87 protein-coding genes (1 of these 87 running past the window's edge) are annotated in these 115,343 nt (G+C 36.7%); 39 read left to right on the top strand and 48 right to left on the bottom strand.

Annotated elements, in window-relative coordinates:
• The 4 genes from HND50_15735 to HND50_15720 form a co-directional block, all read right to left on the bottom strand.
• A protein-coding gene (locus HND50_15735) for a Ni/Fe hydrogenase subunit alpha (protein ID NOG46693.1) crosses the window boundary here: on the bottom strand, window positions 1–72 show its start. 1,233 nt of this gene lie to the left of the window's left edge; only the first 72 of its 1,305 coding nucleotides appear in the window; it begins with the start codon at window positions 70–72; its stop codon lies off the left edge, out of view.
• 97 nt (window positions 73–169) lie between these two features.
• Window positions 170–907, bottom strand: coding sequence for an NADH:ubiquinone oxidoreductase (locus tag HND50_15730; GenBank protein ID NOG46692.1), 738 nt, complete (start codon window positions 905–907; stop codon window positions 170–172).
• Complete coding sequence (locus tag HND50_15725; GenBank protein NOG46691.1) at window positions 904–1,746, bottom strand: FAD/NAD(P)-binding protein; 843 nt, start codon at window positions 1,744–1,746, stop codon at window positions 904–906. The genes HND50_15730 and HND50_15725 overlap by 4 nt, the downstream gene beginning before the upstream one ends.
• Window positions 1,747–1,764: 18 nt before the next feature.
• On the bottom strand, window positions 1,765–2,832 hold the full coding sequence (locus HND50_15720) for a 4Fe-4S dicluster domain-containing protein (protein ID NOG46690.1): 1,068 nt from the start codon (window positions 2,830–2,832) through the stop codon (window positions 1,765–1,767).
• Between the two features lie 290 nt (window positions 2,833–3,122).
• Here HND50_15720 and HND50_15715 point away from each other — a divergent pair, with 290 nt between their 5' ends.
• Window positions 3,123–4,004, top strand: a complete 882-nt coding sequence (locus HND50_15715) for a cation transporter (protein ID NOG46689.1) — start codon at window positions 3,123–3,125, stop codon at window positions 4,002–4,004.
• A gap of 16 nt (window positions 4,005–4,020) precedes the next feature.
• Here the strand turns inward: HND50_15715 and HND50_15710 are convergent, their stop codons facing one another.
• Window positions 4,021–4,386, bottom strand: a complete 366-nt coding sequence (locus HND50_15710; protein NOG46688.1) for a carboxypeptidase regulatory-like domain-containing protein — start codon at window positions 4,384–4,386, stop codon at window positions 4,021–4,023.
• 97 nt (window positions 4,387–4,483) lie between these two features.
• On the opposite strand from HND50_15710, the gene HND50_15705 reads away from it, so the two are divergent.
• Both HND50_15705 and HND50_15700 read left to right on the top strand, forming a co-directional pair.
• A complete protein-coding gene (locus HND50_15705; protein ID NOG46687.1) occupies window positions 4,484–4,942 on the top strand; it encodes a DUF3052 domain-containing protein in 459 nt (152 codons plus the stop codon).
• On the top strand, window positions 4,935–5,366 hold the full coding sequence (locus HND50_15700) for a DUF393 domain-containing protein (GenBank protein NOG46686.1): 432 nt from the start codon (window positions 4,935–4,937) through the stop codon (window positions 5,364–5,366). Before HND50_15705 ends, HND50_15700 begins: the two co-directional genes overlap by 8 nt.
• Before the next feature lie 45 nt (window positions 5,367–5,411).
• On the opposite strand, the gene HND50_15695 is transcribed toward HND50_15700, so the two are convergent.
• The 8 genes from HND50_15695 to mvaD all read right to left on the bottom strand — a co-directional run bounded on the left by HND50_15695 (window position 5,412) and on the right by mvaD (window position 12,463).
• Window positions 5,412–6,254: an arsenic efflux protein gene (locus HND50_15695; protein ID NOG46685.1), complete on the bottom strand. Its 843-nt coding sequence runs from the start codon at window positions 6,252–6,254 to the stop codon at window positions 5,412–5,414.
• A gap of 22 nt (window positions 6,255–6,276) precedes the next feature.
• Complete coding sequence (locus HND50_15690) at window positions 6,277–6,474, bottom strand: DUF1858 domain-containing protein (GenBank protein NOG46684.1); 198 nt, start codon at window positions 6,472–6,474, stop codon at window positions 6,277–6,279.
• Window positions 6,475–6,543: 69 nt separating this feature from the next.
• On the bottom strand, window positions 6,544–6,993 hold the full coding sequence (locus HND50_15685; GenBank protein ID NOG46683.1) for a hypothetical protein: 450 nt from the start codon (window positions 6,991–6,993) through the stop codon (window positions 6,544–6,546).
• 51 nt (window positions 6,994–7,044) lie between these two features.
• Window positions 7,045–7,608 carry an isopentenyl-diphosphate Delta-isomerase gene (gene idi / locus HND50_15680; protein NOG46682.1) on the bottom strand — a complete coding sequence of 188 codons (564 nt, stop codon included), beginning with the start codon at window positions 7,606–7,608 and terminating at the stop codon, window positions 7,045–7,047.
• A 33-nt stretch (window positions 7,609–7,641) separates the two neighbouring features.
• Window positions 7,642–8,043, bottom strand: a complete 402-nt coding sequence (locus HND50_15675; GenBank protein NOG46681.1) for a hypothetical protein — start codon at window positions 8,041–8,043, stop codon at window positions 7,642–7,644.
• Between the two features lie 28 nt (window positions 8,044–8,071).
• Window positions 8,072–10,324 carry a hydroxymethylglutaryl-CoA reductase, degradative gene (locus tag HND50_15670; protein ID NOG46680.1) on the bottom strand — a complete coding sequence of 751 codons (2,253 nt, stop codon included), beginning with the start codon at window positions 10,322–10,324 and terminating at the stop codon, window positions 8,072–8,074.
• A 92-nt stretch (window positions 10,325–10,416) separates the two neighbouring features.
• Window positions 10,417–11,478 carry a hypothetical protein gene (locus HND50_15665; protein NOG46679.1) on the bottom strand — a complete coding sequence of 354 codons (1,062 nt, stop codon included), beginning with the start codon at window positions 11,476–11,478 and terminating at the stop codon, window positions 10,417–10,419.
• Complete coding sequence (mvaD, locus tag HND50_15660) at window positions 11,468–12,463, bottom strand: diphosphomevalonate decarboxylase (GenBank protein ID NOG46678.1); 996 nt, start codon at window positions 12,461–12,463, stop codon at window positions 11,468–11,470. The genes HND50_15665 and mvaD overlap by 11 nt, the downstream gene beginning before the upstream one ends.
• Before the next feature lie 92 nt (window positions 12,464–12,555).
• On the opposite strand from mvaD, the gene lysF reads away from it, so the two are divergent.
• Together lysF and HND50_15650 are read left to right on the top strand one after the other, a co-directional pair.
• Window positions 12,556–14,484: a homoaconitase gene (gene lysF, locus HND50_15655; protein NOG46677.1), complete on the top strand. Its 1,929-nt coding sequence runs from the start codon at window positions 12,556–12,558 to the stop codon at window positions 14,482–14,484.
• A gap of 87 nt (window positions 14,485–14,571) precedes the next feature.
• The gene (locus HND50_15650) at window positions 14,572–14,946 is read left to right on the top strand and encodes a hypothetical protein (GenBank protein ID NOG46676.1); all 375 of its coding nucleotides are present in this window, start codon (window positions 14,572–14,574) and stop codon (window positions 14,944–14,946) included.
• Between the two features lie 64 nt (window positions 14,947–15,010).
• Here HND50_15650 and HND50_15645 read toward each other — a convergent pair whose 3' ends face one another.
• The 3 genes from HND50_15645 to HND50_15635 form a co-directional block, all read right to left on the bottom strand.
• The gene (locus tag HND50_15645; GenBank protein NOG46675.1) at window positions 15,011–18,181 is read right to left on the bottom strand and encodes an efflux RND transporter permease subunit; all 3,171 of its coding nucleotides are present in this window, start codon (window positions 18,179–18,181) and stop codon (window positions 15,011–15,013) included.
• A 58-nt stretch (window positions 18,182–18,239) separates the two neighbouring features.
• The gene (locus HND50_15640) at window positions 18,240–22,133 is read right to left on the bottom strand and encodes an efflux RND transporter permease subunit (GenBank protein ID NOG46674.1); all 3,894 of its coding nucleotides are present in this window, start codon (window positions 22,131–22,133) and stop codon (window positions 18,240–18,242) included.
• A 135-nt stretch (window positions 22,134–22,268) separates the two neighbouring features.
• Window positions 22,269–23,420, bottom strand: coding sequence for an efflux RND transporter periplasmic adaptor subunit (locus tag HND50_15635; protein NOG46673.1), 1,152 nt, complete (start codon window positions 23,418–23,420; stop codon window positions 22,269–22,271).
• Window positions 23,421–23,709: 289 nt separating this feature from the next.
• Here HND50_15635 and HND50_15630 point away from each other — a divergent pair, with 289 nt between their 5' ends.
• Together HND50_15630 and HND50_15625 are read left to right on the top strand one after the other, a co-directional pair.
• Complete coding sequence (locus HND50_15630) at window positions 23,710–25,329, top strand: site-specific DNA-methyltransferase (protein ID NOG46672.1); 1,620 nt, start codon at window positions 23,710–23,712, stop codon at window positions 25,327–25,329.
• 428 nt (window positions 25,330–25,757) lie between these two features.
• A complete protein-coding gene (locus tag HND50_15625) occupies window positions 25,758–26,042 on the top strand; it encodes a GIY-YIG nuclease family protein (protein NOG46671.1) in 285 nt (94 codons plus the stop codon).
• Window positions 26,043–26,476: 434 nt separating this feature from the next.
• Here the strand turns inward: HND50_15625 and HND50_15620 are convergent, their stop codons facing one another.
• The 6 genes from HND50_15620 to HND50_15595 form a co-directional block, all read right to left on the bottom strand.
• Window positions 26,477–27,694, bottom strand: coding sequence for an NADH:ubiquinone reductase (Na(+)-transporting) subunit F (locus HND50_15620; GenBank protein NOG46670.1), 1,218 nt, complete (start codon window positions 27,692–27,694; stop codon window positions 26,477–26,479).
• A 135-nt stretch (window positions 27,695–27,829) separates the two neighbouring features.
• Window positions 27,830–28,438, bottom strand: a complete 609-nt coding sequence (nqrE, locus tag HND50_15615; GenBank protein NOG46669.1) for an NADH:ubiquinone reductase (Na(+)-transporting) subunit E — start codon at window positions 28,436–28,438, stop codon at window positions 27,830–27,832.
• Between the two features lie 12 nt (window positions 28,439–28,450).
• Entirely contained in the window at window positions 28,451–29,113 is a 663-nt protein-coding gene (locus HND50_15610; protein NOG46668.1) for an NADH:ubiquinone reductase (Na(+)-transporting) subunit D, read from the bottom strand.
• A complete protein-coding gene (nqrC, locus tag HND50_15605; GenBank protein ID NOG46667.1) occupies window positions 29,106–29,837 on the bottom strand; it encodes an NADH:ubiquinone reductase (Na(+)-transporting) subunit C in 732 nt (243 codons plus the stop codon). Before nqrC ends, HND50_15610 begins: the two co-directional genes overlap by 8 nt.
• A complete protein-coding gene (locus HND50_15600; protein ID NOG46666.1) occupies window positions 29,830–31,014 on the bottom strand; it encodes an NADH:ubiquinone reductase (Na(+)-transporting) subunit B in 1,185 nt (394 codons plus the stop codon). Before HND50_15600 ends, nqrC begins: the two co-directional genes overlap by 8 nt.
• A 65-nt stretch (window positions 31,015–31,079) precedes the next feature.
• On the bottom strand, window positions 31,080–32,426 hold the full coding sequence (locus HND50_15595; GenBank protein NOG46665.1) for a Na(+)-translocating NADH-quinone reductase subunit A: 1,347 nt from the start codon (window positions 32,424–32,426) through the stop codon (window positions 31,080–31,082).
• 363 nt (window positions 32,427–32,789) lie between these two features.
• On the opposite strand from HND50_15595, the gene pgsA reads away from it, so the two are divergent.
• The 6 genes from pgsA (at window position 32,790) to HND50_15565 (ending at window position 37,528) form a co-directional block, all read left to right on the top strand.
• Window positions 32,790–33,395, top strand: coding sequence for a CDP-diacylglycerol--glycerol-3-phosphate 3-phosphatidyltransferase (pgsA, locus tag HND50_15590; GenBank protein NOG46664.1), 606 nt, complete (start codon window positions 32,790–32,792; stop codon window positions 33,393–33,395).
• A complete protein-coding gene (locus HND50_15585; protein ID NOG46663.1) occupies window positions 33,383–33,865 on the top strand; it encodes a phosphatidylglycerophosphatase A in 483 nt (160 codons plus the stop codon). The genes pgsA and HND50_15585 overlap by 13 nt, the downstream gene beginning before the upstream one ends.
• Window positions 33,862–35,106, top strand: a complete 1,245-nt coding sequence (locus HND50_15580) for a competence/damage-inducible protein A (GenBank protein NOG46662.1) — start codon at window positions 33,862–33,864, stop codon at window positions 35,104–35,106. The genes HND50_15585 and HND50_15580 overlap by 4 nt, the downstream gene beginning before the upstream one ends.
• Before the next feature lie 45 nt (window positions 35,107–35,151).
• Window positions 35,152–35,709: an RNA 2',3'-cyclic phosphodiesterase gene (gene thpR / locus HND50_15575; GenBank protein ID NOG46661.1), complete on the top strand. Its 558-nt coding sequence runs from the start codon at window positions 35,152–35,154 to the stop codon at window positions 35,707–35,709.
• Window positions 35,710–35,809: 100 nt separating this feature from the next.
• Window positions 35,810–36,844 (top strand): recombinase RecA, encoded by a 1,035-nt coding sequence (recA, locus tag HND50_15570; GenBank protein ID NOG46660.1) that lies wholly within the window; start codon window positions 35,810–35,812, stop codon window positions 36,842–36,844.
• Window positions 36,845–36,886: 42 nt separating this feature from the next.
• Entirely contained in the window at window positions 36,887–37,528 is a 642-nt protein-coding gene (locus tag HND50_15565) for a hypothetical protein (protein NOG46659.1), read from the top strand.
• Between the two features lie 32 nt (window positions 37,529–37,560).
• Here HND50_15565 and HND50_15560 read toward each other — a convergent pair whose 3' ends face one another.
• Window positions 37,561–41,820 (bottom strand): PAS domain S-box protein, encoded by a 4,260-nt coding sequence (locus HND50_15560; protein ID NOG46658.1) that lies wholly within the window; start codon window positions 41,818–41,820, stop codon window positions 37,561–37,563.
• Between the two features lie 43 nt (window positions 41,821–41,863).
• Window positions 41,864–45,340 (bottom strand): PAS domain S-box protein, encoded by a 3,477-nt coding sequence (locus HND50_15555; protein NOG46657.1) that lies wholly within the window; start codon window positions 45,338–45,340, stop codon window positions 41,864–41,866.
• 362 nt (window positions 45,341–45,702) lie between these two features.
• Between HND50_15555 and HND50_15550 the strand changes: the two genes are divergently transcribed.
• From HND50_15550 to HND50_15530, 5 genes are all read left to right on the top strand, one after another.
• Window positions 45,703–48,534, top strand: a complete 2,832-nt coding sequence (locus HND50_15550; GenBank protein NOG46656.1) for a PAS domain S-box protein — start codon at window positions 45,703–45,705, stop codon at window positions 48,532–48,534.
• A gap of 141 nt (window positions 48,535–48,675) precedes the next feature.
• Window positions 48,676–49,548, top strand: coding sequence for a diguanylate cyclase (locus HND50_15545; protein ID NOG46655.1), 873 nt, complete (start codon window positions 48,676–48,678; stop codon window positions 49,546–49,548).
• Complete coding sequence (locus HND50_15540) at window positions 49,523–50,674, top strand: response regulator (GenBank protein NOG46654.1); 1,152 nt, start codon at window positions 49,523–49,525, stop codon at window positions 50,672–50,674. The genes HND50_15545 and HND50_15540 overlap by 26 nt, the downstream gene beginning before the upstream one ends.
• 13 nt (window positions 50,675–50,687) lie before the next feature.
• On the top strand, window positions 50,688–51,899 hold the full coding sequence (locus tag HND50_15535) for an HDOD domain-containing protein (GenBank protein NOG46653.1): 1,212 nt from the start codon (window positions 50,688–50,690) through the stop codon (window positions 51,897–51,899).
• Window positions 51,892–53,031, top strand: a complete 1,140-nt coding sequence (locus HND50_15530; protein ID NOG46652.1) for a response regulator — start codon at window positions 51,892–51,894, stop codon at window positions 53,029–53,031. Before HND50_15535 ends, HND50_15530 begins: the two co-directional genes overlap by 8 nt.
• Before the next feature lie 11 nt (window positions 53,032–53,042).
• On the opposite strand, the gene HND50_15525 is transcribed toward HND50_15530, so the two are convergent.
• Window positions 53,043–53,417: a response regulator gene (locus HND50_15525; protein ID NOG46651.1), complete on the bottom strand. Its 375-nt coding sequence runs from the start codon at window positions 53,415–53,417 to the stop codon at window positions 53,043–53,045.
• A gap of 167 nt (window positions 53,418–53,584) precedes the next feature.
• Here HND50_15525 and alaS point away from each other — a divergent pair, with 167 nt between their 5' ends.
• The 3 genes from alaS (at window position 53,585) to HND50_15510 (ending at window position 58,352) form a co-directional block, all read left to right on the top strand.
• Window positions 53,585–56,191 (top strand): alanine--tRNA ligase, encoded by a 2,607-nt coding sequence (alaS, locus tag HND50_15520; GenBank protein NOG46650.1) that lies wholly within the window; start codon window positions 53,585–53,587, stop codon window positions 56,189–56,191.
• Between the two features lie 48 nt (window positions 56,192–56,239).
• Window positions 56,240–57,346, top strand: a complete 1,107-nt coding sequence (locus HND50_15515; GenBank protein NOG46649.1) for a DNA alkylation repair protein — start codon at window positions 56,240–56,242, stop codon at window positions 57,344–57,346.
• A gap of 310 nt (window positions 57,347–57,656) precedes the next feature.
• Window positions 57,657–58,352, top strand: a complete 696-nt coding sequence (locus HND50_15510) for a hypothetical protein (GenBank protein ID NOG46648.1) — start codon at window positions 57,657–57,659, stop codon at window positions 58,350–58,352.
• Between the two features lie 24 nt (window positions 58,353–58,376).
• Here HND50_15510 and HND50_15505 read toward each other — a convergent pair whose 3' ends face one another.
• The 8 genes from HND50_15505 to HND50_15470 all read right to left on the bottom strand — a co-directional run bounded on the left by HND50_15505 (window position 58,377) and on the right by HND50_15470 (window position 71,339).
• Entirely contained in the window at window positions 58,377–60,053 is a 1,677-nt protein-coding gene (locus HND50_15505) for a GMC family oxidoreductase (GenBank protein NOG46647.1), read from the bottom strand.
• Window positions 60,054–60,189: 136 nt separating this feature from the next.
• On the bottom strand, window positions 60,190–60,816 hold the full coding sequence (locus HND50_15500) for a gluconate 2-dehydrogenase subunit 3 family protein (protein NOG46646.1): 627 nt from the start codon (window positions 60,814–60,816) through the stop codon (window positions 60,190–60,192).
• A 194-nt stretch (window positions 60,817–61,010) separates the two neighbouring features.
• A complete protein-coding gene (locus HND50_15495) occupies window positions 61,011–62,216 on the bottom strand; it encodes a PAS domain S-box protein (protein NOG46645.1) in 1,206 nt (401 codons plus the stop codon).
• Window positions 62,217–62,402: 186 nt separating this feature from the next.
• A complete protein-coding gene (locus HND50_15490; protein ID NOG46644.1) occupies window positions 62,403–64,694 on the bottom strand; it encodes a T9SS type A sorting domain-containing protein in 2,292 nt (763 codons plus the stop codon).
• 115 nt (window positions 64,695–64,809) lie between these two features.
• On the bottom strand, window positions 64,810–65,574 hold the full coding sequence (locus HND50_15485) for a response regulator transcription factor (GenBank protein ID NOG46643.1): 765 nt from the start codon (window positions 65,572–65,574) through the stop codon (window positions 64,810–64,812).
• Window positions 65,567–66,664 (bottom strand): histidine kinase, encoded by a 1,098-nt coding sequence (locus HND50_15480; protein ID NOG46642.1) that lies wholly within the window; start codon window positions 66,662–66,664, stop codon window positions 65,567–65,569. Before HND50_15480 ends, HND50_15485 begins: the two co-directional genes overlap by 8 nt.
• A 25-nt stretch (window positions 66,665–66,689) precedes the next feature.
• Window positions 66,690–70,232 (bottom strand): protein kinase, encoded by a 3,543-nt coding sequence (locus HND50_15475; protein NOG46641.1) that lies wholly within the window; start codon window positions 70,230–70,232, stop codon window positions 66,690–66,692.
• Window positions 70,233–70,382: 150 nt separating this feature from the next.
• Window positions 70,383–71,339, bottom strand: coding sequence for a malate dehydrogenase (locus HND50_15470; protein ID NOG46640.1), 957 nt, complete (start codon window positions 71,337–71,339; stop codon window positions 70,383–70,385).
• Between the two features lie 254 nt (window positions 71,340–71,593).
• On the opposite strand from HND50_15470, the gene HND50_15465 reads away from it, so the two are divergent.
• Complete coding sequence (locus HND50_15465) at window positions 71,594–73,936, top strand: TonB-dependent receptor (GenBank protein ID NOG46639.1); 2,343 nt, start codon at window positions 71,594–71,596, stop codon at window positions 73,934–73,936.
• A gap of 87 nt (window positions 73,937–74,023) precedes the next feature.
• Entirely contained in the window at window positions 74,024–74,671 is a 648-nt protein-coding gene (trmH, locus tag HND50_15460; protein NOG46638.1) for a tRNA (guanosine(18)-2'-O)-methyltransferase TrmH, read from the top strand.
• Between the two features lie 15 nt (window positions 74,672–74,686).
• Here the strand turns inward: trmH and HND50_15455 are convergent, their stop codons facing one another.
• Both HND50_15455 and HND50_15450 read right to left on the bottom strand, forming a co-directional pair.
• A complete protein-coding gene (locus HND50_15455) occupies window positions 74,687–76,012 on the bottom strand; it encodes a lysine 2,3-aminomutase (protein NOG46637.1) in 1,326 nt (441 codons plus the stop codon).
• A 228-nt stretch (window positions 76,013–76,240) separates the two neighbouring features.
• Entirely contained in the window at window positions 76,241–79,012 is a 2,772-nt protein-coding gene (locus HND50_15450) for a TonB-dependent receptor (GenBank protein ID NOG46636.1), read from the bottom strand.
• 382 nt (window positions 79,013–79,394) lie between these two features.
• Between HND50_15450 and HND50_15445 the strand changes: the two genes are divergently transcribed.
• The 11 genes from HND50_15445 to HND50_15395 all read left to right on the top strand — a co-directional run bounded on the left by HND50_15445 (window position 79,395) and on the right by HND50_15395 (window position 94,126).
• Window positions 79,395–80,012, top strand: coding sequence for a TetR/AcrR family transcriptional regulator (locus HND50_15445; GenBank protein NOG46635.1), 618 nt, complete (start codon window positions 79,395–79,397; stop codon window positions 80,010–80,012).
• A 26-nt stretch (window positions 80,013–80,038) separates the two neighbouring features.
• On the top strand, window positions 80,039–80,794 hold the full coding sequence (locus tag HND50_15440; protein NOG46634.1) for an outer membrane lipoprotein-sorting protein: 756 nt from the start codon (window positions 80,039–80,041) through the stop codon (window positions 80,792–80,794).
• A gap of 49 nt (window positions 80,795–80,843) precedes the next feature.
• Window positions 80,844–82,058, top strand: a complete 1,215-nt coding sequence (locus HND50_15435) for an ABC transporter permease (GenBank protein ID NOG46633.1) — start codon at window positions 80,844–80,846, stop codon at window positions 82,056–82,058.
• A gap of 17 nt (window positions 82,059–82,075) precedes the next feature.
• On the top strand, window positions 82,076–83,290 hold the full coding sequence (locus HND50_15430; GenBank protein ID NOG46632.1) for an ABC transporter permease: 1,215 nt from the start codon (window positions 82,076–82,078) through the stop codon (window positions 83,288–83,290).
• A 20-nt stretch (window positions 83,291–83,310) separates the two neighbouring features.
• Entirely contained in the window at window positions 83,311–84,525 is a 1,215-nt protein-coding gene (locus tag HND50_15425) for an ABC transporter permease (protein NOG46631.1), read from the top strand.
• A 41-nt stretch (window positions 84,526–84,566) separates the two neighbouring features.
• Window positions 84,567–85,241, top strand: coding sequence for an ABC transporter ATP-binding protein (locus HND50_15420; protein ID NOG46630.1), 675 nt, complete (start codon window positions 84,567–84,569; stop codon window positions 85,239–85,241).
• 24 nt (window positions 85,242–85,265) lie between these two features.
• On the top strand, window positions 85,266–86,453 hold the full coding sequence (locus HND50_15415) for a hypothetical protein (protein ID NOG46629.1): 1,188 nt from the start codon (window positions 85,266–85,268) through the stop codon (window positions 86,451–86,453).
• 418 nt (window positions 86,454–86,871) lie between these two features.
• Window positions 86,872–88,869: a T9SS type A sorting domain-containing protein gene (locus HND50_15410; protein NOG46628.1), complete on the top strand. Its 1,998-nt coding sequence runs from the start codon at window positions 86,872–86,874 to the stop codon at window positions 88,867–88,869.
• Between the two features lie 12 nt (window positions 88,870–88,881).
• Window positions 88,882–91,164 carry a T9SS type A sorting domain-containing protein gene (locus HND50_15405; GenBank protein NOG46627.1) on the top strand — a complete coding sequence of 761 codons (2,283 nt, stop codon included), beginning with the start codon at window positions 88,882–88,884 and terminating at the stop codon, window positions 91,162–91,164.
• A gap of 160 nt (window positions 91,165–91,324) precedes the next feature.
• Window positions 91,325–92,407, top strand: a complete 1,083-nt coding sequence (locus tag HND50_15400) for a lactonase family protein (GenBank protein NOG46626.1) — start codon at window positions 91,325–91,327, stop codon at window positions 92,405–92,407.
• A 225-nt stretch (window positions 92,408–92,632) separates the two neighbouring features.
• Complete coding sequence (locus HND50_15395; GenBank protein NOG46625.1) at window positions 92,633–94,126, top strand: cyclic nucleotide-binding domain-containing protein; 1,494 nt, start codon at window positions 92,633–92,635, stop codon at window positions 94,124–94,126.
• Window positions 94,127–94,145: 19 nt separating this feature from the next.
• Here HND50_15395 and HND50_15390 read toward each other — a convergent pair whose 3' ends face one another.
• Window positions 94,146–94,721: an N-acetyltransferase gene (locus HND50_15390; protein ID NOG46624.1), complete on the bottom strand. Its 576-nt coding sequence runs from the start codon at window positions 94,719–94,721 to the stop codon at window positions 94,146–94,148.
• 305 nt (window positions 94,722–95,026) lie between these two features.
• Between HND50_15390 and HND50_15385 the strand changes: the two genes are divergently transcribed.
• Window positions 95,027–96,397: a tryptophanase gene (locus tag HND50_15385; protein NOG46623.1), complete on the top strand. Its 1,371-nt coding sequence runs from the start codon at window positions 95,027–95,029 to the stop codon at window positions 96,395–96,397.
• Between the two features lie 88 nt (window positions 96,398–96,485).
• Here the strand turns inward: HND50_15385 and HND50_15380 are convergent, their stop codons facing one another.
• The 3 genes from HND50_15380 to HND50_15370 all read right to left on the bottom strand — a co-directional run bounded on the left by HND50_15380 (window position 96,486) and on the right by HND50_15370 (window position 99,630).
• Window positions 96,486–97,967: a HAMP domain-containing protein gene (locus tag HND50_15380; protein NOG46622.1), complete on the bottom strand. Its 1,482-nt coding sequence runs from the start codon at window positions 97,965–97,967 to the stop codon at window positions 96,486–96,488.
• A gap of 44 nt (window positions 97,968–98,011) precedes the next feature.
• Window positions 98,012–98,728, bottom strand: a complete 717-nt coding sequence (locus HND50_15375; GenBank protein ID NOG46621.1) for a response regulator transcription factor — start codon at window positions 98,726–98,728, stop codon at window positions 98,012–98,014.
• 152 nt (window positions 98,729–98,880) lie between these two features.
• On the bottom strand, window positions 98,881–99,630 hold the full coding sequence (locus HND50_15370) for a hypothetical protein (GenBank protein NOG46620.1): 750 nt from the start codon (window positions 99,628–99,630) through the stop codon (window positions 98,881–98,883).
• Window positions 99,631–99,964: 334 nt separating this feature from the next.
• Here HND50_15370 and HND50_15365 point away from each other — a divergent pair, with 334 nt between their 5' ends.
• Together HND50_15365 and amrB are read left to right on the top strand one after the other, a co-directional pair.
• Window positions 99,965–100,324, top strand: a complete 360-nt coding sequence (locus HND50_15365) for a DoxX family protein (protein ID NOG46619.1) — start codon at window positions 99,965–99,967, stop codon at window positions 100,322–100,324.
• A gap of 113 nt (window positions 100,325–100,437) precedes the next feature.
• Entirely contained in the window at window positions 100,438–101,268 is an 831-nt protein-coding gene (gene amrB, locus HND50_15360; protein NOG46618.1) for an AmmeMemoRadiSam system protein B, read from the top strand.
• A gap of 56 nt (window positions 101,269–101,324) precedes the next feature.
• Here the strand turns inward: amrB and HND50_15355 are convergent, their stop codons facing one another.
• The 7 genes from HND50_15355 to HND50_15325 all read right to left on the bottom strand — a co-directional run bounded on the left by HND50_15355 (window position 101,325) and on the right by HND50_15325 (window position 111,063).
• Window positions 101,325–104,876: a T9SS type A sorting domain-containing protein gene (locus HND50_15355; GenBank protein NOG46617.1), complete on the bottom strand. Its 3,552-nt coding sequence runs from the start codon at window positions 104,874–104,876 to the stop codon at window positions 101,325–101,327.
• A gap of 34 nt (window positions 104,877–104,910) precedes the next feature.
• A complete protein-coding gene (locus tag HND50_15350) occupies window positions 104,911–105,300 on the bottom strand; it encodes a hypothetical protein (GenBank protein NOG46616.1) in 390 nt (129 codons plus the stop codon).
• A 61-nt stretch (window positions 105,301–105,361) separates the two neighbouring features.
• Complete coding sequence (gene dprA, locus HND50_15345; protein ID NOG46615.1) at window positions 105,362–106,387, bottom strand: DNA-protecting protein DprA; 1,026 nt, start codon at window positions 106,385–106,387, stop codon at window positions 105,362–105,364.
• Between the two features lie 197 nt (window positions 106,388–106,584).
• Window positions 106,585–107,577: a GTPase ObgE gene (gene obgE, locus HND50_15340; GenBank protein ID NOG46614.1), complete on the bottom strand. Its 993-nt coding sequence runs from the start codon at window positions 107,575–107,577 to the stop codon at window positions 106,585–106,587.
• 121 nt (window positions 107,578–107,698) lie between these two features.
• On the bottom strand, window positions 107,699–108,643 hold the full coding sequence (gene porQ / locus HND50_15335; protein ID NOG46613.1) for a type IX secretion system protein PorQ: 945 nt from the start codon (window positions 108,641–108,643) through the stop codon (window positions 107,699–107,701).
• 33 nt (window positions 108,644–108,676) lie between these two features.
• The gene (locus tag HND50_15330) at window positions 108,677–109,531 is read right to left on the bottom strand and encodes a glutamate racemase (GenBank protein NOG46612.1); all 855 of its coding nucleotides are present in this window, start codon (window positions 109,529–109,531) and stop codon (window positions 108,677–108,679) included.
• Window positions 109,531–111,063: an N-acetylmuramoyl-L-alanine amidase gene (locus HND50_15325; protein NOG46611.1), complete on the bottom strand. Its 1,533-nt coding sequence runs from the start codon at window positions 111,061–111,063 to the stop codon at window positions 109,531–109,533. The genes HND50_15330 and HND50_15325 overlap by 1 nt, the downstream gene beginning before the upstream one ends.
• A gap of 185 nt (window positions 111,064–111,248) precedes the next feature.
• On the opposite strand from HND50_15325, the gene HND50_15320 reads away from it, so the two are divergent.
• Together HND50_15320 and HND50_15315 are read left to right on the top strand one after the other, a co-directional pair.
• A complete protein-coding gene (locus tag HND50_15320) occupies window positions 111,249–112,154 on the top strand; it encodes an ATP-binding cassette domain-containing protein (GenBank protein NOG46610.1) in 906 nt (301 codons plus the stop codon).
• On the top strand, window positions 112,147–113,403 hold the full coding sequence (locus HND50_15315; protein ID NOG46609.1) for an ABC transporter permease: 1,257 nt from the start codon (window positions 112,147–112,149) through the stop codon (window positions 113,401–113,403). The genes HND50_15320 and HND50_15315 overlap by 8 nt, the downstream gene beginning before the upstream one ends.
• Before the next feature lie 98 nt (window positions 113,404–113,501).
• Here HND50_15315 and HND50_15310 read toward each other — a convergent pair whose 3' ends face one another.
• Together HND50_15310 and HND50_15305 are read right to left on the bottom strand one after the other, a co-directional pair.
• Window positions 113,502–115,127: a T9SS type A sorting domain-containing protein gene (locus tag HND50_15310; GenBank protein NOG46608.1), complete on the bottom strand. Its 1,626-nt coding sequence runs from the start codon at window positions 115,125–115,127 to the stop codon at window positions 113,502–113,504.
• Between the two features lie 40 nt (window positions 115,128–115,167).
• The coding region (locus HND50_15305; protein NOG46607.1) for a hypothetical protein at window positions 115,168–115,343 on the bottom strand (176 nt) is incomplete at its 5' end.

The following is a 115,343-nucleotide window of genomic DNA, read 5'->3' as shown; positions in this document are numbered from 1 at the left end:
ATCAACAACAATATTACCATGGCCTTCTACCCTGGTTAGGTGTTTAACCTTTATATTTAAATCTTTTTTCATAATATCACCGTTTTATTTTGGATTCGTAATAAGCAAATTCGGTCATTGAATAATTTGCATTTCGACCTTGAGATTGCTTTAACTAAAGCTTTCATTTTTAATTATCAATTTCGATGGCATTAAACATCTGTATTCTTTTTATCGCTTCTTTTGCAGAAAATCCATGCCGTTTCAACATTTCTACGGCACCACTTTCATTTACATTAGAAACGACTCCCCTGCAACCTGTACAATATTGACCAAAAGTTGGGCAAATCGCATCACAACCAGAACGGGTTACTGGTCCCAGGCAAAACATGCCCTTATCCAAAACACATTCATTTTCTTTCAGTTTACATTCTACACAAACAGCCTGGTCAAAAGCTTCAGGTTTTCTACCAAGAACCAATGATTTCAACACATGCAAAAATTCCGGTGTACTCATTGGGCAACCACGAATTTCGTAATCTACTTTAACTACCGCACTTACAGGTTGAACAGGCATTGATGGAAATAAATATTTGTCATCGCCATAAACTTCTTCTTTTACCCACTCAGCCGGGTGTAGGTTTTTCATGGCATTAACACCACCCTGAACGGCACATGCACCTAGTGCAACAAGAACTTTTGCTTTACGCCGAATTGTATGTATTCTTTCAATGCATGATGGTGTGCTAATACTACCTTCTATAAAAGCAATGTCATAATAATCAGCTTTGTCATCCATGGCTTCCCGAAACTCAACAATATCTACAAGTTCTAATAAAGCTAAAAGATCGTTTTCGAGGTTTAGCTTATTTAACTGGCAGCCTTCACAACTTGTAAAATCAAAAAATGCAACTTTTGGCTTGCTCATACTGCTTCCTCCAATTTTTTAGCATGTGGATAATGAAAGACGGGACCGTCCTGGCAAACATAGGTATTGTTAATTTGGCAATGTCCGCATTTTCCTACACCACATTTCATTCTGCGCTCTAAAGATAAATAAATATTTTCATCCGGGATTCGTTTCCCTTTTAAAGACATTAATACAAACTTATACATTATTGGCGGGCCAACAACCGTAGCAATCGTATTTTCCACATCAAGCTCTACAGGAGGAATTAGTGTTGTGATAACACCTACATTTCCTTTCCAGTTGGCATCTGCCTGGTCAACACTCATTGCAAATTCCACATCTTTGTTTTCCTTCCAGGCTTGAATTTCTTCAGGAAATAAAATTTCGGAAGGAGATTTTGTACCATATAAAATTATTATGCGGCCAAAATCATTTTTGCGGGCAACAGTATAATCAATAAGAGATTTTAACGGAGCAAGGCCAATCCCGCCACAAACAAAAAGCATGTCTTTTCCGTGAAATTTTGATACATCAAAACCATTACCGAATGGGCCACGGATTCCAAGCTGACTTCCTGCTTCTAACTGGTGCATTTTATTTGTTAACCTGCCGCCGGTATTACGAACAGTTAAATCAAAAATAGGCTCTTTTGTTGGCGAAGAACTAATTGAGATTGGAGCCTCACCAAAACCAAAGATTGAAACCTCCACAAACTGGCCTGGTTTATGATTTAGTATTTTTTTATCTGGCAATTCAATTTCAAACCGCTTCTCAGTTGAAGTTAAATCTTCAACCTTTGCGATAGTTGCAATTAGCGGATTATATAAGTCTTGTTTTTCAAAAGCTAAATTTTCCATAAGGGTCCTCATCTAAAACTAAATAGCTTGTTTTTTTTGTTGATCTGAATAATCATCAATTAAGTTATTTACAATATCCACCAAACTAATATCAGCCGGGCAATAACTGGAGCAACGCCCACAACCGACACAATGCAACACGCCCGATTGCTCTGTAATGTACTTAAACTTCCTAAACAATCTGTGTCTGGTTCGCTCACCAAGGCTGTTCCGGAAATTCTCTCCACCCGAAACTTCCGCAAAACCACGAAGCATGCAGCTGTCCCATGAACGACTGCGTTGACCATTTTCGGCATCAAGTTCTATTTCATCCTGCACATCAAAACAATAACATGTAGGGCATAAAAGATTGCATGTACCACACCCCAAACATTTTTGGGCAACATCTTCCCAAACCTTTGAATCATATACATGCTTAAAAATTTCGGGAAGTCTGTTATAATGATATTTTATTTTTGTTTTGAACTCTTTTTCTTCAACTTCCAGGTCCTGGTCGTTAACCAAAGTCCCAAGCCCAAAATCGCGAATTAGTTTTCCACCTTCCTGGGTTATTTCAAATACAAGGTATCCTGGTCCTAGTGGATAAAAATAAATAGCAAAGCCATCTGTTTCTTCAATATCAATACCAACCGCACTGGAAAAATGCCATTTATCCGGTTCAAAGGCCACTCCGATAAACATTGAATTTTCCCTGCGGGTAAGATAATTTGATTCTGGATGACCTTTTGTAAAACTAAAATCCAATCGCTTAATTGATTGCATTTCATAAGAATGAACACCGAAAAAAATACGTTTGTCAGGTTTTAAATCCGGTTGCTTATACTTGTTGCTTTTAAGATTAAAGTTTATAAGAACCTCTTTGGGAGGCATAAACATTTTTTTTAAGGGCTGAATCGTTCTTGGATATTCTAAAACCACATCTTCTGCATTTTTAACTTCCTCAAAAGAAAATGAAACATCCCCTTTACTATGTGGAGCAATAACAGTTGCCTGGTCTCTTAAAAAGTTTATAAACTGGGTCGTTGTATCTTTATCAAAATAATAACGATTCAACCCCTCCAGTTTGGACTTTATTTTGTTACCCATATTCTACCTCATGATTTATTAAGCGGTAAATTCTTGTGATAAAACGTTTAAAAAAACTATTTTGTGAATTTTTTCTCTTTCATAATATACGACATCAAAACTGTAACCTCAAACAATTTTTATCATCTTTTTAATAATTGTTCATAATAATTTTGATTCCTTCTTTCATCTACATTACTATTCTTTTTTTACCAGATATTTTCCAGGTATTCTCTAAATAAATCATATTAATTTTGCTGCAGAAAATAAGTTTTGTAAAATGTTTGTATTAAAAATATATGAAGAAGGATATGAGTCACAATCATCATCATCATCATGAAACTGAAAATATTCGCACCGCCTTTTTCCTAAACTTGTTTTTCACACTAATTGAAATTATTGGTGGGATTTTTACCAATAGTGTTGCCATTCTATCGGATGCCTTGCATGATTTAGGAGACAGCATAAGTCTGGGACTCTCCTGGTATTTCCAAAAGCTATCTCAAAAAAAAAGAGATCAACAATTTACTTTTGGCTATAGACGCTTTTCAATATTTGGCGCTATCATTAACTCCATCATTTTAGTAATTGGATCAATCATAATAATTTGGGAGTCCTTTCCGCGTTTATTTAATCCTCAACAACCAAATGCAGAAGGGATGATACTATTATCAATATTTGGAATTATTGTAAATGGTGCTGCGGTCTTAAAATTGAAAAAAGGAAGCTCATTAAATGAAAAAGTTGTTTCACTTCATTTGATGGAAGATGTTTTGGGTTGGGTTGCTGTACTAATTGCAAGTATCGTAATGACCTTTTACAGTATTCCTATTCTGGATCCAATGCTCTCATTATTAATCGCCGCTTATATTCTGTTTAATGTTTATAAAAACTTAAAGAATGCATTAAAAATAATTCTTCAGGCCAGCCCTTCGGATATTGATGTCGCTTCAATCGAAAAAAAGATTTCCGGATTTAAAGAAATTGACAATGTTCATGACATTCATTTATGGACAATGGATGGCGAATACAATGTTTTAACAATTCATGTCGCGCTACATGAAAACAAAGATTTGGACCAAATGGCTGAATTGAAAACTAAAATTCGTGATGAGCTAAATGATAAACATATTCAACACATTACAATTGAGTTTGAATCCAAAGATGAACATTGTGTTCATCTTGATTGTTAGGAGTGATTTATCTGATCTACGGTGCTTCAGTTGTATCGACAAAAGTACTATCCACCCTTAATGCAATGTCTGCAATGGTTTTATCATCGGCAATAACAGAAATATCAACCCCTGCACTATCATAACCAGATTTCTGGGCACGGACGTGATAAATACCCGGTTCCACATGAAGAATTTTGAATTCTCCAGTTAAAGTATCGCTTGTAACCGAACTGCTTGGGGGTTGAGTTACAATATTTGCATTTCCAATTGTGGTTCCCGAAGAATAATCATAAACCACTCCATTAATGGTTCCTGTTGTTACTTTTACGGGGTCTTCCCCACATGCAAAAATTATTATAATTACTGATAGAAGAGCAATTATACTTTTTGTATATTTCATTATTTTTACCTTAAACTTTTTGTGTAATCCTATACTCGGTTTCAAAAATATGGAAATTAGTTAGCATCTTTACACGTTAAGATTTTGACAACATGATATGGTTATAGTTTACTTTTTTAATAAGAAGGAAGTCATGGCAGGATACTCTAAAACACCCCTTGTAAAAAAGCTGGGGATAAAAGACGACTTTTTAATAAAACTTTATAACCAGCCCGATTATTATTTTGAAATACAGGAAGGATTACCAGAAAGCACATCAGTTTTAAAACAAAGTGATGCAACGGCTGTAGATTTTATACACTACTTTATTTTAGATTTGGAAAACTATTTTAAGGATTTACCTGGCCTGCAAACCCAAATTAAACAAAACGGTATGATTTGGATTTCCTGGGATAAAACCAAATCCAAAAAAGAGGGTTTTGCAAACGAAAACCTGGTTCGTCAAAGGGCTTTAAGCTTAGATTTGGTTGACTTAAAGGTTTGCGCAGTGGATGAAATTTGGAGCGGCTTGAAACTAGTTATCCGCAAAGAACGGCGAAAAAAAGAAAATGAGTGAAAGCAAAAAAGAGAATCAAATTAAAAATGCATCCAAACAAAGTATAATTTTTTTTGATGGCTTCTGTATTTTATGCAATGGTTTTGTTGACTTTCTAATCCGAAAAGATAAAAAGAAAAAATTAAAATTTGCCTCTCTTCAAGGAGAAACAGCGAAGGTAACTTTACCTGAAACTATAATCAGAAATATTGATAGTGTTGTTTTTTTAACAAAAGATGAAATCTATACAAAATCAAAAGCTGTTATCCATATTTTAAAAGAATTGCCAGGTGTTTGGAATCTTTCGGTAATATTATTTGTCATCCCTAATATTATTAGAGATTTTATTTATGATTTTATTGCTGGTAGCAGATATAACTGGTTTGAAAAAAACCATACTTGCAGGCTTCCTAATGAAGATGAAAAAGAAAGAATACTTCCATAACTTTCATTCAATTTATTTAAAACAATCTTTGATAGTGAATTTTTTTTAAAACCCAAAATAAAAAGTAGTCCAACCAATAACCAATGCTACGCCTACATTGTATGTTTTAATAATAATTGAATCACGCAAACTGTATGAAAGCATTGGCAACATTCCATGCCCATCCTGCGATATAGAGCTTGCCAAAAGAGCTGAAAATGGAATTACTCCACTTGCAAAAAGTGATATAAAAACCAGGTGTGGACCTGATTCAGGAATTATTCCAATTAAAGCGGCAATTAAAATAACCCAACCTATATTATTATTAACCAGCTCATTAATCGAAAAATAATTAATTCCAATATTGACAAACAGAAGGCTAAAAAATGTCCAAATAATAATCCGGATTATGTGTTTTTTAAAAATGTGTTGCCAGATATGAACTGTAAAATAATGTTTGTAATTTCTTTCATTGTCTTGTGAATGATGTTCATGCATTTCGCATGCTTCACAAGATTTGATTTTCAATTTCTTTAAAATTATATCCAGTAAACTTCCCATTGGTATGGCCAGTATAAATAAAATAGCAAATAATAGAAGAGCTTTTTCCGGGAAACGGACCAGCATAACAAACGCTTCATCGCCAGATGTTGCAATCATACCCGCAGCTATAGCTCCCATGCCCATAAAACCATGCATGTACATAGAAACATTTATGTAAGAGCCAATGCAACCTGGAGTTGCCCCAAGAAACGAGGCCGTCAAATATTCACTCCACTTGGATTTGTGAACTAAGGATTTGATTTTCCCCCGTGTACGGACATCAAAAAAATCCACCAAAACCATCATAAAAAAAACAACCCCTGAAACTTCAAGGGTTGTAATTAAAACTTCTAATATTTCAATCATAATTATTTTATTAAAGTGCCTATTATTTTAATTTGTTTAGCTCATTTACAAAAACATCAATCTGCTCATCTGAGTAGTTTTTTTCTTTTGCGGCTTCTTCTAATGTTCCCCAGATTGGTTCACCACAGCGAATACAGCGTATTTTTTTGTCCATTAAATAGCTGATTGAACCAGGCACCTGTTCGATTAAATCTTCAATTAAAGTATTTTTATTAATCATTAGTTTCTCCCTACCAATTATTCGATGATTAATAAAAATTGTCGTTACAGAATATTATTCAACCCATTTTTAAGGAGTTTTCGTTTCTTCAAAAAGTTGCTGAACGCCTACACCTTTTTCATAAACAAGTATGCCGCCCAAATGCCCTGCCTGGTAAATTTTAAAAACACCCATCAGCATTACTATGCTAATCAATATTTTAATATACAATTGCTCTTTTTTTAAATAGAGAAGAACCGCCTTAAGAATCAACGCCAAACCAAACAACTTTAAAACTGCTTCACCCGCAGACTCATGTTGATCTAATAAATATTTAATTGGTTTTATATTGTTTAAATTTTCCATTGCAGTATCACCACTTTGTACTGCAAAAAAAGCTGTTAATACACCTACTAAAAGTAAAGTCAGTGCCATTTTATTAAAAAACTCTTTTTGCCAAAAGTAGCTTATTAAATCAGCAATAACAGCAACTGTAAGAAGCGCAATTGGAAAATGCACTATTTGGGGATGAGAAATCATTTATTAAAACCACAAGATTAAATTGTACAGGGAATTATTACCAATTAAAAACTACAACGCCTCAACACGATCCCAGAAATTATCTTGAATTTCTTTCCATTCCATTTTAAACCAAGGCGAATATAATTCAGGATTGTTATCAAGTTCTGCGTTTAACTCTTCCCTGCTAAAAAATTTCCATTCATCAATTTCAGTTTCATTTACTTGTGGTAAATCGTCTGATTTTCCAATATAAACAGAACACAATTCAGATTCCGAACCTTCATCTTTCCATTTTGCATGATATCTAAATTTATATAAATAATCTAATTCCGTTTGAAGACCAAGTTCTTCCTTTAAACGGCGTTCTGTTGCATATTCATAACTTTCGCCTTCTCTTGGGTGGCTGCAACAACTGTTTGACCAAATCAACGGCCAAAGACGTTTTTCTTTCGCCCTTTTTTGCATGATTACCTGGCCTTGGCTGTTAAATATAAAAATTGAAAAAGCACGGTGCAGGATTCCTTCACCATTATGGCATTCTGCTTTTGATTTGAATCCCAGGACATTATCATCGTCATCAACCAGGATTAAACGTTCGCTTTCAAAAGAAACTATTTTGTCATTCTTTGTCATTAATTACCTTTTTTAATAATTATCAATACAAATCTACTCTTCTTCTGCTTCTTCGCCCATATGTGTTAACATATCCAAAACCATTTGCAGATAACGGGCATAACTTTCTTTAATTACAGGATATATTTTTTCTATATTTTTACCTTTCTGGACCAAATCATAATCAGCTAACATTTTTTTCATTGAATCAATCATTGATTGGTTAAAAAGTTTGTGTTCAAGCGAAAGCTGCAATAAATGATCATTGGATTCTGCTTTTTGCTTGTACTCAGTTTCAATAAAGAAATCCAAACATTCCATAGCCTGGCTAAAACAAATCTGAAATTGTTCAACTCCATCTGCAATGGCTTGCTCGGTTTGTTCCTCAGTAAGTAAGAAGTGAAGCCTGAAAAGCTTAACTTTTAATTCGTCTAACTTTTTATAATAACTAGTCATTTTTTTAAAAACCTGTATTTATTATTTATCACTTTATATCTGCAACCATGGCCTGGTAGCCGGCAGCACGAATCGCCTTTGCAACTATTTCCCAATTGTCAGGACAGAGTGCAATAATTGCACCTCCTCCTCCGCCGCCTGTTAATTTGGCACCTAATGCCCCATTACTACGCGCAATGTCAATAATCTCTTCTATCTCCCTGCCGGAAACCTGTAATGCATTCAAATAGCCCTGATTAATATTCATCAGTTCACCCAATTGCTCCAAATTACCTGTTTTGATTGCTTCACCTGCTTCCAGAACCAACTCATCAATTTGCAGAAAAATATGGTTATAAAGTTTCTTGTTTCCTTCCCAGGCTTTGGCTACACGTGTTACCATTTTTGCTGTTAAACTCTCAACCCAGGTTAAACCAATCACCACACGGATGGGTTCTTTAACTTCAATATTTTGCATGATTGGCGGTGTACCTTTTTTAAACTGAATAAAGCGCCCATAAGTTGCCAAAGTATTATCTATTCCTGATGCTGTACCATGCACGATGTTTTCAGATTTATAGCTTAAATCAGCAATGCGTTTATCAGCAAGATTTAGTTTATAATGCTCCGATAATGCCCTGATGATTGCCACAGCAAGAGCCGCTGAGCCGCCAAGCCCCATCGCTCGCGGAACATGTGGAAAAACCTCTATTTGCATATTACGGTCATGCAAATCCAGTTCATCCAAAATAAGATCGAGAGATTGAAATATTGAATATTTATGTTCTACGCCGCGATAAAGGCGCTCTTCAACACCCCAACGCGGGATTAGCAGATGAATACCTTCTTTATTGCTATCGTTTACTTTGGCCTGCATTGCAAGCGGAACCGGTGCAGCAATAGCATGGCTACCATATACAACTGCATGTTCGCCTAACAGAATAATTTTTCCAAACCCGGTTGGCATTGTACTTTCGGTTGGCGAAAGAATCGTTTCAACCTGACTTTTTGTTTCTTTAGTCTTAATATTTTCAATTATCTCTTTAGCTTTCCAAACTTTTATATCACCACTATCGATCAGTTCTTCAACGACAGTTTCAAATTCATCCGGTGTAGCGCCGGCTGTCATCGCTACACTCCGGGCATGCAAGCTCATATGTCCACTTTGAATCCCTTCTGTAGCTAAAGCACGAATAGCACCAAGGTTTTGTGCAAGACCAACGGCGCCAATCAACTCAGCTAATTCACGTGCTGAATTTATTCCCAAAAGGCGATAAGCAACGCCAACCATAGGATTACTTTCCAAAGAACCACCTACAATTCCAACTCGTACCGGAAGTTCTAAAATTCCTACAAGATCGCCATTTTCATTCTGAAACCATTTTGTTAAGGAAGTATATTGCCCGCTTCTTGCTGCATAGGCGTGAGCACCTGCTTCAATAGCCCGCCAGTCATTTCCGGTTGCAATAATTAGCGGATCAATTCCGTTCATTATGCCTTTGTTGTGGGTTGCCGCGCGGTATGGATCTGCTTCTGCAAAATCATTTGCCAGTATTATTCCATCACGGACTTCATCACCTGAATACTTTTTTCCATCAAGTAGTTTAGTTGGGATTGTACAGGTGGTTTTCACCATTGAACGGTCAGTGAGGTTCGAAAGAATTCTAAGAAAAACTCTGCCGCCTGTAATTTTTTCGATAAGAGATGCAACACCTTCGCACATGCTGTTTACAAGATTAGCTCCCATTGCATCCTGTACATCAACCAGAAGATGCACAATCAGCATTTCTTTTTTGCCTTCGCCTGCTTTTAAAATACGTACTTCAACATCCCGTACGCCGCCACCTCGTGCCACCATATTTGGATGCATACTATTGGCAAGGTTAATAATTTCTTCTTTATTTGTCAGGACTGCATTTTTTGCGGCAGAAAGATTTTTTATATCTACAACCTGGATCTGACCAATCAGTATCGGTTCACTGCTTTCACTTATAAAACCACCGGCCTGGCGGATAATTTTTGCCATAGAACTAACAGCTGCTACAATTGATGGTTCTTCAACAACCATTGGTACGGCGTAATCTTTTCCATTGACCAAAAAATTAAGGCCCATGCCCATGGGAAGCCCAAAAACAGAAATAACATTTTCAATCATCTTATCCGATTCTTCGGTCTGCAAAAATCCCTTGCCATTTTTGAGCAAGGTATAATCATCCTTATTCAAGAGATCATTTTTTTGCAGGATACGCAATCGTTCCTGAATGGATTTTTTATAAAAACCGGATATCTTTGAATTTGCCATAAAGTATTATCTTTTTAGAATCTTGAAGTAAGCTGAAAGTATTCTCTCAGTCATCTTGGGTAATTTAATATATTCTTAAGTTTCTTATCAAATTAGTGTTCTGAAGCAATTTTCACATCAAGCCAGGTAAAACCAGATTTTTCAATTGCTTTCTTAACAACAATAATTTGTTCTGCGTTTTCAGCAAAAGCAATCCCAATATCACCGCTACCGGCCCCACTTGGCTTGTAAACCCCACCGCTTTGGACAACAACCTCAGAAATTTTTTGATGAACAGGTGAAATTATCGGCATTCCACTTTTTTCACCCAATGAAGACATTAGATCATTATAATTTTTTATCTCTTTAAAAAACAGAGATATATCATTTTTTTTGTAAGCTTTGCAACCATTTACTGATGAAGTTTCCAAATCGGACATGAGTTGTTTGTAAATCTCGGGCTTTTCTTTTTTAAGCTGGCCAACACCGGCAACCATTTTTCGTGTCGATTCAGAACTGCCCGTAAAAACAACCAGCATTTTTAATTTTTCCCAAACCTTTACTTTTTCAGGCAAAAGCTGTTCAGCACGGTTATTAATCCCAACGCGGTATTCCAAAACTCCGCCCATTGAACTGGCCGCTATATCAATCCCGCTTCCTAAACCACCTTGAGCTTTTTTATGTGCCGCCAAAGATAATCTAAAAATTTTGTTCAGTTCTTCTAAATCATCAGGCGATTTGCCAGACAATTTAAATAGAGCCTTTACAAGAGCGACGGTTAAAGCTGCGCTGGAGCCAAAACCCAGTTTTGTGTTTAACTCAGCAGAATAAAAGGCATCCGTGTCGATTACAATTTTAAAAGGATTAAATGTAATTCGGCACGATTTACAATACTGCCATGCATATTCAAATGTGGTTTTAAAAAAAGACAGCTTTTTACGCGTGAGCATATCCACGGAATTTTCAAATAAAATCAACCCGTTTGAGGTTATTGAAAATGGTACATTCTCTATATCGATGGATGGCGCACTTACCAGGTAATATTCTGTTTCACTTTCAGAAATTTTCACTTTTGCATATCGATCAACCGCACACACAAGGGATGGAGCACCTTCCAGCACAACATACTCGCCGATCAAAATCAGTTTACCTGGAGCCTGGGTTTCAACTAACAACCTTTTCCTCCAGGATTATTGCATCTCCGCCAAGACCAGTTTTTATAACGCGGATAACATCCGGTAGCTGCTCTAATTTCTGTTTCACTTGTCCTGCATATTTTGTTGGACAGATTGCTTTTACCTGAGGCCCCGCATCGATGGTAAAGAAAACCGGAATACCCGACTCCCGCATTTCACGGACATAGTGCATTGCATCTACTGTTGCGCCATTCCAGTAAATCAATCCCGGATTTGTAGCCAAAGCTAAAGCATGCATTTTTAGGCAACTGAACTCAGAAACTTCAGCCACTTTTTCAAAATCTTTTTGTGTGATTGCATCACGCATTTCGTTCATATCTTTTGTAGATGAATCGATCCAGGGTTGATAAAATGGTGATGTTAACCGGGATGCTTCCATGCCTTCTGTTGACCCGGTTTTTTTCTTTTTTTCCGATGTGATTGCAATGAGAACGCTCAAATCCCAATGTTCTTTAGGAAAAATCTGATGTGCTATTGAGTCGCTTCCATCTTCTTTTTTTCCAAGATCCATTTCAACAAATCCACCAAAAATAGAACGTGCAGCAGAACCCGAACCCAAGCGGGCAAATTCCGACAGTCTGCTCTTTGAAATATCCAAATTAGCTGCGTTTGCCGCAGCCATCGTTAAACAGGCAAATGAGGAAGCCGATGAAGCAAGACCGGCGGATGTTGGAAAATTATTTTCACTTTCCACATAGGCATAATTTTTTTCATTGGATTCTGACCGAATCAAATCCAAAAACTTTGACATGCGTTTTGTGTCTTTTTCAGATGCCAGGGTTTTGTTTAATACAAGCGTATCTTTTTCTAATTCCGGATCAAACATAAGCAGGGTTTCAGTAAACAAAGTATCCAACGTTATTGAAATTGAAGCCACTGCAGGAAGATTTAACGGAATATTTCTCTTTCCCCAGTATTTTACCAATGCGATATTAGAATGTGCTTTTGCTTTAACTTTTTTCATCAATTTTCCTTGCTTAAAAGTGGGAATTTAAGTCGCAATAGATTAAATTACAAAACCCAAAAATTTCGGAATCATCAAAACAGGAAATTAAAATGGCACAAAATTTAATCGAAAAAATTACCCAAAAATATTGCCTAAATTTATCCGCCGGGCAAAAAGTTAAATCCGGTGAGTTTGTTACCATCCAACCGGCACATGTAATGACCCACGATAATAGTGCGGCTGTAATTCCAAAGTTTAAAAATATCGGTGCAAAAAAAGTCGCTAATCCCCGACAGATAGTTTTTACCCTCGACCACAATGTGCAGGACACCAGCGAAAAAAATCTAACTAAATATAAAAATATTGAACGTTTTGCTGATGATATGAATATTGACTTTTATCCTGCGGGGCGCGGCATCGGGCACCAGGTTATGTGCGAGGAAGGTTATGCCTGGCCAGGATCATTTGTGGTGGCCTCGGACAGCCATTCCAACATGTATGGCGGCTTGGGTTGCCTGGGAACGCCAATTGTCCGTAGCGATGCAGCAGCTGTTTGGGCAACAGGAAAAACCTGGTGGCAAATTCCCAAAGTGGCAAAAGTTACTTTAACCGGCCATTTGCAAAAAGGGGTAACCGGGAAAGATGTTATTATTACTTTAGCCGGATTTTTTAACAATGATGAAGTTTTAAACCATGCTCTGGAGTTTAGCGGAGAAGGGGTTAAAGACTTATCTGTGGATCAACGTTTGACTATTGCCAACATGAGTACTGAGTGGGGTGCATTGGCTGCCGTTTTCCCAATTGATGAAGTAACTATTAAATGGCTTCAAAACAGGAATAATCTTTTAAACAAAGATAAAAGCCATCTCCGGATTAATGATGAATCAATAAAGAAATTACAGGAATCCGCACCTGTTGCTGATGAGGATGCATTTTATCAAAGTGAAATCACACTTGATTTGGCAACCGTTGTTCCGCATGTGTCCGGTCCAAATTCAGTTAAAAAAATGGTGTCCGTTTCAGATATTGCCAAAGAAGAAATAGGAATCCAAAAAGCATATCTCGTATCATGCGTAAACAGCCGTGTTGAAGATTTAGCACAGGCAGCTGAGATTGTAAAAGGTAAAAAAGTAGCCGATGGCGTTGAGTTTTATATTGCTGCGGCATCCAATGAAGTTCAAGCATTTAGCGAACAGCGTAATGATTGGCAAACTTTACTCGATTGTGGCGCCATTCCTTTGCCTCCGGGTTGTGGCCCTTGTATTGGTTTGGGAAAAGGACTTTTAGAAGAAGGAGAAGTTGGCATTTCAGCCACTAACCGAAATTTTAAAGGACGAATGGGACATCCAACTGCTCAGGCCTATTTAGCTTCTCCGGCTGTGGTAGCTGCTTCTGCAATTGCAGGAACCATTAGCGAGCCCAATTCTTTTGTTGATATAAAAATTGATGCTGCAATCAGTGAAAACGATAAAACATCGGATAAAGCTGCTGTACAAATTCTTGATGGCTTCCCTGAATTATTTATGGGACGCGCCCTGTTCTGCCCAAGCGATAATATTAATACCGATGGAATTTATCCAGGCAAATATACCTATCGCGAAGATTTAACTCCTGAGATGATGGCTGAAGTTGCCATGGAAAATTATGATCCTGATTTTCAGAAGATTGCAAAAAAAGGAGACCTAATTCTCTCCGGTTTTAATTTTGGTACCGGAAGCTCACGTGAACAGGCTGCAACAGCATTAAAACATTTTGGGATTCAAATGGTTATCGCCGGCTCTTTTAGCGAAACATATAAACGAAATGCCATAAATAATGGTTTTATTTTGGTAGAATGCCCCGAGCTTATAAAAGACCTTTATTCAAAATATGGGAATTCTTTTTTAACTAAGGCGCTGGAGAATGAAATATCTGTTTCCATGAAACAAAGTGAAATCGCTTATGCCGGTAAACAATATTCCTTTAACGCATTAGGTCCTATCGCACAGGAATTGATTTTAGAAGATGGGCTTGAGAATTGGGTTAAAAAATCACTATAGTGACCAGTTTTCTTCAAATTAATTGTGTTTGATTAAATGAAATTTACATGTCCCGATGTTAATATTAATTACTATCTGTGGATTTAAATGACTACACTAACATTAGATAAGATTGAAACACAAACGACCAGTTCTAATCTCGAAAGAGGAAAAATATATTTTCGTGCAGGTCATGTTAATGATTTTAAAATAACGAACAATAGATTTGTTGAAGCAATTGTTACAGGTAATAAAAGCTACAAGGTTTTTTTGGAGATTAAAGATAACGAATATGAGGCTTTTTGCAGTTGCCCTTATAAATCTAAGGGATATTGTAAACACCAGGTTGCAGTTAAACTGGCCCTAATGAAAGTTCCGGAACAAGCAGCTCAACTTACAATTCCGGATAAACAAATAAAGATGTTTAAACTTAAAAACCAAGCTTTATATCTTTTTTCCCAGGTGAAAAACAAGTTTTTTTAGTATTACTTTTCGCTTATTAAATCAGGTTCCTTACAAGAACCTGATTTTTTTTTGATATTTTCTTTTATACAGTTGGCACAGTTTCTTCATCAACTTGTTTATTTTTGCGAATTAAAATCCCGCCAACCATACGTTTAAAATAATTGCGCATATCATCAAATAACATATAAGCCCAAGGAACGGCAATCAGCGAAACCAATGTTGAGAACATCATTCCACCAACAATAGTCAGCCCTAAAGGTTTATAAGAAATCCCAATCATTTTGGCATTACCCAAAGCCATAGGAATCAATCCACCTATTGTTGTAAATGCTGTCATCAAAATCGGGCGGAATCGTTTTCTTCCCGCTTCTACTAAAGCATCTCTTCGAGAATATCCTTCCAGCCGTAATCTGTTAACAAGATCAATTAATACAATAGCATTATTAACAACTACTCCAATCAAAATAATCAGACCTATCCCACTCATAGTATCAAATGGCGTTCCGGTTATTAACAACATCCAATAAGCCCCAACAAATGAAAATGGGATTGCCATTAATACTGAAAGCGGTAGAACAAAGGATTCAAATAGAATGCCCATTAAAAGAAAAACAAAAGTAATTGATAAAATTATACCAAACATCTGGCTGTCATTACGTTCATTTATGCGATTAAACCTTTGCCCTTTTGACCAAGAGTAGCCATATGGCATTGAGAATCCAACCATTGCTTTATCAATTTTCCCATGGATCATTCCAATATTTTCTGCCGTGGAGTTAGCTTTGATAGCAAGAAAAGTTTTACCATTTTCTCGTTGAATTTCACCAAAACCTTTTTTCACTTTAATAGATGCAACTGCTTCCAATGGTATCTCCCGGCCATTGGTTGAGAAGAAAGTTATATTTCTTAATTGTTCCAGGTTTTGCCTGTCTTCTTCCTGCAACTGGATCAGCATATCAATTTCGCGGTCATCCGTCTGGAACTTAGGCAATTGAATCCCACGCAAAGTATACATAACCGTACCAGAAATTGTACGTGGACTTACACCATATTTCTGAGCCTGTTCCCTCTTTATAACCAATTGTATTTCATCTTCGCCTTGTTCCCTATCTGTCTCAATACTTATTATTTCCGGAATTGACTTTAAACGGCGTTCAACCTCCTCAGATAAAGAAGCAAGCCTTTTAGTATCATCACCAAAAAGATTCAGTGTAATGGATGCTTCATCGTTTCCACCGCTTCTACGCCAAGATGTGCGTACTTTTACTCCAGGTAATTCCGGAATTCTTTTTTTAACATCCTCTACAACTTCTGTACGAGACATAATGGTTGTATCCGCCATACCAAATAATTCTTCAGCGGAATTATAGATTACATCATACCAGCTCAAAGATGGTTCCGGCATTAAAAACACGTTTAGTCTTCCCCTGTTATGTCGGAAACGCGAATCAATTGTTCTGATATTATAGCGATCTGATTTTGCGCGGATTGTATCTTCAACCATGGTCACTACTCTTTTGGCATCATCAAGGCTATAGTTGTCCGGTAAATCTAAAAAGAGGCGAAAATCATTTATGTTGCCATCCATATCATCTGTTTGAGCAACATTGTTCATGGCGTAGCTCAAAGAAAAAATGAAAAGCATCAATACAATAAATGTTTCCAGACGATGGGCAATACTCCAGCTAAGGGTTTTGTTGTAATAGGCATTTATTTTTGTGATAACGGGCGGCTCTTTTACTTCTCTTTTCGAAACGACTCGAGTTGCTGCCAAAGGGATAAAAATCATGGCAACAATTAAAGATGCCACCAACGAAATCATTACAGGAACGCCGATACGCAGCATATAAAATTTAAAACCTGCATCACCACTCATTAAAATCATAGGAAGAAACACAACAATTGTTGTAAATGTTGCCATTGTAACGGCCAGGGAAACTTCGCTTGTGCCTTCTGCTGCAGCTTTTAATGTGCTTTTTCCCTCACTGCGTTTACGGTAAATATTTTCCAGAACAACAATTGAGTTATCCACCACCATTCCAACAGATATCATTAAGCCCATCATGGTTATCAGGTTTAAAGTCCAGCCCATAAAATATAGAACAGTAAGACTAAAAAGCAGGGAAAGCGGAATTGCCAGATTCAGAATCAAAGTCATTCTAAAGCGACGTAAAAAGAAGTAAAGTACGAGGAAAGCAAACATACCGCCCCAAATACCGGCATTTTTTAAATTGTCAATCGATTCAAGAATAAACTGGCCCTGGTTAAACAAAATTTCTGTTTTAAACCCTGCTAATCTTGGATCTTTTTTAAACTCTTTATGAAACATATCTTCAACGGCAGTACACAAATCTACAGTATTGGCCATTGATTCTTTAAATACTCCAATCTGAATTGCAGACTTGCCATCAATTTGCTGTACCCAGCTTTTTTCAGGAACATCATAAACAACATCCGCTATGTCTTTAAGGTGAACATTTGCTCCTTTAATGGGGATATTTTTTATCTCTTCCAGGCTGCGAAATTTCCCAACAGAACGGACAAAAATCTTGTGCCCGCCATCGCGCACATCTCCCGAAGAAATAGCAAAATTATCGCTGCGAAGTGTGTTTATAACTTCATATAGGTTTATCTTAAAACTTTTTACAGCATCTTGTTTTATATAAATCTGGATTGATTTTTCATCGGCACCCCATATTTCCACATTAGCAACACCATCAACCCGCTCTAAAGGTTTTTTGATAAGCATTTCTGTAAAATAATAAGGATCTTCAATGGGTTCATCCGGAATAAGAGCAATCCACATAATAGGGTCATCATCGTTATTCCATTTGCGAATATATAGCCGTTCGATATCATCCGGAAGGTCGGGCCTTACACGATCCACCCGATCTCTTAGCTGACTATAAGCAAGATCCATATCTGCGCTTTGGTTGAATCGCAAGAAAGTCCAACAACCATTTGAATGACTATATGTATTTACAGTTTTAACACCTTTTATTGTACGAACCACCTCTTCTAAAGGACGGGCAATTAACTGCTCAACTTCTTCAGGATTGGCATTTGGGTAAGGTGTCCAGACTCCGAGGAAAGGAGGTGTAAAACCGGTTGGCATCAAGGCAACGGAAATGGAACTATAAGCAATATAGCCAACAACCATTAGCGCTGTTAAGGACATTAAAACTGTAATTGGCCTTGTTAAAGATAGCTTTGGTAAAAGACTTACTTTACCTTCTAATTTTTTTCGTACCATGTTTAATTCCTTGTTTCAGAATACTTGATGTTTGACACGTTTTTTACTTACTACATTTTTACGCTTGAACCTTTTCCCGAGCTACAATACTATAAACAGTTGGGATTACAACCAGTGTCAGCAAAGTGGATGTCAACAATCCTACGATTACAGTTATAGCCATTGGCGTTCTTATTTCTGCCCCATCACCTAATCCAAGTGCCATTGGTAAAAGGCCCAAAACTGTGGTGGATGTTGTCATTAAAATTGGTCTAAGTCTTGCTTTGCCGGCTTCAACAATTGCTTCGACTTTTTTCATGCCTTCTTCACGCAATTGATTAATATAATCTACCAGAACAATGGCATTATTTACAACGATCCCAGCAAGCATTATTAATCCCAAAAAGACCACTATACTGAGCGGGATATTCAGTAAATAAAGAAATATGATAACACCAATCAGTGCTAAAGGAATTGTAAAAATAATTACAAACGGATGAACCAGTGATTCAAACTGAGAGGCCATTACGATGTAAACAAGAAAAATTGCCAGAGCCAATGCCATCAACAAACTATTTAGAGAAGTCTCCATTTCTTTGTTTTGACCGGCCAGCTCGAAAGTAAAATCATTCGGCAAATTTAAACCGATAAGTTCATTAAAAATAAGATCATTTATATTTTTTAAATCAAAGCCTGGTAATATATTTGCAGAAATAACAGCTGTTCGCTGTTGACCAACACGCCGTATTTCCGAAGGTCCTTCATTAATACGAATATCAGCCACTGCATAAAGCGGAACAGGTTTATCTAAACCTGGATTTATGTTTAACCTGCGCAGGTTATCAATGCTTTCTTTATCCTTTTCACGCAAACGGACAAGGATATCAATTTTACGGTCTTCCTCTTTAAATTCGGTTGCAATATCGCCGCGCACCTTATTTCGCACAATTGATGCGACCTGTAAAACGTTCAATCCCTGGTGGGCAATTTTTTCGCGATTATAATAAATTTGCACCTCAGGATTACCACGCTGAATATTTGCTTTAGCATCAACAATACCGTTTATATTTGATATTTTTGTCTCGAGGTCAGAACTGTATTTTTGCAATTTTGTTAAATTGAAACCCTTTACATGGACCTCGATCGGTGTTTTAAAACTAAACAAAGTAGGACGGGCAATATTTGCAATCACTCCCGAATAATTTGAAATAACACGACGAATTCCGCTAATTACTTCTTCCTCTGTTTCTTCAAGATTGGATCCCGGCGTAACCGTTACTGTCAGTTTTGCCGTGTGTTCCCCTTCTTCGCTATCAGAGGCAGCGCTCTTATCTGTACCGGCAACAGAAGCAACTTTTAAAACGCCTTCAATTTTTTCAATATCACTTTGAATTACGGCAACACGCTCATCCGTTTTTTCAACCGGTGTGCCAATTGGCAAGGTCATTTCTACATAAAATTCACCCTGGTGTACTTCCGGGATTAGCTCACTGCCAAGTTGTGGTGCAATTAAGTAAACCGTTACAAAAAACAATACAGCAACAGCGCCAACAATCGTATAACTATTTGCAAGTGATTTCTCCAACAAAACAGGATAAACTTTTTCTACTCTATCATAGATAAAATTAAAAATATTTACCAACAGCTTTGTGAGTGGCGTAAATAGCAATCTAAAAATCATATAAATAAAAGTTGCAAACAGGCTAATGAGCATAAAAAAGGCATGAATCAGTCTGAACACAACCTCAAACAAAACTGTAAGCACATATTTAATAATTAGAAAAAACAGAGTTAGTGGCGAAAACAAAACAGAAATTATATTTCTAAAAATTGACCTTTGTTTAAATTTCTTACCAAAACGGGTTAAATCACCAACAACAGTTTCTGCCGATTTCACAACAGCGTAATTTTCCCAAATATCATTGCTTAATTTTAAAATTTTCCAATTATTGGTTTTAGCAAACGAAACTACTTTTGCAGTATATCGATAGTCTTTTCTGATATAGCGCCCGAAAAAGCCAATTGGAGTAAACACCATCCTAGCAAAGACAACCACCATTTTAATTAATGCAATTATCAGAGCCAGGACCATTTTAAGTGATTTAACTATCCAGGTAAAAATGGCGAAGCCGATTTGGTATAGCCAAACGTTTGCTTTAGAAAAGAACGTTTCATTATTATCTTCAGAAAAAAGCTTATTTACCTCATCTCGTGATTTTATATCAAGAATATAATTTTTTGGAATTCGCTCTGTTTCGGCGTCGCGTACAAATGTCGATGTTTGTCGTGAACTGAGCATTGGGATAAGAAAAAGCGCAACAGCTAAAGATGCCAGCAACGAGAAGACAACCGTCAAGGCCATATCCCCAAAAACCTGCCCAGCTACACCTTCTACAAAAACAATTGGAAAAAATACAGCAATTGTTGTAAGTGTTGAAGCAATCACAGCACCGCCAACTTCTTTTACGCCATTTAGAGTGCCGCTTATTAAATCATCGCCTTCTTCGCGCCGACGGGCAATTGCTTCAAGTACCACAATCGAGTTATCCACCAGCATACCAATCCCAAGGGCCAAACCACCAAGGGACATAATATTAAGCGTAACATCAAATATTTTCATTGGTGCAAAAGTGGCCACGATCGAGATGGGAATTGCGATAGCAATAATAACTGTTGGGGCAAGGCGTCTTAGAAAAATAAATAGAACAACTATTGCAAGTAGGCCGCCCATTACAGCAGTATTTTGAACTTCATCTACTGAGTTTTCAATAAAAACGGATTGATCGGACAGAGTCTCGATGTAAATTCCTTCAGGTAGTGTGTAAGACAAAAAGTTCGTCATTTGGGCTTTCATAAAAGCATTGCCACGATTGCCGCCTTGTCTTCCTCGCTTCTCTTTTTTCTTTTCAGCCGATTTTTTGTCTTCTTCTTTTCCTTCTTTTTTCTCAGCTTCCTGTTTTTCTTTTTGTTCCTTTTCTCTCTTTTCCCTGGCTTTCATTTCAGCAACAAAAGCTTCTTGCTCAAAAGTACCATACAAACGGTCTTTCACCCTGTTGGCCACGTTTACGATATTGGCATCTGCTTCTTTATAAATTTCAATCTCAACGCTTTCCGTACCTTTAATTCGCGTAATAATTTCACGTTCTTTGCTTGTACGATAAACATTTCCAACATCTTTTATTTTAATATTTACGCCATTAAAGTGGCCAACAACAAGGTCCTCTATTTCTTTGATTGTACGAAACTCATTCAGGGTTCGGACTAAATATTCGGTCTGGCCTTCTTTTAAATTTCCACCGGCAAGGTTTACATTTTCCTGTGATAATCGATCACGAACCGACTGGATATCCATTCCGATTTGAGTAAGTTTGATCTCATCAAGCTCCACGCGGATTTCTTCTTCAAGCCCGCCTTTAACTTTAACAGCGGCAACACCATCTACAGATTCCAGGGCACGTTTTAACTCTTCCTCGGCAATATAGCGCAAATAAGTCAGGCTTGCGTCACCATACAGGCCAACCCGGATAATGGGATCGAGAGATGGATCAAACCTCAAAATTAACGGTCGTTTGGAGTCTTCCGGCAGGAAAACCTGGTCCAGTTTTTCACGGAGATCAGCTGTTGCCTTGTCCATATCCGTATCCCATGTAAAATCAAGGATCACATCGGATTGCTCTGCTTTGGATATTGAACTGATCGAAACAAGGTTATCCACAACACCCAGCGCCTGCTCTATTGGACGGGAAATACTTGTTTCAATTTCCTCAGGAGCAGTACCGGGATATTCTGTACGCACCGATAAACTGGGGTAAGTCATTTCCGGCATTAAGTTTAAAGGTAGCTGCTGGTAAGAGATGATACCAAAAACCGCTATGCCTATTACAACCATTAATATGGCAACAGGACGTGTTGTTGTAAAACTGTAAAATGAACTTCTTATTTTTTCAATATTTTCTTTTGTGGTATTCACCATTACTTTCTCCAGACAGAAGGCAGATTAATTCGGGTTAGTGTCATTCCCGTCCCGCCAGGGCGGGATTATCGGGAATCTATGTCATACGGTTTCAGAATCCTGCTAAAGACTTGCAGGACTGACACACTTTGATCTTTATTTCTCTTCGGACTTTGCTATAATTTTATTTTCACGTTCGGCAACAATGCGTACTTTTGTTTTATCTTTCATCCCTGCCTGCCCAACAACAATAACTTTGTCATTTGGAAGTAGTGAGTCATTTAGTGATTCAATTTTTTCACTGTCCTGAAAACCGGGTTCGAGACGGATTTTATTTGCAACGCTATCACGGACAACAAATACATTCATATATTCATTTTCATATACGACCGCCGTTTTAGGAATAAGCAGCGCATTTTCATGCGTATCTATAATTAAGTGCACATTAACAAACATCCCAGGTTTTAATATTTGACCCTTATTTTTCACACCAACGGTTACTTTAAAGGTCCCACTCGATGGATCAACTACAGGGCTGATTCGTTTTATGCGTGCCTCAAAATTTTCACCTTGTAAGTTTTCTGAGGTAATTATCGCCGGCTGATTCATTTTAAGTTCATTAATATTCTTTTCAGGTACATATACAACAGCAATAACTTGTGTTTTATTTACAACCGAAAAAAGTTTATCAGATGGTTGAACCCTCGCACCAATTTTAGTCAATCGTTCACCAACCCAGCCACTAATGGGTGATGTAATGCTCATATAATCTAAACGTAATTGTGCATCTTCAAGAGTATACTTTGCACTTTCCATAGTATATTTTACCTGATCAAACTCTTCCTGGCTCAACAATTTTTCATTAAACATAACTTGCTGACGATTATAAATACTAAGCTGTTTTTCATATTCCACACGCGCTTTGTTAACAGCAATTTCGTATTCACGTGCTTCAAGTTTTAACATCACTTCGTCTTTAGCAATATAACGGCCTTCTTCTGTAAGTATTTTTTCTACTACGCCCTGGGCCCTGGGATAAACATCTGCCTGAATCTCTGTTTCCAAATTTGAACTTAGCAAAATGAAATTTGAAATATCGCCCATTCCAATGGATGTAACCTCAACCGGAATAAGGTCGCTCTCTTTTTCTTTTTTTTCATCTTCTGCTTTTTTTGTAGAATCAACTGAAGATGAATCATTTTTAACATCTCCGGATTGGTTTTTTGCTTCTCCCTCACCACTACAGGATGCAATAAAAAATAAAGCTAAAAAGAATAAACTGATTGTAGAAATAAAACGTAGTTTCATCGAATTCTCCAGACCTATTTTATGATTAAAACAATTTTGATAGACGCCATATATTTATTCTTGTTTCAAAAAAAAAAAGGGTTTTTTTAAGAGAGAATAAACTAAAAGGCTTATTTGTTTGGGCTTTTAAAATAGCAAAATGTAAAGTGTGATGCTATTTATAATTAAAGGGTTTCATTGACATTTCAATATATTTTTATATCGATAAATTTATTTTTATTATGGTAATAATTTTTATATTGTTTGCAGTCTATTTTTAACTGTTATGTAAAACTATTCCCCAAATGCTATGAACAAACTTTATTATGGTGATAACCTGCATATTTTGCAGGAGCATATTGCCGATGAAAGTGTCGATTTAATTTATCTCGATCCACCCTTTAACAGCAACCGCAGTTATAATGTGCTGTTTAAAGACGAAACAGGTAATGATGCTGAAGCACAGATAACAGCTTTTGAAGATACCTGGCATTGGAACCAACACACCGAAGAAACTTATGAACAGCTTGTAACAGGCGGTACATCTGTGGCAGGAATGCTAAGCGCCCTGCGTTTTGCCGTGGGCACAAACCAGATGATGGCCTACCTGGTGATGATGGCTGCACGGCTGGTGGAGCTGCACCGCGTGTTAAAACCAACCGGCAGTTTATACCTGCACTGCGATCCCACAGCCAGCCATTATTTAAAAATAATTATGGATACGATTTTTGGAGTAAAGAATTTTAGAAATGAAATAATTTGGAAACGGACAAGCGCAAAAGGTCTCGCATTCACAAGATTTGCAAATAATCATGATATCATTTTTTATTATTCAAAAAATGATGAGTTTATATGGAATCAACAACACAAACCACACGACGAAAACTATATCAAAAAATTTTATCGATATATTGATAGCGAGTCAGGAAGAAGATATCGATTAGACAATTTAGCTAATCCTAACAAAAACCGACCAAACTTAACATATGAGTTCCTTGGTGTTACAAGAGTTTGGCGGTGGACAAAAAAAAGAATGCAAAAAGCTTATGATGATGGATTGGTAATCCAAACAAAACCTGGCTCCGTCCCTGCATTTAAAAGGTATCTTGATGAACAAGAAGGAACTCCAGTCGATGATACATGGATTGATATTCTCCCAGTTCAATCTCAGTCTGGTGAATTATTGGGTTACCCAACCCAAAAACCCCTTTCCCTTTTAGAGCGCATTTTAAAAGCCAGCAGCAACGAAGGCGATGTGGTTCTCGATCCCTTTTGTGGTTGCGGCACAACAATAGCGGCGGCTCAAAAACTAAACCGTAAATGGCTTGGTATCGATATCACCCATCTTTCCATCGCCCTGCAAAAGTATCGCCTAAAAGACATGTTTGGTCTTAAAGCCGCAAAAGACTATCAGGTGTTGGGAGAGCCACAAGTCGTTTCGGCGGCCAGGCAACTTGCTAAAGACGACCGTTACCAGTTTCAGTGGTGGGCCTTGTCGCTTGTAAAAGCACGGCCTGTTGGTGGCAGCGGCAAAACCGGCAAAAAAGGTGCCGATAAGGGAATTGACGGTATTATCTATTTTATCGATGAAAAAGGCGGAAAGGCCAAACCGGTTTTAATTCAGGTAAAAAGCGGCAAAGTGGGTTCGGCTTTAATCAGGGATTTAAGAGGGGCTATGGAAAGAGAAAATGCCGCGATTGCTGTTTTTATTAGTTTGGAAAATCCAACCAAAGATATGCAGACCGAGGCAGTTACTGCAGGTTTTTATCATTCCCCCGGTTGGGATAAAAAATATCCCAAACTACAAATTTTAACTATTGAACAATTATTAGGCGGTGCAGAAATCCAAATGCCCCCCGCTTCAATAACTTTTAAACAAGCAGAAAAATCCTCATCGTCCAATTCTGGGGATCAAAAAGAATTGTTTTAAATACTTGTCACTCTGGGTTTCACTTGTCATTCTGAACGTAGTGAAGAATCCAATGATTACAAAACTTTGTCATTCTGAACGCAGTGAAGAATCTATCCCGAGGAATGAGATCCTTCGTTTTACTCAGGATGACAATCATTTGTCATTCTGAACAAAGTGGAGAATCCATGATAACAAAAACCTTGTCATTCTGAACGTAGTGAAGAATCTGGAATGAGATCCTTCGTTTTACTCAGGATGACAATCATCTGTCATTCTGAACACAGGTGAAGAATCCCATGATAACAAAAACTTTGTCATTCTGAACGCAGTGAAGAATCTATCCCGAGGAATGAGATCCTTCGTTTTACTCAGGATGACAATCATTTGTCATTCTGAACGTAGTGAAGAATCCCACAGTAAACAATAGAAACCAACATCTCAATCATATGAACCATAATTATTACGTGTATATTTTAACAAACAAAACTAACAACGTTTTATACACAGGTGTCACAAATGACTTGGTTAAACGAGTTTTTGAGCACAAGAATAAGATTATAAAAGGGTTCACTTCAAAGTACAACGTGAGTAAACTTATTTATTTTGAGCATTTTACAAGCATAGAATACGCAATCAGAAGAGAGAAACAGATTAAAGGATGGAAGAGATTTAAGAAAATAGATTTGATTGAATCAGTTAACACTGATTGGAAAGAAATCGATCCAAAATAAAAAAAAATAGATCCTTCGTTTCACTCAGGATGACAACCATCTGTCATTCTGAACAAAGTGAAGAATCCCATGATGACAAAAACCATCTGTCATTCTGAACAAAGTGAAGAATCCCATGATGGCAAAAACCTTGTCATTCTGAACGTAGTGAAGAATCTACGGCTAAACACTGAGATCCTTCGTTTTACTCAGGATAACAATCATTTGTCATTCTGAACAAAGTGAAGAATCCCATGATGACAAAAACTTTGTAATTCTGAACGCAGTGAAGAATCTAAGCCCATGGAGTGAGATCCTTCGTTTTACTCAGGATGACAATCATTTGTCATTCTGAACGAAGTGAAGAATCCAGGATGATAAACGTGCGCACTTCTCAAAAAAAAAGCGGGTTAAAAACCCGCTTTTTTTTCTACATAAAAATATGAACTAATTCTTTAGAACTCATCAAATGCAATCATTTCTTTTTCAACACCCAAGTTGTAGAGCATATTCTCAACAGCGCTGATCATCATGGGTGGGCCACACATATAGTATTCCAAATCCTCGGGTGCCTCATGCTTACTTAGATACGACTCATAAGCAGCCTGATGTATAAAGCCCGTTAACCCGGTCCAGTTATCTTCCGGCATAGGATCGGAAAGAGCCACATTATAATTGAAATTTGGAAATTTCTCGGCAATTGCCAAAAACTGATCATGGTAAAACATTTCACGTAATGAACGGGCACCATAAAAGAATGATACTTTTCGGCCAGTTTTTAATGTATGAAACAAGTGGAACAAATGGCTGCGCATTGGTGCCATACCTGCACCACCGCCGATATAAACCATTTCGCGTTCTGTTTCTTTTATAAAGAATTCTCCATAAGGCCCACTTACGGTCACCTTATCACCCGGTTTTAAATTAAAAATATAAGACGAGGAAATTCCCGGAGGAAAATCAGTTCCCGGAGGAGCTGTTGCAATACGTACATTAAGCATTACAATATTTCCTTCTGCAGGATGGTTGGCCATGGAATATGCGCGGAAGATTTCTTCATCGTTGCTTCCTTTTGTTGGCCATAAATCAAATTTATCCCAATCGGGTTTATATTCATCCTGAATATCAAAATCTTTGAAAGTAAGATTATAAGGTGGTATGTAAATCTGAATATATCCACCAGCCTCAAAATCCAAATTCTGTCCTGAAGGAAGTTCCAGAACCAGCTCTTTAATAAAAGTAGCCACATTATCATTTGAACGCACTGTACATTCAAATTTTTGGATATTGAATATTTCTTCATCAATGTGAAGTTTCAAATCATTTTTTACTTTAACCTGACAAGCCAGACGAACATGATTTTTAATATCACCGCGGCTCAGCTGAGATTCTTCAGTTGGCAGAACATCGCCACCACCTTCTAAAATCTGACAGGTACACATTGCACATGTTCCCTGTCCACCACATGCAGATGGAAGGAAAATGCCATTATTGGAGAGTGTAGAGAGAAGATTTGTTCCTGCTTGAACGGTTGGGCTTTTCTCTTCATCGCCATTTATTAATAATTTTACATCACCTTTTTGAACAAGCTTGGATTCGGCAAAGGTGAGAATGCCCACAAGGATTATAATTACCCCTGTAAATACAACCGCGCTTATTCCTAAAACTTCCATACCCGGCATTTTAATTACTCCACTTTATTTTAATTTTAACTTGCGCCACAAGTGTCATTCTGAGCGTTGCGTAGCCATAGAGAAGAATCCAATAATCGAAGGGGATGCTTCGTGCCTCAGCATGACAACCTGTTATTATAGTTGAATTCCGGCAAAAATCATAAATGCCATTGACATTAAACCTGTAATTAACATTGTAATTCCAAGACCTTTTAAACCAGCAGGTACATTGGAATAACGCATTTTTGTACGAATTGCAGACATTGCCACAATCGCTAAAAAGAAACCAACCCCGGAACCAAAACCAAATACGGTTGACTCACCCAGAGTATAATCACGTTCTACTAAAAACAAAGAAGAACCTAAGATTGCGCAGTTTACAGCAATTAATGGTAAAAATATCCCAAGGGCCGCATATAGTTTTGGTGAAAACTTATCTAAAACCATTTCAACAAGTTGCACCATTGCAGCAATCACAGCAATAAAAGTAATAAAAACAAGAAAGCTTAAATCCACACCGGGAAATCCTGCCCAGGCAAGAGCGCCATCTTTTAACAGATAAGTGTTGATAAACCAGTTTGTCGGTGTTGTTATTGTCAAAACGAAAATGACCGCAGCCCCTAATCCTAATGATGTTTCAACCTTCTTAGAAACTGCTAAAAAGGAACACATCCCAAGAAAGAAAGCAAGAAGGATATTTTCTACAAATACGGCTTTTACAAATAAACTTAAATAATGCTCCATATCAAACCTCTATTATTCATGAACAGTTTTGGTGATTGTTCTTTGGACCCAGACAAGCAAACCGAGCAAAATAAATGCTCCCGGTGCCAGAACCATCAAGCCCATATCTTCATAACCCGCAGCATAAAACGCTTCCGGAATTATTTTAAAACCCATAAAACTGCCACTACCAAGTACTTCCCTGCCAACAGCAATCGTCATTAATATCCAGCCATAACCAAGGGCATTTCCTAAACCATCTAAAAATGAAGGCCAGGGTTTATTTTGCAGAGCAAACGCTTCGGCGCGCCCCATAATTATACAATTTGTAATAATAAGCCCAACAAATACGCTTAGCTGTTTACTTATATCATACAAATATGCTTTTAAGATTTGATCCACCAAAATTACAAGTGTTGCAATTACTGCAAGCTCTACAATTATCCTGATTTTTGATGGGATAAATTTACGCAACATTGAAAGACTTACGTTTGAGAAAGCCAAAACAAACATTACAGCAAGAGACATTACAAGCGCTGTTCGCATTTGTACTGTAACAGCAAGTGCTGAACAAATCCCTAATACCTGAAATGTAATAGGATTGTTTGAACTTAACGGTTCGCGCAATGCTTTAAGGTTTTTCTTTGAAAACATGCCCTCTTTAGGCTGTTTTACTTCAACTGCTTGATCAGCCATTATCTACCTCCTTCTGCGCTTCCCTTACAATTTTAAAATATGATTCATATGCTTCTAAGTCTTCTTTAAGAAAATCGTTAACTCCACGGGTTGTTAGCGTGGCACCGCTAATTCCATCTACATTATGATAGAATTCACTCTCAGGCACTTTATCTTTAATTTTTCCGCGAACAGAGGTTACTGAAACCAACTCACCCTGCGGGTTAATTATTCTTTTGCCGATATAGCTGTCAGTAAACCAACTTTTTTCAATTTCTCCACCTAAACCGGGTGTTTCTCCATGCTGATAAAATGTAATACCTTTAACAGTTGCTCCATCAGGTTCAATCGCCAGATAACCATAAATGGTGGACCATAAACCTTTTCCTGAAATAGGAATTATATAAGCTTTAACGGCTTCGCCATCTTTCCATTGGTAAAGAGCCATCAATCCTTCATTTGCTTTAGGATTAATATCGGAAGGGCTTTTTCCTTCTACACTGGCACCTTGGTCATTAATAACACTTTCAGCAATGTTTTTTTCATAAAGGGATTGAATATCTTCACGGCTCAGTTCAGTGTTTGGATCTGTTATCCCGGCACTTTTTAAAATATTCTTTTTAATATCGAGTTTAACATTTTCTACTTGTCTTGGTTTTAAAAACGTTGCCGCAGTTGCCAATAGCAAACTACAAACAAGCGTAATTATAATCGCAAAACGAAATGTTTGAAAATCACTATGCACGACTTAACCTCCTTTTAATATTTGCCTGCACCACAAAATAATCAATTAGAGGAGCAAAGACGTTCATGAATAAAATTGCAAGCATCATACCTTCAGGATACGCAGGATTAACAGCGCGAATTAAAACAGCAAGCAAGCCAATTAAAAATCCGTAAATCCATTTACCAGTGGAAGTCTGTGCTGCAGATACAGGATCTGTTGCCATAAAAACAGTACCTAATGCAAAACCACCCATTAACAAATGCATATATGCCGGTAAAGATAGAATCGGAGAAGAACCTTCTCCTGCCAGCATGTTCATTAAAGTTCCCATGGCCATACCACCAAGAACAACGGATAACATAATTCGCCAACTTCCAACACCTGTAACTATTAATATAGCTGCTCCGATTAAAGCTGCAAGAACTGAAGTTTCTCCCCAACTTCCCGGCACAAAACCATAAAACATATCCATTACTGAAAATCCGGCCTCGCTAACAGCAGTAGCAGCAGACTGGTTTCCTTCTGCACTTGTAGCGGCTAACAAAGGTGTGGCTCCTGAAAAACCATCAATTACTTTGTCCTTTGCAGAATCAATTGCGATCCACACTTTATCACCGGAAATTTTCCCCGGATACGCAAAGAATAAAAAGGCACGCCCCGTTAAAGCCGGATTGAGAATATTCATACCGGTTCCGCCAAATACTTCTTTGCCAATTACAACACCAAATGAAATACCGATTGCTGCTTGCCATAACGGCATTGTTGCAGGCAAGATTAATGGAAATAATAATCCTGTTACAAGAAAACCTTCATTCACTTCGTGTTTGCGAATAATGGCAAAAAGGACTTCCCAAAAACCACCAACTGCATAAGAAACAATTATCAGCGGTAAAACTTGCCAGAACCCAAACATAAAGGCATCCATAAAAGAAGCCACTTCTCCAACTGCTTGAAAATGTTGAAGCCCGGTATTGTACATTCCAAACAAGGTCATTGGTAGTAAGGCAACAACAACCATCATCATATACCGTTTTGTATCTAAACCGCCCCTAATATGTGGCCCCGACTTTGTCCGGGCATTTGTCCAGAACAAAATTGTCTCCGTCATCTCAAAGATTGGAAAGTATTTTTCCAGCTTTCCACCTTTGTCAAAGAGAGGCTTTTGTTTTTCTATAAGATCATGTAAAAATTTCAATTTTCTAATCCTATGTTATATAATTTTTATTGATTAATATTTTATTGCTCAGACCTGGAGTCAGTCTATCCTTCTTTTTCAATTAAGTCCAAGCCCTGACGCACAATTTTGCCAAAATCATTTTTTGATGGACAGATATAACTACATAAGGCAAGATCCTCTTCGTCCACTTCAAGAATTCCAAGACCTTCCATTTCTTCTATATCTTCGGCCATAATACTTTTTGCAAGGTATACAGGATAGACATCCATCGGCAGCACATTTTCGTAATCACCGCTCATAACAAATGTTCTGTCTCCACCATTTAAAAGCGTATCAACCTCATTTTCATCACGGTTAACCCATGTAGATAAAAATGATTTTGAATGACTCCGCAAATTAAAACCTGGACGATACCAACCGATAAGGCGTCGTTCCTTTGGTCCCTCTGGTATTACAGAAATAAGATTGTCATAATATCCGACATACCCTTTGTGCAGAACTTTACGACCTGTTAAAACGTTACCGGATATTAAACGGCAATCCGGATGGGCCAGGTTTGCCTCAGTTATTAGAGAAGCAACCGGTACACCTAAAATTGTTTTAAAATATTGCTTTTTCTTTAATGCATGTCCTGCAATGGCAACAATTCTTTCTGATGCGTATTCACCTGTACGGAAAAACTGACCAATCATAGCAACTGCATAAGGCTGGACATACCAAACAATGTCTCTTTTTACCGGTTTAATATGGTGAATTTGAACACCCACATTACCTGCCGGATGTGGTCCGGAAAAAGTATTTTTTTCTACATTAATTACATTCTGAAATGCAGGTATACCTTCCGCACCGCTTTCTGTACTTAAATAGATTTTACCTTCAGTTAATTTTGAAATAATATTTACACCAAGCTGAAAATCTTTTTCAAGACCCTGCATAATAAATTTCATATCAGCAGCAAGCGGAGCAGTATCCATTCCTGAAATAAAAATATCACGAGGTGTATCTGCCGGATTTGCAATTTTGCTAAACGGGCGTTGACGAACCAAAGGCCACATACCACCTTTTGACATGGTATCAATTATTTGCTCTTTTGTTGTTGAATCAGAAAAAGTATCAAATTTAAGCGCCTCATCTTTAGAGTCGTTTTCTACAACCACTTCTACAATAGCACGCCTCTCACCACGGTTTATTTCTACAACTTTTCCACTTACAGGAGAAACAAACTTAATCGCTTCATTACTTTTTAAATGGAAAAGAGGTGAACCTTTTTTCACCTGGGAACCAACCTCAACTTCAAGCTTTGGTTTGTATCCACGAAAATCAGTCGGCTGCAATGCAACTTTTTTAGGAGCACCTAAATCGGTAAGCTCCAAATCGGCTTTACCCGCAACCTTAATATCAAAACCTTTTTTTAATTTAAACTCTGCCATACAACGTCCTACTTTTGAGTTATATTTATGATATAGTTTCTATAGTAATTCAATTTGAAAGAGATATTTTTTTTAACCTTTCTAAAGAAATAAGATTAGTAAAAATAATTATTTCACATAATCTGATAATTTAAGACATTGAAATATCATTCACAAAAATTATTTCATCAGAGTTATTCATTCTTTTATACATAATTCACAAGATTTATGCATCTCATCATATAAAATACTATTAACCACAATTCTACTACTGTCGGCATGATATTTAATATTTTTATATATAGGGCTAAATTTGTAATTTTGTTCTTTAGCTTATTTTAATTTTAAAACATTCAGCTTACAGTAAAAAATTTCTGTATTAATATGATCCAAAAAATTCCTACGCTTTTAACTTTACTTAGAATTGTATTAACACCTTTCTTTATATACTATTTTCTACAGGAAACACAAAACGCGCGGATCTTAGCTACAATAATTTATTTTTTTGCCTCATTTACAGATTGGCTCGATGGTTATATAGCCCGAAAAATAAATCATACAACACGGCTTGGACAATTTCTTGATCCTATTGCAGATAAGATTCTTGTGTCAAGCGCTTTGTTTATTTTTGCCTATAAAGATTATTTATATTTGTGGATGGTCATTATTATCGTTGTTCGTGATATTTTAATCACTGCCTTAAGAATGTATGCTCTGCATAGAGGAAAAGTCATTATCACGAGTTCATTTGCTAAAACAAAAACTTTTATTCAAATGGGATTTGTTTTGTTAATGATTTTTTATCTAACCTTTCCTATGCTCCCCGATATTACCCTTTCTTATTCCTGGACTGACTGGATTATGTGGCCAACTATTATTGGTGCTATTGTTACAGTATTAACTGCAGCAAGCGGAATACATTATATTATGTATAATCGCTCTCATATAAATGAGATTTTTAAACGATTGACTAAAAAATGGCACACTTAGAAAAGGACAAAAAAGAAAAGAATCTTTTTGCCTTTGCGATTGGCTCAGTCGGCGGGATAGGCTATTTCCCAAAAGCCCCCGGTACTTTTGCCAGCGCAATTGCCGCCCTGCTCTATTTCTTGATAAATCCTGAGGTTTATGCATTAACAATCGGAATAATTGCGGCTTTTATTTTAGGCATTGTTTTTAGCGACCAAGTAGAAAAACATTCTGGTAAAGATCCCGGTTTTGTGGTTATCGATGAATTTGCAGGCCAATGGATTACCTTTCTTCTTCTTCCAGAAAGTACCGTCATAATAATTATTTCCGGATTTATCCTGTTTCGCTTTTTTGATATCCTCAAACCTTTGGGCATAAATAGATTGCAAGAATTCAAATCTGGTTGGGGCATAATGCTGGATGATGTTTTGGCAGGGATTTATGCAAATATAATTTTGCAGGTCCTAATATATTATGGAGTTTTTAGATGAGTGAAATTAGTGCAGAATTAATTTCAATTGGGAATGAATTGTTGGCCGGATATACTGTAAATACAAACGTAACCTTCATTTCACAGCAATTAAAGGATATCGGGATTTCGGTAAAGTGGATTACAACAATCGCTGATGAGCCGGATGAAATATTCGATGCACTTCAAAAAGCAAATCAGCGCGCTAATATTGTGATGACAACAGGCGGCCTTGGCCAAACACCGGATGATATTACAAAAGCAACAATCTGTACCTATTTTGATACCAAACTTCACCAAAGCCATTCGGTTTTAAAAGACCTTAAAAAATTTATACATGATCGTAACCGAAGCGAAAAGTTTTTGGAAATTAACCGGGGCCAGGCTTTGGTACCAGTGGATGCACAGATAATCTCAAATCCAATTGGTACGGCGCCGGGGCTAATTCTGAAAAGGGATGGAAGCTGGTTTTCATTTATGCCGGGTGTCCCTCGCGAAATGAAAGCAATGGTCACAAATCATTTTATCCCGTTTTTAAAAACAAAGTTTGATCTTCCCAAAATTAAAACAGAAATCATGCGCACAACCGGCGTCCCCGAATCAAAGTTATATGATATTTTGAAAGCTGAAATTGAAGCATATCCACAATTCCCAGTTGCATTTCTGCCAAAACAAATTGGGGTTGATATGCGGTTCCGGCTTATGGTGACTGATTCGGGAATTGAAAAAAACTGGCATGGATTTATAGAGAGAATCCGAATTAAAGCTCAGAAATATATCTTTACAAATGATGAACGCAACATAGAACAAGTTATGGTCGAAATGCTTTCCAGCAAAAAACTGACCCTGGCAATTGTAGAAAGTTTTACCGGCGGTTTAATCCAGGATTGGATAACAGATGTTCCGGGAAGCTCGGCAATTTATAATGGTGGAATTGTTACATATAGCAATGAGTCCAAAGTAGAATTTACCGAAGTGAGCCAGGAAACTCTGCAAAAGTTTGGTGCTGTTAGTGAACAAACTGCCCTGGAAATGGTACGCGGTATTCAAAAAAGATTTAACAGTGATTGCGCCATTTCTACAACAGGAATTGCCGGCCCGGATGGTGGAAGTAAAGAGAAACCTGTGGGTCTTTGTTTTGTTGCTGCCCGCTATAAAGAAAAAGAATTTGTACGCCAGTTTAATTTTGGTACAGAGCGTCGTATTAATAAAATGCGCGGTGCCATGACGGGTATGGAAATGTTACGACGGTTGCTCGTTTAAATTAAGCATTTATTAATCAACTGAGAAAATTTAATTATAATAATTATGCGGTTATTTTTAGCGATTGATTTTCCTGATGCAATAAAGCAATCTTTAAATGATAACATTTTGCAATTAAGTGAAATCTATCCTGATTTAAAATGGATAAAAAAACCGGCATTGCACATAACTTTAAAATTTTTTGGTGAAACTGAAGCAACTCTACAACGAAAAATCGAATCTGCATTAAATACTGCTTTTTTAACAATAGATAGCTTTGACATAAAAACTTCGATAACAGGATTTTTTCCAAACCCCAGCAAAGCACGTGTTTATTATTTAGGATTGAACTTTTCCTCACCTTTAGTAAAATGCTTTGACATTACTGAAAACAATCTTTCTCGAGTTGGCATAGAAAAAGAGAAACGGAAATTTAGTCCGCATATTACCCTTGCTCGAATAAAAAAAACAGCCCTTCATTTAGATGAACAACAATTTTTATTAGATCATACTTTTTCTAATATTTCAATTCCGGTACAGGAAATAACACTTATGAGCAGCCAATTATCTTCCAGCGGAGCAAGGTATACGCCCGTACAAAGATTTTCATTGCGCTGTAAATAATTTTGTATTACATTTTCCGTCATCCAACAAACTTGCAGATAAAGTATTAACCGTCATACCGTAACATTTTAAGATGACAAATTAAAATTTTGGAGAAAAGATGAGTACCAATCTTGATAAAGAAAAAGCTGTAGATGTAGCAGTTACCCAAATTGAGCGCCAGTTTGGAAAAGGTTCAATAATGAAACTGGGCGATCAGGCGAAAGTGAAAGTTGATGTTATCTCAACAGGTTCTATTTCCCTGGATGCGGCACTTGGAGTTGGCGGTGTTCCCGTTGGACGAATTACCGAAATTTATGGCCCTGAATCTAGTGGTAAAACGACTTTGGCTTTACATTGTGTTGCTGAAGCTCAAAAAAATGGTGGCCTGGCGGCCTTTGTAGATGCTGAACATGCCCTTGATCCGATCTATGCAAAAAAGCTGGGAGTTGATACAACTAATTTGCTGGTCAGCCAGCCGGATAATGGAGAACAGGCTTTGGAAATTGTTGAAACACTTGTGCGAAGCGGTGCTTTAAATATAATTGTAATTGACTCTGTTGCAGCACTTGTCCCAAAAGCAGAAATTGAAGGCGATATGGGAGACTCGCACATGGGTTTACAGGCAAGATTAATGTCACAGGCTTTAAGAAAACTAACAGGCACTGTAAGCAAATCTGATACTGCTGTTATTTTTATAAATCAAATCCGCGAAAAAATTGGAGTTATGTTTGGAAACCCTGAAACCACTACCGGTGGTCGCGCTTTAAAATTTTACACTTCTATTCGCATGGATATCCGCCGAATCGCAACTATAAAAGAAGCCAACGAGGCCATGGGGAATCGTACTAAAGTTAAAGTTGTAAAAAATAAGCTAGCGCCGCCCTTTCGTGAAGCAGAATTTGATATTATGTATTCTTTGGGTATTTCACGTGAAGGTGATATTTTAGATAAAGCTGTTGATAACAGGATTGTCGATAAATCCGGAACCTGGTTTTCCTACAAAGAAACACGTCTTGGCCAAGGCCGTGAAAATGTAAAACGTTTCTTTAAAGAAAATCCGGATATTATGGAAAATATTCTACTTGAGCTAAAACCGAAACTGGGTCTTGGACCAGAAGTGGTTGAAGAAAAAACAGAAGAAAAGAAAATATAATTCGCATCAACCGATTCCATCGCTCAAAGTGATGGAATCGTTATGTATTTATTTATGCATGATACTATAACCATCTCCCGCATTGAGTTTGAAAACCCACGAAAAAAAACATATTCGCTTTATCAGGATGACACTTTCTTAATTGAAATATCCGAAGATACACTTGTTCATTTTTCAATTGTTAAAGGTGCGGTTTATTCTAAAAATGAATTTCAAAAAATCATATTTTTTAACCAGGTAAATCAGTGTTTGCATCAAGCTTATTCCTACCTTCAACGCCGGCAACATTTAAAAAAAGAATTGTTCCGCAAGCTTTATACTAAACAGTTTGCTGTTGATATCATCAATCAGGCCATGGATCATTTACAGCAAAAAAACTATATAAATGATTTTGAATTTATCAGGCTTTATATAAATGATTCAATCCGGCAACGAAAAAGCGGCCCCATGTTAATTAAAAAAAAGCTGGCTGAGAAAGGAGCGTTTACGCCAGATATTGAATTGGCTTTACAGGAATTGTTTCCGGAAGGACTTCAAATTGAAATATCTGTGGAAATTATAACCAAAAAAAACCAAAAACTGAAAGAAAGCAATCCGCAAAAAAGAAAGCAAAAACTGATTCAATTTGGGATTGGCCGTGGATTTAGCTGGTCAATTTTAGAATCTGCCGTTAATAATTTATAGTATTATAAAAGCGGGAATATTAACAGGCACTTTTATGCCAATACTTCTTTTATTTTTATGGCAATATCAGATCTTGAAAATGGCTTACTTATAAAATTAACACCTTCATCCAAAACTCCGCGATTTGTAATAATCTCTGAAGTATACCCAGACATAAAAAGAACTTTCAAAGCTGATTGATGTTTTGTCAATTCAGACGCTAATTCTTTTCCATTCATTTTAGGCATCACAACATCAGTTAGAAGCAAATCAATTTTAATATCATATTTTATAACTAATTCTAACACTTCTTCGGGAGAGTTCACTGCCACTACAGTATAATTTAGATTTTCCAGCATTGACTCCGTCATTTTTAGAATAGTTTGCTCATCTTCAACGAGGATAATTACTTCTTTGTTACCTTTTGGAATTTCTTTCCCTTCATCTTCTTCAATGCCTACATCCCCACCTTTATACTTCGGGAAATACAAGTTAAAATTTGTACCCTGGCCAGGTTCAGAATAAACATTTATTAATCCTTCATTTTGCTTTACAACACCGTAAACTGTTGCCAAGCCCAAACCTGTTCCCTTTCCAACCCCTTTTGTTGTAAAAAACGGCTCAAATATCTTTGCACTGGTTTCTTTATCCATCCCACACCCATTATCATAAACCGATATTGAAATATAGTCACCCGCCTCAGCAAAACTGTGAAGGATACTATACTCCTTATCAAAAGTAACATTTTTTGTTTTTATTGTAATTCTACCCACACCAGAAATCGCATCTCTTGCATTAATGCATAAATTGGCAAGAACCTGGTCGACCTGGCTTGGGTCCATTTTCACAGGCCAAATATCTTTTCCGGGTTCCCAAGAGAGTTCTATATCTTCACCAATTAGTCGTCCCAACATTTTAAGCATTCCTGTAACACAATCATTTAAATTTAAAAGTTTTGGAGCGATTGTCTGCTTGCGTGAAAAGGCAAGAAGTTGTGTTGTTAAATCTGCTGAGCGCTGACCGGCACTATTAATTTGTTTTATATCATTATATAATTTGTTACCTGGTTCCAATTCGGAAAGGGCCATCTCAGAATAGCCCAAAATAACCGCAAGCATATTGTTGAAATCATGTGCTACACCACCGGCTAATCTTGCCACAGATTCCATTTTTTGAGCTTGTTGAAATTGTTCCTGTAATATGATCCGTTCGGTAATATCTTCTTTCATGGAAACAAAATGGGTTATATTACCTTCTTTATTCAAAATCGGCCCAATTGTGGCATCTTCCCAAAATAACTCACCATTCTTTTTTCTATTTTGAAACTGACCACTCCAGATATTGCCCGAATTTATTGTATTCCATAATTCCGAATAAAACGCTTGTGTATGTTTTCCTGATTTTAATATTGAAGGCATTTTACCAATCGCCTCCTCGGAAGTATAACCCGTTAATTCGCAATACTTAGGGTTAACATATTCCGTAGTCCCGTCACTGCTTGTAATTACAATTGATACAGGGCTTTGCTCCAGCGCAGCCGTTAATTTTTTTATTTCTAATTCCCCTTGTTTCCTAACTGTAATATCATGGATTACACCTTCTAAAAGGATTGTACCATCGTCAAATTTACCACTCCTTATACCTTTCTCCCAAACCCATTTTTCCTTTCCATCAGCAGAAGTAATGCGGTATTCCAGTTCAAAATGCTTACCTATCCTTAAAGAATCATCAATAGAATTACGTACTTTTATTCTATCATCCGGATGAATTAGATCATTATAAGAGATTTCTGAATTATTGATTAGCTGAACAGGCTTATAACCAGTGAGTTGTACACTCGCGTCATTTACAAATAACATTGTCCAATCCTGGTCATATTTACATGTATAGGCCATCCCTGGCAAATTACTCATTAAATTTGAAAGTCTGGTCTCACTTTGCGTTATTTTTTGTTCTGCTTTTTTGCGTTCGGTAATGTCCTGGTGTGTGCCGACTATTCTGATTGCCTTTTCACCATCAAATACAGCTTCTGCACGGGACAGAATATCAACCCAATGACCTTTTTTGTGCATCATCTTAAACTCCATCTCAAACCGCCCCAGCTTTTTATTGATCAGGTCTTGTTGCATTTTCCATGCTCTTTCAACATCTTCAGGACGGGTTAGCTTCTCCCAAACACTAAAGTCATTAGGCAACTCATTATCTTCATAACCAAGTATACTTTTCCATCCCGGCGAATAATAAATCTCATTAGATATCAAATCCCAATCATAAAGCCCATCACGAGATGCATTCATAGCGATCGTAAACCGTTCCTCACTCTCTTTCAACACATCCTGGGTCTGTTTAAGATCGGTGATATCCGTTGAGAACAGGGCAATTCCAATAACATTTTCATCATCATTTTTTACAGGAACCTTATTGGTAAGCAACCACTTGATTGACCCGTCTGCTGCCGGTAATTTCTCGATTATACCAAGCTTAGGTTCACCGCTTTTCATTATTTTTTTATCATCTGCGTAATACTTATCTGCCATTGCCGGATAAATTTCTGCAGATGGTTTGCCTTCTATTTTTTCCTTAGGCAAATTGCTCATTTTTGCTGCGGTATCGTTTATCTTTATAATATTATTTTTTGTGTCTTTGTAAATAATAAAAGAAGGATCATTCTTGAGAAGTATTTCATGGTCATGTAGAACCTGTGCCAGCTTTATTTCAGCTTTTTTGCGCTCTGTAATGTCTTGTACTATTCCAACAATTGCGATTACTTTTTTTAATTCGTCTAATTGAGGTTCCCCTATCGCACGAATCCACTTTACCCTGCCTTCTTTAAATTGTAAGCGGCTTTCTACGTCCCAAAATTCACCATATTCAATCGCTTTATAAATATATTCAAGGCTTTCTTCTCTATCTTCCGGATGAAATTTTTTCGCAAATGAGTCCAGAGTCAAATTTCCTGGTTCCATCTCAAAAATCTTAAATAACTCTTCAGATCCGGTTATTTCGTTTGTTTCAGGAAATAACTTCCAATTGCCCAGTTGTGCTATCTGTTGTCCAAGTTTGAGATTTTTCTCATTTTCCTCCGCACGCTCTTTTGCTATGGTCAATTCAATCTCATGAAGCTTACGCTCATTTATATCCGTGAACAAAACACCAAACTGGCGGGGCCTCGTTTGAAAAGCATTTACATGGTAATAGATATTAAGGGGCCCAAACATTGCTTCAAAAGTGATTGGTTCTCCGGTAATGCCAACTTTTCCATAGCGCTCAATCCAATATTTTTCTGATGTCGGGAATAATTCCAAGAGTGTGTGGCCTAAAGTTTCAGAATTTTTTAAACCGGTTTGCCGCTCAAAGGCTGGGTTTGCTTCCACAAAACGTAAGTCAACCGGATTGCCCTCATCATCACAAATAACATCCTGAATTGAAAACCCTTCACTCATGCTTTCAAAAATATTCTGCAATCTTTTTTCATTTTCGAACAGCTTTTCTTCCGCTTGTTTGCTGGCAGTTATATCATTTATCATCACCATTAATGCAGATTTGCCATAATAGTTTATCTCAATGGCTGAAGCCTCTGCGACAATGATCTTTCCATCTGCTTTAATAAGGCGCCCTTCAATAAATGGTTCACTATCACCTTTTCCTGATAATCCACTTTTAATTGCAGATGCAACCACTGCTTTATAATCAGGATGTACAAATTCCAATATATTCTTTCCGATAAAACTGTTTTCTGAATTATGGCCCAGAAGATTTATGAGACTGTTATTAACAAATACAATCTTGTTATCAACATGGATGGCAACACCAACTAATAAACCCGCAACAATGTTAGAATATCGTTCTTCACTTTCACGCAAGGATTTTGTTCGTTCTTCAACCAATTTTTCTAAGCGTTCCTGATATTTTTTGTTTTCTTTCTCCAGCCGTCGTCGTTCGTCATCTACTGCTTTTACTTTTGCAGCATTATTTACAGCTTTAATTATCATATCTTTGGTAATCGGCTTTACAAGATAATCGAACGCACCTTCGCGAACAGCTTCAATGGATGTTTGCACTTCTGGCTCACCTGTCATAAGAATAACCTGCACAAATGGTGAGTCTTTATGGATTGACTTCAGGAGGTTCAAACCATCAATCCGTGGAAGAATTATATCCGTAACAATTACATCAAAATTATTTATTTTTAACAAATCCGATGCTACATCTGCATCCTCTGCGACCTTAACCTGGTGCCCATCTTTGATCAAAAAACTGCTTAACGTATCACGTATGCTTTTTTCATCATCAACTATTAAAATATTAGCCATATTATAACCCTTTGGATTTGATACCCGTAGATCCTTTAAAAAATTAAATGGTCCATCCATTATCTATTGGCAAATCGAGATAAAAGCGTGTAAACTCGCCCACCTCGGTTTCAAAATGCAGTTTTCCATTATGGTCTTTAACTAAACCGTAACTAATTGACAATCCTAGTCCTGTTCCAATTGCCCTGTCTTTGGAGGTGAAGAAGGGATCAAATATTTTCCCCTGAATATCTTCATTTATACCAACACCCTTATCTTCTACCATTACACGGAACCATCTGCGATTCTCATCAGCAAATTGAGAGACTGATATATTTATTACCTTATTCTCATCATATCCAGAATATTTTTGATTGAGAGAATCTCGTGCATTGGTCATTAAGTTCATTATTACCTGTCTTATTTGCTGGCTTCTGCATTTAATTGAAGGAAGGTTTTGTGGGATATCGATATTAAGCGTAATCTGATCTTTTTTGAAAACTATATTTACTAGCGATACGGTACTTTCTATAATGTCATCTATCCTGGCGGGACTGTGCGATTCCTTATCATCTCTTGAAAACGTTAAAAGGTTACGCACAATGTCAGAAATTCTTTCCGATTCACGGATAATTTCGCTTGAGTATTTTTTTAATGTATTTCCCTCTCCCAGCTCATCATCAATAAGTTGAGCGTAGTTCATGATTCCATTTAACGGATTGTTTATTTCATGCGCTACACCACCTGCAAGTGTCCCAACAGATTCCAGCTTTTGTTGGTGGCGCACTTGGGCTTCTACCGTAATTTTTTCTTTTTCGGCTTGCTTACGATCGGTAATATCAATAGACGTTGTGGGGTAAATTTCCTTTCCATGCACATCATATGCTATTCTTGCATACATTAGAACATCAAATGTACTACCATCCTTTCTTTTGGCTAAGAACTCGATTTCACACCTTCCAGATTCTTTTAAAGTCCGAATAACTTTTTCTGGTATTTTTGGATCAAGACAATGATTAACGGGCGATGTTCCAATTATTTCATCTGCATTATCATATCCCCACATTTTTACATAGGCTTTATTAACATAAGTAAACACACCGTCAACGTTTACAATATCAAACCCATTTAGAGAGTTCTCAAGTGCTTCATTTATTACTTCAAGTTTTTTCCTGTCCTTTTCACGAGTAGTCATATCAACTATCTGAACAAGATATCCCGTAATCTCTTTCTTCTGACGTAATGGGATAACGTACATATCCAGGTATTTTATCCCATTGTGATTTGTTGGATATAAATTGAGTTTTCTAATTGTGTCAAAATCAAGAGTAGTAGAAATGAAAACGGGTTGCAAATTCCTCAAAGCATCAGCTTTATCAGATGAGAGATTGGGGTCATCCCAAAATTCATATCCTAAAATATGTTTTTTATCATTTACCCCAAACAATTCCATAGTTTGCTTATTTACATCTATCAATTTTCCTTCTTTGTCATAGATTTGAATCGCAAGTGGGGATTGTTCAAAAATCCCCCTGAACTCTAATTCACTTTTTTTAAGGCTGTCTTCTGCTTGTTTGCGTTCGGTTATATCTTGACCGAGCCCGATAATCCCATATACTTCATTATCATCATTTAAAAGAGCAGTATCCCGCCAGCTTAACCATCTCCAACCATCTTTGGTTTTTGCCCTTTGTTCAATATAACAAGTGTAGGGCGGTCTAAATAGATCTTGCATTGCTAGTTCTGTTTTATCCTGATCTTCTTTATGGACTAATGGTAGAAATTTCTTATGTAATAGCTGGTCTTCGGTTTTTCCAAATAATCTACAATAAGATGGGCTTACATATAAAAAGTGCCCTTCTAAATCTACTTTTACAATTAAATCTGATTGGTTCTCTACAAGGAGCTTATATCTATTTTCACTCTCAATCAAAGTCTTTTCTGATTGCTTGCGCTCGGTAATATCCTTGGTTATTCCTACAAGTTCTTCAATCCTTCCATTTTTATCCTTAATCGTTGTAAGAGATAAAAGTATTTCAACATCTTCTTTTTGCTTATTAATACAGGTTACCTCAACACTGGGAATTTCTTTACCATCCAATAAATCAGTTATCAGATTTGTTAATACGGGCAAATCTTCATCTTTATAAATTAGACCAATCGGTTTTCCTATAACCTCGGAAGATTGAAAGCCATAAATTCTTTCAGCTCCTTTATTCCAAAATGTAATTATTCCTTCGATATTTGTTGAAATTACTGCATCACTAGTCGAATCTATAATAATTGAGCTTTTTCTAAGGGCTTTCTCTGTATCTTTCTGTGAAGTAATATCGACAACAACACCACCAATAAATCGTGGATTTCCATCTGCCACTGTTAGTGGGAAGTATGAAACTAAATAATGTGTTTCTCTACCTGGAGTTGAGGGAACCTCACCACTCAATTCTAAATTGTATACTGGTTTCCCGGTTTTTATAATATTTTTAAACAACGGTGCCATTAAATGGGCAGCTTTAGGCAAAACCTGATGAATCGTTTTCCCAATGTGTTCCTCTTTGGATGGTCCGTTTATTTTTTGAAGTATTTCATTAATATATACATACCTAAACTCTATATCCCAAATTGCCATTCCAACTGGTGAATTATCAAAAAAGGTATTTAAATGTTCTTCCCGTTCTTTCAACTTTTCTTCGGCAATCTTGCGATCAGTTATATCAGTATGCGTTCCCACAAAGCGAAGTGGCTGGTCTTCATCATCTCGTTCAACGATAATACCCTTTCCTGTTATCCATAGCCAATTGCCCTCTTTTTTCTTAAAACGAAATTCCACTTCAAAACGCTCTTTTTTACCTTCTAAGTGTTTTTGGGTTGCATCCATAACCATTTGTATATCATCTGGATGGACACGGTTTTTAAATTCATCTAACTTGTGTGGGAATTCATCCTTTTTATATCCCGCCATTTCATAATAACGCGGATCAAAGTAAACCTCATCGGTTTGCAAATTCCAATCCCACATTCCATCATTGGCAGCAAGCCTTATTTTTGAAAGGCGGTCTTCGCTCTCTTTTAATGCTATTTCCACATTTTTTTGTTTGGTAATATCTCGAGATACGGCAACCAATCCGTTATATATATTTTCAGAAAATAGTGGGGAAAGCTTGATGGAATACCAGCGCAACCCATCTGGCATTTTCAAACTATATTCATACCCAATGGAATTTCCTTTTTTAACATCAGGGATGGCTTTTGCAAACATTTTGTCAACATGAGCGGGCATTATTTGAGAATGTGTTTTGCCAATAAACTGTTCCGGCGATATAAAAAGCTTTCCTCGTGGAGAGTAAGTGGAAATAAATCGATTATCCTTGTCAAGTACAAAAACCATATCATCCATGACATTTAAAATATCTCTAAGGTTCTCGCCCGAATCTATGTTTTTTACTTGAGTTTCCCTATCATCACTGATTATGCCTGCTTTCTTACGTAAAGATTTGAGCTCTTCAATCAATTGAGCTTTTGTTTTCTTTTCATCCTTCATAAAAGGATCCTTTAGAATAGATTAAATATCAAGAATGGGTGATCAGAAAATAGTTCCTTCTGGTATGAGCATTTATATTTATTGCAAAGCCATTTCTCTGCAAAATGCCCATGCGAAAATTCCGCTCCCTCAAAAAATATGGTAATATTCTTTGGCCAACTTAGAAAATATAATTAAGACTTTGAATATATTTATTCCTCGGTTATCTCCATGCATAGATTAGCTAATTTCAATTATTTCAACTGGTTTAAATAACGATGTCCAGGATTTAAAAACAACCAATAAACTCCACAAATCCCGAATTATTTATTTCTCCAAAAAATATTCCGAAACTAAAAATATTCAACAAATTGGACTTATAAATGCGTAAACCTATTAATGTTCTCCACCTGGAGGATGAAAACAATGTGGTTGAGTTGGTTCACCAACTTCTTGTACACAATGATTTTCAACCAGTAATTACTCATGTGCAAAATCAGAGTGAATTTATATCTGAAATTGAAAATCAATCATATGATTTAGTTATTGCTGATTTTTCACTACCGAATTTTGACGGCTTGACAGCTTTAAATTTGTATAGAGCTGCAAATCAGAAAACCCCGTTTATTATTTTTTCGGGGTCAATTGGTGAAGAGAAAGCAATTGAAATCCTTAGGAATGGGGCAACAGATTATGTTCTCAAAGAAAATGTAAATGCCCTGATACCAGCGATAAAAAGAGCCTTAAAAGAAGCAAGTTACGAACAAAAAGAAATAGATTCGCAAAAAGAGTTAATTCGAAGTAAGGATCTCTATTATTCAACAATTCAAAATTTGCCCATTGGACTTTTAGTACTTAATCCTAAAGGGCAGATAATTATGGTTAATAATGCATTTTCAGATATCATCAATATCCATACCAAAGATGTTTTAAATAAAACTAAAATTGATGAGCTTAGCCCATTTGACAATCCTCAGATTAAGGCCCATTTCAGTAATTTATACCTTAAAAACAAGAATTTCGACTTTGAATCTCCTTTATTAACAACCGTTAATGGGAAAAAAATTCATTTACGGTGCCAGGGGATTGTAAATAAAGACACAAAAGGAACCGTTGTTACATTGCTTATTCTTTTGGGAGATGTAACAAAACGTAAAAAGTCAGAAGATGACGTTAAACATTTTAACAAATTATTTAAAGAATCTCTAAACGAGATTTATATCTTTGATGCAGAAACATACTACTTTATTCAGGTTAACCAGGCAGCACAAAATAACTTAGGCTTCACAATGGATGAGCTTATTAATTTAACTTTATTTGAAATTAATTCTGAATATGATAAAGATACGTTTGCAAAACGGGTGAAGCCCTTATTAAAAAATAAGACAGAAAAATTCGTATTTAAAACAAAACATAAGCGAAAAGATGGCTCTGAATATGATGCTGAAGTACACCTCCAGCTTTCTGACTTTAAAAACAAACAAACTTTCACTGCAATAGTTTTAGATATTACAGAACGCCGTCATGCTGAGTTGGCCCAACATGTAATTTATCGCATTACTTCAGCTGGGTTAAAAGCATCAAATTTATCTAATATTTATGCAATTACACAGTTTGAGTTAGGCCAGTTGATGGATACTAATAATTTTTTTATTGGGATTTACAATCAGGACGAAGATACAATTTCATTTCCGTACATGGAGGATGAGAAGGATCAATTTAAAGTTGTTCCCGCAAGTAATAATATTAGCTCTTTTGTGGTTAAAAACAACCAATCTTTATTGCTGTGTGGCGATGATGTTGAAAAGTTTATTATAGATAACAATATTAAAAGGATTGGCTCGCCTGCAAAAAGCTGGCTAGGGGTACCGCTTGTTGTTTTAGATGAAATAATTGGCCTAATTGTGGTACAAAGCTATAATGACAGTTACGCATATACTCAAAAACATCTTGAACTTATCGAGTTTATTGCAGATCAAATTGCTTCTATTATTATGAAGGAACGAATAGAAATACAACTTAAAGATGCAAATAAAGAAAATGAACAGTTGCTTGCCTCATTACCTTCAATTTTAATTGTAATGGATGAAAATGAGCGCGTAGTGCGATGGAATAAAGCGGCCGAAAACAGTTTTGGTATAAAGTTTATAAACGTGGTTAATAAAAAATTATTAGAATCTGGGATTTTGTGGGATTGGCCATCAATTATCTCTGGTATCGGTGAATGCCGAACCCAAAATACAACCTTAACCTTGCATGATATAGAATACACCACAATAGAAGAAAAAAATGGCTTTTTAAATGTGACAATTAGCCCATTTGTAGAAGAGAAGAAAACTTATCCCGGTTTTCTAATTATTTGCCAGGACATTACTGATCAGAAAATAATGGAAAGCCAACTATCTCAGGCCCAAAAACTGGAGTCGATTGGACAATTAGCTGCAGGGATTGCGCATGAAATAAACACACCAACCCAATTTGTTGGTGATAACACAAATTTCTTAAAAGATGCCTTTACGGATTTTAATGATTTAATCAATCAGTTTGAAACACTAAAAGAAAATGTAAAAAGCCAAAAAGAGATGGAGCCTATAGTTTCTGAAATAGACCAGACTATTGAAGAAATTGATTTAAGTTATTTATTGGAAGAGGTTCCCCTGGCAATAGACCAATCATTAGAAGGGGTTTCTCGTGTTTCAAAAATAGTCCGCGCAATGAAAGAATTTTCACATCCAGGAGCCAAAGAAAAAACATCAATTGATATAAATAAATCAATTCAAAATACAATTACTGTTTGCCGGAATGAATGGAAATATGTTTCTGAGATAATCACTGAGTTTGATGAAAACTTACCACCCATACCGTGTATCCCAGATGCATTTAATCAGGTAATTCTAAACTTGATTATTAATGCCGCACATGCAATTTCAGATGCCCTAAAAAAAACCGGCGAGACGAAGGGGATAATTAATATTTCCACACATCTACTTGAAAAAGAAGTAGAAATTAGAATAAAAGACAGTGGCACCGGAATACCAGAAAAAGCCCAACCAAATATTTTTGATCCTTTTTATACAACAAAAGAAGTGGGCAAAGGTACTGGACAGGGTCTCGCAATTTCACATGATGTCATTACAAAAAAACATAATGGATCCATTAAGTTTGAAACTGAGAAAGATAAAGGAACTACATTTATTATAAAACTTCCTGTTTAAATTAAACAATAAAAATTGCTTAGTAAAAAACAGGCATTGCTATTTCAAAGATGAAATAACTAAAAACTCAATTGAAAATTTGAGTTTAAAATTGAGAAGAATAAGGAAAACTACTTTTTCAAGACGAAACACAATGAGACTATGAATCCTGTTATTCTATTTATTGATGACGATGAGTTTTTTTTAGATAGTATAAAAAGAACACTTCATTTTTATGAACAAAAATGGAGTATGCTTTTTGCATCCAACACAGATGATGCTTTCAAATTGCTTTCAGATAATACTGCAACTGTAATTGTTTCAGATATTATGATGCCAGGAATGAACGGAGTAGAATTTTTCGAAATTATTCAAAAAACACACCCACTTGTTTCTCGACTGGTATTATCCGGAAATCCGAAACTTGAGACTGTTGTAAATGCACTTAACAAAGGACAAATATTTAAATACCTTATGAAGCCCTGTAATTCTGATGATTTAATTCAGGCAATTGCTGAAGGTATTCAAAAATATAATGAATTAAACAACCTTTTAAATAAAGCAAACTTGGACGGATTGACCGGCCTTTTTAATAAAAGTTTCATTGAAGATAAATTATCTGAAGAAATAAATCGTGTAAAAAGATATAAGCAGGATCTATCAATTTTGCTTCTTGATATCGACCACTTTAAAAATGTGAACGATACATTTGGCCATTTGGAAGGTGACAATGTATTAGCCACCGTTGCTGATAGTTTGCAAATGTCGATACGGGCAACCGATTTTTTGGGTCGGTACGGCGGTGAAGAGTTCCTGGTTATATTTACCGAAACCTCATTAGAAACAGCTTATAAAGCTGCTGAACGGTTTAGGCAAAGAATTAAGTCACTGGAATTTAAAAATGAGTTAATCAAAGTGACAATTAGTGGCGGGCTAAAACAATATTCCGGTGAAACGGCTAAACAGTTTTTAAACAAAACAGATAAACTTTTATACGAGTCGAAAAAAAATGGACGAAATAGAATTACAAAATAAAAAAATAAACATTCTTTTTGTGGACGATGAGCAGAATATTTTAGATGGCATTAAAAGATTGCTCAGAGATAAAAAAGATAAATGGAATCTTGAATTTTTTACAGATGCCGAGCTTGCAAAAGAAAAAATATTCGAATCAAATTATGATATTGTTGTTTCTGATGTAAAAATGCCTGGGATAAATGGTCTGCAATTACTTGAGAAAGTAAAATTACACTTAAATGAAAAAAGCCCAGAATTTATTATGATAACAGGTGTAAATGATAAGGAATTAAAACATTGTGCGTTAAACCTTGATGCAACGGACCTTTTAAACAAGCCAATACAAAGAGAGGACTTGCTAGCCAGATTAAATAATGCAATTCGTTTAAAATCTTTTAAAGATGAGATATGTACCCAAAATATAATGTTAGAACAGCAGCTAATTCAGTCTCAAAAAATGGAAGTTATTGGACTGATGACATCCGGTGTTGCTCATGATTTTAACAATATTTTAACTGTGATTTCGAACTACAACCAACTCCTGGAAATGTTGGGCCAGGATAACCCTGCCATAAAAGCACGGACTGAAAAGATCCAAACTGCCTCGGGCCACGGGCAGAAAATAATTCAACAAATTTTAAATTTTGTGAAGAAAAAAGATACAACTTTTGAAAAGGTTTCCCTCAACGGACTAATTGCCGAGTCGGTTGATTTATTAAAAATAACACTTTCTAAAAAGATTGATATAAATTATTCACTACCTGAAGACAGCTTGTTTATTATGGCAGATTATACTCAAGTTTTTCAAATAATTATGAATCTTTGCTTAAACGCAGCAAAAGCTATGAATAATGATGGCCGAATAAACATCTCATTATTAAATAACCAAATCGAGCCCGATCTAAGTACCGCAAAGAGCTGGACACTTTTGGAAGTTTCAGACAATGGGCCCGGGATGGATGAGGAATTTATGAAAAGAATTATTAATAATATGTCTTCAATTAAAAGGAGTCAGGAAGGTACCGGCCTTGGGTTGTCTATAGTACAAAAAATTATAAAAAACCATTCTGGAAGTTTAATTATTTCAAGTAACCCAGGAAATGGCACAACATTCAAAATATTTTTCCCTTTGCATCAAAATTAAATTTAGAGGTAAAATGAAACAAATACTATTTGTAGATGATGAACCGCATATCCTTCAGGGATTAAAACGAATGCTCCGATCTTTTAGAAGAGAATGGCAAATGCACTTTGCTAACAGTGGTTATGAAGCATTGGAATTATTATCAAACCATGAAATTGATGTAATTGTTTCTGATATGCGTATGCCTGGTATGGATGGTGCTGAACTTTTAGAAAACGTAAAAAACTCGCATCCAAATGTGGTACGTATCATTTTATCCGGGCAATCAGATAAAGAAATGATCCTTAAGTCGGTTAAACCGGCTCATCAATTTTTATCAAAGCCGTGTAATCCAAATGAACTTAAACATACAATTCAGAAAGCATTGGATTTACGTGATCTTCTAAAAAATGAGAACGTTACTGATTTAATATCCCAAATCGAAACCCTCCCTAGTTTACCGACATTATATATCGAAATAATTGACAAATTGAACGAACAAGATTCTTCATTAACGGATGTCGCGCAAATCATTAAAAAAGATGTTTCGATGACGGCCGAAATATTAAAACTTATAAATTCATCTTTTTTTGGTTTCAGTAATAAAATTTCAAATATTGAACAATCTGTATCTCTCTTAGGAATGAATATGATCCGGACCCTTGTTCTTTCCGTTAAAGTATTTTCACAATTCCCAAGCCAAGACCAGATTTCAATTTCTCTGGATGAGTTATGGCAACATAGTTTTCTGGTCGGGCTGTTTACCGGAGAGATAGTTTATGATTTCACAAAAGACAAAGAACTGCAAGAATCAGCTTTCACGATTGGATTACTGCATGACATTGGAATGATCATACTCGCCAGCCAGGTTCCACAAAAATACAAAAAAGCCTACGACCATTCTTTCATAAACCAGCTATCAATATCCGAAGGAGAATATCATTTTTTGGGTTCATCGCATGCGGAGGTAGGAGCATATCTTGTTGGGTTATGGGGATTCTCCGACCAGGTAACTGAAGCTGTAGCCTACCATCATTTGCAAAATACTCATGATGATGAAATAAATATTTTAACTTTAGCCACCCATGTTGCCGATGTTTATGCGCAAAAGCTCCATAATAAAAATCAAGGTTTACCGCTAGAGGAAATAAATAAGAGTGTTCTTTTGGATAAAAGATACAAGGATAATCATGAACAATGGCTATCCCTCTGTACAACAATTTACAATAGAGGAAATGATGAATAAAAAAATCTTATTTGTAGATGATGAAGAAAATGTATTGTCTTCATTTAAACGAAATTTGAGACGGGAATTCTCTATTACCACTGCCCCAGGAGGACATGAAGGTTTAGAAATAATAAAAAACCAAGGCCCTTTTGCAGTAGTCGTAAGCGATATGCAAATGCCAAAAATGAAAGGTAGTGAATTTTTAGCCGAAGTTAAGAAAATTTCCCCGGATAGCTCTCGAATTCTATTAACCGGCTATGCAAATATTGAAAACGCCATTGATGCTGTAAACCATGGGAGCATATTTAGGTTCCTAACTAAACCTTGCTCCAATGAAGCACTTATAAGTGCTCTCCATGAGGCTATCCGCCAAAACCAACTTCTTACAGGCGAAAAGGAATTGCTAGAAAAAACATTGAAAAATTCGATAAATGTTTTGACAGAGATTTTAGGGATGGTAAATCCTGCTGCTTTCGGTCGTGCTAACCGGGTAAAAAGATATGTAAACCAAATCGCCAGATTGTTGAAACTGAATAATATTTGGAAACTGGACATGGCAGCTATGTTATCACAAATTGGTTTTGTAACACTGCCCAACCATATTCTGGAAAAAGTATATCATCAGGAAGAGTTATCAGCAAAAGAGCGAAATATGCTTGCAGAACACCCGGAAATCGGTGCGCAATTAATAAAACAAATACCAAGACTAGAGGATGTATCACAAATCATTCGAAATCAAAATACGGACTTCAGCGAACATCAAAAAATTAGCACGCCACTTGCTCCAGTTCAAAAATTTATAGTTTTATCATCCCAAATTTTGAAAGTTGTTTTGGGTTTTGATGAAATGATTTTCCGGGGTATTTCGAAACCTTCAGCCATGTCCATACTTAAAAGAGATAAAAGTAAATATAACCCCAAGGTTGTGGATTTATTGGAGCATGTTCAAATTAGTGAAAAAGAAAGGATGCAAAAAACACTTGCACTGGCACAATTAAAATCAAATATGTTAACAAATCAAAATATTATTAGTTTACAAGGAAAAATGCTTGTAGCAAAAGATACAGAGCTTACAGATCCTCTAATCCAACGTTTGAAATCATATGATGTGTCAGTTGGAGTGCAACAGCCCATTAAGATATTTGTATAAGCAAAGACAGGCTATTTTTTAGAATTAAAAACTTCTTTAATTTTATCAATAAATGTTGGAAAGAAAATAGGTTTTTCAAAGAAAATATCGCGGTGTTCAGTTAATACTTCACTAAAGCCCATTGCATGTGCAGAAACTATTAAAACAGGCATATTATTGTATTTCGATGTCATCATCCATTTATAAAATTCAACGCCATTTTCACCGGGAAGTCCAATATCCGTTATTACCATATCAATTTTTTTCTCAGACAAAACCTTGCGTGCTTCAATTGTATTTAAAACAATTTCCACAAGAAAACCCGCTTTCTCCAGAAAAACTTTACACAATAAACCGGCCTGATAATCATCATCTATGTACAGAATCGTTTTTTTTTCGTCACCCATGTTTATGTCGCCATTAAAACGTGTTGTAGTAAAATTATAGTTTTGTTATTTTCAGCTTTTTTAAAATTGTCTTAGAGTTCTTTCTAAAATGATCGAAAATATACAGTCCTTATTATCGTAACTAAAGAAAATTAATAAAGAATTATCTAAAATAAAATGGGGAATCCATGACTTCAAATGAAATACGCAAACAATTTATAGATTTTTTTAAGGATAAACAACATACGTTTGTTCAAAGCGCTTCTGTTGTTCCTTTAGACGATCCTACCCTGTTATTTACCAACGCCGGTATGAATCAGTTTAAGGATGTTTTCCTTGCAAAAGGTGAGCGGGATTTTAAACGAGCTGCAAACTCCCAAAAATGTATTCGCGTAAGCGGAAAACATAATGACCTTGAAGAAGTGGGACACGATACATACCATCATACTTTTTTTGAAATGCTAGGTAACTGGTCTTTTGGTGATTATTACAAAAAAGAAGCAATTGCCTGGGCCTGGGAATTGTTGACTGAAGTTTGGAAACTTCCGAAAGAAAGATTGTATGCAACCGTTTTTGGTGGTGACAAAGGCGATGGACTTGAAGCAGATTATGAAGCTGAAAACTTGTGGAAAGAAATGACAGATATTGATCCATCACATATTTTGCAATGTAGCAAAGAAGATAATTTTTGGGAAATGGGTGCAACAGGACCATGCGGACCATGCTCTGAAATCCATATTGATTTAACACCGGATTTGTCAGGCGGTAAACTGGTTAATGCCGGGGTTCCGGAGGTAATTGAAATCTGGAACCTTGTATTTATTCAGTATAATCGTGATGAAAGTGGGACACTTACTTCCTTGCCAGCCAAGCATGTTGATACCGGCGCCGGCTTTGAACGTATTGTTGCAGTAATGCAAAACAAAAACTCCAATTACGACACAGATGTGTTTATGCCCATTTTAAATGAAATAGGCAAGCTTGTCGGGGAAAGTTATATCACATCTAAAGAGCAGATTGCTTTCCGGGTAATCGCCGATCATATCAGAATGCTTACCTTTTCAATTGCTGATGGCGGCCTGCCTTCTAATGAGGGACGTGGATATGTTATGCGCCGGATCCTACGCAGAGCAGCGAGATATGGTCGTAATTTAAATTTGCATGAGCCCTTTCTATATAAACTTGTACCTGGATTGGTAAAACACATGGGTGATGCATATCCTGAATTAAAAGAACGCAAGGATCATGTTATAAAAGTTATCCGGGCCGAAGAAGAACATTTTAATCGCACTCTGGATCGAGGTTTGGAAATCTTTGCTAAAATAGTTAAACAGCTATCTCAAAATAATGAAAACATAATTCCCGGTACGGAGGTGTTTAAATTGTACGATACTTTCGGCTTTCCAGTTGATCTGACTCGTCTTATGGCCGATGAAAACAATCTTGCTATTGATATGGCTGGTTTTGAAAAAGAAATGAACAACCAGCGGAAACGTGCCCGTGCTGCTGCAAAATTCACATCGCAAACTGTTAGCACCGATGAATGGGTTGTTATGAATGATGGCGATGATTCTGAATTTGTGGGGTATGAAGAAACAACTATTAATTCACACATCAGCCGTTACCATAAAGATGGAAAAACTATAAATTTACGACTATTAAAAACCCCATTTTACGCTGAATCCGGTGGGCAAGTTGGGGATAAGGGAACACTTGAAGGCGATGGGTTTACTTTGGATATTTTAGATACTCAAAAAGAAGGCAACGCTATAATCCACATTTGTGAAAGTAAAGGAGAATTTAATCCGACCTCTGATAAAGTTTATGCACAAATAAATGATTCTGAAAGAAGAAGAACAATTAAAAACCATACAGCGACCCATTTATTACAAGCTGCTTTGCAACAGGTTTTGGGTGATCATGTACACCAGTCCGGTTCCTTGGTCGAACCCGATCGTTTGCGATTTGATTTTACACACTTTGAAAAAGTAACCCCGCAGGAAATAGGCAAAATTGAGCAAATTGTTAATGAACAAATCCAAAAAGACACACACCTGGAAATTGCCTGGAAAAATATTGAAGAAGCTAAAGCCGAAGGCGCTATGGCTCTGTTTGGAGAAAAATATGGTGATATCGTTCGGACAGTAAAAGTAGGCGATTACAGTCTTGAATTGTGTGGTGGTACACATGTAAATGGTACCGGCGAAATAGGACCTTTTATAATTACTACAGAGGAAGGAATAGCAGCCGGTGTACGCCGGATTGAAGCCATCACCGGGCCAAAGGCAGTACAATATTTCCAAAGTACCCGCAGCCGTGTGAGTGAAATTGGGCAATTGCTTAATAGCCCTGAAAGCGAAATTAATGTAAAGGTGCAATCTTTGTTGGATGATAAGAAAAATCTGGAGAAAGAGCTTGCCCAAACAAAGTCTGATCAGCTCAGTGGCGATCTTAATGGAATAATAAATTCAGCAAAAGAAATAAACTCAGTAAAAGTGCTTATCCACAAAGTTGACAATGTTGATATGAAATCTCTGAAAGACTTAGGTGACAAATTGCGTGAAAAAGTTAAAAACACAATCGGGCTAATTGCCAGTGTAAATGGTGACAAGCTTGCTTTTGTTGCTCTTGTGAGTGATGATCTTCTAAAAAAATATAAAGCTGGTGATCTTGTTCGTGAAGTTGCCATAACTGCCGGTGGTGGTGGTGGCGGAAAACCGCATATGGCTTCTGCAGGCGGTAAAGATGTTAGCAAACTGGATGAAGCTTTGAAGAGGTTCGAAGAATTAGCATAACAAAATATAATCTTGAATTTTTTAAGTTCTGGAGTAACCTCTAAATAAATGGCTGAGTTATTAAAAAATATTTACAATCAGAAATTCTTTGAAAACTTTACAAATGCATTTTCAGAGGTTGTTCCTGGTTTTACCAAAGAAGTTTTTTTAGATCAAATTTATGATAAAGATTGGGGTGATAAAGAATTAAAACAAAGGATGCGCCATATTGCAACCGCTTTAAAAACCCATCTTAAAGGCGACTATGCAGAAAAAATCAATTCAATAATCGGTGGCATAGAAATGCTGCAAAAATATGGGGCCCCAAAAGACAGCTTTGAATACATGTTATTCCCTGATTTTATTGAACAGTACGGTCTTGACAATTATGATACTTCAATTAATGCATTTGAAGTGATTACTCAGTTCACAAGTTGTGAGTTTGCTGTTCGTCCGTTTATAATTATGTATCCCCAAAAAATGATTGATCAAATGTTAAAATGGTCAAAACATAAACACCCATCTGTCAGGCGCCTCGCCTCAGAAGGCTGCAGGCCAAGATTGCCATGGGCCATCGCAATTCCTGCGTTTAAGGAGAATCCGTCACCAATCCTGCCTATTCTTGAAAACTTAAGAAATGATAACTCAGAATCTGTAAGACGGAGTGTAGCCAATAATTTAAACGATATTTCAAAAGACAATGCAGATATTGTGATTAACCTCGTTAAAAAATGGCAGGGTGAATCAAAAGAAACCGATTGGCTTATAAAGCATGCTTGCCGAACATTGTTAAAACAGGGGAATCAACAGGTTCTGGAATTATTTGGTTTTGGATCCATAGAAGAAATTAAAATCAAAGATCTGAAGATTTTAACTCCAGTAGTTAAGGTAGGCGGCTCGCTGGATTTTGAATTCCAACTTGTTAATGCAAGTAAATCGATTTCCAAAATTAGGCTGGAATACGCTATTTATTACCAAAAGTCGAATGGAAGCCTCTCAAAAAAAGTATTTTCAATAAGCGAAAAAAATTATCCCAATAACTCATCCTCAACCATAAAAAGAAAACAGCATTTTAAGGTTATTACAACCCGGAAGCTTTATCCGGGTTTACACCAACTTGCCCTTATTGTCAACGGGTATGAATTAGAAAAAAATGATTTTGAATTAGTTGAATAAGTTCTTCAGCCAAGTTTTCTTGAGAAAAACCACCCGCAATAAAAGGTACAACAAAACATCTGATATGAATCTTCTCCCCCAAAAAGCCTTACAATATTTAATATTTTGGATAATTCCACTTGGTGTTAACGGCCAGCAGGTTACAATTTTAAATGAAGATTTTAATAGTGATGAAATAGTTGACACTTTACTGTTTTGATCTGAAAGCGGAAGTGGTTTTGGTGGGAAATATTGTATTATTACAAATGGTTTTACAAATGAGAAATTTGAAATAAACACTTCTGGCTGCTTCTGCAACATAAAAAATATAGTGGCAATTCCACCTGCCTTATTAGAAAACAAAAATAAATCTTTTTTAGAAACTTTTAAAAAGCATCTTTTACCGGCAAAAAGAGATTCTGCTGATCCATCTTTAAAATGGATTCTAAAAGCCAACCAATTCAGCCGTTCACCCAAAACTAATAAATATATTGATCTGGTTATTTTCCCTAAAATAAAATGGCTGGAAGGCTCCGTAAAACTACCCAATATTTATTACACAGAAATGGAAAATTCCGGAAGAGATTCCTGGTTGATTTATTACGCACACAATCATTATAGAAATTCCACAGGTGATAGTTTGGTTTTTGCTGATAGCAATCAAACTTACAAAGTATTTAAAACCTCACACTCTGTCATTATTAAAAAGAAAGAATTGTATGGCTGGTTATTTGTAAACGATTATGATCTGTTAGGTGGGCCGGCAAAACTAAGATGGGAGTCGGTAAATAAATTGCAACTATATGGTAATTTTTTGTTTTTACAGCAAAATCTAACTCCTGATACAGCCACAAGGATATTTATAATAGATATCGAAACCGGAGTTTGTGCCAGAATTAAAACTATCGCAGATATGGATGATTTTATTATCGAAAAAGATAAGCTAAAAATTCAAAATGAAACAGGGACTTACTCCTTAATAATCACCGAATTAATTAAAGAATTAAAACTGAAGGATTCTAATTAAACCCGCCACAACGACTTACAGTTTTTAAATTTCATTTTTAATTATTTCTGCTACACGAAATGAATTGGCATAGATTGTCCAGGTGTATGGTACGCTCCCGCCGGTTGGCATAAAACTACCATCCGTTACAAAAAGGTTTTCCACATCATGGGCACGGCATTCAGCATTCAAAACAGATGTTGACGGATCATCTCCAAAACGGCATCCACCAGCCTGCAAATTTGGTGGCGGAGATCCACTAATACCGGATCTTATATTTCTTGCTCCCATCTGCTTAAGAACTTTTTCTGCTTTATCAGCCAAAAAACGCCCCACTTTTGCATCCTGCTGGTGATATCCAATTCGAAATTTGGCAACCGGATTGCCCCACTTGTCTTTCACATCCTGGTCTAAAGAAACAAAACAATTATCTGTAGGAAGCCAATCATTAAAAACTTCAAAACGTAAATATTGACCATTTTTAAAATAGTTTTCCAGTTTCCTCTTTAACGGTTTTCCCCAGACGAGATAGCCATCTCCATCTCTTTTTAAACCATTTGCTCGGGCAATCCCGTTGGCATGTTTCCACAAAAAATCAATCGTTCCGCCTTTTGTGTGTCCGCCAAACTCTTTGTCATCAAAATAATACCAATCCTGTAAAGCACGGTTTACAAAAAGCCCCGGTGTCTTTAGAGAACGGATTTGATCTTCCGTAAAATCACCTAAAATAAAATCACCTTGTCCTGAACCTCCTCCGGAAAATATTAAATTTTTGCCAAGTTGGCCGGAACTGTTTGCAAGGCCATTTGTAAACTTCGATCCGGTTGAAGCCATCATCAGTCTTGAAGATTCAATGGCCTGGCAGGCAACTACATATTTCTTGGCATCAACGATTTGTTTTTTGCCATTTTTATCATAATAAAAGGCACCGTTGATTTTCCCTTTTGCATCTGTAGATATTTTATAAACTTTGGAAAATGGACGTATTTCGCAGTTACCGCTGGCAATTGCCTTATTTAACAAAGCCTCTCTTGCGCTTCCTTTCGCCCCGCTGGAACAACCGTAAGACCCACAATAATTTGAGTAATAACAGGAATTACGCCCTTCAACGGGTTGCGATAAAATTGCACGGGCTGTTGGGATTACATTGTATCCCAATTCGGAACCGGCCTTATCAATCCAGGAAGAAACTTCATTTACAGCCAAAGGAGGGTAAGGAAAATCATTTGTTGATCTTGGTTCCAGATGCGGATGTTGGATAACTTTCCCGGAAACCCCGACTATCCTTTCAACCATTTCAAAATACGGCTCCATATCGCTGTAAGAGATCGGCCAGTCAACTATATTTGCTCCATCGATTGGACCAAATTCTGAAAGCAAACGAAAATCCTTTGGCTTCATACGATGAAAATAACCGCTCATCAGGTTTGATGAACCACCGACCATATTGCCATTCCAGAAATCCCAACCGGAATCGAATGTAGGTTCACCACGCCAACTGCCATCATCATATTCTTCTTCGATAACATGTTGTTCATCGCTTAGGTTTGGAGTAAAAACACTTCTGCGACAGCATCCCAGTTCATCTTTGAAGAAATCTTCTTTTTTGAACCAGGGCCCTTTTTCCAGCACAACTACTTTTTTTCCGGCCAAGGCCAAAGTATATGCAACAGGTGCTGCGCCTGCTCCGCTTCCAATAATGCAAACATCAAAATCAGTCATTTTTCTCGATTCTCGATTTCTTGTTTCAGGATACTTGATCCTTGATTAAATTCCGTTTTTTGATTTCTTGAAATATTAGTTTACCGAAAATTCGACTAATGCGCCCCTTTTCAACAATCTCTTTCCAATTTATACTTTACAGGAAATTTCCATACATTTTACCTTCAACAGGCCTTGGTTGCCCAGGGTTATGGTCCAGCCATTTCCAGCCATTTTCGCTTTTGTTTCCACCATAAACAGGATCAGATAAAAGGGCTTCAAAAATATGTAACAGCATAACTGCTATCCATGATTCTCCCCAGTCGTGGGTCTCAACATGTCTTAATAATTTGTCCTGATTCTCAGGTTTCATATCCACAAAATTGTTCTCCCAACGCTCTACGGCTTCTTCATTTAGCCACTTAAAACCATCTTTTAAAAACTTCCTTTCAGCAGGATCAAGTTCACTATCTGAAATAATCCACTGCACAAATGAAGCAGCGTTAATTTCCCTGGCACCAGGCGAATTTTCTTCTGTTGGAAAAAGCACATCCTGAACTGCCAGCAAAACATTCCACTCATCTTTGCTGAGAATAGAAGGATTATGTCCGGAAGCAATTGTGCGTTTTACTTCAGATGAACAGCCGGGTAAAGTTAATGCAGATCCGGCAGATAGAATAGCCATACGCATTAAAAAAGACCGTCGATCCATTTTTGATTCTTTCATTTTTTTAATAATATCAGGGATTTTGAATTCCCTGATGGCCTTATCACTTTTTGACATAACACGCCTCTTGGCTTTTGTACGGAATTTAAATTGGATATTTCTAATTTTCTTTTTCAGGAACGAAATTTAAAAACAATATATGCACAAATTATATAATATTTTTATAACAAAAATAAAAAATGAAATGAAAAAAAATAATGGTCGGTAAAATGAAGCTGTGTTTTGTGCGGTATTAAATATGGAATTAAAATTTAATTGATATTACCCAAGGTAAATTTAAAATGAGTTCCTTCACCAGGATTTGATTCTACCCAGATATGTCCCTTATGTCGTTCGATGATTTTTTTACAAATTGCCAAACCAAGACCGGAACCTTCATATTTGATATCTGAATCTGCTTTTTTAAAGGGCTCAAAAATACTGTTTTTAAATTCCTGGCTTATTCCAATTCCATTATCTAGCACACCAAAAACAGCAGTCGATCCTTCATAATCTACAGTTAAATTTATTTGAGGCTCTTTGTGGTCAACAAATTTTAAAGCATTCCCAATCAGGTTTTGATACAGCTGAGTTATCAAAATTTTATCACCTTTAATCTTTAGTAAATTTTGTCGATCAATCTTTGCCTTAGTCTCATCTATGTTGCTTTGCAACGATTGCAGCGCATCATCAACACAATTATCCACAGCAAATTCAGATGTATTCAAAGTTGTACGCGTAGACTTTGAAAGGCTTAATAAATTTTCAATCAGCAAATGCATTCTTTTTGATGCACTAATAATAAAGCCTAAGTATTTTAAGGATTTTTTTGAAAGTATATTTCCTGAGTTCTTCTGTAAAAATTTACTAAATGATGATATTGTTCTTAATGGCGCCTGTAAATCATGGCTTACAATATAGTTAAACTGATCAAGCTCAATATTCTTTTCTATAAGTTTTTGGTTCGTCTGTTCAAGCTCAATCATCGATTTATGTAATTTTGCTTCAGCCTTCTTACGCTGCTTGTTTTCACACAGTGCTAAATCGCGGATGCGTTTATACTCTTTTATTCGATGCGTCATTTCGGTAACATCTTCAATAGCAAACAGAGCATAATAATGGCCTGCGTTTTCCGCCGGAATAGCAGTTACTGTGGTGTGCTGTACTCGCGGTTTTCCATTTGGTGATTTTTCCTTAAAAATATATCCATGAAGTTGAATTGGAAAATTAGTAGGCTTACCAACACCAAAAATTTTATTGAAAGAATTTTTGTATTTAGATTGTTTAAAATGAGGATAAATCGTTTGTATTTTTTTTCCTAAAATGTTTTCTTTCTGGATGTTTGTCCAATCTGATATGCACCGGTTCCAAAAAACCACATTATATGCATCATCAATTACGCACATTCCAATTGGCGAATGGTTCAAAATATCAAATCTGTCCGTCCTGTTTTCCAAAGTTTTCCTGCCCCGATTCATTAGTTCCAATAACCAGCTATCATCAATCGCCAAAATATTATCAACAAATTAACGTCCGGCATCAAAGAGAATATTTGTGTTTTGTATCACTTTCTATTCGGGATAAAACAGCTAAAAATGAGTCTGACAAAGGATTTGATCACATTTTAGATTATTGAATGCATCCTGGAAGCATAAATTATAAACTCATTTTATATAAACCATTTTCATGGTTTTATGGAATCTTGGTGTTTTTAGGCTATAGTAGAATAATCCACTCGATAATTTCTCTGGGTTAAAGTGAATTTGATGCTGGCCTGCAGTTTGATCCCTTTTTCTTACTTGGGTAACGAGCTGCCCTGTGACAGTAAAAATCGAAAGAGTCACATCGCTCATTTCTGCCAGACTATATTTTATTATTGTCGATGGATTAAAAGGATTGGGATAGTTTTGAAACAGCTCAAACTTATTCGGATTTATTTCACCCGAATTTATCGAAGTCACCTCGTTGTGTATTTCCACCGACCATAAAAACTCGATTTCTTTAAATCCATTTGAAAGTTTAACCATTACAGTATCAAACTTCGGCAAACCAAATGCAGATGCCCTGTAATTATAAAAGTAGTCTTGCGTTCTTTTAGAACCATTTAAATACCACTGATATGAAATTGGATAGCCTGATGAATCAACTGCCAGAACTTCAAAAGTGATAGTTTTTCGTTTTTCGACTAAAGTGTCACGGTTAGCCGGAAAAACTTTTTCAACAACAATACCGGGCCTATTCTGTACGGAAATATAGTTTTCAAATATTTTAGATTTTGTCTCAATGCCATTTGAGGCAGATAGTTTTACGCTATAGGTGCCAAGAGAATCATATTGCCATTCAGGGTTTTGGGTTATGGCATCAATAATACCATCATTTTGGAAATCCCATTTCCAGCTTTGAATAGGATTGTTGATATCGACCACGGACAGATCCAAAAAGCTTACTTTATCCTTCCCGAAAGTACGGCTGCTTTTTGCTTTAAAGTTTAATCTGAGAAAATTATCAGGAATAATTTCTTTAAAGGATTTAAACTGATTTGCCGGAATATTTTCGTACACCTCCACCTGCCCGGAAGGCCAAAGAATTTCCAGAGAATCAATCTGCGTAGCCTTTGCTAATCCAAAATGAATTTCCAGATTTTGACTGCAATAACCACTTTGCCCTGAAACGGTTCGCATCTGCCAAACATTTTCGCCATCAATTTGGGCCTTTACTTTTACAATTGCCCCAATTGCTGATGCATTGCTTACAGTTCCTTTTAGTATTAATGAAATCCAATTATTATCCCCGCCATTGTTTTGAAATATTGCATTATTCTCATTGGCATTTAGCCATTTAGCCACAGCCAAATCGAGATACCCATCACGGTTATAATCTCCAAAACTGGCTCCATAAGACCAACCGCCATCTTCAGAAACAGCACTACTATCTTTGCTAAAAGTGCCGTCTCCATTGTTAAAATAAAGAAAATTGTTTGTCCCGGAACCAACAAATCCATTACTCACAAACAGGTCAAGGTCGCCATCGTTGTCAATATCTGCCCAGGCAGAGCCAAAAGAAGTCCCATGATCATTTACAATAATCCCATCCAAAACACGCTCAAAATTACCACTGCCAATATTCTTATAAAGAAAATTGTTTTGATTGTTGCCATTTGCCACAAATAAATCCAGATCGCCATCATTGTCGTAATCTGCCCAGCTGCTGCTATAGGATGTCCCATTATTATTTACAATGTCGCCTTCCGTGATTTGGGTAAATGTACCATCACCATTACCGTGAAATAATTGATTATTTTCATTCTCTTCATTTGCTACAAAAAGATCGATGTTTCCATCACCATCATAGTCCGCCCAATCAAAGTGTCTAGAATGGCCCGCATTATCTGCAATGGGATTTCCTGATACTTTTAAAAATGTTTCGTCGCTTATATTTTGATAAAAAAAGTTTTTCAAATCACCACCGCTGTTTGCAACAAATAAATCAAGGTATCCATCGGTATTGTAATCAGCCCAGGCTCCTGCCTCGGAAAATCCTCCATCTCCAGAAACTGTATCAGCCACCTGGCGAAAAGTTTTGTCTCCATTATTTAAGTACAACAAATTGTTTTCGCCATACCAGTTTGCCACAAACAAATCGGCAAAACCATCATTATTAAAATCACCCCAGCTACTTCCATCCGAAGGAGCCTTGTCTTTGGTAATGGCAATCGTATCAATTTTAGTAAAGCTGTTATCGCCATTGTTTTCATAAAAAAAATTGTTTTGTCCGGCTTTAGGCCCATTTGTAATAAAAAGATCCAAATCACCGTCATTATCATAATCAATCCAATTTACACTTCGCGAATCACCACCATCAGTAACAGGTTCTATTGATTCAATTTTGGTAAACTGCTGTGAAAAGGAAAAAGAGAAAAATAAAAACATCGTAAAGATCAAGCTTAATTGAAACATAGTACTTCCTCTCATTTAATAATATTTAAGCGAAAGGTATAAAAAATATTTTTAAATATATGCTTTATGCGATAAAGTGGGTTCTTATTGCGGTAGACTGGAAGATTTGAGGATATTATTGATTTAGTGCTTGCAAAAATTGAGAACGGTAGGATCGGCTTAGAGTAAACTGCTGGTCATCTTTGGTTTTAATAAAATAATCACCCTTCGAAATTGGCTGAAACTCCAGAACCTGATTTAACCTAATTATAGTTGATCGATGAATTCGACAAAATACTGATGGATCGAGTTTTTCTGAAATTTTGCTGAGTCTTTCACGAAATAAATAGTTTTCCTTTTTTGTATGAATTTTTACATAATCTCCGTCAGCAGTGAATAGAATTATTTTGTCAATATCAACAACAATGGTTTTCCCACGATCTTTTACAATAATACGTTTTAAATAGTTTTCCTGTTTTGAAGAATCAGAAATCAAATCATTTAGCCGGCTGTTAAAAACTTCATTTTGTTCAGCTTTTATTAACTGTTTTGCGCGGCTTAATGCAGCAACAAATAATTCACCGTTTACAGGTTTAAGCAAATAGTCAATTGCATGCACTTTAAAAGCCTGCAAAGCAAATTCATCATAAGCTGTAACAAAAATAAAATATGGCAGTTTTTTCATTTTTAAAGATGCAATCACTTCAAAGCCGTTTAACCCCGGCATTTGGATATCCAGGAAAACCAGATCCGGGTTGTATTTTAAAATAGAATCATAAGCCTCAACTCCATCCTTGCACTCAGATATGATTTCAATTTCTGCTTCATTTTCTAAAAGGTAACGGATTCCATTCCTTGCCAAATATTCATCATCTACAATAATTACACGAAGTTTATTCATCTTCAACTATCTTTTCATTGTTATAACCTACGGGAATACTGATCGTTGCAATTGTGCCCCTGCCTGGCGTATTTGTTAATTTAAATTGATGTTTTTCACCATACAATGTATTCAATCGATTGATCGTATTTTTCAAACCAATACCAAGATCCATTTCATTTAAAGATTCTTTTTTAGTGGCGTCACCGTTGTCAGTTATTTCAAAAACCAATCGGTCATCCAGTTTTTGCGCATTCAGTTTTATATTCCCAACACCCCGCATTTCTGTTACTCCATGTTTAACAGCATTTTCAATGATAGGCTGTAAAAGAAGTGAAGGTACATTCAGATGTAGAATTTGCGGATCAATATTATACTCAACAGTCAGGCGTTCGGCAAAACGAATCTTTTCTATTGCCAGATAATCTTTTATAAAATTTACTTCCGCTTCAACCGATACAAATTGGGTTTGAGCATGCTTCAAGGAATACCTCAGCAAATCACTCAATAAATGAATTGCCTGATTGGCCAGTTCAGGATTTTCTTTTGTAAGAACGGATATTGAGTTTAAAGTATTAAAAAGAAAATGAGGTTGAAGTTGGGATTTTAATACATCCAGTTGTGATTGAGTTAAAGCGGATTTGAGCTGTAGCGATTTTTCATTTTCTGCTTTCAACTTTTTATTATAAATCAAAACCTGAATTACAAAGAGCATAATGAAATAGACCAGAAGACTATAATCGAATGAAGAAAAAACAGTAAGAAATATATTAGATTGAGATAACTCCTGAGAACCATATTTTATCCAGATCTTAAATATGGAATAAACAATACTGTGGCTTAAAGAGATAAAAAGGGCTGCCACTAAATGAACAGCACCCGGCACAAACCAGTGTCTTTTAGCAAAAGGAAAATATTTAGACACCAACATTGATAACGGCATAAAAAAGAACCACAAAACAAAATGCGGTGCATCAATCAACAACATTTCAACCCATTTTACATCCTGGCCAATTTCCAAGCGATAAAAATAAGAGTGTGCCGAATAGAGAAGACCCAAAAAACTCCATACTAAAAAAGTTGCTCCAATATTTTTTAAACTTTTATACATTTTTTCATTTCCAAAATTTAAAATTTTAACCACTTATTATTTCTTTTATTTTATCTGAAATAATAGTGATATTTATAGGACGTTTTTCAAAATCTTTTTCCAGACATTGGTTTACCAAAAGTTCCCAACCTGGATTAATATCACTCCTCTTTTTCAGAATTGAAAGTGGCTGATAATTAAAAATTGCATGGATCAAGCCCATTTCATTTTCCGCATTAAAAGGCAATGCATTTGTAAACAGCTCATAAATTATTACTCCCAGGGAAAAGAAATCAGAACGCTTATCAATTTGTAAACCGGTAATCTGCTCAGGTGCAATGTAGGCCAACGTCCCCATAGCCGTTCCAATGTTTGTCATGGTCGAAACTACGGGTGCTTTTGAAAGGCCAAAATCCATTATGCGCAGGTTATTGTCAGAATCTAACATTATATTATTGGTTTTTAAATCACGATGAATAATGTCATTTTTATGGATGGCTTCTAAACCTGAACAGATTTGCACTAAAAATTCTGCTATACTTTTTTCACTTAACGGGTGATGTTTATGTATAAATTGTCTTAAAGTACCACCTTCCAAAAGCTCCATGGCAATATAGCCACTATAACCACTTTCAGAGGCTTCAAAAACCTCAACAATATTAGGGTGTTTTAAAGATTCCAGGATTTGGCATTCGCTGTCAAAACGTTTTCGGTTGACAGGATTTTGAAGTAGTTCTTCCAACAATACTTTTAGGGCCACTGTTTTTTTTGTCTGGATATCGAGTGCTTTATATACGCGGCCCATGCCCCCTTCACCAATTTTTTTATCAATTTTGAAATGAGAAATATATCTGGTGCTTTTCTGCTTCTCAAAAAAGTTATTGCCCAGGATTAAGGCAATCAGAATCAACGAAGCAACAAGTGTTGGAATTGTAATTACGAAAACTGGGAGCATAAGGATTGAAAAATGTAAAGTGATCAGGTAAGCCACAAGCGCAAATGTAAAATGAATTGTATAGCGAATAGACCGAGCTGAACAGTATTTTTTGCTTAAAATAATTATTGCCGGAAATAAAATAACAAGTAATAAAACTCCCCACAAATAAGCAGGTTTATATAATTGCCAACTACGGAAAACATCTTTTGAGAATAATACAAAATAATGCCCCCAAGGTTCAGATTCATAAAGCGTATAGTTTTTACCCGGACTTACATCCTTTAGAATATGCGTTTTACCCGATGGGAAAATAACTTGTGCTTGATAATTATAATCTGGATCGAGTCCAAAATAAGTTTGGTTTAGCCGGTTGATAGTAGTTGGAGATGAACCCAATCCAACCTGTTTTAAAGATGTATAAACCGTATCACCACTTTCTCCAATGGCATATAAATATATCTGACTTCCAATAGCCTGTCTATTGCTAACATCACCCTTCAGGACAATTTCAGCCGACTGCTTATTATTGATATTGTTTCTATAAAGTGCTGCCCGCTTGCCTTCTCCCAATCCATGAGCGGAGCTGCCAAAAAAGATATCCATATCTCCGTCACGGTCAATATCAGCTATGGAAGGTGTACCCATAAAATGAATACCAACATTTTCTGTAACTTCCTTAAAATTCATTTCCGGATTATTTAGGAATATCCGGCCTCCCAAAACTAAATCCATCCAACCGTCATTATTTAGATCGGCGCTGTTAATAATGCCACTTATCTCTTCAGGGTAGAACATTTTTTGCGGTAATTCAGAAATATCTGAAACATTAATAAACTTTGCATTTCCATCATTTTGCAACAAAACTGGCTGGTAGTCTTGATTGAAGAAAAGCAAATCACAGAAACCATCATTATTAAAATCTTCAGCGATTGCGGATTTTATATAATCATTTTGCTGAGAATTAAAAAAAGATGGGCTATCGAAGCGGGAAAATTTGAAGTCTTTCTCATTTACAAAAAGATCGACAAATCTGCCATTTGTTGCATTGTCCCTATAAGGGATTATGATGTCTATTAATCCATCGGAATTCATATCTGAAAAAACTGCGCCAAAAGAACGTAAGCCAATTTTGTTAACAGGCAGCGAAGCAGTGATGTCTTGGAAGTTTCCACTTCCATCCCCTTTTAAGACAAAGTTCGGATCATCATAGTTAGAAATATAAAGATCCAGATTGCCATCATTATCAAAGTCTACAAAACTAACAGACTGTGTTGAAACAAAATCGGACAGTGTATCTTGTTTTATTTGAATCCCATTAAAAGAAATAAAATCAAATCCGCGAGTTCCTAAAAGTAACCGAAATGTTTCTGAGTCCGATATCTCAAAAACATCCTGATATCCATCATTGTTAATATCGGCAACCATTGCATTTGGGTATTCAGTTTCAGTCAGAAAACCGGTATGGATGCTCTGATCAGAGAATTGACTGTTTCCATTATTTCTAAAATACAGATTAGGGCCCTCATTTATAACCAGCAAATCGGGGAAGCCATCCATATCCTGGTCGCTAATCAATGCAGAGACACCTTGTGATTTCAGAGCGGCGGATTGGGTAATATCGGAGAAAGAAAGCTGTGAACCATGCGCATTGGTATATATTCCATTAGTACCCATGATCCAAATCAGGCGCATACCATTTTCTGTATAAATAATATCCAGATCAAGAAAATCGTCTTTATAATCTTGAAAAAAGGAATGTTCCACCCAGTGTGATCCATCATACCTGATCAGACGACTGTTATCACCACATATCCAGGGAAATTCCTTTTTATCAAACTCAATTGATCTTAAATCATCTCTGTACTTTGTTTTTATTCGTAGCCATTTCCCTTTTTCAAATTTGAGGATAGTACCTTTTTCGCCTGCTATCCAGCCATTTTTTTCGTCCGAAAAATTAATAGAGTACAAATCATTTTTTGTTGGAGATTCAATTACTTTCCAGGTTTTATTTTCATATTTAAGAATAATGCCATTTTTGCCAATCGCCCATCCGTAGCTTTCGTCTATCATTTTTATATCGTTTAGATCAACACTAAACATGCTGCTGCGCTCCAGGTCTTTTAATGGGGATTGATATTCAATCCAATCATTGCCATTGAAATAAAGAATATTGCCTAGCTGGCCAACCATCCATGCAGTTCCATCCTTCAGCCTGTCCAGGGATTTCCACATGGAAAAATCCTTTTCGTCCCACATAACTTTGGGCAAAACCAACTCCTCTATGCCTGCAGGGGCGATGGAATTAAAAATTGGTTTATAATCTCCGCTATGGGTCAAATGGTTTACAGTCCACACTGTGGATGAATCAATGGGGAAAACAATTGGAAAATCTGAGTATGGAAATGAATGAATCCCGGACCATTGACTACCATCATATTTATAAACAATTCCTGGTATATTTCCCCTTCCCCTTGATATGGCAAATCCGTTGTTTTCATCGATCATTTTAATGGATGCACCGAGATCGGTTTTTGTTTGCAAATACCAATTTTCATTTTGCCCACCAAGATTATTAATTTTATTTACGGAAATATCATTAGTACAGGAGTTGCAAAAAAGATATGAGGCGAATATCAATACTTTCCAATACATAGGGGGAGACCAAATTTGAATTTTAAATGGCATACTGAATTGTATGAAAAAATTATATTTATTGGAAATTTGTTTTTAAGGAGTTTAGAAAACTGAAAAGAAGAGAAAAAAAGCGTGGGAAAAAATACCCACGCTAATTATAGAAATTATTTACTTAGTCATTGAAACTACTTCATCGGCAGTTTTTTGGACAGAGGCAACGGAATTCTTAAACATCTCTTTTTCGTTGTCAGATAGGTCCATCTCAATTATTTGTTCCACGCCATTTTTACCAACTATTGCAGGAACACCAATAAAAAGGCCTTCTACACCATATTCGCCATTTAGCAATGTGCTAACAGGCATAATTTGGCGTTTGTTATAAACAATAGCTTCAGCCATTTGCAAGGCACTCCATGCTGGAGAAACAAATGCGGATCCGCTTCCAAGAAGCTTAACAACTTCACCCCCGGCTTTACGTGTTCTTGCTTCAATTGCATCAAGCTTATCTGAAGAAACAAACTGTTCAACAGGCATACCGGCAATACGGCAGGCAGAACGGATTGGCAACATATCATCACCATGACCGCCAAGAACCATTGCTTCTACATTTTCAACACTTACATTGGCTTCTTGCGCGATAAACAATCTGTAACGTGCGGAATCTAAAACACCTGCCATTCCCATAATTGTAGAACGATCGCGTTTAAGGTTCATTTGCAGTCTGTAAACAATCGCATCCAAAGGATTGGCAATAGAAATAATAATAGCGTTTGGTGCAAATTTAGAAATACCTTCGCTTACAAAATCAGTAATTTTAAGATTAGTCCCCAAAAGTTCTTCACGGGTAGGCATTGTGCCATCCGGGCGGGTTGTGCGAGGTACACCAGCAGTATTAATAACAATGTCCGCTCCTTCAATCACCCCATATTCTTTAGATCCTTCTACATTAATATCAGAACCTATTACCGGAGAACCTTCAGCTATATCCAGGCATTTTCCCTGGGCAAATTCAGGCGCCTTAACATCAACAAGCGCAACATTGCGTGCCAATTTGCGTGAAACGGCTTCCTGAACGACGACTCCGCCAATATTTCCACCGCCAATCACGGCAATTTTATTTAACATATTTAATTCTCCATTATTTAGAAATGTATTTAATAATTTTATGTGCAAAAATTTACATACTTCATATTAGTAAAGCAAAAAACTATGCTCAGTCTTAAATGTTTTTTAGTTTTCAGCAAAATTGTAAATACCATCGTTTTATTCGAAACAAAGACAAGTATATTCAGTACATATCCCTCATTACAGCTTGCATCAATCACAGACATTTTGCAAGTTACGCGCCCTGTTAAAACCATATTTTTATATTGAGACACATGCTAAAACTGATTTTATTAACTTTTTGTTTTTTGATTTTTACCTATTCTTCAAGCTTTGCCCAAAAACCTGCAAACCGAACTCTTAAATCTGAAATCCAGGGTGTAATATTTAATGAAAATAACGAAGCCGTTAGAGATGCCCATATTAGTCTGCTTAACCCGCCCAAAAATGATGTAAGCGATCACAATGGAAAGTTTACGATTGGACCGTTGGATGCCGGGAGATATACAATCCGCGTTGAGCATATTTCTTACCAAACAATCGAAATAGAAAATATAGCTATTTCCCAGGGCGTAATTACAGTTTTGGATACAATCATTCTTTCAACAGGATTTTATGAAAGTGAAAGCGTTGTGGTTACAGCAACCCGCTCACATAAAAAAGTAGAAGAAATTATTCCAATTGTAAACATGGTTAGCCGCCAGCAAATTGCACGGCGAAACAGTAAAACTTCGGCTGAGGCACTTCGCGAGGAAAGCGGCGTTTTTATCCAAAAAACAAACCATGGTGGCGGTTCTGCAATTATCCGCGGCTTAAGCTCAAACCAAATTCTTATTTTGGTGGATGGCATTCGGCTGAATAATTCGACCTATCGTCTCGGCAACCATCAATATTTAACAACAGTTGATAACAATATGCTGGATCGGATTGAAGTGGTTCATGGCCCTTTATCCGTTTTACACGGAAGTGATGCACTTGGCGGCACGATAAACCTGATCACAGAAATCCCGCTAATAAGTTCCGAAAATAAAATTGATTATAACATCAACAGCCGTTTTTCTTCTGCGGATAGTGAAAAGATGCTTTCCACAAATTTAAAATATTTTGAAAAGAACCTTATTTTTCAAAGTGGATTTAGTTATAAAAACTATGGCGATTTAATCCAGGGAAGTACAAATAAGAAAGACGAACTACTTATTGGCTATGAACAAAATACGCAAAAACCAACAGGCTTTACTGCCTATGATTTTACCGGCAAGATTATTTATGAACCGCGTCCTAAACAAAATCTAATTCTTGCTTATCAGCTTTCCCGGCAAGAAGATGTACCCCGATTTGATAAATATGCATATAATGATTTTTACAAATGGTTATATACCCCGCAAAAAAGAGACCTTATTTATGGTGTGTACGAGAATAAAAACAAAAACGGTTTTTTCAATTCCTTTCGCACAAGCTTATCATATCACCGGCAACAGGAAGGCCGCCAAAAGCAAAAAACAATCGTTTCGGATTTGATAAAAGAAATCGATGATGTGCAAACAATTGGTTTTACATTTCAGGCCCAATCGAATTATAAGGAACAGTTATTAAATTTTGGGTTGGATTATTATTCAGACTTTGTAAATAGCAAAACCACAGTTTCCTCCACAGACAAAATAGACGTAACAACGCGAGGCCGGTTTCCGGATGATTCACGCTACAGTAGTTTTGGTATCTTTTTAGAAGATGAATATAGTTTTTCAACAGATTGGCAGGCAAATGCAGGCATCCGCTTTTCCCATTTCCAAACGGATTTCACCATAAAAGATACAACCAAATTAAGTTTTGAAAAAAAATATAATGCATTAACAGGCAGCTTTGGGATTATATACAAGCCAAACCAATGGAGTTCGCTTTCAACAAATATTTCTCAGGGTTTTCGTGCACCTAATCTCAGCGATTTAGCAAAATTTGGTGAATCAAAAGGTAGTATTTTTGAAGTGCCAAATCTGAATGTTAATCCCGAAAAAGCTCTTAGCATCGATCTTAATTATAAACTGAATAAACGCTTATTAAAATTTTCGGCTGCAATTTATTATATGCAGATATCAGATTTACTGATTAGTTCAAATGATCTCTACAATGGCTCGCCAAACATCGTTTCAGGAGAAGACACACTATCAGTAAAATCAAAACAAAATGGTGGAAAAGCATTTATAACAGGATTTGAATCCAGCTTAAACTTTGCCCTTTCAAATTCGCTAAAATTCAGATCAAATTTATCATTTACATTTGGAGAGAACCAGACAGCAAATGAACCCGTTGGGGGAATTCCACCACTTTTCGGATTGGTTGGGGCAAGCTGGCAGCAAAATAAATCTTTCTCCGAATTTTATCTTCGTTTTGCCGCTGCTCAAACACGGCTCTCAAGCGATGATTTTGATGATCCACGAATTCCAATTGGCGGGACGCCGGAATGGTTTACTTTAAATGTACGAACAGAGTACGAATTTAATAATTGGATTCGGTTGAATTTAGCTGTAGAAAATATTTTGGACCACCTTTATCGTGAGCACGGTTCAGGAATAAATGCACCGGGAAGAAATTTTATTGTTGGGATTAAGCTATCAAGATAATTTTTACATTTTGAATAAACTGATTTAAGTTCTTCTAAAAAATATTTACTGATTCAAAATCCATTCTTAAAAAAATTAATTTTCCACATGACACCATCCCGCTATAAAAAAATACTTCAAATGCTGAAACATCGCCAACCAAGTTTAACGGTTGTAATGGAGAACGTTCATAAAGCACACAACCTAGCTGCAATAGCGCGTACTTCTGACGCAGCCGGTATTCCAGAAATTCATGCCATTACAAGGTTTGATGAATTAAACTTAACACAAGACGCGGCCAGTGGAAGCGGTAGATGGGTAAATGTGAAAACGCACACGGAAATAGGGGATGCTTATAAACACCTTAAGAAAAAGGGGTTTCAGCTGTTAACAGCACATTTCAATGAACAAGCAAAAGATTTTAGGGAAATTGATTTCTGTCTTCCAACTGCAATTGTTGTTGGGCAAGAGCTGGATGGTTTAACCGACGAGGCGATAGAAAGTGCCGATGGCAGCATCATAATCCCAATGTACGGCATGGTGCAATCTTTAAATGTTTCTGTTGCAACAGCCATCATTTTATATGAAGCCCAACGACAGCGTCATGATGCCGGGATGTATGAAAAATCTAATCCGGACGAAAAATTTACAAACGATTTTATTTTTGAAAAAGGCTATCCAAGATTGGCTGCTAAATTGCGGGAAAAAGGAGAACCTTTTCCAAAGCTTGATGACGAAGGAGCTATTCTTGGATAGCAATTAAGATAGGTTCTACTTTCTCTTTTTTGACAATATTTCTTCCAACTCATCTTCAAAGAAAAACTTCTCTTGCCCAAAAGCAGGTTTCAATTGATCAACCCAGGTTGACGTTTCGTCATATTTTGCAAAGAATGGTTTTTTAACCCATTCCGCATTTCGTGCCTGCAAAAAGTTCAGAACAAAAACAGACTCACCATTTATTTTTGATATACCATCTATAACAACCTTACCTGGTGATGCTGACATCGACGGACCACGCGCACCTCGTGATAATCCTGATACTTGTTTAAATGCATCGCGATATATTTCAAAGGATCTTGAGAGTGGCACTGAAAAATAATCAAAAGCACCGGTTTCTCTTTCCACAAACATGTAATATGGAATAATGCCCAGGTTAACCTGATCTTTCCACATTCTGGCCCAGACCGCACTATCATCATTAATATGTTTTATCAATGGGCTCTGGCTACGGATTTTAACTCCAACGTTTCGTAACTTTCGAATGGCTTTATGAACAATCGGCGTAGAAAGTTCTACCCAGTGATTAAAGTGCCCCATCAATGCAAGGTGTTTTCCGGAACTCATAACTTTTTCAAAAAGGTTTAATATCCCCTCCGAATCTTTGTCGGTTACAAATCGATAAGGCCAGTAAGAGATTGATTTTGTACCAATCCGGATTGTGCGGATATGCTCAAATTCGGGTTTTAACAAAGGAAGAATATAGGCTTCAAGTTTCTTTAGTGACATTATCATCGGATCGCCACCAGTAAATAAAACATCGCTTATTTCATGATGTGATTTTAGGTATTCTTGAAAACGGTTTGACTCATCTGTTGCAAACTTCAAATCATTAGATCCTACAAACTGTGCCCAACGGAAACAAAATGTACAGTAAGCATGGCAGGTTTGCCCGCTTGAAGGAAATACCAGACATGTTTCGCGGTATTTATGCTGAATCCCGCGAACAGGTTCATTGTCCATAAGCGGTACATTTGCAGTCATCTGGTCTCCCGGATGGGGATTCATTTCATACCTTATTTCATTGGCTGCAGTCTTAATTTCTGCAGGACTCGCATTGCGTTTTAATAAACAGGCAATCTTTTCAAAGTGATTAGGGTGAAGCATATCGCGTTGCATGAAGGTGAGTTGATACATAGGATCGTCAGGGATGTTATCCCAGTTAATTAGTTCATCAACAACATAATTGTTTGTGCGAAATGGCAGGACGTGTGCTACTACTTTGGAAGCAAACTGATCATCAGCCGAAAGCTTCCTAAATTGAGGTATCGATTCAATATTCCGTATTCCATAAAATTTTAATTTTCCTGTTTCTATCAAAACACCTTCCTTCTGGTTTAAAACCTACTTTACAACCCCTTCTAAAAATATATTTAATTCGAAAAATTAAGTTCAAAAAAAATTAACGGGGATTATTACTAAACAATATAATTTATAAAAGATCAAAAAAAGGTAAGTAAGATAAGACTTTTGTAAGTATAAAAAAAGGTCTCTCAATAGAGAGACCTTAGATAAAATCCGTTTAATCTGTATTAAGAGAAATAATCATTAAAGATTAAAGGACAAGCGAGAAAATAAATAACGCCCATTAACTCCAAATTGCTTTGATCTTCTGGAATATAGGAAACGTCCGCTACTTTGATTTGCTTTAATTGCTTCATCGGGATATGTATCCAAAAGATTGTTTATACCAACTGTTAGCCAGGTATGATTTAAAATTTTGTAGCCAACACTAGTATCAAAAACCCACTTCCCTGCATAAAGTTGTTGATTATCAACATTATTAGTTGCTTCGTTAACTTCACCAAAATAAACGCCTCTAAGCATCGCATTCCAGTTTGTTCTGGTATATGTTTCGGTAATATTTATTTTTGTACGAGGGGTAGCAGATTCAAGATAAATGCGGCTTGTTTCATCAAAATAGGTGCTTTCCTTGTCTTTTAACAATGGAGATGAATGGATATCACCTTCCTGAGTTGTTTCAGAATAAGTTGCGGAAATGTTTGAACTTAAGAAGGCATCTTCAGAGATATCGTATCTATGAGTTACAACAAGATCAACGCCTTGTGTTTTTGTATCAATTGCATTGGCAAAAAAGGCTGCACCGGTTGCATTTACACTGGCAAGTAACGCAGCAAGTTCATCTTCACCGTCACCTGCACTGAAAGTTCCTGTTTTAACAACACGGTCTGTAATATCAATTTGATATGCATCAACTGTTACAGTCGTATTTAAATCCGGTAAGTTTGCAGTAACACCAAGGCTGATATTCTGAGATGTTTCTTCTTTTAGTTTAGGTATGCCTAATATTTGAGCTACACGGCTATCATTAGAAAATGAACCAACTTCATTGGGAATTCCATCCACAAAAAGCGTAGAAGTAGAATTAAAATAAATCTGGTGCAGCGAAGGTGCACGGAAACCTGTACTAAATGCACCACGAACAGCGAAATCGTCAGTAGCTTGAACACGACCTGCTATTTTAAAATTATTGGTTGAACCAAAGTCACTATAATCTTCAAATCTATATGCTGCCGTACCAAAAAGGCTTTCGGTAAAGTCTACTTCAACATCCGCATAAAAAGCTGCACTTGTGCGATATTCACTCAACTCATTTGAAGGACGGAATCCCGGAAAAACCTGTGCTCCACCTGGCCGGGCTGAACCATTTGGCCCTCTTACAATTAAAGAATCTGGTGTATTTGGTGTTACAATATTACCAAGTTTATCATATTTTGCATATGAGCCTTCTTCACCGGCAATAATTTCATAATTTTCATAACGATACTCAAAACCAAAGGCCATGTTCAGACCTTCCATAATATCATCTAAATGTCTGCTGGCATCAAAGTTTGCTGTATTTTGAGTAAAACCATGGCCACCTGAATTATAACTTGTTTTCGTGGCGTCTTCTAGTGATGCATTAAGGGTGTTACCAATCTGGAACTGAAAAGTATTTGTTCCCCACGTATTACTTAAATCCAAATCCCAACCTTTTGCTTTACCACGAATACCAATGGCAAAAGAACGATCATGAATAATTGAATTTATTTCTGGTAAAAACCCATTGTGATAAACACTTGTTACTGTTCTTTCCTGGTAAGGCAAACGGTAAAAACCTGCCGAATTACCATTTCTGTAACTTAACCCGCCAAAAGCATAAACTTCAGATGTTTTACTTGTTGGAATAGCCATGTTCAAAAAAACGGAGCCGCTTTTATAAGCAGCCTGCCCGACACGCATATTATAATCGCTGCGGGTTTGGCCACGTCTTGCTAATTCAGCATCGGTAATATCTGCATCAGGATCACCAGAATAGTTTGGATCTGTTGAGTTATAACCTGCAAAAATCTGACCTTCCCACTCCTTCATTCTGTTTGTTGGATCGCGGTCTTCATACGATCCTGTAAAATTAATAAATCCACCCTCTGTTCCGAGAGGCAATCCATAATTCATGGAAACATTTTCATAACTTCCATCATTATCACCTTCCGATTCCGAAGAATAATAACTACCTGCGTTTGTAGTTACATTTAGTTTGTCTGTTGCATCGCGTAAAACAATATTAATAACACCGGCAATAGCATCAGAGCCATATTGGGCTGCAGCGCCATCGCGCAAAACTTCAACTCTTTTTATGGCAGCTGATGGAATTGAGTTTAAATCCGTTCCAACATTACCACGGCCAAAAGTACCATTTACATTTACAAGCGATGTTGTATGTCTTCTTTTGCCGTTTATTAAAACCAAAACCTGATCAGGACCAAGGCCGCGTAAAGAAGCAGGATCGATATGGTCAGTACCATCTGAGATTGTTTGCGTGTTTGAAGAAAATGATGGCGCTGCATAGTTTAAAATTTCATTAACTGTTACTTGCGGTGCCTGAGATACAAGTTGCTGAATATCAATTACATCTACCGGAACAACTGATTCTGTTGATGTACGTGGTCTTTGCGCGCGTGAACCAATAACAACCACAACATCTGCAAGCTCGGCAATGGTTTGATTAGTTTCAAAATCTATCCGAGTAGTCTCGCCGGAAATAACCTTAACATCCTTATCAACTGATTCATATCCAATAATTGTAATACGTAAAGTATAACTCCCCTCAGCAATTGTAATTACATACTCACCATTGCCATCGGTTGCTGCACCTGTAAACTGATCTAAAACTTCAACATTCACGCCAACAAGTGGATCACCATTATCTGCATCATAAACAGACCCGGCAATTTTACCTGTTTGGCCAAAAGCAGTTCCCAATAGGAACAGGCTAATAAAAAATGAAAAAATTATACGATAAGTAGAAAGTCTACCCATATATACCTCCAATTGTGATATGATTAGTTAGTTAAAGCTATGTTTTTGAGTTCGTTGGTTAAATCTGTGAGCAAAGATTGGGTTCTCTGCTCCCCCTAATTACAAAAAGGAATATGCAATATCTGATTAAGATACTCTATTTGTGATATTTGTCAAGATTTCGAAGAAAATATCAAGTCTCAATATTAAACGTAACAAAATAATAAAATACAAAATCCCCAAAAATATTGAACCAGCAAGTTGTTAAAAATAAAGGAGTTAGAAACTAATTCCTATTTCTTTCAAATTTCAAATCTAAAAAATAATAAAAAGATGTTTCTATTTGGAAAAAATCTTATTATATTAATACCGACTGGTCGGTCAATTACATATAAGGGAATTTATGGCACCAAAAATTATTGACAAAGAAGAAAAGAAAAAGCAAATAGTCCAGGCTGCTATGCAGGTATTTTCAAAAAACGGTATAGCAAAATCTAAAATGATTGATATTGCAAAAGCCGCAGGAATTGGCAAAGGTACAATCTATGAATACTTCCGCAGTAAAGAAGAAATTTTCAGCTCTGCTTTCCATTCTATGTTTGGCGAAATGGAAATAATGATAAGTGAAGGGTTGGTAAACATAACCGATCCAATTAAAAAATTAGAATTTATTATTGGAATTACGTTGGACTACCATCGAGATGATGCGGGTGAGTTTGCCGGGATTATGATGGATTTCTGGGCTGAAGGGATTCGAACTAAAAATGAACATGCAGTACAAACTATCGACCTTAAACAGATTTACCAACAATACCGGATCCTGCTTTCGCAAATTGTGCATGAAGGAATTGAAAAAGGGGTTTTTAAGTATGTTGATGCCAATGCTTTTTCTGCTATAACCATGGGAGCACTCGATGGACTTTTCCTGCAAATTATCATGGATCCAAAAGTTATAAATATTGATGAAGTGAAAAAAACGTTTACAGACACATTGCTTGCAGGATTATTGACCAAAACCTGAAAAGCTAACATCAAGGAGATTTTGAAATGATTACACAGCGAATCAATATTCATATTTTATTGCTGGCCTTTAGTACTACCCTACTCTTTTCGCAGGAGAGCGCCCTGGATATTGTTAAGAAATCAAATGACCTGATCCGCTCTAAAAGCAGTTATGCAGAATTTAAAATGATAATTATAAAACCAGATTGGTCTCGCGAAGTTGCGATGAAAGTATGGTCAATTGAGCCAGATTACTCGCTTCTTTTAGTAACAGCCCCGGCACGGGATAAAGGAATGGTTACGCTGAAGAGAAAACAGGAAGTGTGGAATTTCATACCATCGGTCCAAAAAACCATTAAAATACCTCCTTCAATGATGCTGCAATCCTGGATGGGTTCGGATTTTACAAATGATGACCTTGTCCGTCAATCCTCAATTGTCGAAGATTACCAACATCAAGTTATAGGTGAAGAAGAATATGAAGGATATCTCTGCCACAAAGTTGAACTTATCCCAAATCCTGAAGCGGGGGTTGTTTGGGGGAAAATAATAATGTGGATTTCCAAGAAAGGCTTTCTTCAATTGAAAATTGATTACTACGATGAAGATGATTTCTTAGTCAAAACAATGAAAGGCAGCCAAATTAAGCAACTTGGTGGTCGACTTATTCCAACATATTGGGAAATGATTCCGGTGGACGAACCCGGCCAAAAAACAGTTTTGGAGTATCTCGATATTGAGTTTAACAAAAAAATCCGGACAAACTTTTTTTCACAACAAAATATGAAAAGAGTACGCTGATTGTAAGATTAATTTCGTTTTGAAACAAGAATGAGTAAAAGGAAAAGAAATGTACTTATCCCTTAGCTGGCGCAATTTATGGCGCAATAAACGGCGAACTTTAATTATGGCAGCCTCAGTTTTTTTCGCGGTTATTCTGGCCTCAATAATGCGCTCCGGACAGCGTGGTTCTTATTCTTTCATGATTGATTCTTCAGCAAAAATTTTCACCGGTTATCTGCAGATCCAGGGTGAAGGCTTTTGGGATAATCGCTCGCTGGATAAAAGTATAGATATTCCTAACCAACAAAAAGAACTCTTTGAACAAATTGAAGAGGTTACCTCTGTTACTCCACGCCTGGAATCGTTTGCACTATTATCCAAAGGCAACAGTACAAAAGTTGCCCAGGTAATTGGAATCGATCCAACTGCAGAAGACGAAATGACCGGTCTAAAATCCAGAATAATTGAAGGTTCCTACATAAATGCGCAATCTGATGGACTGCTGGTTGGGAAGGGTTTGGCAAGCCGACTTAAAGCAGAGATTGGTGACAGTCTTGTTTTATATGGAATGGGTTATCATGGACAAACTGCTGCGGCAAAGCTTCCTATAAGTGGCATCGTTGATCTTCCATTTGAAAAAATGGATAATTCCATAGTCTATTTAGAATTGAAAAACAGTCAACACATTTATGGCACGGGAAACCGCGTTACATCTCTCTCATTTATGATATCAAACGTCCGCTACCTGGATAACATTTTAACTGAGCTTTACCAAATCATTGATCCTGATTTAGTTGTAATGACATGGGATGAAATGATGCCGGAGCTCAAACAAAATATCCAGGTTGATAATATAAGCGGAATTATTATGCTGATTATTCTTTATGTGGTTATCGGCTTTGGCGTTTTTGGAACAGTAATGATGATGATTTCTGAACGACGAAGAGAGTTTTCTATTCTAATTTCTGTTGGGATGAAAAAGAAAGGGCTTATTTTTACAACCATAATTGAAACCATACTTGTTTCATTTTTAGGGGTTTTTGCTGGTGTAATAGGCAGTTTACCGCTGCTGTATTATTTAAAAAACAATCCTATTTACATGGCAGGAGAAGCAGCTGTAGCTTATGAAAAACTGGGTATTGAACCTGTTATGAATTTTAGCACAGATGAAATTATTTTCTTTTCACAAGCAATTGCTGTTTTAATTATAGCCATTTTTTCTGCCATTTATCCTTTTTTATTTATTCGTAAACTAAAGCCTGTAGATGGCTTAAGAGCTTAACTATTACAAGGATTAAAATGTACTTCTCATTAAGCTGGCGCAACTTATGGCGCAATAAAAAACGAACCCTGATAATAACTGCTTCAGTATTTTTTGCAGTAATATTTTCTTCATTAATGCGATCCATTCAAATCGGCACCTGGGAACAGATTGTACATTCTTCTGCAAAAATATTTACCGGATATGCGCAAATTCAGGGAAATGGATTTTGGGATAACCGTTCGTTAGATAAAAGTTTTTTAATCAATCCTGAGTTTGAAGAAAAAATTCAAAAAACTGTGCATGTCACATCTATTACGCCGCGTCTGGAATCTTTCGCCCTACTTTCCAAAGATACAAACACAAAGATAGCTCAAATAATTGGCATTGATCCGCAATCAGAAAACAATATGAATTATTTACAATCCAGAATTATTAAAGGTGAGTTTTTAAATGAAACCTCGAAAGGAATTCTGCTTGGCAATGGGTTGTCAGAACGCTTAAAAACAGATGTTGGCGACAGCCTTGTTTTATATGGCCAGGGATATCGTGGACAAACAGCAGCGGCGCTTTTACCTGTTTTGGGAATCGTGGAACTTCCTTTATCTAAACTGGACAACATGACCGCATATCTGAGCCTATCCAATGCTCAATATATTTATGGTATTGATGAGCGAATCACTTCTCTCTCCATTATGATCGACAATGCGAAGAACTTACCAGATGCACTGAAAACCATAGAAAGTTTTTTGCCTAATGATGCTGTTTTAATGAGTTGGAACGAAATGCTGCCCGAGCTGGAGCAAACAGTGATGACCAAGCAGGTAAGTGGAATGATTATGTCCGGAATCCTTTATATAGTGATTGGGTTTGGCATATTTGGCACAGTTATGATGATGACTTCTGAGCGCCAAAAGGAATTTGCTATCCTGGTCTCGGTTGGCATGCAGAAAGCACGTCTGATTTGGTCAACAACAATCGAAACAATTATGTTTTCATTTTTAGGTGTTGTGATTGGGATGATGGGCAGTTTGCCAATTGTATTATACATGCATAATAACCCAATCCGTTTTACGGGTGAAGTTGCAGAGATGTATGAAAACTATGGCTATGAAGCCGAAATGCATTTTAGTGCAGATGAAAATATTTTTATCAGCCAGGCGCTTATTGTGCTGATAATTGCGCTAATCTCCGCTTTACACCCAATGTTTTTTATAAAAAATTTAAATCCTGTTGAAACGATAAAAAAATAAAAGAAAGAAAGGTTAGAGACATGCTGCTCATTTTAGCCTGGAAAAATATCTGGCGAAATAAAAAAAGAAGTATGATCATCGTATTAGCAATTACTTTTGGTTTATGGGGTGGTTTATTTTCCGGAGCGATGATGATGGGAATGGCCGAGTCTATGGTTAATACAGCCATTGACCGAAATCTTGCCCATATTCAAATTCATCACCAGGAGTTTAGCAAAGAGCGGGATATAAATGCATTTATTCCCAATGGTGCAGAAACAACTTCTGAATTAAGGAAAGTACAAAATATAGATGCCATTTCTGCCCGGGTACTGATTGACGGAATGGCTGCTTCACCAGCTTCATCATTTGGTGTCAATATTATCGGGATTAATGCACCTGACGAAAAAGAAGTTACAGATATCGATGAAAACCTTATTGATGGTGTCTTTTTTGAATCCGACCGCAAAAACCAAATTATTATTGGCAAAAAACTTGCTGAACGCTTAAACCTGCGTCTGCGAAAAAAAGTAGTTTTAAGCTTTCCAGGGATTGATGAATCAGTGGTTTATTTGGCTTGCCGGGTCGTTGGGATTTTTAAAACCGAATCATCTGTATTTGATGGAATGACTGTTTTTGTCCAACAAAAAGACCTGTTCCGATCTCTGGGAAGTGAACCACTTTATCATGAAATCGCAATTAGGACAACCTCTGCAGGAGTAATGCAAAGTGTAGTTGAATCTGCAAAAGCAAAATATCCCAAACAAAAAATCCAAACCTGGAAAGAGCTGGCTCCAGAGCTTGGCTACATGGCAGAAATGATGGATTATTTTACATATCTTTTTGTCGGTATAATCCTTTTTGCGCTGCTTTTTGGAATCACTAATACAATGCTCATGTCCGTATTAGACAGGGTGCGAGAATTGGGTATGCTGATTGCTGTTGGAATGAAAAAATGGCGGGTATTTTTTATGATTCTGATCGAAACAATTTTGCTATCCTTAACAGGTGGATTAAGCGGATTCTTAGTTGGTGCTACTTCGATAAGCTATTTTAGCTTTAATGGAATGGATTTTTCCGGATTGGCTACAAGCTTTGAAAGTTTTGGAATGAGCACTATGATTTATCCGTATCTTCCGGCAATGATGTATTTAGGATTGACAATAATGGTGATAATAGCCGCCAACATTGCAGCTTTAATGCCGGCATTGAAAGCAATAAAACTGGAACCAGCAGTGGCAATCAGATCGTTTTAGTTTTTTAAGATAATTGATTATGAAAATTTGGGAGTTTTAAAATGGCCTTAATTGAATTAAAGCATGTAAATAAAACATATAATACTTCTGCTGTACCTGTGCATGCAGTAAAAAATGTAGATCTTCAAATTGAAGAAAAAGAATTCACTGCCATCGTCGGTCCATCTGGCTCGGGAAAAACAACCCTGCTTAATATTTTAGGCGGATTGGACAAACCAAACCAAGGCAATGTTACAATTGCCGGTAACGAGATTACAGCAATGAGCAGTAATAAATTAATAGACTTCAGGTTAAGAAATATTGGCTTTGTTTTTCAGGCTTATAATCTTATACCTGTTTTTACCGCCAGGGAAAATGTTGAATTTATAATGCTCCTGCAAGGTGTTAATAAAGAAGAACGAGAGAAAAAAGCCAGCCAGCTTTTACAAGATGTAGGGCTGGGCGATCGTCTGGATAGCAGGCCTTCTCAGCTTTCCGGTGGGCAGCAACAAAGAGTTGCCGTGGCAAGGGCTCTTGCTTCTCATCCGGCATTTGTATTGGCAGATGAACCAACAGCTAATCTGGATTCAGAATCAGCGGAATCATTATTGGATATGATGGAAGAGATGAACAAAAAACATAACATGACTTTTATATTCTCAACCCATGATGCCCGGGTAATCAAACGCGCTAAAAGGGTTATTACGCTTGAAGACGGAATGGTGAAAAATAATTAATAATTAATAATTGAGAATTGAGAATTGAGAAAACTAAATAGCCTTCTAATATTTGTTTCAACTTTTCTTTGGTTCATAACCATTCAAGCCCAGGACTGGGAAACATATGGTTATGCTAAATATTTGTTTTCAACAACTGAGAATGATTCTCTTTCAAATGAAAACCTGGTTGACCATCAGCTGCATTTAAGAATAAATAACAGGTATTACCCAACTGAAAATTTGTCTGTTGGAGTTGAATTCCGCCTTCGTGGGTTTTACGGGGATCTTGTAGAAAAACAGCCGCAGTTCAAACAAACTGTTATTACTGACTATCCTCACGATGATCTCAGTTCTCTCTTTTGGGAAAAAAAATCCAGTTTAGGTTATGGACAGATTGATCGGCTATTTTTTAATTATAATTACGGTGATTGGCAAATCACCTTTGGCAGGCAAAGAATCGCCTGGGGAACAAGTTTTGTCTGGAATATTACAGATTTGTTCAATCCACAATCTGTTCTTGATTTTGATTATGAGGAAATGCCTGGCTCAGATGCATTGCGTATCCAATATTTTACTGGTGTTGCAGGCAGGTTGGAACTGGCTTTAAAATCATCACCTAATAAATTTGAACGAACCGTCGCCCTGCTCTGGCTGCACAATAAATGGGATTATGATTTTTACCTAATTGCAGCATGGCAACATGATAAACCTATCCTGGCAACCGCTTTTGCAGGAGATATTTATGGTGCAGGTTTTAGGGGAGAATTCAAAATCAGCGATTCAGTTTCCGAACAGCAGTTGGGAGAAACTTTATTACCAATTTCAAATTATTCCGATTCAGACAAAAAAAATATCAATGCTGTTATTTCGCTGGATTATACTTTCCCCAACTCATTTTATCTGCATTCTGAAATATTGTATAACTCTATTGGGAAAAAAAGCAATACACTTTTATATAGCAGGCAGGCCTTAAAAGCCGGATTGCTTTCACCTTCACAGGTATCACTTTTTTTTGAGACAGCTTACAATATACATCCTTTGGTACGTGGCACTGTGTTTCTTCTTCATAACCCAAATGACAATTCATCAATTTTTGTGCCCTCTGTAAGTTGGTCTGCCATAACGAATCTTGATTTGTACCTGATAGGATTTATCACAGATGGCGATCCACTAACGGAATTTGGCAGCTATGGCAAAGCCCTTTTCTTCAGGACAAAATATTCGTTTTAAGCGAAATATCTTCTTTGTTTAAGTCTCCTAAATATTATAGTTGTTAACCCACAACTATCTTTCTATATTGTTTTAATACCAATTAGTCTTAAATCTACTCCTAACTTTAATAACTTCTACCCTCACTTGTACTGAATAGTATTATCATTTATCTCTTCATTTAAAAAAAATTGTTAAATCCACAATAGGAGACAAAATGAAAAGCTTATGTTAATCCATTTTGTTTTATTTCTTTGGTCTTTTCAGATAAAATTAATGTGCCAACAGATGCTTCAAGTATTCATAGCAACTTAGTATTAACTGGATTTACCTTTACAGGTTAGAAACGAGTACTGGATTTGCACAAATCCGCAAACTCGTTGTCCTAAAATAGTATTGAACGACTTTCGTTTTTAAAAGCCAATTCTCGGAGGGATTTATGAAGAAGTATATCAAATATATTTCAGAACCATCAACTATCATCATTCTGTGTGCAATGAGTCTATTGGGTAGTGCTTCCATAGGTCTGGCCCAAGACAGTCCCTGGTCCACAGTAGCGCCAATGAACACTCCAAAATACGGCCATGGACAGTGTACCGTAAATGGAAAAATTTATGTTTTTGGAGGTACTGAAGTTTTTAATAACGGATGTGGCGATGCTGGTTCTAAGACCGTTGAGGAATATAATCCGGAAACAAATAGCTGGTCGTTAAAAAAACCCATGCCAACCCCAAGAGGAGCCCCTGCAAGTGTTGTAAATGATACAATCTATGTGATTGGAGGAGGTCTAATAGTTTGCCAGGGTGGCTTGAAATTAGTAGAGGCGTATGACCCGCATACGGATAGCTGGTCGACAAAAGATAGTATGAATGTAGGCCGATGGGGTTTATCAACCAGTGTGGTTAACGGAAAGATTTATGCCATTGGGGGAATCAATTATAATACAGGTAACTACATCAGTGCTGTTGAGGAATTTGATCCGGATTCAAATAGCTGGTCATTTAAAGAACCAATGCCAACCGAGCGGGCCTATTTTAATACATGTGTTGTTGATGAAAAAATTTACGCTTTTGGGGGAGCAAAATCGGTAAATAATTCGAATACAACACTGGATATTATCGAGGTATATGATCCCGGGACAAATACGTGGGAAACAAAGAAACCCATGCCTTTTGTGCTTCAAAATTTCTCCGTCACTTCTTTGAATGGATTGATTTACATTTTTGGAGGAACATCAAGCCCCGCAGGTGAGCCCGTATCAAATGCTTGGGAATATAACCCGCAAACTGAAGAATGGAAATCATTAAGTAAAACTCCAATATGGAGAAGAAACACGCAATCCAGTGAAATAGACGGAAAAATATATATCACCGGCGGGTCAATAACAGACTGGCCTCTTCATCCCATTAATGAAGTAGAAGTATACAACCCGCAAAATGATTTATTTCCATTGTTTGAAAATCTTTATGTCGACAAAAGCTTTGCCATGGCAGGTGTCGACAGTGTTTTGATTACTTCAGAAATTAACAATCCAACAGGGATTACACTTAATGCAAAGATTGAAGCAGGAGAGGCTACTGTTTACAGCGTAGAGCTTTTTGATGATGGTGACCATAATGATGGCAATGCAGAAGATGGCCTCTTTGCTAATTCCTGGATGGCGCAATCAGGCATAGAAGGCAATTTTTCAATTAAGCTCCAGGTGACACGAATCGATTCGGATACTGTAGTTAATCATTTGGACACTGATGTTGTTTTTACAACAATCGGGCCTGTTCAACTAACGGAACCAGCTTATCTTGATACAAGCTACCTGGAATCAACAAACACCCAGTTTATCTTATTAATTCTGCAAAACTCTGGTAAAATCACATCTGCAGAAAATCTATCAATTGAACTCAAAACAGAAGACCCCCGAGTAGAAAGAATGGAAATAGGTACAAGAACCTTTCCTGATCTTGAAGCAGGAGTAATTGATACTAGCACAATTTTCAATTATTTCGCTTTTGAGTATGCGGAAAACATGATTCCAGACTGCACACTCACAAAACCAATTCCATTTGATGTAATAATATCCAGTGATGAATATCCTTTCTGGCATTCATCATTTGATTTTGTAGCTAAGAATCTTTTTCCAACAGCCATTACTGACAAGTTTGATCATTTGCCAAAAGAATTTGCCCTTAATCAAAACTACCCCAACCCCTTTAATCCTACAACAGCAATCAGTTATCAATTGGCAAAAACCAGTGAGGTTGAATTATCAATATTTAATCTTCTCGGACAAAAGGTGGTTACTCTGGTTTCTAAAAAACAAACAGCAGGAAGTTACAAAGTTGAATGGGATGCCAGTGTTTTTTCCAGTGGAGTATATTTGTATAGATTAGAAACAGGTGATGGTTTTATTCAAACCCAAAAACTTGTCCTTTTAAAGTAGGAAGAAGACAAAATGAAACAGCTTATTTTAGTGGTTACAATTGTCTCAGTCATGTTTACTGACTTACAAAGCCAATGGGAGGTTTTGAATGATGGTTGGCCATATGGAAATTTTAATTCAATAGATTTTGTCAATAATGAAATTGGATGGATTTCTGCCGGCAATAGATTGCTAAAAACAACAGATGGTGGATTAACCTGGGACGCGGTTCCATTGAATGAAGGCTGGTCTGTTGAAAGGATTGACTTTATAAATGAATTTATTGGTTGGGGGTTTGGTCCATATTATGATGAGATTGAAGAAACCGAGAGTGAAATAATAATAAAATCCGAAGACGGTGGTCATAGTTGGTCAATTCAAAAAGAATTTAAAGACGCCGGATTTGGTTACTGGGGGGAAGGAAGGATTCAGGCGATTGATGACAGTATTGTTTTTATTATTGGATATAGGATTCATAAGACTATCAATGGCGGTATAGACTGGCTTGATATTTCCCCTAATTTGGAAGGAAGACGTCTTTATTCAATAAGTTTTATAGATTCTGAGACAGGTATAATAACGGGCAGTTATGATGATGGCCCTACAACCAAAGGACTTATATTAAAAACAAATGATGGTGGCAATAGCTGGCAAGAGATAATTATCCCGGAATTCACCACAATTTACAATTTGCAATTTATTAATGATTCAACCGCAAATTTTTTAGCAAAAAAAGAATATGAACAAGGCAATATAGATTACTTTCTGTGTGCAACGACAGACACATTGAATAATTGGACAATTAAAACACAAGGTGAAGTCGGGATATACTCCTTTTATAGCATTAATCAGTCTAAAATTTTTGCCATTATGGAGGACACTACATCTTGGTACATTCCTTCGAATATAATGAAGAGTTTAGATGGTGGGGCAAACTGGGAAGTTATTACAACTAATTATGGTAATGCATATATTTCTTCAATTTTTATTAACAAGGATGATATGGGATTTGCACTTGGTATTGGGGCCTGGGGCATTGGTTATGATTATCCGTTTATTCTAAATAGTACAGATGGTGGTGACAATTGGTCACTTCAAAAGTTTACATACTCAATCCTTGATATTCAGTTTATTGATAAAAATAACGGCTTTGCCGTTTGTCGTGGCATCGGATTCCACGCCCTCCTCGGCCTTGTATTGATAACAGATGATGGTGGTGTTTCATGGAAAGTTAATTCAAATATTAGCGGAGTCTCCTCTTTTTTTAATAATGATCAGACCGGTTTCATTTTATCCGATAATCATATATATAAAACAAATGATTTTGGAAGTAGGTGGAAAGTCGTTTATGAAAATAATTTCGATGAAAATGGTTATGATCTTAGGGGTAAAGATATTTTTTTTACTGATGATGATCTTGGTTGGGCGGTAGGAAAGTCTTCTTCGGTGGATCGGCCAATAATTTTAGGAACAAGTGATGGTGGAGAAAACTGGGACCTTGCGTGGGAATACCAGGACAGTTCAGTTCTTGAGTACTCTTTAAATTCAATTCATGCTGTTAATAATACAGCCTGGGCAGTGGGTGAATACGGAATGATAGTAAAATATACTGAACACGATCAATGGCAGGTACAATCCAGTAATACTGACCTCCCATTAAAAGATATTTTCTTCAACGATGAAAATCATGGCTGGATAGCAGGCGGATACATTCAATCGAGAAACAAAATTCATCCACTCCTTTTAAGGACAGGAGACGGTGGAGCAAGCTGGCAGGAAATCCCGGACTTTAACTACGAGATCAATGATATGTATTTCGAAAATAATCTGCATGGCTGGGCGGTTGGGGAGGATACCAGTTTCAACTATGTTATTCTCGAGACTTTTGACGGTGGAACTAGTTGGTCAATTCAGTTAGATCATTTTGAATATCCATTATACGTAATCGATTTTAAAGATGGTTTTGGCTGGGTGACCGGAGAATTCGGTTTGATTCTAAGAACATCCGATGGTAATACCTGGATAGATCAAAAAACCGGAAAAGCCTACCCTTCCAAGTTCAATCTATCTCAAAACTATCCCAATCCTTTTAATCCCAAAACAAGCATTGAATATCAACTTCCAAGAACTTGCCTGGTGGATATAAGTATTTATAACTTACTTGGGCAAAGGGTAGCTACGCTGGTTAACAAAAAACAAACGGCTGGCGCATACAATGTAGAATGGGATGCATCCGGTTTTGCCAGTGGTATTTATCTGTATAGAATAAAAACAGCCACTTATTTCGAAACAAAAAAACTTGTACTTTTAAAATAGGAACAAGTTGAACCCCAATATCATTTTAATTTGAATCACAAAAAAATAGCCTCTATTTTCTTCCTGCATTCAATCAAATATTGGAACTATTATGTATTCTTTGACTGGAATTCTTTTACTACTATTATTCTTGAATCTACTTTCGTGCCAGGGAAATGAAATGATTAAATCTGAAAATGGCCGCTTGCTTTTTGTTGGATCTTATACTGAAAATAGTGATCAAGGTATTGAAATTTATCAGGTTGATGAATCAGGAAGGCTAACTTTAAAAAGTGTTCAAAAAAACATAGATAATCCATCTTATATCACTATTTCGCCGGATAAAAAATATTTATATGCTGCTAATGAGCTGATGAATTATACAGATAAAAATGGCGGTTATATAAGTTCTTATTCAATTAATCAGGAAACAGGTGGGCTTACCTTTATCAATAAGATATTCTCTGAGGGTGGAGCGCCATGTTACATCACAACTTCCAACGATGGTCAATTCCTTTTAGTCAGTAATTATATGCAGGAAACTGTTGCCTCTTTTTTAGTAAACAATGGTAAAATAGAAAAAGCTGTTTCCGTAATTAAACATAATGGACAAGGCCCAAACACTAATCGACAGGATGCTTCCCACATGCATTCTATCAGATTGGATAAAAAAAATAATATAGCTTTTGCTGCGGATTTAGGTGCAGATAAAGTTTACGTGTATGATTTTGACAAAGAAAATGGTGAGCTTTCAGAAAAAGAAAATTCAATATCACTTGCGGCAGGAGCCGGCCCAAGGCATTTTGAATTTAGTAAAGATGGAAAAACGATTTATATATTAAATGAATTAAATAGCACCATTGAGATTTTTAAAATAAACAAAGAAAATGGAAATAGAAATCACATCCAAACTATAAGCACTCTTCCAAAAGATTACTCGAATAAAAACTATCCTGCTGATATTCATATTTCTCCATCCGGAGAGTATCTTTACACCTCAAACCGCGGCCATAACAGCATTGCTATTTTTGAAATCAGGAAAGACGACACTCTAAAAATGCTTGGTACAAATGCTGTACATGGCGATTGGCCAAGAAACTTTATGATTGATCCATTGGGCAAATATCTTCTTGTAGCAAATCAAAAAAGCAAAAACATAGTTACCTTTTCAATAGAAAAAAACGGCGGACTTACAAAAATACAAAGCACCACAACCATAGCATCGCCTGTTTGTTTACAAGTGCTGAATGCTGACAACAAATGATTTTTTAGGGGGACGCACAGAATTGGCGATACATTTTTGTGTTGCCTTTTTTGTTTATTGAAAGTAGTAATCTGATTATAATTTTGTTAGAAATTATCCCACAATTTCCACTCCTAAAGTCAAATAAATTTCACATCAATAAAAATTTTACAAAACAAACATTTTTCTTACATTTAGCGCTTTAGAACAGATGCAAAATGCATCTTAAAATTTAAGGAGTTATTAATGCCAAAAGAACTTAAAACAAAATCTGACGATCTGCATCTCATTCGTCTTTTAAAAAATGTACGAACTTTGCGACACCTTGGGGATACTGAATTAAAAGAGTTTATTGAATCTTCAAAACGCTTTAAATATGAAAAAGGTGAAACCATCTTTTCAGAAGGTCAAATCGGTACTGCGGTATACATTGTTTTGGATGGAATGTTTGTACTGGAAAAATATGGTCATGTATTAAAAGTATTAAATAAAGGTGAGCTATTTGGAGAAATCGCCCTAATTGATGAACGTCCGCGTACAGGAACAGTGAAGGCCAAAACTGATGGTATGTTAATTGTTCTCCAAAAATCACAAATCGAAGAAGGCACTACTCTTTCTGCATCAGCATTAATGAAAATTTATCGTGGATTTTCCGAGCTGATCACCTCCTATCTGCGCGAAGGAGAAACACTGTATGATGAAATGGATGTGCTACTTATTCAGGATGGCGGATGTGCGCCGGGATATAATCCAGTAACTGCTTATATTACTGAGTTTCTGGAAAAAGTTGGCCGGCGGGTTTTTGTTGCTGCTGATGGTTTTCGATCGATTGTTTCAAATATGACTTCTGATTACCGTTGTTTGATTTATGACTTTGCCCACTTCCGTAAAATGGAACACATCCGAGGAGTTGAATTTGCTCCACCTTTGAGAACAGCACGTGGCGCAGATTACCGTAGTGAAAGGTTTCCGGATTTCCGGGGAAAAGACAAACAACAACAAGCGGCTAAAAATCTTATTGACCGTAAAGTAAAAACAGTTGTCGGTATCGGCGGTAATGGTACTTTTGCAGGTATAAATGCATTAAGCGCTTTTCTGCCGGATGATATTCAATCCTTTTTTATTCCTGTCACCATCGATAGTGATATTTGGGGCACTTCTTGTATCGGTGAGTTTACCGGCGTTGAAGTTGGTGCGGAAAAGATTCGCGGATATATGGCCGATGCCCGTACGCACGGACGCTGTTATATAATAGAAATGATGGGCGCAAGGGGCGGTTATCATGCGTTACATTCCAGTCTTGGAGCCGGAGCGCACCTGGCAGTTTTGCCCAACTCAAACTATAATCTTGGCAAGATTGCAAAAATGGTCAATCCTCGTTCAGAAACAGTAATTGTTGTGGCTGAAGGTTACAAAGAAAATGAACGTAAACAAGATGGATATCTTGGGAATGCAGCTGAGTATTTTTATGATGAATTAATAAAAGCCGGGCTTGATACCAATCAGCGTGTAATCTGTGAAGGATTTTCACGTGACATCCGCGGTGCTTCTCCCAATAATATGGATATTACCCTTGCCTTGCGATTTGCCCGTAAATTATGCGATTTAATTAGTGATGGTGAAAACAGAATGATGCCTGCTGTCCGTGCAGGACAAGAATACTCTATTCCTTTTAATGAAATTAATACCGATAATTCTGTAGAATCCACCCTGCCGAGCTTAGCAAACAGGTTATTCTAATCTGCCAGTTAAATAGCTGCTAAATTTGCCCGAAGCACTTAATTGCTTCGGGCTTTTTTATTACATCATGGATTGGTTTTATTCTGCTCCCAGTCAAATCAGTTTCAGGTACCAATCTTTTTTGCCACCAACTTACATCATGCCAAGCGTTAAACTTGAAACCAACTTTTTCAAATACGCCAATCTCGTGAAAACCAAAAGATTTATGAAAAGCAATGCTGGTCGGATTTGGTAAGGCAATTAAAGCAATGGCGTTAATTATACCTTGTAACTTTAAAAGCTCAAGTAGAGCTCCGTATAATTTTTTTCCATACCTCATACCCTTATAACCTTTGTGGATATATATTGAAACTTCAACAGACCACTGATAAGCTTCCCTCTGATTAAAGGGAGATGCATATGCATAACCGGCTACCTTGTTATTATCTTCAACAACGAGCCATGGCAAATGATTATATTTCTTCAGGCGTTTTTTTATCTCTGCCGGAGGTGGTGGTTTTAATTCAAAAGAAATGGCGGTATCCATGACAATTGGATTATAAATTTCAAGTATGTCTTCAGCATCATTTTCATCAACAAGTCTGATAAAAGGCATTATTTATCCATATATTAAGCGCACAAATTCCAAAATAAAAGAATGACCCGTTTTGTGCAACAATCTGGACAATCAATAAAGCAAACGAATTTTAAAATTCATAGCCATGCCTAAATGACAACTTGGAGAAGAAACAATATCATACCAATACCCTATTTCATCAAAATATATCGGGTATCTTGATACCATCTATTTTCAGATCTGACCAATCTAAATTTATTTTTAAAAAAGGTTAGTATTCATTTTGAAGTTTTTATTCTTAGTTTTTCTTAACTTTGCAATATAATTAAAAAAATAGGATAAAAATGAAAACCATCATTGAACCCTTTCGCATAAAAGTTACAGAACCGCTAAAAATAATTTCCAAAGAAGAACGGCAGCAAGCTTTAACAAACGCCCACAACAATGTTTTTCTTTTAAATTCCGAAGATTGTGCAATAGACCTTTTGACAGATAGCGGCACCGGTGCCATGTCCAAAAGACAATGGGCGGCAATGATGCTCGGTGATGAGAGCTATGCCGGGAGCCCATCCTTTCATAAATTTCAAGATACGATCCGCAATATTACTGGTATGAAACATATTTTCCCAACTCACCAAGGACGTGCAGCAGAAGGAATTTTGGCTGCAACCCGTATTAAACCCGGTGATGTAATCCCAAATAACAGCCATTTTGATACGACACGTGCCAATGTTGAGTATGTTGGCGCACAGGCGTTAGACCTGATTTGTGCTGAAGGTTTGGATAATGCTTTTGAAGCTCCATTCAAGGGGAACATGGATATTGAAAAGCTTGAAAATACCATCAAAAAGTATGGCAAAGAAAAAATCCCTTTTGGGATGATTACGGTTACAAACAACACAAGTGGTGGCCAACCGGTTTCAATGAAAAATATCCGTGAAACAAAACTCATCCTGGAAAAATATGGTATCCCATTTGTTATGGATGTATGTCGTTTTGCTGAAAATGCTTTTTTTATCCAGCAGCGGGAAGCAGGATACTCTAGTAAAACTCTACTTGAAATTGCCCAGGAAATGTTCACTTATGCAGATGCCGCAACCATGAGTTTAAAGAAAGATGGTCTGGTAAATATCGGTGGTTTCCTTGTTTGTAATAATGATGAGTGGGCAGAAGATTTTAAAAATGCTTTGATTATGCGCGAAGGTTTTCCAACTTATGGCGGGCTTGCCGGGCGTGATTTGGAAGCTGCAGCTGTTGGATTAATGGAGGCTCTTGACCCGGCCTATCAGGAATATCGTCATGCCACAGTTGAATATCTTGCCAAGGCAATGGATGAACGTGATATTCCGTATGTACGACCTGTTGGAGGCCATGCAGTGTTTATCGATGCCAAAGCTTTCCTGCCACATATTCCATCTTTACAATACCCGGGAATTAGTTTAGTAAACACACTTTATATTGATGGTGGAATCCGTGCAGTGGAGCTGGGCTCGGTTATGTTTGGCAGATTTGATGCAGATGGAAATGAGCAGCCGTCACCTTTAGAGCTGGTACGTTTGGCAATTCCACGGCGTGTTTATACTCAAAGTCATTTCGATTATATCGTAGAAGTTTTGGATGATGTAAAAAAAGATATTTCCAAAGTAAATGGCTACAAAATTACCTATCAGCCAAAATTTTTACGGCACTTTACTTGTCATTTTGAGGGACTTTAAAATACAGTGATTTAGAGACTTTTCATTCCTGCATGTTTTTACCCAGTTGGCAGGTGATTAGCACGACATGTTTTTTAAATATTTATTTTCAAACCGTGCTTTGATGCCAGGTTTTGAGATTAAATGAAAAAACACTCCCTTTATTTATTTCGCTTGCAACAGAAATTGAGCTTTTGTGAACTTCCATTATTTTTTTTGCAATTGCCAATCCAAGCCCTGTACCACCGGTTTTTTCCGATCTGCTTTTTTCCACACGATAGAATCGGTTAAAAATATATTTTAAATCTTCCTGATCAATGCCCGGGCCATTGTCCACAACCCGAACACGGATAACTTCGCCTGATGATTCTGTAACAATATTTACTTTGCCGCCTTCTGGAGTATAACGAATAGCATTTTCCAGCAAGTTGGATAAAACTCGTTCGATCATCCCAATATCTGCAAAAACCTGGGGAAGTCCATCTTTTATTTCTGCCGCAATTGTAATCCCCAATTTCTCCGCTTTAGGCTGAAACTTAGAAATTACATCATACACCATTTCCTTTACAAGAAACGGCTCTGGTTGTGGCTCAATCTGTTTAGCATCAAGCTTGGAAAGTTCAAATAATTGTGTAACCAGGCGTTCCAATCCATGCGTTGAATCAAGCAAAATATTTATATACTTGTGGCGCTCTTCATCCGATAAAACCTTGTCTTTTATTTGAATGGTTTCCAGGTAGCCGCGAATTGAAGCCAATGGACTTCGTAAATCATGCGAAACATTTGCTATCAATTCCCTGCGCAATTTATCCGTATTCTTCAATTCTTCAATATTAGCTACAATCGTATCGGCCATTTTATTAAAGGATGTAGCCAACTGCCCTACTTCGTCATCGGTTTTTACAGGAATGCGCACATCTTGTTTGCCACGCTCAAAATCATGAACGACGTTAGTCATATTTCTTAAACGCCGCGTAAGCAAAGCAAACAGAATCAGACCAATAATCCCCGTAAAAAAAAGTGTAATCAATAAACCTTTCACAATAGTCTGAACCACATATTCTTCACGGGTTATGCTTATCGCTGCGTCATATAATTCCGATCCGATAATTATATATAAATAACCGTTTACCTCTTTCCCAATTTGCAAACGGGCTGCTGAAAACGGTTTTGTAATCCCCGGATTTCGAGGATCAACCCCAAGAATCGGTAATTGTCTATTTGGAGATAAGAATTCCTTTATTGCTTCTAACTCCACCTGTTCCACTTTTACTTTCTTTTGAGGCTCAGCAAAGAAAGCCATAATTCCGCCTTGTTCATCCAACAGGTAAATCTCAATTTTAGGATTAATTACCATCATATAATGAATTACGTGATGTATGGCATCAATATCCAAACTGTCTTTTAAAAGTGGGTTAAAGTCTTTGGCAACATCTTCAGCAAGACGTGCATTAAGCTGCTGATCGGCTTCATTGTGATGTGTTTGCCAGGAACTTATTGTTAAAAGGATTTGGACAGTCCCCATCACCAATAAAAGAATTAAAAACAGAGCAGAGAGCTTTCCATAAAAAGATGTAAAAAATCGTTTCATATATTATCCAATCAAAAAAATATATTGCGGGTTACAACAGGTTTTTATCCTTCCGGTGCTTCAAAACGGTAACCAACACCCCACAATGTTTTTATATACTGTGGGTTGGTAGGATCTTTTTCAATTTTGTTTCTTAAACGGTTTATATGAGAACTAACTGTATGTTCATAGCCCTCGTATTGATAACCCCAAACCAAATCTAGCAAACGTTCCCGGCTGTAAGTGTTTCCCGGATGTGAGGCAAACAAAGTCAGCATGTCAAATTCTTTAGCGGTTAACTCTACACGTTCCCCTTCCAAAAGGACCATGTGTTTTTCCAAATCAATCACCAAATCACGAAATTCCAGTTTTTCGCTGTCATCTTTTTTTGCGCTGCTTTCCTGATCAAGCTCAACCCTTCTTAAAATTGCTTTTACACGAGCAACAAGCTCACGTATGCCAAAAGGTTTTGTTAAATAATCGTCTGCGCCAACTTCTAAGCCAAGTACTTTATCCAGCTCTTCTGATTTGGCCGTCAACATCAAAATAGGTGTAAATTTATCTTTGGATTTGATTCTTCTGCAAACTTCAAGGCCATCCATGTGTGGCAACATAAGATCCAGGATAATCAAAGAATAATCATTATTGGTTGCTTTTTCAAGACCAATTAGTCCATCCATAGCATGGTCCACGTGCATACCAATATCACCCAGGTGAATCCGCACCAATTCAATAATTTTAGGATCATCCTCAACTATTAGAATTTTATTATCAGTAGTCATAAAAATTATATCTCACATAAGTTCATTTAAATAAAAAATGGAGTATTGGAACGATGAAGTGAAAACTATAAAGCGACTTAGCATTACTCCAGAACTCCAATACTCTCATATTTAAAAATTCTATCTGTTAAAAGCGACAAAAAAATTACAATCTAATTAACTCGGGTTATAGTCACTTTTGCTACAGGTTCATCCCAGCCATAAATATCTGCATCCAGATCACCATTACCGGAAATACCCGGATGATATTTTATCCTTTCATTTGTAGGCACTCGCACCAACGGACTCCCACAGCATGGCCCGGGAATATGATCTACAGATTCTGTATTTTCTTCAGAACCTGCATCATAGCTACGTAAATAAACTGTTTTAGAACCTCGTGCTGGCATATGCAGTGCATCCAATCCGGCAAAGGCATCATTTGTATTTACAAGCATGGAAACGATAGAAAGTTTTCGAAATCCTACCCTGGATTTTAGAGTAAAAGTTGTGGATGCGCCCGGAAAAACAACTCCATCACCACGGACAACGTCATATACAAGGCCATTGGAATTTAAAGCATCAACAAGTGGATCACTAACGGCATCTTCGGCTAATTGAGCGACCTCCGAAGAAGCATAGTTGCCATTCTGAAAAACGTGGAAAAACTTGGTATGTGCAGCTAATACTGGTGGTGACATTGGTTGACTAGCACCCGGACCGGTTGCAGGCGCCAAATTAGTGAAAGTGATTTCATACTCTGCAACACCACGAGAATGAATATCAAGTGAGTTTTGGCCTGAATAACCACGCCGCAAGTCTGTATCGCCAGAGCTTCCGGTTAAAGTCTCAGAGCTATTTTCGCACGACCAGAATAAAGCAAAAACAGCAACAATTGAAATAAAACGAAAAGAACGCGTCATAACTTCCTCCTAAATTGATTAATTTGTCAGGAGCAATTATGAGGCCGGATTTTAACAAACAGTTCACAAAATACTTCTAAAAAAATTGAAATCTGTTCAATTTGGATAAATTGTTTTTAGAACTCAATGGAAATTTCCGGGGTACTTAGGCTCTGGATTTTTTTTTTCCTTCCGACCTTTCGTGATAATAATTTTACAATCATTCAATATGCACGATTAGGGTTCTGGTTATTTTTTTTGTATACTATAGCCATATTTTTTAAACCTCTCTTAAAATTTCCAATTTTCTAAAAACGTTCCACAACCAACAATCAACTCACATTAGGAGGTTTTTATGCAAGCTTTAACTGGTACCGCTGCACGGTATATTTTTGCTATTCCTTTTATTATTTTTGGCCTTATGCACTTTATGGCCGGCGGAGAAATGGCAGGAATGGTTCCCTCGTTTATCCCAGGTGGAGTATTTTGGGTTTATCTAACTGGCTTGGCACTTGTTTTAGCCGGAATAAGTCTTGTCATTAAAAAGAAGGATAAACTTGCTGCCTTGTTACTTGGCATTATGCTGATACTTTTTGTTTTAACCATACATTTACCATCAGTAATGGGTGGCAACCAAATGGCTATGTCCCAGGTTTTAAAAGATCTTGCACTGGCAGGAGCAGCCTTTGCATTTTCAGGAATGGGCACAGATTGATTTAAAGTACACAAATCCCTGGTCATTGGCCGGGGATTTTTTTATCCCCACTGATTATTTACATCCACTTTATTATCTTGTACATTTGGTATCTACAAAACCGGAGATTTGCCATGTCTGCTATCCGAAAAGCTCAAATTGCGGGTACATTTTATCCTGAGAACAAAGATGATTTAAACACCAGCTTAGAAGAAATGCTTTCTTGTCATGATGATTTAACTCTGGAAAATATTAATGGAATAATTGTTCCACATGCCGGATACATTTATTCAGGCAACATCGCAGCAAAAGCCTATAAACAGATCGCCAATAATAAATACGACAATATTTTTGTAATCTCTCCCAGCCATTATGATTATTTTGAAGGCTGTTCCATTTTTGCCGGAAATTATGAAACTCCTATAGGAATAATTCAGACAAATACAAACCTGGTTGAAGCGTTGTCTCATTTTAAAACGATCCAGATTTCTAATCTTGGCCATCAAAATGAACATGCTCTTGAAATACAACTCCCTTTTTTGCAAAGACTTTTTTCAGACTTCAAACTTGTTCCAATTGTTATGGGCAAACAAAGTTATTCCACAGCTAATGAACTGGCTGAATCAATATTTTCGGTATTGAAAAAATCCCCATCAGAGAATCAAAAAAACCTGGTCGTTTGCAGCAGCGATCTGTCCCATTTTTACAATGAAAGTACTGCCAGACAACTTGATTCAATTATTTCAAATGATATTGAAGAATTCAATATTAGTAAACTTAACCAGGATATATTGGCGGAAAAAACAGAAGCTTGTGGGTTTGGGCCAATTCTTGCCGGAATGATGGTGTGCAAATTATTAGGTGCAACAAAAAGTAAAGTTCTAGGTTATGGAACATCAGCCGATGTAAATAAAGACATTAACCGGGTTGTAGGATATTTATCAGCTGCATTTTATAAAAACTAATCCAAAAAAAAAGCTGCCCCAAATAAGGACAGCTTTCAATTTAAATTTTAAATGGCTTAGCGTAATAAAACCATCTTTTTAACCGAGATTTTCTCACCGGCTTTTAACCTGTAATAAAAAGTTCCTGAGGAAACCTGGTTGCCAAAATTATTTTTCCCATCCCAAACTGCTTTATGCAAAACTCCGGCTTTAAGTTTATGGTTATTATAAACTGTTTTAACCAGTTTCCCTGTTATGTCATAAATTTTAAGTGAAACGGGCCCGCTTTTTGCCAGGCTAAAGTTAATTGTGGTTTCCGGATTAAACGGATTTGGATAGTTTTGCTTTAAGCTGAATGTGTTTGCTGTAAACCGCAGATCATCTATCGACACCAATACATCCTGTATTTGCAAGCTGTCAATAACCCAGCCCCAACCGTTCTCCAGCTCATCTGTAAATAATCTAAAACGAATAAGAATTGTATCCCCTGCATTGAATGTTTTGCTAATATCAATGGTATGCGAAACAAATAAGTTGCGGTAAGCTGTTGTGGTTGTCCAGGCAGCTTCCCAGGAGGGATCAAATCTTGCATCATAACCATCCAATAATGGTTTCCATGTATTTCCATCTTTCGATCCTTCAATAATCACATAATCCCAAAAATCCGAATCACCAAATTTTGAACCAGGTTCACCAGGTTCTACGATCGCTACATCAGAATAAACCATATTAGGATTAGAGGCACTCACAATTATAGGTTTCAATAAAGTAAAAAAGTATTCAGTTTCATTTTCATAATCATGCGAAGAATGGATAGCATTGTTCAGAAATCCAGCATAGTTCGTGATTTGAAAACCAATTCCAGCAAAGTTTTCCAATGGTTCGTCTTCAAAATCAGTTACATACGATAAAACAGGATTTTGAAAAGAGAAAACCTCTAATTTCATTTTTTGAGAAACGTAAAAATCACCATTCAAATATGAGTATAAACGGACTTCTATTTCTTTTGATGAATCAGATTCGTACGAAATATGTAAAACACTGTCAACCAGTGTTTCATTTAAAACTGTTTGAATTGATACTCCATCAATTCGAATTTGTGTTGAGTCATACACCGATCTCAGTTCAGTATCTAAAAAAAGTGTTTTTCCATCAAATGCGACATCGTTAAGGACTGGAGCAAGTGGAACGACAGGAGGTTCATATTCTGCCAAACCGCTCATACTAGCTACCCAAATCCCACGTCCATGCGTAGCTGCTACAACCTGATCATTAACTATTACCATGTCATACACTGCTACAGGTGGAAGGCCTCTATTGGCTGCATGCCATGTTTCACCATTATCTGTACTTTCAAAAAGCCCAATTCCAGTACCAGCCCAAATTATAGTTGTATCAAATGGCATTACAACCAGACTATATACCGCAACATCAGGAAAGCCATTTGTACTGCTGTCACTACCTAAAAATCCTGTTATATCTTCCCAAGTTTGGCCAAGATCTGAAGTACGGACAATTTTCGGTGCTTGTGCATATGAAAACAAAATGTAAGCAGTATTTCTTTGGGTCGGGTGTGTAGCCAACCCGGATATTCTTCCCATAGAGAATGGTAACGGTTTAGTCTGTTCAAATTCAAAGCCACCATCAATAGAAACAAAAGGGGCTGAATTACTTGAGACGTTTTGTGCTGTCCAGATAACTTGTGGATTAATAAGTGAAAACTTGATTTGAGAGAAGTAACTTGTTCCATTAAACCCTGATGGCATTTCAGTTAAACTCCAGTTTGCTCCGAAATCAGCTGATCTCCAAACACCTGATGCACCTATGGCAAAAACCAGGTCAACATCTTGTTTCGACTTTGCAATCTTAGTAAAGAATGGCGCTGAGGCTGATCCGACATCATTCATGCCATTTGTACCTGATCCAAAAGAAACACCTCCATTTGTAGAGCGTCCGATATTATTGTATTGGCTGGAGACCAAAACTTTGTTACCATCGCCATAATTCCATGCAGCATCAAAACCATCTCCTCCCCAACGTACAGTCCAGACAGACGAACTGTTTGGGTTAACTGGTGAGACATAGCTGTTATTGTCTTGCATACCGCCCACATATTCATTTGAACCATTTTTCTTATCAACACCATAAAACTGAGAAGTATTATAGCCATTTTCAGTATGACTGTAAGATGTACCTTTATTATCAGAATATGAAACTCCGCCATCATTACAGTTAATCATACGGAATGCACTACTTGTTGTATCAGTTTTTACCATAACAATGTTATGCTGATCAACATGAACACCTTTTGAACTACCACCAAATTGGCCATAACCATCGGTAATATTTGTAGTCGTGATTTTATTGTTGTCTGCCACATCAATACGCCAAATGTTAATACCACCTACGTAAACTTCATCTTCATTATATGGGTTTACCTCTATCGTGTTATCATACCAGCCCTGTCCGCCAAGCCAGTTAACACCATCGGCACCACTTTCTGTTGCTGCAACCCAGGTTCCTCCCGAATCCCTTGATATATATAGAACAGAACCAAATGTCCCACCAACTGCTGAAATATAGATACGGGTCGGATCAGAAGGTGCAACCGCTATTTCCATTCTACCAACTCCACTGATTCCGGTAGTTGAGCTTGTCCAAGTTAGCCCACCGTTGTTAGATTTGACAACGCTGCGTCCATTATCAGTCGCATATTGAAACTGAAAGTTGGTTGGATCTGCAGCTAAATCTTCAATGCGCGAACTACCCTGGAAAACTTGTGTCCAAGTTAGGCCACCATCTGTAGTACGGCGGATTGCAGTTGCCGGATTAGTACCTGAGTTATGCTGAAAACCCGATGCAGTGGCAACAAGTACAATATCTTCGTTATCAGGATCAATAATCATTCTCATTATATTCTGAAAATCATAATTAGCTGTACTGGCAAGTTGTTGCCAGCTTGCACCACGATCTGTCGTTTTCCAAATACCATTTCCATCTATCTGATCAACATTACCAAATCCTTCACCGGTACCAACATAAAGTACATCCGGATTTGAAGGTGATTGTACAATAGCACTTGTTGCAAGGTTACCGATATTTGGTGTTAGTTGTGTCCAGTTTTGGCCAGCGTCGACAGTTTTCCAAACACCACCGCCAACTGATCCGGAATACCAAGTATTAAAACTGTTATCATCAGGATCAACGACCAATGCGCGCGTCCTTCCAGAAACATTGCCCGGGCCAACTTCAATAAACGAATCTCCGTCAGCTTTATTATCATTCCTATTTTTTGAAAGATCTTTTATATTTCTCACATTTCGTGATTTCATTAACTCTTTAATACGGTAATTAAACTCATAGCCAGGATGGTCTTCACCATCGCGGGTTCGGATTCCATGCTGCCATTCCCTGTACTTGTTTGGAGAATCTTGTTTTATTAGCCCCTTAACTTTTCGTTTTCTTTCAGACATTTGTACTTGGGGCATGCCTTTCGAGGCAGACTCTTTCATAATACTTTTGTCCAATTGGGCAAGATCAAGCTGAGAGTTTTCAATTTGATTATTGATAAAAAATACGAGCATTATAAAACCTAAAACAGGTAAAAGGTATGTAAAAAACTTTCTCATTAAGTTCTCCATGTTTTTAATACAATGATATGATTTATTTAGTTTTCTTTTTTAGTTTAACATCGTAAATATAAGTAATTGATTGATTTTCCTGATCAATTGATACAACTCTTGCAACTGATTCAACTTTAAACGTGTATTTCCCTACCCATTTAATACTTCCATTTGTCAGGTTGTCCTCGAAAAGCACTTCAGCATTTTCATTATTGTAAACAAAAAACTTCAAAGCCGGGAATGGGTTTAAAGCAGTTTTTTCTTTCTGTGAATAACAAATTGTGTAGGTTTTTTTTTTATTACTCAAATAAAAAATATCTGTACCATATTTTACTTTGGCAATAGACTCGATAGTTGCAGGTTGCTCATCCTTTAAAGAGGGTTGACAACCAACATATAAAATGAGGAAGAATAATAGGAATTTGTTCATTTAATTCTGGTTTAATTAATGAATGTTGGTAAACGACTATTCTAAATAAAACAATTCTGGTTTAAAGCTTTGTAAACATTTTGCCGGCCATCTGGCGCACAATGCCACTTAACTCTAAGGTAAGAAGAGTAGTTAAAGCTTCGGTGGTAGAAATGCCAGCCTTTATCGCAAGTTGATCGATATGCAGCGCTTCGGTTTTTAACAAATCGTAGATTACCTTTTCCTTTTCTGTTAACTTTGGTTCGGGTTTTGGAGATTCGGATAAATTTAAACTGAGCTGGCCCGTTAATTCTGTTGTAATATCGTTAATTCCCTGAACAAGTTTAGCGCCTTGTTTAATTAAATTATTGCACCCTGTACTTTTGCCGGATGTAATTGGCCCGGGAACTGCAAAAACTTCTCGATTTTGATCGATTGCATACATGGCTGTTAACAATGCCCCGCTCTTTCCACCTGCTTCTGTTACCAATATCCCAAGGCTTAGTCCACTAATAATACGATTTCTTTTCGGGAAGTTACCCGCATCCGGCTTGGTTCCAAAAGGATACTCAGTTACAAATAACCCTTGTTTTTCAAAAGCATCAAGTAGTTTTCTGTTTTCAGCCGGATAAACAATATCAAGCCCGTTACCAAGAACAGCAATTGTTTTCCCTCTATTTTTAAGCGCAGCGTTATGTGCAATACTATCTATCCCACGCGCAAACCCACTGATTACTGTAAGGTTATTCTGAGCCAAATCAGTGCTTAACTGTTCAGTTATATTTTTACCGTATGACGTAGGCACACGTGACCCCACGATACCAATACCTTGTGTGTCAAGTAGATTAATATCACCTTTAACAAATAAAAATGCCGGCGGATCATAAATACGTTTTAGCCGATCCGGGTATGCGGAATCCCAAAAGGTTAGAATTTTGGCTGTACCATTTTTTAGATGCGCTAACTGGTTTTGAACAAACTTTTCATTTACTCCTGATTTTATCCTCTCAGCTGTTTTGTTGTCAATACCCTCAACTGTAACAAGGTTGCGTACCGGTGTGTTAAGCACATTTTGTGGAGAACCGAAAACTGAAATTAGTTTTCTCATTCGCGCTGAACCAATTCCGTGGACAGAATAAAGGCTCAACAATGATTCAAGGGAAAAATCTTGCATAAAAAAATAAAATCGCTTTAAGTTAGTGTATTAAAGGCATACTTAAACAAGTTACTGGTTTCTGAATAGAAATTCAAAATATGGGGTTATTAAACGCTTTCAAAAGTGTTTTGTAGAATTATGTATCAGTGCTAAAAATTTTCTTCCTGCTCTTCTGTTTTTTTTATCAGTTTAAAAAATGCATCTTTTAAAATATCAATATTTTCGCCTGTAACAGCAGAGATTTTTATTACATGAATATCATCGGGTAACCCTAAATCAATTTCATCACCGGCAATATCCGTTTTATTGAGAACCACGACAAGTGGTTTTTTTGCAAGTTCGGCGCTATACTGCTTTAGCTCATTTTGTAAAGTTTTTAACTCGTCCAACGGATCTTCGCCGGTAATATCCAGAATATAAGCCAAGGCCCGTGTACGTTCTATGTGGCGCAAAAACTGGTGACCAAGCCCTTTGCCTTCGTGTGCACCTTCGATTAGCCCAGGAATATCAGCAATAACAAAACTAAAGAAATCTTTATAGGAAACAATACCGAGGTTTGGAGCAAGTGTTGTAAATGGATAATTTGCAATTTTGGGTTTTGCTTTTGAAAGCCGTGATAAAAGTGTGGATTTTCCTGCATTTGGAAAGCCGACAAATCCAATATCTGCAATACTTTTTAACTCAAGTTCCAGTTCGCGTTCTTCACCAGGTAAACCCACTTCCCACTCGCGCGGACTTTGGTGAGTAGCTGTTGTGTAACGGGCATTTCCCTTTCCGCCACGACCGCCTTTTGCAACTACAAACCTTTGCTGATCTTTTGTGAAATCTACAAGAATTTGATCCTTTTTCACATCTTTTACAACGGTACCAATTGGTACTTCCAGGGTAATATCTTCAGCTTTTTTTCCATGACAATTTGAACCCATTCCATGCTGGCCACGTTTTGCTTTGTATTCGCGCCTGTAAGTATAGTCTCTTAAAGTATGCAAACTTTTATTGGCAATAAAAATTATACTTGCACCCCGTCCTCCATCACCACCATCAGGGCCACCTTTGTCAATAAATTTTTCACGACGGAAACTCATACAGCCACTGCCGCCATTTCCTGCACTAACACGGATTTTTACAAAATCTATAAACATATATTTGATCCTGGATGCAGGGTGCTTGATACATGAGACCTGCAACTTGGTTTTGAATTACAATTAATTAATTCTGGATTTACTAGGGTGTGTTTATCAAAAATCAAAAAATAAATCTTTTTCACAATGTTCCTGAGAAACCAAAACGGTGTGTATTGCCTAATAAATTGTAGTTTGAGTAAGAATAATCGAAACGAAATGAGTTTATATAAATACCAAATCCGCCGGAAAGTCCGCCGAAATCACTTTCTTCAATTGTTTTCAAATCTGTATGAAGCCTGTTATCATAACCAATTCTTAAACGAACAGATTCACTGATTGTAAATTCGCCACCAATGGACATGTGTTCAAAAAACTCTGCAAATTTGGATACTCTGTTTACTTCTGCATTTGAAACAGATATTTCCAACGGTAAATGTGCTAATTTTTTTGAAACACCAACACGAACATTAAAAGGTAAATCTTCTTTTATGTTAGAATAATATTCAATATTTGAACCAAGGTTTTGCACTGAAAGGCCAAAATACAAATCTTCCTCAAAAGGCGCGTCCCAAATTAAACCAAAATCAAATGCTATTGCCGACGCATTATAATCCTGAATTTGTGAGTAAATATACTTTACATTTACTCCATAACTAACACCCTTCTCAAAATGATCAGCCCAACTAAGAACCAATTCAATATCTGCCGGAGTAAAAGACAAACCTGTTTCCTGAGCGTATTCATCTGTTTCATTAAAACCGCCATAATCCATGTAAACAATGGATCCGCTGATTATGCCAATATTTTCAACTTCTTGTGAATATGCCAGCATTCCGCCATTTATATCCAATAAATAATTGGTGAAGTTAAACATATATTGGTTTGATTCATTGTATGCCATCCCTGCAGGATTTATCATAATTGATCCTACATTACCTCTTGCTGTTGTAAAAGCATTACTCATTGCTGCCGTACGCGGATTAAAATCTGTGCGTAAAAATTCAAAGGCACTTGTTAAAGCACCGCCGGCATATAGGGAATTTACCGATAACAAAATGGCTAAAACTATAAAAAGTTTTTTCATTAGAATTCTCAAAAATTGTACATAAAGTTTTTATTAAACTGCATAGATTAGTTTTTTAATTTCATCACTATTTGACATTAAAAATTCTTCAAAATCTATACGTTTAATATTTTTAAAAGGCCCACCTAAAAAACGGGAACCAATTTCTTCAAATTTTTGTGGGATGTCACTTACAAAAAATAAGTCGTCATCTTCTTTTGCACCTTTATTTAGCAAATTATTTTGAATTAGGACATTCTCCACAAAACGGGCTGTTTCTGATCCGGAATCAACAAGTTTTACATTTGGACCTGTAACTTTTTGAACAGTATCATGCAATAAAGGGTAATGCGTGCATCCTAAAATCAATGTATCAACTTTGGTCTCTAATATTTCTTTCAAATAATTTTCCAAAGTTAAAACTGTAACCTGTTCTTCCAACCAGCCTTCTTCTACTAACGGAACCAACAAAGGGCATGCCTGTGAGTAAACATTAATCTCCTGAGGACTATTTGATTTAATTGCCTGTGCATAAGCATTGCTACTAATTGTCGCCGATGTTCCAATCACTCCAATTACGTTTTTTTTTGTTTCGCGAATTGCACCCACTGAGCCTGGGATAACTACGCCAACAACCGGTACTTTAAGTCTTTCCGTTAAAACATCTATTGCCATTGCCGAAGCGGTGTTACATGCTACTACAATCATTTTTACATTATGTTGTAACAAAAATGCTGCATCTTCCAATGCATATTGCTGTACGAGTTTCTTCGATTTAGAACCATAGGGAATTCGGGCTGTATCACCGAAATAAATCAATCGCTCATTTGGAAGTCTTTGTCGTAATTCTTTTAAAACAGTCAATCCACCAATACCAGAATCAAAAATACCTATTGCTTGTTTTTCCATTAAATTGCCGCTTCAATATCCTTCTTATATTTTTGTATCCCCTCAAGCACAGCTTTTGCAATTTTCATTTGATTTGCATTTTTCTTAAGAAACAGACCTTCATGCTTATTCGAAACGAATCCGATTTCAACCAATATATTTGGCATCGTCGCTCCTACCATTACCCAAAACCTTCCTTGTTTTACGCCTCTGTCTTTTAATCCAAGTGGTTTCAATGTTTTTGCAAATGAATTTTGTACCACTGAAGCAAAATATTGACTTTGACGAATAAAGGCACTTTGAGCCATAGTTGCAAGGATAAAATTAATCCCTTCATACCGTTTCTGGTCTTCTTTATGTTCAAACTTTATTGATTCGTTTTCTTTAAGAACTACACTTTGCGCTTGCTTGTTTTTATCTTTATCAGCACTTAAAAAATACGTTTCAAAGCCTCTAACTTTTTTATTGTTATTACTATTGCAATGTAAGCTGATAAACAGCTTCCCTTTGTTTTCATTGGCAATTTTTGTTCTTTTCCATAAGGGTATAAATGTATCATTTTTTCGTGTATAAATAATTTTTACACCCGGCATATTTTTAGCTATCAGTTGTCCAAGTTTCAACGCAACACCAAGTGTTATGTCTTTTTCCTTCAACCCCTTGTAGCCTATTGCCCCGGGATCTTTACCACCATGCCCGGCATCAATAACTATTGTATCAATTAACCATTCTTTTTTTTGTTTATCCAGTTCTTTGCTAGCCTGAACCTCTGCTTCCACTTTTTCATTCGTTCTTAAATTTACATGGAAGTCTTTGGCATTTTCGTTTAATACTAATTCTCGAGAAAGGATTTTTCGTTTCAATTTAAAAGCAAGAGAAACAATCTGATCAAATTCAATAACCTCAATTTTTGAAACCACACCGCTTGTCTTGATGTATTGAACCATAGAGGAATCTATTTTGCCACCAAAAACATCTATATGAAACCAGCCGTTGGCAACTTTCAAACTAATATCTTTTTTGGAGAACTGTTTAGATGAATGTACCGTAATTAAGGTGCCGTTTTCTTTCGCTGCGATCTTAATACCGGTAAGGTTGACATCTTTCATACCTAGCGAAAAAATTAATTCCCTCCGGTCAAAGCTAAAACGGTGTGCTGTATAACTGTTAAAAAGCTCTACCAGCATTTGGGCAGGTACCCACAATTCTCCGTTTTTCCATAAAGGTACAAATGTTAATTGATAGGCATGATCGTTTAGGATTACATAATTATTATTTGATGTAAATGTGGCCTTGTCACTCCCAACGTATAAAACAGATTTGTGGCGTGATTCATTTGTATAAATTCCAAACCCGGTTTTTATAACAAAATCATTTAGGGAAATATATATGCTACCCCACTTTTTGAACGAGGGTATTTCTTGTAAAGAATTGTCGCCCTTATTATTATCAATAATTACCGTATCAACCTGATTTGCCGGGGCATTATAATTTGCTGAAAGATGTAATAAACTTGAGGCAAATAATACTAAAAGAAAGGACGTATGTTTCATGAAATACTTATAATAAAAAGTGTAAAAAAATTAGTGATTAAAGTACAGAATAGATCAAAGTTATTCAACTCAAACTGTTTAAAACCGCACATGTTTCGAATAAAGATAATTTAATCTATAAATAAAATAAAACCTTTATTAACTTAGACGTATAACAAAGCCTTACTTAAACCTTGGAGTGATAAATGCCAATACTGGAAATAGACAATATTTTTAAACAATATGGAGATTATATTGCCGTAAACAATGTTTCTTTCTCGGTAGAGCAAGGAAATATTTATGGTATATTAGGACCAAACGGTGCAGGAAAAACAACAACAATCCGTATGATAATGAATATTATAGCACCGGATTCCGGAACAGTTAGTTTATTTGGGCAAGAAATGAGCGATCAGCTTAAATCCAGAATTGGATATTTGCCTGAAGAACGAGGATTGTATAAGAAAATGAAGGTAAAAGAAGTGCTACTTTTTTTAGGTGAACTTCATGGAATGAAAAGAAACACAGCTGAATCGAGCACTTTAAAATGGCTTGAAAAACTGCAACTAATTGATAATAAAGATAGCCGTGTTGATGAGCTTTCAAAAGGGATGCAACAAAAACTGCAGATAATCGGCACAATTATGCATGACCCCGATCTAATAATATTGGATGAACCTTTTTCAGGTCTTGATCCTGTAAATGTAAACCTTGTAAAAAATATTATGATGGATTTAAAAAACGATGGTAAAGCCATTATGCTGTCCACACATATGATGGATGCAGCAGAAAAACTTTGTGATGATATTTTAATGATCAATAAAGGGAATAAAGTTTTAGATGGGGATCTGGATCAGATTCTATCTCAACACGGGAAGAATTCTGTGCAAATAGAATTTAAAGGAGATAACAAGATATTTGATGAAATCGCGATTTTAGAAAAGGTTGATCATTTTCCAAACTATGTTGAAGTTCAGCTAAAGGAAGGTCATAAAACCTCAGAATTGTTGAAACTAATCATCGATAAGATTGAAGTAACTTCATTACAAACAATGAAATCCAGTTTGAACGAAATATTTATATCCCTGGCCGGAGGTACTGAAAATGAATAAAATTATTGCGATTGTGAAACGGGAATTTAAAGAATCCGTTCTAAAAAAGAGTTTTATAATAATGACTTTATTAACCCCAATAATTATGGTTGGCTTCACAGTTGTACCTACTATGCTGGCCACCATGGAAGTTGAAGAACCAACTGTTTTAAGTATTTATGATGAAACTGATTTTATCGCAAATAACCTTTCGCAGTCATTAGTTGACACCCTTACAGGTGGTACACCGCGTTTTATTTTGAATATTTTAAACAAAAACAATGATAGGTTAGAAACAATTGAACAACAAAAACAACTTATTAGCGATGGAAGTATTGATGGTTTTTTACTTATTCCGGAAAATGTTATAAATGATGGAGAAATGATTTATTATTCTAAAAATGTTGCAAATTTTGATTTGAACAGACGAATCCGTAAAAGCGTCAGTACCACAACAGTAGATTATCGTTTGCTTAACTCAGGTTTAGATAATGAGCTGATTAATGAACTGACTAAACGAGTTGAGATGAAAACCATCAAAATAACCAAAGAAGGAACTGAATCTGAAAGAGGTTTTGAAACGGAATTCTTTTCAACTTTTATTTTCGTTTTTATACTTTATATAACTTTGATTATGTATGGATTTGTTTTAATGCGCAGCATAATTGAAGAAAAAACTACCCGAATTATTGAAGTACTTCTTTCATCGGCAAATCCTTTTCAGATAATGGCAGGAAAAATGATAGGCCAGGGCTCAGTTGGGTTAACACAATATTTAATTTGGGCATTATTTGGTACTGCTTTAATTTTTCTTGGCCCATCCATGATGCCAGTTTCTGCGGATATGTTTAGTTTTTCACCATCAATTTTGTTTTACTTTGTTCTGTTTTACCTATTGGGATATTTTCTTTATGCGGCTCTTTATACGGGTGTTGGTGCAATTACCAATACTGATCAGGAAGCTCAACAAATGGCCACTCCCATAACACTTATGCTGGTTGTACCATTAATTCTGCTTACTTTTATGGTTAAAAATCCGGACAATTCTGTGATTGAGATAATGTCCTATGTGCCTTTCTTTTCGCCAATGATTATGTTCGCACGGATAAACCTCGCAGAACCTTCATTACTAGAAATCTGGAGTTCAGTAGGTATTTTAGTGCTGAGCATAATTTTAATGATTTGGCTTAGTGCAAAGATTTTCCGGATTGGAATTTTGATGTATGGAAAGAGGCCTACATTACCGGAAATAATTCGTTGGATAAAATAAATAAAAAAAGCCTTCCAGATTTAACCAGGAAGGCTTAATATAAACGATTTTCTATCAGAACCCTTTCATTAAAGCCAAAACATCAAAAACATTTGAGACTACTTAATTAAAAGCATTTTGTATGTATCCACAAAATTCTCAGCTTGGAGCCTGTAATAATAAACACCGCTGGCCATGTTCGCCCCATTAAAAACAACCTGGTGTGAACCAGCCGTTTGCCGTCGGTTAATCAAAGTTTTTACTTTACGTCCCAAGGCACCATAAACTGTTATGTTAATTTTGCTGTTTACAGGCAATTCATAGCGGATAACCGTTTGTGGATTAAATGGGTTGGGACGGTTTTGTTCTAACTGAAAAGAAATTGGAATTTTTTTATCCTCAAATTCATCATTTAATCCAGTAACAGGATCCTTAAAAGGGAATAAATCATTTAGAAAAAGAGATGTTGCTTTTAATTTTGTTACACTATTTAATGCGCTACTTCCCTGAGTTACAATATATGCTATAATAATATCTTGTCTCTCACCGGCTTTCAATTGAAACGGGCCGCTGTTTATCAAAAATCTTATATCTTGTGGTGTATTATCTAACCAACCAGTTTGAGTGACGGGATCACCGGAGAAAAAGTAGCGCACATCACTATGTGAGTCTCCACCAATCCCCCAATCTGATGCAATAATTGGTTCGCCTTCTGCATCAAGACCGCCTTCTTGATAGTACCGTGCAATCTCTTTAGTTGCCGGATAGGTAATAACGCCACCCCATGATGTCATATACATAAAGGAAGTCATTCCTAAATTTTTGTGATTCAATATCGTATCAGTTCCCATCAACAATCCATTAATATGGAAAGCTGTATCGCCAGGTGAATCCACAATTGGCCCCTGAATAAAATCAATACCAAAAGCCGGTGGGTTTGCACCATATTCATTGTCATCCTGAAAATTATAAATGTAGCCCAAATTTAAAGTTGTATCACAGCCAATTAAATCATCAGTAGCATTACCTATATCAGGGTCTGTCCATCCGGAAATGATCAAATCATCAATATCATTTTCCGAGGCATTTACAACTCTATAACGAATAAACACAACATCCCCCAGGGCATCACTTTTTTCAAATGCCCAAATTGACTGTCTCACCTCAAGGCCTAAAGCCCCAGTATTTAACATGTCCCTGCTAGTGGCAGGTACACTATCATTATAAACACACCATAATGTACGGTCGCCAAGAATATCCGGAGTATCTATATTTGGATCGTATTCTCCATCTCCATCCGCATCAAAAAAGTCTGCACCAATTGCAACCGCATCGGCCCATTTATTATAGTTATCACTGCCAAAGCTGTCCGAACTATTTACGGTATAAAAAACGTATTCGAGTGCATCCGGATCACTTCCTAAATTGCCGGGTTGCATTTCCTGAATTCTGGAAGCAGGTGCCATCCAGGCTGTGCGCAAGTCACCTTCTACATAACCTGAAAAACAAACACCACCTGAAAATAAAAAGGACAGGTCAGTTCCTTTGGGGTAAAAGGAATCGGCATCATTACCGGTTTGCCCATCGTTGGTTAAAGCCAGGTCAATATTGTTTATATCCATACGGGCTGTTTCTCCGGTTACGGTAACCTTACTCAGTTTAGACTTTTTATTGTCTTCATTATGGCCGGCACTAAGTATAATTGCAAAAATAGAGATGGATAATAAAACTCTTAATGTTTTCATGATTAACCCTTTCTTTCTGGCTTTGCCGGGTATTACTAATTTAATCCTGACCCTGAACAACTGCGAACTTAACAACTTTTTCTCCTACCCCAGGCACTTCTATATGTGCTATGTACATTCCGGATGCAATCCTGCGGCCCGCTTCGTTCTTTAAATTCCATTCTACATTAGAATTTGAGCTGTTATTCTTTAATATATAAACCAAATGGCCAGCAA

It is taken from the genome of Calditrichota bacterium (assembly GCA_013112635.1).
Lineage (GTDB): Bacteria > Calditrichota > Calditrichia > Calditrichales > J004 > JABFGF01.
The sequence above is the reverse complement of the archived record's forward strand: the minus strand, read 5'-3'. Positions and strand labels throughout refer to the sequence as shown.

What these genes read in the sequence shown, in the direction of transcription:
- HND50_15565 (NOG46659.1), top strand. Translation starts at nt 36,887, where the DNA reads ATGTATTTATTTATGCATGATACTATAACCATCTCCCGCATTGAGTTT.
- HND50_15430 (NOG46632.1), top strand. Translation starts at nt 82,076, where the DNA reads ATGTACTTCTCATTAAGCTGGCGCAACTTATGGCGCAATAAAAAACGA.
- HND50_15645 (NOG46675.1), bottom strand. Translation starts at nt 18,181, where the DNA reads ATGGTACGAAAAAAATTAGAAGGTAAAGTAAGTCTTTTACCAAAGCTA.
- HND50_15420 (NOG46630.1), top strand. Translation starts at nt 84,567, where the DNA reads ATGGCCTTAATTGAATTAAAGCATGTAAATAAAACATATAATACTTCT.
- HND50_15540 (NOG46654.1), top strand. Translation starts at nt 49,523, where the DNA reads ATGGACGAAATAGAATTACAAAATAAAAAAATAAACATTCTTTTTGTG.
- HND50_15610 (NOG46668.1), bottom strand. Translation starts at nt 29,113, where the DNA reads ATGGCTGATCAAGCAGTTGAAGTAAAACAGCCTAAAGAGGGCATGTTT.
- HND50_15365 (NOG46619.1), top strand. Translation starts at nt 99,965, where the DNA reads ATGCAAGCTTTAACTGGTACCGCTGCACGGTATATTTTTGCTATTCCT.
- HND50_15625 (NOG46671.1), top strand. Translation starts at nt 25,758, where the DNA reads ATGAACCATAATTATTACGTGTATATTTTAACAAACAAAACTAACAAC.
- HND50_15650 (NOG46676.1), top strand. Translation starts at nt 14,572, where the DNA reads ATGACTACACTAACATTAGATAAGATTGAAACACAAACGACCAGTTCT.
- HND50_15595 (NOG46665.1), bottom strand. Translation starts at nt 32,426, where the DNA reads ATGGCAGAGTTTAAATTAAAAAAAGGTTTTGATATTAAGGTTGCGGGT.
- HND50_15390 (NOG46624.1), bottom strand. Translation starts at nt 94,721, where the DNA reads ATGCCTTTTATCAGACTTGTTGATGAAAATGATGCTGAAGACATACTT.
- HND50_15720 (NOG46690.1), bottom strand. Translation starts at nt 2,832, where the DNA reads ATGGGTAACAAAATAAAGTCCAAACTGGAGGGGTTGAATCGTTATTAT.
- HND50_15370 (NOG46620.1), bottom strand. Translation starts at nt 99,630, where the DNA reads ATGACGCGTTCTTTTCGTTTTATTTCAATTGTTGCTGTTTTTGCTTTA.
- porQ (NOG46613.1), bottom strand. Translation starts at nt 108,643, where the DNA reads ATGAAAAAACTTTTTATAGTTTTAGCCATTTTGTTATCGGTAAATTCC.
- HND50_15435 (NOG46633.1), top strand. Translation starts at nt 80,844, where the DNA reads ATGTACTTATCCCTTAGCTGGCGCAATTTATGGCGCAATAAACGGCGA.
- HND50_15545 (NOG46655.1), top strand. Translation starts at nt 48,676, where the DNA reads ATGAATCCTGTTATTCTATTTATTGATGACGATGAGTTTTTTTTAGAT.
- HND50_15700 (NOG46686.1), top strand. Translation starts at nt 4,935, where the DNA reads ATGAGTGAAAGCAAAAAAGAGAATCAAATTAAAAATGCATCCAAACAA.
- HND50_15525 (NOG46651.1), bottom strand. Translation starts at nt 53,417, where the DNA reads ATGGGTGACGAAAAAAAAACGATTCTGTACATAGATGATGATTATCAG.
- thpR (NOG46661.1), top strand. Translation starts at nt 35,152, where the DNA reads ATGCGGTTATTTTTAGCGATTGATTTTCCTGATGCAATAAAGCAATCT.
- HND50_15690 (NOG46684.1), bottom strand. Translation starts at nt 6,474, where the DNA reads ATGATTAATAAAAATACTTTAATTGAAGATTTAATCGAACAGGTGCCT.
- HND50_15450 (NOG46636.1), bottom strand. Translation starts at nt 79,012, where the DNA reads ATGGGTAGACTTTCTACTTATCGTATAATTTTTTCATTTTTTATTAGC.
- HND50_15555 (NOG46657.1), bottom strand. Translation starts at nt 45,340, where the DNA reads ATGAAGGATGAAAAGAAAACAAAAGCTCAATTGATTGAAGAGCTCAAA.
- HND50_15405 (NOG46627.1), top strand. Translation starts at nt 88,882, where the DNA reads ATGAAACAGCTTATTTTAGTGGTTACAATTGTCTCAGTCATGTTTACT.
- HND50_15675 (NOG46681.1), bottom strand. Translation starts at nt 8,043, where the DNA reads ATGACTAGTTATTATAAAAAGTTAGACGAATTAAAAGTTAAGCTTTTC.
- HND50_15325 (NOG46611.1), bottom strand. Translation starts at nt 111,063, where the DNA reads ATGAAACATACGTCCTTTCTTTTAGTATTATTTGCCTCAAGTTTATTA.
- nqrE (NOG46669.1), bottom strand. Translation starts at nt 28,438, where the DNA reads ATGGAGCATTATTTAAGTTTATTTGTAAAAGCCGTATTTGTAGAAAAT.
- HND50_15725 (NOG46691.1), bottom strand. Translation starts at nt 1,746, where the DNA reads ATGGAAAATTTAGCTTTTGAAAAACAAGACTTATATAATCCGCTAATT.
- HND50_15470 (NOG46640.1), bottom strand. Translation starts at nt 71,339, where the DNA reads ATGTTAAATAAAATTGCCGTGATTGGCGGTGGAAATATTGGCGGAGTC.
- idi (NOG46682.1), bottom strand. Translation starts at nt 7,608, where the DNA reads ATGACAAAGAATGACAAAATAGTTTCTTTTGAAAGCGAACGTTTAATC.
- HND50_15330 (NOG46612.1), bottom strand. Translation starts at nt 109,531, where the DNA reads ATGGAAAAACAAGCAATAGGTATTTTTGATTCTGGTATTGGTGGATTG.
- HND50_15315 (NOG46609.1), top strand. Translation starts at nt 112,147, where the DNA reads ATGAATAAAATTATTGCGATTGTGAAACGGGAATTTAAAGAATCCGTT.
- obgE (NOG46614.1), bottom strand. Translation starts at nt 107,577, where the DNA reads ATGTTTATAGATTTTGTAAAAATCCGTGTTAGTGCAGGAAATGGCGGC.
- recA (NOG46660.1), top strand. Translation starts at nt 35,810, where the DNA reads ATGAGTACCAATCTTGATAAAGAAAAAGCTGTAGATGTAGCAGTTACC.
- HND50_15695 (NOG46685.1), bottom strand. Translation starts at nt 6,254, where the DNA reads ATGATTGAAATATTAGAAGTTTTAATTACAACCCTTGAAGTTTCAGGG.
- HND50_15505 (NOG46647.1), bottom strand. Translation starts at nt 60,053, where the DNA reads ATGACTGATTTTGATGTTTGCATTATTGGAAGCGGAGCAGGCGCAGCA.
- HND50_15320 (NOG46610.1), top strand. Translation starts at nt 111,249, where the DNA reads ATGCCAATACTGGAAATAGACAATATTTTTAAACAATATGGAGATTAT.
- HND50_15710 (NOG46688.1), bottom strand. Translation starts at nt 4,386, where the DNA reads ATGAAATATACAAAAAGTATAATTGCTCTTCTATCAGTAATTATAATA.
- HND50_15375 (NOG46621.1), bottom strand. Translation starts at nt 98,728, where the DNA reads ATGACTACTGATAATAAAATTCTAATAGTTGAGGATGATCCTAAAATT.
- HND50_15535 (NOG46653.1), top strand. Translation starts at nt 50,688, where the DNA reads ATGAAACAAATACTATTTGTAGATGATGAACCGCATATCCTTCAGGGA.
- HND50_15640 (NOG46674.1), bottom strand. Translation starts at nt 22,133, where the DNA reads ATGGTGAATACCACAAAAGAAAATATTGAAAAAATAAGAAGTTCATTT.
- HND50_15400 (NOG46626.1), top strand. Translation starts at nt 91,325, where the DNA reads ATGATTAAATCTGAAAATGGCCGCTTGCTTTTTGTTGGATCTTATACT.
- alaS (NOG46650.1), top strand. Translation starts at nt 53,585, where the DNA reads ATGACTTCAAATGAAATACGCAAACAATTTATAGATTTTTTTAAGGAT.
- HND50_15630 (NOG46672.1), top strand. Translation starts at nt 23,710, where the DNA reads ATGAACAAACTTTATTATGGTGATAACCTGCATATTTTGCAGGAGCAT.
- HND50_15515 (NOG46649.1), top strand. Translation starts at nt 56,240, where the DNA reads ATGGCTGAGTTATTAAAAAATATTTACAATCAGAAATTCTTTGAAAAC.
- HND50_15465 (NOG46639.1), top strand. Translation starts at nt 71,594, where the DNA reads ATGCTAAAACTGATTTTATTAACTTTTTGTTTTTTGATTTTTACCTAT.
- amrB (NOG46618.1), top strand. Translation starts at nt 100,438, where the DNA reads ATGTCTGCTATCCGAAAAGCTCAAATTGCGGGTACATTTTATCCTGAG.
- HND50_15350 (NOG46616.1), bottom strand. Translation starts at nt 105,300, where the DNA reads ATGAACAAATTCCTATTATTCTTCCTCATTTTATATGTTGGTTGTCAA.
- HND50_15585 (NOG46663.1), top strand. Translation starts at nt 33,383, where the DNA reads ATGGCACACTTAGAAAAGGACAAAAAAGAAAAGAATCTTTTTGCCTTT.
- HND50_15580 (NOG46662.1), top strand. Translation starts at nt 33,862, where the DNA reads ATGAGTGAAATTAGTGCAGAATTAATTTCAATTGGGAATGAATTGTTG.
- HND50_15560 (NOG46658.1), bottom strand. Translation starts at nt 41,820, where the DNA reads ATGGCTAATATTTTAATAGTTGATGATGAAAAAAGCATACGTGATACG.
- HND50_15530 (NOG46652.1), top strand. Translation starts at nt 51,892, where the DNA reads ATGAATAAAAAAATCTTATTTGTAGATGATGAAGAAAATGTATTGTCT.
- HND50_15410 (NOG46628.1), top strand. Translation starts at nt 86,872, where the DNA reads ATGAAGAAGTATATCAAATATATTTCAGAACCATCAACTATCATCATT.
- HND50_15490 (NOG46644.1), bottom strand. Translation starts at nt 64,694, where the DNA reads ATGTTTCAATTAAGCTTGATCTTTACGATGTTTTTATTTTTCTCTTTT.
- HND50_15480 (NOG46642.1), bottom strand. Translation starts at nt 66,664, where the DNA reads ATGTATAAAAGTTTAAAAAATATTGGAGCAACTTTTTTAGTATGGAGT.
- HND50_15730 (NOG46692.1), bottom strand. Translation starts at nt 907, where the DNA reads ATGAGCAAGCCAAAAGTTGCATTTTTTGATTTTACAAGTTGTGAAGGC.
- HND50_15355 (NOG46617.1), bottom strand. Translation starts at nt 104,876, where the DNA reads ATGAGAAAGTTTTTTACATACCTTTTACCTGTTTTAGGTTTTATAATG.
- HND50_15425 (NOG46631.1), top strand. Translation starts at nt 83,311, where the DNA reads ATGCTGCTCATTTTAGCCTGGAAAAATATCTGGCGAAATAAAAAAAGA.
- HND50_15440 (NOG46634.1), top strand. Translation starts at nt 80,039, where the DNA reads ATGATTACACAGCGAATCAATATTCATATTTTATTGCTGGCCTTTAGT.
- HND50_15685 (NOG46683.1), bottom strand. Translation starts at nt 6,993, where the DNA reads ATGATTTCTCATCCCCAAATAGTGCATTTTCCAATTGCGCTTCTTACA.
- HND50_15550 (NOG46656.1), top strand. Translation starts at nt 45,703, where the DNA reads ATGCGTAAACCTATTAATGTTCTCCACCTGGAGGATGAAAACAATGTG.
- dprA (NOG46615.1), bottom strand. Translation starts at nt 106,387, where the DNA reads ATGAGAAAACTAATTTCAGTTTTCGGTTCTCCACAAAATGTGCTTAAC.
- HND50_15705 (NOG46687.1), top strand. Translation starts at nt 4,484, where the DNA reads ATGGTTATAGTTTACTTTTTTAATAAGAAGGAAGTCATGGCAGGATAC.
- HND50_15635 (NOG46673.1), bottom strand. Translation starts at nt 23,420, where the DNA reads ATGAAACTACGTTTTATTTCTACAATCAGTTTATTCTTTTTAGCTTTA.
- HND50_15380 (NOG46622.1), bottom strand. Translation starts at nt 97,967, where the DNA reads ATGAAACGATTTTTTACATCTTTTTATGGAAAGCTCTCTGCTCTGTTT.
- HND50_15475 (NOG46641.1), bottom strand. Translation starts at nt 70,232, where the DNA reads ATGTATTGGAAAGTATTGATATTCGCCTCATATCTTTTTTGCAACTCC.
- HND50_15495 (NOG46645.1), bottom strand. Translation starts at nt 62,216, where the DNA reads ATGAATCGGGGCAGGAAAACTTTGGAAAACAGGACGGACAGATTTGAT.
- HND50_15670 (NOG46680.1), bottom strand. Translation starts at nt 10,324, where the DNA reads ATGGCAAATTCAAAGATATCCGGTTTTTATAAAAAATCCATTCAGGAA.
- HND50_15310 (NOG46608.1), bottom strand. Translation starts at nt 115,127, where the DNA reads ATGAAAACATTAAGAGTTTTATTATCCATCTCTATTTTTGCAATTATA.
- HND50_15445 (NOG46635.1), top strand. Translation starts at nt 79,395, where the DNA reads ATGGCACCAAAAATTATTGACAAAGAAGAAAAGAAAAAGCAAATAGTC.
- pgsA (NOG46664.1), top strand. Translation starts at nt 32,790, where the DNA reads ATGATCCAAAAAATTCCTACGCTTTTAACTTTACTTAGAATTGTATTA.
- trmH (NOG46638.1), top strand. Translation starts at nt 74,024, where the DNA reads ATGACACCATCCCGCTATAAAAAAATACTTCAAATGCTGAAACATCGC.
- HND50_15485 (NOG46643.1), bottom strand. Translation starts at nt 65,574, where the DNA reads ATGAATAAACTTCGTGTAATTATTGTAGATGATGAATATTTGGCAAGG.
- HND50_15620 (NOG46670.1), bottom strand. Translation starts at nt 27,694, where the DNA reads ATGGAAGTTTTAGGAATAAGCGCGGTTGTATTTACAGGGGTAATTATA.
- HND50_15500 (NOG46646.1), bottom strand. Translation starts at nt 60,816, where the DNA reads ATGTCAAAAAGTGATAAGGCCATCAGGGAATTCAAAATCCCTGATATT.
- HND50_15385 (NOG46623.1), top strand. Translation starts at nt 95,027, where the DNA reads ATGAAAACCATCATTGAACCCTTTCGCATAAAAGTTACAGAACCGCTA.
- mvaD (NOG46678.1), bottom strand. Translation starts at nt 12,463, where the DNA reads ATGAAAAAAGTTAAAGCAAAAGCACATTCTAATATCGCATTGGTAAAA.
- HND50_15395 (NOG46625.1), top strand. Translation starts at nt 92,633, where the DNA reads ATGCCAAAAGAACTTAAAACAAAATCTGACGATCTGCATCTCATTCGT.
- HND50_15715 (NOG46689.1), top strand. Translation starts at nt 3,123, where the DNA reads ATGAGTCACAATCATCATCATCATCATGAAACTGAAAATATTCGCACC.
- lysF (NOG46677.1), top strand. Translation starts at nt 12,556, where the DNA reads ATGGCACAAAATTTAATCGAAAAAATTACCCAAAAATATTGCCTAAAT.